At 53.0% G+C, this 115,343-nt stretch carries 99 protein-coding genes, 5 tRNA genes and 1 pseudogene (1 of these 105 cut by a window edge); 51 read left to right on the forward strand and 54 right to left on the reverse strand.

Annotation, left to right across the window (positions count from 1 at the left end):
- Positions 1-89: 89 nt before the first annotated feature.
- The 10 genes from murJ to putP all read right to left on the reverse strand — a co-directional run bounded on the left by murJ (position 90) and on the right by putP (position 15,679).
- The gene (gene murJ, locus TREPR_RS03065; RefSeq protein ID WP_015706824.1) at positions 90-1,709 is read right to left on the reverse strand and encodes a murein biosynthesis integral membrane protein MurJ; all 1,620 of its coding nucleotides are present in this window, start codon (positions 1,707-1,709) and stop codon (positions 90-92) included.
- Positions 1,710-1,807: 98 nt separating this feature from the next.
- A complete protein-coding gene (locus TREPR_RS03070; RefSeq protein WP_015706825.1) occupies positions 1,808-3,271 on the reverse strand; it encodes a glutamate synthase subunit beta in 1,464 nt (487 codons plus the stop codon).
- Positions 3,272-3,411: 140 nt separating this feature from the next.
- Positions 3,412-8,151, reverse strand: a complete 4,740-nt coding sequence (gltB, locus tag TREPR_RS03075) for a glutamate synthase large subunit (protein ID WP_015706826.1) — start codon at positions 8,149-8,151, stop codon at positions 3,412-3,414.
- A 573-nt stretch (positions 8,152-8,724) separates the two neighbouring features.
- Positions 8,725-10,290 (reverse strand): hydroxylamine reductase, encoded by a 1,566-nt coding sequence (gene hcp, locus TREPR_RS03080; protein WP_015706827.1) that lies wholly within the window; start codon positions 10,288-10,290, stop codon positions 8,725-8,727.
- Positions 10,291-10,522: 232 nt separating this feature from the next.
- Entirely contained in the window at positions 10,523-11,380 is an 858-nt protein-coding gene (locus TREPR_RS03085) for a DNA adenine methylase (RefSeq protein WP_015706828.1), read from the reverse strand.
- Complete coding sequence (locus tag TREPR_RS17775; RefSeq protein WP_015706829.1) at positions 11,352-11,795, reverse strand: HEPN domain-containing protein; 444 nt, start codon at positions 11,793-11,795, stop codon at positions 11,352-11,354. The genes TREPR_RS03085 and TREPR_RS17775 overlap by 29 nt, the downstream gene beginning before the upstream one ends.
- Complete coding sequence (locus TREPR_RS03095) at positions 11,785-12,108, reverse strand: nucleotidyltransferase domain-containing protein (RefSeq protein ID WP_015706830.1); 324 nt, start codon at positions 12,106-12,108, stop codon at positions 11,785-11,787. The genes TREPR_RS17775 and TREPR_RS03095 overlap by 11 nt, the downstream gene beginning before the upstream one ends.
- A 25-nt stretch (positions 12,109-12,133) precedes the next feature.
- Positions 12,134-13,294 carry an aldo/keto reductase gene (locus TREPR_RS03100; protein WP_015706831.1) on the reverse strand — a complete coding sequence of 387 codons (1,161 nt, stop codon included), beginning with the start codon at positions 13,292-13,294 and terminating at the stop codon, positions 12,134-12,136.
- A 39-nt stretch (positions 13,295-13,333) separates the two neighbouring features.
- The gene (locus tag TREPR_RS03105; protein WP_015706832.1) at positions 13,334-14,023 is read right to left on the reverse strand and encodes a hypothetical protein; all 690 of its coding nucleotides are present in this window, start codon (positions 14,021-14,023) and stop codon (positions 13,334-13,336) included.
- A gap of 78 nt (positions 14,024-14,101) precedes the next feature.
- On the reverse strand, positions 14,102-15,679 hold the full coding sequence (gene putP, locus TREPR_RS03110) for a sodium/proline symporter PutP (RefSeq protein ID WP_015706833.1): 1,578 nt from the start codon (positions 15,677-15,679) through the stop codon (positions 14,102-14,104).
- 222 nt (positions 15,680-15,901) lie between these two features.
- Between putP and TREPR_RS03115 the strand changes: the two genes are divergently transcribed.
- From TREPR_RS03115 to TREPR_RS18555, 3 genes are all read left to right on the forward strand, one after another.
- Positions 15,902-15,976, forward strand: a tRNA-Asp gene (locus TREPR_RS03115).
- 32 nt (positions 15,977-16,008) lie between these two features.
- Positions 16,009-16,081 (forward strand) — tRNA-Pro (locus tag TREPR_RS03120).
- A gap of 671 nt (positions 16,082-16,752) precedes the next feature.
- Positions 16,753-17,046: a hypothetical protein gene (locus tag TREPR_RS18555; RefSeq protein WP_015706834.1), complete on the forward strand. Its 294-nt coding sequence runs from the start codon at positions 16,753-16,755 to the stop codon at positions 17,044-17,046.
- Between the two features lie 31 nt (positions 17,047-17,077).
- On the opposite strand, the gene rsfS is transcribed toward TREPR_RS18555, so the two are convergent.
- The 7 genes from rsfS to rplU all read right to left on the reverse strand — a co-directional run bounded on the left by rsfS (position 17,078) and on the right by rplU (position 21,917).
- A complete protein-coding gene (gene rsfS, locus TREPR_RS03130; RefSeq protein WP_015706835.1) occupies positions 17,078-17,437 on the reverse strand; it encodes a ribosome silencing factor in 360 nt (119 codons plus the stop codon).
- Complete coding sequence (locus TREPR_RS03135; protein ID WP_015706836.1) at positions 17,412-18,632, reverse strand: LCP family protein; 1,221 nt, start codon at positions 18,630-18,632, stop codon at positions 17,412-17,414. The genes rsfS and TREPR_RS03135 overlap by 26 nt, the downstream gene beginning before the upstream one ends.
- Positions 18,629-19,798: a nicotinate (nicotinamide) nucleotide adenylyltransferase gene (gene nadD / locus TREPR_RS03140; protein WP_015706837.1), complete on the reverse strand. Its 1,170-nt coding sequence runs from the start codon at positions 19,796-19,798 to the stop codon at positions 18,629-18,631. Before nadD ends, TREPR_RS03135 begins: the two co-directional genes overlap by 4 nt.
- Positions 19,799-19,801: 3 nt before the next feature.
- Positions 19,802-20,848, reverse strand: a complete 1,047-nt coding sequence (gene obgE, locus TREPR_RS03145; RefSeq protein ID WP_245534816.1) for a GTPase ObgE — start codon at positions 20,846-20,848, stop codon at positions 19,802-19,804.
- 103 nt (positions 20,849-20,951) lie between these two features.
- Positions 20,952-21,236 carry a 50S ribosomal protein L27 gene (gene rpmA, locus TREPR_RS03150; RefSeq protein ID WP_015706839.1) on the reverse strand — a complete coding sequence of 95 codons (285 nt, stop codon included), beginning with the start codon at positions 21,234-21,236 and terminating at the stop codon, positions 20,952-20,954.
- A gap of 1 nt (position 21,237) precedes the next feature.
- Positions 21,238-21,579, reverse strand: coding sequence for a ribosomal-processing cysteine protease Prp (locus TREPR_RS03155; protein ID WP_015706840.1), 342 nt, complete (start codon positions 21,577-21,579; stop codon positions 21,238-21,240).
- Positions 21,580-21,584: 5 nt separating this feature from the next.
- Positions 21,585-21,917, reverse strand: coding sequence for a 50S ribosomal protein L21 (rplU, locus tag TREPR_RS03160; protein ID WP_015706841.1), 333 nt, complete (start codon positions 21,915-21,917; stop codon positions 21,585-21,587).
- Positions 21,918-22,245: 328 nt separating this feature from the next.
- Between rplU and TREPR_RS03165 the strand changes: the two genes are divergently transcribed.
- The 3 genes from TREPR_RS03165 to TREPR_RS03175 are packed head-to-tail and all read left to right on the forward strand — an operon-like array spanning position 22,246 to position 25,528.
- Positions 22,246-23,394: a glycosyltransferase family 2 protein gene (locus TREPR_RS03165; protein WP_015706842.1), complete on the forward strand. Its 1,149-nt coding sequence runs from the start codon at positions 22,246-22,248 to the stop codon at positions 23,392-23,394.
- A gap of 23 nt (positions 23,395-23,417) precedes the next feature.
- Positions 23,418-24,173 carry a lysophospholipid acyltransferase family protein gene (locus tag TREPR_RS03170; protein ID WP_015706843.1) on the forward strand — a complete coding sequence of 252 codons (756 nt, stop codon included), beginning with the start codon at positions 23,418-23,420 and terminating at the stop codon, positions 24,171-24,173.
- The gene (locus TREPR_RS03175) at positions 24,170-25,528 is read left to right on the forward strand and encodes an MATE family efflux transporter (protein ID WP_015706844.1); all 1,359 of its coding nucleotides are present in this window, start codon (positions 24,170-24,172) and stop codon (positions 25,526-25,528) included. Before TREPR_RS03170 ends, TREPR_RS03175 begins: the two co-directional genes overlap by 4 nt.
- A gap of 7 nt (positions 25,529-25,535) precedes the next feature.
- On the opposite strand, the gene argS is transcribed toward TREPR_RS03175, so the two are convergent.
- The 7 genes from argS to TREPR_RS03210 form a co-directional block, all read right to left on the reverse strand.
- On the reverse strand, positions 25,536-27,365 hold the full coding sequence (gene argS / locus TREPR_RS03180) for an arginine--tRNA ligase (protein ID WP_015706845.1): 1,830 nt from the start codon (positions 27,363-27,365) through the stop codon (positions 25,536-25,538).
- An 11-nt stretch (positions 27,366-27,376) separates the two neighbouring features.
- Entirely contained in the window at positions 27,377-28,147 is a 771-nt protein-coding gene (gene pgeF, locus TREPR_RS03185; RefSeq protein WP_015706846.1) for a peptidoglycan editing factor PgeF, read from the reverse strand.
- A complete protein-coding gene (locus TREPR_RS03190) occupies positions 28,144-29,874 on the reverse strand; it encodes a DUF5312 family protein (protein ID WP_015706847.1) in 1,731 nt (576 codons plus the stop codon). The genes pgeF and TREPR_RS03190 overlap by 4 nt, the downstream gene beginning before the upstream one ends.
- 349 nt (positions 29,875-30,223) lie before the next feature.
- Positions 30,224-30,295 (reverse strand) — tRNA-Glu (locus TREPR_RS03195).
- A 149-nt stretch (positions 30,296-30,444) separates the two neighbouring features.
- Positions 30,445-30,858 carry a hypothetical protein gene (locus tag TREPR_RS03200; RefSeq protein ID WP_015706848.1) on the reverse strand — a complete coding sequence of 138 codons (414 nt, stop codon included), beginning with the start codon at positions 30,856-30,858 and terminating at the stop codon, positions 30,445-30,447.
- Positions 30,858-31,421, reverse strand: coding sequence for a Panacea domain-containing protein (locus TREPR_RS03205; RefSeq protein WP_015706849.1), 564 nt, complete (start codon positions 31,419-31,421; stop codon positions 30,858-30,860). Before TREPR_RS03205 ends, TREPR_RS03200 begins: the two co-directional genes overlap by 1 nt.
- A gap of 990 nt (positions 31,422-32,411) precedes the next feature.
- Positions 32,412-32,482: transfer RNA gene (locus tag TREPR_RS03210), tRNA-Gln, on the reverse strand.
- A 98-nt stretch (positions 32,483-32,580) separates the two neighbouring features.
- Here TREPR_RS03210 and TREPR_RS03215 point away from each other — a divergent pair.
- Positions 32,581-33,078 (forward strand): C40 family peptidase, encoded by a 498-nt coding sequence (locus TREPR_RS03215; protein WP_015706851.1) that lies wholly within the window; start codon positions 32,581-32,583, stop codon positions 33,076-33,078.
- A 24-nt stretch (positions 33,079-33,102) separates the two neighbouring features.
- On the opposite strand, the gene TREPR_RS03220 is transcribed toward TREPR_RS03215, so the two are convergent.
- Positions 33,103-33,834, reverse strand: coding sequence for a pirin family protein (locus TREPR_RS03220; protein ID WP_015706852.1), 732 nt, complete (start codon positions 33,832-33,834; stop codon positions 33,103-33,105).
- A gap of 178 nt (positions 33,835-34,012) precedes the next feature.
- Positions 34,013-34,546 carry an adenine phosphoribosyltransferase gene (locus TREPR_RS03225; protein WP_015706853.1) on the reverse strand — a complete coding sequence of 178 codons (534 nt, stop codon included), beginning with the start codon at positions 34,544-34,546 and terminating at the stop codon, positions 34,013-34,015.
- Between the two features lie 124 nt (positions 34,547-34,670).
- On the opposite strand from TREPR_RS03225, the gene TREPR_RS03230 reads away from it, so the two are divergent.
- Together TREPR_RS03230 and TREPR_RS03235 are read left to right on the forward strand one after the other, a co-directional pair.
- Positions 34,671-35,210 carry a hypothetical protein gene (locus TREPR_RS03230; RefSeq protein WP_015706854.1) on the forward strand — a complete coding sequence of 180 codons (540 nt, stop codon included), beginning with the start codon at positions 34,671-34,673 and terminating at the stop codon, positions 35,208-35,210.
- 180 nt (positions 35,211-35,390) lie between these two features.
- Entirely contained in the window at positions 35,391-36,296 is a 906-nt protein-coding gene (locus TREPR_RS03235) for a diguanylate cyclase domain-containing protein (protein ID WP_015706855.1), read from the forward strand.
- A gap of 164 nt (positions 36,297-36,460) precedes the next feature.
- Here the strand turns inward: TREPR_RS03235 and TREPR_RS03240 are convergent, their stop codons facing one another.
- On the reverse strand, positions 36,461-36,970 hold the full coding sequence (locus TREPR_RS03240; RefSeq protein WP_041611404.1) for a heme-binding protein: 510 nt from the start codon (positions 36,968-36,970) through the stop codon (positions 36,461-36,463).
- Positions 36,971-37,032: 62 nt separating this feature from the next.
- Positions 37,033-37,173, reverse strand: a pseudogene (locus TREPR_RS18110) (toxin-antitoxin system HicB family antitoxin); the annotation flags it as partial.
- A 374-nt stretch (positions 37,174-37,547) separates the two neighbouring features.
- Between TREPR_RS18110 and TREPR_RS03250 the strand changes: the two are divergent.
- Together TREPR_RS03250 and TREPR_RS03255 are read left to right on the forward strand one after the other, a co-directional pair.
- The gene (locus TREPR_RS03250; RefSeq protein ID WP_015706857.1) at positions 37,548-37,808 is read left to right on the forward strand and encodes a type II toxin-antitoxin system prevent-host-death family antitoxin; all 261 of its coding nucleotides are present in this window, start codon (positions 37,548-37,550) and stop codon (positions 37,806-37,808) included.
- Positions 37,809-37,813: 5 nt separating this feature from the next.
- The gene (locus TREPR_RS03255) at positions 37,814-38,248 is read left to right on the forward strand and encodes a type II toxin-antitoxin system VapC family toxin (protein WP_015706858.1); all 435 of its coding nucleotides are present in this window, start codon (positions 37,814-37,816) and stop codon (positions 38,246-38,248) included.
- A 15-nt stretch (positions 38,249-38,263) separates the two neighbouring features.
- On the opposite strand, the gene TREPR_RS03260 is transcribed toward TREPR_RS03255, so the two are convergent.
- Positions 38,264-39,253: a radical SAM protein gene (locus TREPR_RS03260; protein WP_015706859.1), complete on the reverse strand. Its 990-nt coding sequence runs from the start codon at positions 39,251-39,253 to the stop codon at positions 38,264-38,266.
- Positions 39,254-39,362: 109 nt separating this feature from the next.
- On the opposite strand from TREPR_RS03260, the gene TREPR_RS03265 reads away from it, so the two are divergent.
- From TREPR_RS03265 to TREPR_RS03295, 7 genes are read left to right on the forward strand one after another with little or no spacing between them, the layout of a single operon-like run.
- A complete protein-coding gene (locus TREPR_RS03265) occupies positions 39,363-39,698 on the forward strand; it encodes a DUF6249 domain-containing protein (protein ID WP_015706860.1) in 336 nt (111 codons plus the stop codon).
- Positions 39,695-40,255 (forward strand): RNA polymerase sigma factor, encoded by a 561-nt coding sequence (locus TREPR_RS03270; protein ID WP_015706861.1) that lies wholly within the window; start codon positions 39,695-39,697, stop codon positions 40,253-40,255. The genes TREPR_RS03265 and TREPR_RS03270 overlap by 4 nt, the downstream gene beginning before the upstream one ends.
- The gene (locus TREPR_RS03275) at positions 40,252-40,725 is read left to right on the forward strand and encodes a peptidoglycan-binding protein (RefSeq protein ID WP_015706862.1); all 474 of its coding nucleotides are present in this window, start codon (positions 40,252-40,254) and stop codon (positions 40,723-40,725) included. The genes TREPR_RS03270 and TREPR_RS03275 overlap by 4 nt, the downstream gene beginning before the upstream one ends.
- A gap of 13 nt (positions 40,726-40,738) precedes the next feature.
- A complete protein-coding gene (locus TREPR_RS03280; RefSeq protein WP_015706863.1) occupies positions 40,739-40,969 on the forward strand; it encodes a 4Fe-4S dicluster domain-containing protein in 231 nt (76 codons plus the stop codon).
- The gene (gene vorB / locus TREPR_RS03285; protein WP_015706864.1) at positions 40,966-42,096 is read left to right on the forward strand and encodes a 3-methyl-2-oxobutanoate dehydrogenase subunit VorB; all 1,131 of its coding nucleotides are present in this window, start codon (positions 40,966-40,968) and stop codon (positions 42,094-42,096) included. Before TREPR_RS03280 ends, vorB begins: the two co-directional genes overlap by 4 nt.
- Entirely contained in the window at positions 42,093-42,872 is a 780-nt protein-coding gene (locus tag TREPR_RS03290) for a thiamine pyrophosphate-dependent enzyme (RefSeq protein ID WP_015706865.1), read from the forward strand. Before vorB ends, TREPR_RS03290 begins: the two co-directional genes overlap by 4 nt.
- Positions 42,872-43,405 (forward strand): 2-oxoacid:ferredoxin oxidoreductase subunit gamma family protein, encoded by a 534-nt coding sequence (locus TREPR_RS03295; protein WP_015706866.1) that lies wholly within the window; start codon positions 42,872-42,874, stop codon positions 43,403-43,405. Before TREPR_RS03290 ends, TREPR_RS03295 begins: the two co-directional genes overlap by 1 nt.
- 52 nt (positions 43,406-43,457) lie before the next feature.
- Here the strand turns inward: TREPR_RS03295 and TREPR_RS03300 are convergent, their stop codons facing one another.
- The 3 genes from TREPR_RS03300 to deoC form a co-directional block, all read right to left on the reverse strand.
- Complete coding sequence (locus TREPR_RS03300; protein ID WP_015706867.1) at positions 43,458-43,793, reverse strand: helix-turn-helix domain-containing protein; 336 nt, start codon at positions 43,791-43,793, stop codon at positions 43,458-43,460.
- Positions 43,790-44,140, reverse strand: coding sequence for a type II toxin-antitoxin system RelE/ParE family toxin (locus TREPR_RS03305; protein ID WP_015706868.1), 351 nt, complete (start codon positions 44,138-44,140; stop codon positions 43,790-43,792). The genes TREPR_RS03300 and TREPR_RS03305 overlap by 4 nt, the downstream gene beginning before the upstream one ends.
- Before the next feature lie 198 nt (positions 44,141-44,338).
- Entirely contained in the window at positions 44,339-45,076 is a 738-nt protein-coding gene (gene deoC, locus TREPR_RS03310) for a deoxyribose-phosphate aldolase (protein WP_015706869.1), read from the reverse strand.
- A 110-nt stretch (positions 45,077-45,186) separates the two neighbouring features.
- Between deoC and TREPR_RS03315 the strand changes: the two genes are divergently transcribed.
- From TREPR_RS03315 to TREPR_RS03345, 7 genes are all read left to right on the forward strand, one after another.
- Positions 45,187-46,134, forward strand: coding sequence for a hypothetical protein (locus TREPR_RS03315; protein ID WP_015706870.1), 948 nt, complete (start codon positions 45,187-45,189; stop codon positions 46,132-46,134).
- A gap of 157 nt (positions 46,135-46,291) precedes the next feature.
- Positions 46,292-47,530, forward strand: coding sequence for a hypothetical protein (locus TREPR_RS03320; RefSeq protein ID WP_245534775.1), 1,239 nt, complete (start codon positions 46,292-46,294; stop codon positions 47,528-47,530).
- 13 nt (positions 47,531-47,543) lie between these two features.
- On the forward strand, positions 47,544-51,458 hold the full coding sequence (locus tag TREPR_RS03325; protein WP_041610990.1) for a beta strand repeat-containing protein: 3,915 nt from the start codon (positions 47,544-47,546) through the stop codon (positions 51,456-51,458).
- A complete protein-coding gene (locus tag TREPR_RS03330) occupies positions 51,455-54,466 on the forward strand; it encodes a hypothetical protein (RefSeq protein WP_015706872.1) in 3,012 nt (1,003 codons plus the stop codon). Before TREPR_RS03325 ends, TREPR_RS03330 begins: the two co-directional genes overlap by 4 nt.
- 105 nt (positions 54,467-54,571) lie before the next feature.
- A complete protein-coding gene (locus TREPR_RS03335) occupies positions 54,572-56,461 on the forward strand; it encodes an adenylate/guanylate cyclase domain-containing protein (protein WP_015706873.1) in 1,890 nt (629 codons plus the stop codon).
- A complete protein-coding gene (locus tag TREPR_RS03340) occupies positions 56,421-59,525 on the forward strand; it encodes a FecR family protein (protein WP_041610991.1) in 3,105 nt (1,034 codons plus the stop codon). Before TREPR_RS03335 ends, TREPR_RS03340 begins: the two co-directional genes overlap by 41 nt.
- A complete protein-coding gene (locus tag TREPR_RS03345) occupies positions 59,515-60,696 on the forward strand; it encodes a hypothetical protein (protein WP_015706875.1) in 1,182 nt (393 codons plus the stop codon). Before TREPR_RS03340 ends, TREPR_RS03345 begins: the two co-directional genes overlap by 11 nt.
- Here the strand turns inward: TREPR_RS03345 and TREPR_RS03350 are convergent.
- Positions 60,693-61,028 carry an MGMT family protein gene (locus TREPR_RS03350; protein ID WP_015706876.1) on the reverse strand — a complete coding sequence of 112 codons (336 nt, stop codon included), beginning with the start codon at positions 61,026-61,028 and terminating at the stop codon, positions 60,693-60,695. The two genes, TREPR_RS03345 and TREPR_RS03350, sit on opposite strands and share 4 nt — an antisense overlap.
- Positions 61,029-61,449: 421 nt before the next feature.
- On the opposite strand from TREPR_RS03350, the gene TREPR_RS03355 reads away from it, so the two are divergent.
- From TREPR_RS03355 to TREPR_RS03395, 9 genes are all read left to right on the forward strand, one after another.
- Positions 61,450-64,029: a LuxR C-terminal-related transcriptional regulator gene (locus TREPR_RS03355; protein ID WP_015706877.1), complete on the forward strand. Its 2,580-nt coding sequence runs from the start codon at positions 61,450-61,452 to the stop codon at positions 64,027-64,029.
- Between the two features lie 56 nt (positions 64,030-64,085).
- Positions 64,086-66,560, forward strand: coding sequence for a helix-turn-helix transcriptional regulator (locus tag TREPR_RS03360; RefSeq protein WP_015706878.1), 2,475 nt, complete (start codon positions 64,086-64,088; stop codon positions 66,558-66,560).
- A gap of 200 nt (positions 66,561-66,760) precedes the next feature.
- Complete coding sequence (locus tag TREPR_RS03365) at positions 66,761-68,239, forward strand: helix-turn-helix domain-containing protein (RefSeq protein ID WP_015706879.1); 1,479 nt, start codon at positions 66,761-66,763, stop codon at positions 68,237-68,239.
- A gap of 4 nt (positions 68,240-68,243) precedes the next feature.
- Positions 68,244-69,857, forward strand: coding sequence for a helix-turn-helix domain-containing protein (locus tag TREPR_RS18855; protein WP_015706880.1), 1,614 nt, complete (start codon positions 68,244-68,246; stop codon positions 69,855-69,857).
- A 26-nt stretch (positions 69,858-69,883) separates the two neighbouring features.
- A complete protein-coding gene (locus TREPR_RS03375) occupies positions 69,884-70,522 on the forward strand; it encodes a cobalamin B12-binding domain-containing protein (protein ID WP_015706881.1) in 639 nt (212 codons plus the stop codon).
- 71 nt (positions 70,523-70,593) lie between these two features.
- Positions 70,594-73,638 carry a hypothetical protein gene (locus tag TREPR_RS03380; RefSeq protein WP_015706882.1) on the forward strand — a complete coding sequence of 1,015 codons (3,045 nt, stop codon included), beginning with the start codon at positions 70,594-70,596 and terminating at the stop codon, positions 73,636-73,638.
- Positions 73,639-73,696: 58 nt separating this feature from the next.
- Complete coding sequence (lepA, locus tag TREPR_RS03385; RefSeq protein WP_015706883.1) at positions 73,697-75,517, forward strand: translation elongation factor 4; 1,821 nt, start codon at positions 73,697-73,699, stop codon at positions 75,515-75,517.
- 161 nt (positions 75,518-75,678) lie between these two features.
- Positions 75,679-79,707, forward strand: coding sequence for a hypothetical protein (locus TREPR_RS03390; protein ID WP_015706884.1), 4,029 nt, complete (start codon positions 75,679-75,681; stop codon positions 79,705-79,707).
- A 10-nt stretch (positions 79,708-79,717) separates the two neighbouring features.
- Positions 79,718-80,800: a hypothetical protein gene (locus tag TREPR_RS03395; protein ID WP_015706885.1), complete on the forward strand. Its 1,083-nt coding sequence runs from the start codon at positions 79,718-79,720 to the stop codon at positions 80,798-80,800.
- A 74-nt stretch (positions 80,801-80,874) separates the two neighbouring features.
- Here the strand turns inward: TREPR_RS03395 and TREPR_RS03400 are convergent, their stop codons facing one another.
- On the reverse strand, positions 80,875-81,894 hold the full coding sequence (locus TREPR_RS03400) for a PD-(D/E)XK nuclease family transposase (RefSeq protein ID WP_015706886.1): 1,020 nt from the start codon (positions 81,892-81,894) through the stop codon (positions 80,875-80,877).
- A gap of 373 nt (positions 81,895-82,267) precedes the next feature.
- Here TREPR_RS03400 and TREPR_RS03405 point away from each other — a divergent pair, with 373 nt between their 5' ends.
- From TREPR_RS03405 to TREPR_RS03415, 3 genes are read left to right on the forward strand one after another with little or no spacing between them, the layout of a single operon-like run.
- The gene (locus TREPR_RS03405; protein WP_015706887.1) at positions 82,268-83,464 is read left to right on the forward strand and encodes a hypothetical protein; all 1,197 of its coding nucleotides are present in this window, start codon (positions 82,268-82,270) and stop codon (positions 83,462-83,464) included.
- Positions 83,465-83,488: 24 nt separating this feature from the next.
- Positions 83,489-83,914: a hypothetical protein gene (locus TREPR_RS03410; RefSeq protein ID WP_015706888.1), complete on the forward strand. Its 426-nt coding sequence runs from the start codon at positions 83,489-83,491 to the stop codon at positions 83,912-83,914.
- Positions 83,915-83,927: 13 nt separating this feature from the next.
- Positions 83,928-84,911 carry a hypothetical protein gene (locus TREPR_RS03415; RefSeq protein WP_015706889.1) on the forward strand — a complete coding sequence of 328 codons (984 nt, stop codon included), beginning with the start codon at positions 83,928-83,930 and terminating at the stop codon, positions 84,909-84,911.
- Here the strand turns inward: TREPR_RS03415 and TREPR_RS19090 are convergent.
- The gene (locus TREPR_RS19090; RefSeq protein ID WP_015706890.1) at positions 84,908-86,578 is read right to left on the reverse strand and encodes a 6-hydroxymethylpterin diphosphokinase MptE-like protein; all 1,671 of its coding nucleotides are present in this window, start codon (positions 86,576-86,578) and stop codon (positions 84,908-84,910) included. The two genes, TREPR_RS03415 and TREPR_RS19090, sit on opposite strands and share 4 nt — an antisense overlap.
- A 3-nt stretch (positions 86,579-86,581) precedes the next feature.
- Entirely contained in the window at positions 86,582-88,126 is a 1,545-nt protein-coding gene (locus TREPR_RS03425; protein WP_015706891.1) for a peptidylprolyl isomerase, read from the reverse strand.
- A 297-nt stretch (positions 88,127-88,423) separates the two neighbouring features.
- On the opposite strand from TREPR_RS03425, the gene ilvE reads away from it, so the two are divergent.
- Positions 88,424-89,509, forward strand: a complete 1,086-nt coding sequence (ilvE, locus tag TREPR_RS03435) for a branched-chain-amino-acid transaminase (protein WP_015706892.1) — start codon at positions 88,424-88,426, stop codon at positions 89,507-89,509.
- Positions 89,510-89,530: 21 nt separating this feature from the next.
- A complete protein-coding gene (locus tag TREPR_RS03440; RefSeq protein WP_015706893.1) occupies positions 89,531-90,826 on the forward strand; it encodes a BamA/TamA family outer membrane protein in 1,296 nt (431 codons plus the stop codon).
- A gap of 5 nt (positions 90,827-90,831) precedes the next feature.
- On the opposite strand, the gene TREPR_RS03445 is transcribed toward TREPR_RS03440, so the two are convergent.
- Positions 90,832-92,055, reverse strand: a complete 1,224-nt coding sequence (locus TREPR_RS03445) for a glycosyltransferase family 2 protein (protein WP_015706894.1) — start codon at positions 92,053-92,055, stop codon at positions 90,832-90,834.
- A gap of 42 nt (positions 92,056-92,097) precedes the next feature.
- Between TREPR_RS03445 and TREPR_RS03450 the strand changes: the two genes are divergently transcribed.
- Both TREPR_RS03450 and TREPR_RS03455 read left to right on the forward strand, forming a co-directional pair.
- Positions 92,098-92,170 (forward strand) — tRNA-Ala (locus TREPR_RS03450).
- Between the two features lie 131 nt (positions 92,171-92,301).
- On the forward strand, positions 92,302-92,550 hold the full coding sequence (locus tag TREPR_RS03455) for a hypothetical protein (RefSeq protein WP_015706895.1): 249 nt from the start codon (positions 92,302-92,304) through the stop codon (positions 92,548-92,550).
- An 85-nt stretch (positions 92,551-92,635) separates the two neighbouring features.
- On the opposite strand, the gene TREPR_RS03460 is transcribed toward TREPR_RS03455, so the two are convergent.
- The 3 genes from TREPR_RS03460 to aspS form a co-directional block, all read right to left on the reverse strand.
- The gene (locus TREPR_RS03460) at positions 92,636-93,187 is read right to left on the reverse strand and encodes a chromate transporter (protein ID WP_015706896.1); all 552 of its coding nucleotides are present in this window, start codon (positions 93,185-93,187) and stop codon (positions 92,636-92,638) included.
- Positions 93,184-93,753: a chromate transporter gene (locus tag TREPR_RS03465; protein ID WP_015706897.1), complete on the reverse strand. Its 570-nt coding sequence runs from the start codon at positions 93,751-93,753 to the stop codon at positions 93,184-93,186. Before TREPR_RS03465 ends, TREPR_RS03460 begins: the two co-directional genes overlap by 4 nt.
- A gap of 79 nt (positions 93,754-93,832) precedes the next feature.
- Positions 93,833-95,680 carry an aspartate--tRNA ligase gene (gene aspS / locus TREPR_RS03470; protein ID WP_041610994.1) on the reverse strand — a complete coding sequence of 616 codons (1,848 nt, stop codon included), beginning with the start codon at positions 95,678-95,680 and terminating at the stop codon, positions 93,833-93,835.
- Between the two features lie 122 nt (positions 95,681-95,802).
- On the opposite strand from aspS, the gene TREPR_RS03475 reads away from it, so the two are divergent.
- Entirely contained in the window at positions 95,803-96,333 is a 531-nt protein-coding gene (locus TREPR_RS03475) for an REP-associated tyrosine transposase (RefSeq protein WP_081468627.1), read from the forward strand.
- A gap of 46 nt (positions 96,334-96,379) precedes the next feature.
- Here the strand turns inward: TREPR_RS03475 and TREPR_RS03480 are convergent, their stop codons facing one another.
- Positions 96,380-97,720, reverse strand: a complete 1,341-nt coding sequence (locus tag TREPR_RS03480; RefSeq protein ID WP_245534776.1) for an OmpA family protein — start codon at positions 97,718-97,720, stop codon at positions 96,380-96,382.
- A 96-nt stretch (positions 97,721-97,816) separates the two neighbouring features.
- On the opposite strand from TREPR_RS03480, the gene TREPR_RS03485 reads away from it, so the two are divergent.
- Positions 97,817-98,308 carry a PspA/IM30 family protein gene (locus TREPR_RS03485; RefSeq protein ID WP_015706903.1) on the forward strand — a complete coding sequence of 164 codons (492 nt, stop codon included), beginning with the start codon at positions 97,817-97,819 and terminating at the stop codon, positions 98,306-98,308.
- Positions 98,309-98,469: 161 nt separating this feature from the next.
- Positions 98,470-99,417 (forward strand): NYN domain-containing protein, encoded by a 948-nt coding sequence (locus tag TREPR_RS03490; protein ID WP_015706904.1) that lies wholly within the window; start codon positions 98,470-98,472, stop codon positions 99,415-99,417.
- Between the two features lie 14 nt (positions 99,418-99,431).
- Here TREPR_RS03490 and TREPR_RS03495 read toward each other — a convergent pair whose 3' ends face one another.
- From TREPR_RS03495 to radC, 8 genes are all read right to left on the reverse strand, one after another.
- The gene (locus TREPR_RS03495; protein WP_015706905.1) at positions 99,432-100,601 is read right to left on the reverse strand and encodes a Gfo/Idh/MocA family protein; all 1,170 of its coding nucleotides are present in this window, start codon (positions 100,599-100,601) and stop codon (positions 99,432-99,434) included.
- 52 nt (positions 100,602-100,653) lie between these two features.
- Positions 100,654-101,325, reverse strand: a complete 672-nt coding sequence (locus TREPR_RS03500) for an energy transducer TonB (RefSeq protein ID WP_015706906.1) — start codon at positions 101,323-101,325, stop codon at positions 100,654-100,656.
- A complete protein-coding gene (locus tag TREPR_RS03505; RefSeq protein WP_015706907.1) occupies positions 101,318-101,716 on the reverse strand; it encodes an ExbD/TolR family protein in 399 nt (132 codons plus the stop codon). Before TREPR_RS03505 ends, TREPR_RS03500 begins: the two co-directional genes overlap by 8 nt.
- Positions 101,713-102,126, reverse strand: coding sequence for an ExbD/TolR family protein (locus tag TREPR_RS03510; RefSeq protein ID WP_015706908.1), 414 nt, complete (start codon positions 102,124-102,126; stop codon positions 101,713-101,715). The genes TREPR_RS03505 and TREPR_RS03510 overlap by 4 nt, the downstream gene beginning before the upstream one ends.
- Complete coding sequence (locus TREPR_RS03515) at positions 102,123-102,707, reverse strand: MotA/TolQ/ExbB proton channel family protein (protein WP_245534777.1); 585 nt, start codon at positions 102,705-102,707, stop codon at positions 102,123-102,125. The genes TREPR_RS03510 and TREPR_RS03515 overlap by 4 nt, the downstream gene beginning before the upstream one ends.
- Positions 102,708-102,775: 68 nt before the next feature.
- Complete coding sequence (locus TREPR_RS03520) at positions 102,776-103,633, reverse strand: hypothetical protein (protein ID WP_425358172.1); 858 nt, start codon at positions 103,631-103,633, stop codon at positions 102,776-102,778.
- A complete protein-coding gene (locus TREPR_RS03525) occupies positions 103,630-103,890 on the reverse strand; it encodes a hypothetical protein (protein WP_245534778.1) in 261 nt (86 codons plus the stop codon). The genes TREPR_RS03520 and TREPR_RS03525 overlap by 4 nt, the downstream gene beginning before the upstream one ends.
- Before the next feature lie 81 nt (positions 103,891-103,971).
- Positions 103,972-104,754 carry a RadC family protein gene (radC, locus tag TREPR_RS03530; RefSeq protein ID WP_015706912.1) on the reverse strand — a complete coding sequence of 261 codons (783 nt, stop codon included), beginning with the start codon at positions 104,752-104,754 and terminating at the stop codon, positions 103,972-103,974.
- Positions 104,755-104,882: 128 nt separating this feature from the next.
- On the opposite strand from radC, the gene TREPR_RS03535 reads away from it, so the two are divergent.
- From TREPR_RS03535 to TREPR_RS03545, 3 genes are all read left to right on the forward strand, one after another.
- Positions 104,883-106,043 (forward strand): aldo/keto reductase, encoded by a 1,161-nt coding sequence (locus TREPR_RS03535; RefSeq protein ID WP_015706913.1) that lies wholly within the window; start codon positions 104,883-104,885, stop codon positions 106,041-106,043.
- 99 nt (positions 106,044-106,142) lie between these two features.
- Complete coding sequence (locus TREPR_RS03540) at positions 106,143-106,388, forward strand: hypothetical protein (RefSeq protein ID WP_015706914.1); 246 nt, start codon at positions 106,143-106,145, stop codon at positions 106,386-106,388.
- A gap of 106 nt (positions 106,389-106,494) precedes the next feature.
- On the forward strand, positions 106,495-107,160 hold the full coding sequence (locus TREPR_RS03545; protein WP_342610068.1) for an inner membrane CreD family protein: 666 nt from the start codon (positions 106,495-106,497) through the stop codon (positions 107,158-107,160).
- A gap of 7 nt (positions 107,161-107,167) precedes the next feature.
- On the opposite strand, the gene TREPR_RS03550 is transcribed toward TREPR_RS03545, so the two are convergent.
- On the reverse strand, positions 107,168-108,178 hold the full coding sequence (locus TREPR_RS03550; protein WP_245534779.1) for a tRNA dihydrouridine synthase: 1,011 nt from the start codon (positions 108,176-108,178) through the stop codon (positions 107,168-107,170).
- A gap of 198 nt (positions 108,179-108,376) precedes the next feature.
- Between TREPR_RS03550 and TREPR_RS03555 the strand changes: the two genes are divergently transcribed.
- The 4 genes from TREPR_RS03555 (at position 108,377) to nagB (ending at position 112,863) form a co-directional block, all read left to right on the forward strand.
- A complete protein-coding gene (locus tag TREPR_RS03555) occupies positions 108,377-108,814 on the forward strand; it encodes a response regulator (protein WP_015706917.1) in 438 nt (145 codons plus the stop codon).
- A 168-nt stretch (positions 108,815-108,982) separates the two neighbouring features.
- Positions 108,983-110,200: an FprA family A-type flavoprotein gene (locus TREPR_RS03560; RefSeq protein WP_015706918.1), complete on the forward strand. Its 1,218-nt coding sequence runs from the start codon at positions 108,983-108,985 to the stop codon at positions 110,198-110,200.
- A 687-nt stretch (positions 110,201-110,887) separates the two neighbouring features.
- Complete coding sequence (nagA, locus tag TREPR_RS03565) at positions 110,888-112,057, forward strand: N-acetylglucosamine-6-phosphate deacetylase (RefSeq protein WP_041610996.1); 1,170 nt, start codon at positions 110,888-110,890, stop codon at positions 112,055-112,057.
- A 14-nt stretch (positions 112,058-112,071) separates the two neighbouring features.
- Complete coding sequence (gene nagB, locus TREPR_RS03570; RefSeq protein ID WP_015706920.1) at positions 112,072-112,863, forward strand: glucosamine-6-phosphate deaminase; 792 nt, start codon at positions 112,072-112,074, stop codon at positions 112,861-112,863.
- Between the two features lie 102 nt (positions 112,864-112,965).
- Here the strand turns inward: nagB and argH are convergent, their stop codons facing one another.
- From argH to TREPR_RS03590, 4 genes are all read right to left on the reverse strand, one after another.
- Positions 112,966-114,372, reverse strand: a complete 1,407-nt coding sequence (gene argH / locus TREPR_RS03575) for an argininosuccinate lyase (RefSeq protein ID WP_015706921.1) — start codon at positions 114,370-114,372, stop codon at positions 112,966-112,968.
- An 89-nt stretch (positions 114,373-114,461) separates the two neighbouring features.
- The gene (locus TREPR_RS03580) at positions 114,462-114,848 is read right to left on the reverse strand and encodes a type II toxin-antitoxin system VapC family toxin (protein ID WP_015706922.1); all 387 of its coding nucleotides are present in this window, start codon (positions 114,846-114,848) and stop codon (positions 114,462-114,464) included.
- Positions 114,827-115,084, reverse strand: coding sequence for a hypothetical protein (locus tag TREPR_RS03585; protein ID WP_015706923.1), 258 nt, complete (start codon positions 115,082-115,084; stop codon positions 114,827-114,829). The genes TREPR_RS03580 and TREPR_RS03585 overlap by 22 nt, the downstream gene beginning before the upstream one ends.
- Positions 115,085-115,208: 124 nt before the next feature.
- Positions 115,209-115,343: the final stretch of a helix-turn-helix domain-containing protein gene (locus TREPR_RS03590; RefSeq protein ID WP_015706924.1), read on the reverse strand. It continues 204 nt past the right edge of the window; the window shows 135 of its 339 coding nt (coding positions 205-339); the start codon falls outside the window, past its right edge — the gene reads right to left on this strand; the stop codon is at positions 115,209-115,211.

The raw sequence follows: 115,343 nt of genomic DNA on the forward strand, positions 1-115,343 counted from the left end.
CGCTCCTCTGAAGCCTAAGTCTCTGTTGGCGCCGTTTATACTTTGCTGGTGACGTTCTGAGTCCCGCCGGTGACGCTTGAGGCCCGGCCTTATCCCTCATCCTTCTTGCCCCGTTTTTGTCTCAGCAGGGCCACCACCGCCCCCAGGTGGGGGTCGCCGGTCAGTGTCAGGAGGAGGAGGCCTACTGCCCCGAACAGGGCGGCGTTGATGGCCAGGGGGGCGCCGTAGGCGAGAATGCGGCCATGGCCGGTGAAACTGGGGAGCTGGGGGGACAGAGCTAAAACAGGTAGGGCGGCGATGCAGGAAAAGAGGATCAGTTTGGCGGCGTAGAGCAGGGCGGAGCGGAGGGTTTTGCCCAGGGTAATGTAGGGGTTGCGGCGAAGGAAGACCAGGAGGAGTACCGTGTTGACTGCGCTGGCCAGGGACAGAGCTAAAGCAATGCCAGCGCCCCGGAATGGGCCGACCAGGAGCGTTGCCAGGGCTATGTTCACCCCAAAGGAGATGATCCCCGCCAGGGTGGGTGATTTAGAATCGCTCTGGGCGTAGAAAGCCGGAGCCAGGATGCGGTTCAGGGCTATAAAGAAGAGTCCCGGCATGTGGAAGCTGAAGGCGGACATGGTGAGGGCCACGGATTGTTCATTGAAACTGCGGCTCTGGAAGAGGAGCCGTATCAGGGTTTCGCCCTGGGCCAGGGAAAAAAAGGTGATGGGGATGGTGATCAGGGCGATGATGTTCATGGCCGAGATCAGCCGGTCATTGTAGAGTGCCCATTGGGCGGATTTGGCGTATTCCGCCAGGTCCGGCAGGAGCACCGTGCCCAGGGACACCGCAAAGACCCCCAGGATCAGTTCCTGAAGCCTCAGGGAGTATTGAAGGCTTGAAACCACCCCCGCCCCGGCATTTCCTGCCAGGGCAGTGGATACCAGATCGTTGAGCTGGTAGGCTGCCATACCAATGATGGTGGGGCCGATGAGCTTTAGTACCTTCCGGGTGCCGGGGTGCTTGAAGGCCCGTTTCAGGCCGGTGAAAAAAAAGCGGAAACCCTTCTGCAGCACAAAGGGAAGCTGGATGGCAGCCTCTAAAACCCCCCCCGCAAGAATGCCGATTGCCATGGCCCGGGCGGGGTTGGCGGTAAAACGGCTTAGCCCGTAGGCGCAGAGTATGGTGACCAGGTTGAGCAGTATGGGCGCCAGCCCCGAGGGGGCAAATATCCGGACACTGTTCAGGATGCCCTGAAAAAAGGCTGCCAGGGAAATAAAAGCCAGAAAGGGGAACATGAGCCGGGTGAGGAAGACGGTCTCGTTATATTCCTCCATGCCAAAAACAGACACCACCAGGGGGGTCACCAGGATGCCTGCAATCACCGCCAGGGTCACGAAGAAGGTCAAAAAGGTGAAGATGCAGGAGAGGAACTCCCGGATTTGGGCGTGACCTGCGGCTTCAACGCCACCGTCCCCATTGCCGGATGCCAAGAGGTATTCCTTGAAGGTGGGGATGAAGGCCACGGCGATGGAGCCTTCGGCAAAGAGCCGGCGGAAGAGGTTGGGGATCATGAAGGCTACGGAAAAGGCGTCGGACAGGGCGCTGGTACCCAGGAGGCTGGCCTTGGCCATTTCCCGCAGGAGGCCGAGGATGCGGGAACCCAGGGTGAGAAGGGACAGAGCTGAACCGTGACGGAGCAGGGACCGGGCGGAGCTGGGCATGGGCATAGCTTAGCGCGTTAGCACGGCTTCTGCAATGCTGGGTTTTTACGTTGTCCAGTCCTCAAGCGCTCAAATTACTGTACCCTGCGGCATATCTCCGGAGCTTACAGGGTCTTGATTATCGCCTCCGCCGCAGCCTTGCCGTCGTCGATGGCCCGGACTACCAGGCTTGCGCCGTTCCGGGAATCACCGGCGGCCCAGACCTTGGGGTTGGAGGTGTGGAAGCTGCCCTTGGTGCGGATATTGCCCCGCTCGTCGAGTTCTAGCTCGAAGTCGGCTACTGCGCCGTTTTGTACCACGTGGGTAAAGCCCATGGCGAGGAGTACCAGGTCTGCGCCTATCTCAAAATCCGAGCCGGGTACCTCGGTCATCACCTGGCGGCCGTCTTTTTCGGCCCAGTCCACCCGGCAGGCCTGGATGGCTTCCACTTTGTTATTACGCCCCACAAAGGCTTTTGTGTTGACCGACCAAAGCCGTTCACCGCCCTCCAGGTGGGAGCTTGAGGTTTTGAGGACCTTGGGCCACAGAGGCCAGGGTTCGGCGTCGGATCGGTGTTCAGGCGGCTTGGGGAGTACTTCTATCTGGGTGACCCGCATGGCGCCCTGGCGGTTGGCGGTGCCCACGCAGTCTGAGCCGGTGTCGCCGCCGCCTATGACTACCACCCGTTTGCCGTAGGCGGTGATGGGCTCAAGGCCCGTGTTTTCGCCCCCCAGGATGCGGTTCTGGAGGGAGAGAAAATCCAGAGCCTGGACTATGCCGGAATTTTCCCGGCCCGGCAGTTTCACGTCCCGGGGTTCCCTGGCGCCTATGGTGAGGAGCACCAGGTCGTAGGAGGATTCGAGCTCCTTGGCAGAGATGAGTTTGCCTTCGCCGCCTTCGCCGTCTGCGCCTTTTGCGCCGAAGCCGTAGCGGGCGGAACCGATACGGGCGCCGGTTCTGAACTCGACCCCCTCGGCTTCCATGATGCTGACCCGCCGGTCAATAAAACTTTTGTCCAGTTTGAAGTCCGGGATGCCGTAGCGGAGGTAGCCCCCCAGTTTTTGTGCGCCTTCGTACACAGTGACGGAAAAGCCTGCGCGGTTGAGGAAGTAGGCGGCAGAAAGCCCCGCAGGGCCGGCGCCGACCACGGCGACTTTTTTCCCGTTCCGCATCCGGGGGGGCCGGGGGACCACCAGTCCCAAGTCGTAGGCTTTTTCGATGATCGCAAGCTCGTTCTGCCTGATGGTGACAGGCTCGTCGTTAGCGCCCAGGACGCAGGAGGCTTCGCACAGGGCGGGGCATACCCGGCCGGTGAATTCCGGAAAGGGGTTTATGTATTCCAGGGCGGCCCATGCGCCGGCCCAGTCATTGCGGTAGAGCCGGTCTTGCCATTCGGGCATGACGTTGGATACCGGACAGGCCCAGTGGCAGAAGGGGACCCCGCAGTCCATACAACGGGCTGCCTGCTGTCGGCGCTCGTCGTCGGAAAGCAGTATTTCTACTTCGCTGTAATCGTTAACTCGTTCTTCTACAGGCCGGTAGCCGGAAACCTTCCGCTTTATCTTCAAAAATCCCTTTGGATCGCCCATACATTCCTCTCTTATCAATAAAACTGTCGGAGTTTTTTCAAGGTAAAAACTCCATTGTAAAAATAAACGTAGTTCAATAAATCTTCTGGAATTTTTTTAAGGTAAAAACTCCATTATAAAAATTAAACGCAGCTTAATTTTTATACACGTTCCGAAATTTCTTCCCGTTCCCGGATATCGTAGAGTTTCCGGTCCAGTTCCGCCAGCTTCATCTGCTGGAGGGCCATCTTGTATTCCACCGGAAGCACCTTTACGAACTTGGGCTTGTACTCGGCCCAGTTGTCCAGAATGTTTTTGGCATAGGCCGATCCGGTCCAGTAGATATGCTGTTCAATATGCTGCTTAACAAAGCTCTCGTCCTCTTCGTTATCAAGGCCGGAAAGCTCTACCATTCCCTTATTGAGGAAGTACTCGAAGTCGCCTTTCCGGTCCAGCACATAGGCTATGCCCCCGGACATACCGGCGCCGAAGTTGCGGCCCACGGTTCCCAGGACGATGAGACGGCCCCCGGTCATATATTCTGCGGCATGATCCCCCGCACCTTCCACCACTGCGGTGGCCCCGGAATTCCGCACGCAAAAACGCTCCCCGGCCACCCCTGCGGCGTACAGTTCCCCGGAAGTGGCGCCGTAGAGCACCGTATTCCCGATGATGATGTTCTCGCTGGTTTCAAAAGTCGATCCAGGAGGAGGGGCCACCACGATGCGGCCACCCGAAAGGCCTTTGCCCAGGTAGTCGTTGGAGTCCCCGGCCAGGCGGAAGGTGATCCCCTTGGCAAGGAAGGCGCCGAAACTCTGGCCGGCGGAACCGGTGAAGTCCACGGTAACAAAATTCTCAGGTAGGCCCTGGCCGCCGAAACGTTTGGATACTTCGTAGGAGAGCATGGCACCTACTGCCCGGTCGGTGTTGCGCACCGGCAGGGAAAGGGCGGCGGGAATTTTTTTATCCAGGGCGGAGAAACATTTTTCGATAAGCTGGCGGTCCAGGACTTTGCCGATATTGTGGACCTGGTCCTGCACGCAGCGCCGTTCCTGGCCGCCGGGTATAAAGGCCGGGCCTTCGGGTTTGTAGAGCAGGGCTGAAAGGTCCACCCCGGCGGATTTTGCCTTGCCGCTCTTCCGTTCCACCAGTAAATCTGCGCGACCCACCAGGTCGTCAAATTTTCTGATCCCCACAGAGGCCATGATCTCCCGGACTTCTTCGGCGATGAACCGGAAGAAGTTGATCAGGTACTCGGGTTTGCCGGTGAAGCGTTTCCGCAATTCCGGGTCCTGGGTGGCCACTCCCATGGGACAGGTGTTTTCGTGGCACTTGCGCATCATTACGCAGCCCATGTTGATCAGGGTGGATGTGCCGAAACCGAATTCTTCGGCCCCCAGCATTCCTGCGATCACCACATCCCGGCCGGTTTTAAGCTGGCCGTCGGTCATGAGGCGGACCCGGCCCCGGAGACCGTTCTTTACCAGCACCTGGTTGGTCTCCGAAAGACCCAGCTCCCAGGGGAGGCCTGCGTGGCGTATGCTGCTCTGGGGGCTGGCCCCGGTGCCGCCATCGTAGCCTGAGATGAGGATATTGTCCGCATGGGCCTTGGCAACCCCGGCGGCAACGGTTCCCACCCCGGATTCGGATACCAGTTTGACGCTGATCCGGGCCTGGGGGTTGGCGTTTTTCAAATCGAAGATAAGTTCAGCCAAATCTTCTATAGAATAAATGTCGTGATGGGGGGGCGGGCTGATCAGGGTAACCCCGGCGGTGGAATGCCGGACCTTGGCAATCATGGCGTCCACCTTATGCCCCGGGAGCTGGCCTCCCTCGCCGGGCTTGGCGCCCTGGGCGATTTTGATCTGGATCTCCTCGGCATTGGCCAGGTACTCGCTGGTCACCCCGAAGCGGGCTGAGGCTACCTGCTTGATGGCGCTCCGCAGCCAGGAGCCGTCGGACCTGACCGCAAAACGTTCCGGGCTTTCCCCGCCCTCACCGGAGTTGGATCGGCCGTGGATGGAGTTCATTGCCCTGGCTACGGTTTCGTGGGCTTCCCGGGAAATGGACCCAAAGGACATGGCCCCAGTGGTGAAGCGCCGCATGAGGGTTTCCACGCTCTCCACTTCCTCCAGGGGAACCGGAGCCGCAGGCCCGTCCTTCACGGTACCCGGCGCGGCAAAGTCCAGAAGGCCCCGGATGACATGGGGGCTTTGGTTCAGTTTATTTGTCAGGGTGGAAAATTCCTTGAATTTCTTATAATCCCCGGTACGGGTGGCCCACTGGAGCAGGTAGATGCTTTCAGGGTTCCAGGCGTGCTTTTCCCCGAATTTCCGCCAGCGGTACTGGCCATCCCCATTCAGGAGATAATCCACCCCCTGGGGCCAGTCCCCGGTTTTGATAAAGGCTTTCCGGGCTTCCCGATAATGGTCCAGAACCTCCCCTTCCAGCTCGGCAAAGCCCGCGCCGCCTATACGGCTGGGGGTGCCCCGGAAACAGGTGTCTATCACTTCCGGGCCCAGCCCTATGGCTTCGAATATCTGGGATCCCCGGTAGGACCGGAGGGTGCTGGTGCCCATTTTGGACATCACCTTGAGCATGGCCTTGTTAAGCCCCTTGATGTAGTGCTTCTTTGCCTCCGGGAAAGACCCGGCCCGTTTTCCGTCCGGCCCGGCGCTTATGGCGGCCAGGGAGGCCAATGCGCCGTAGGGGACCACCAGGTCTGCGCCGTAGCCGAAGAGCAGGGCAAAGTGCATGGGCTCCCGGGGCTCCATGGATTCTGAAATAATCGACAGATGCATACGCTGCCCCGCCCGGATAAGGCCGTGGTGTACTGCCCCCACCGCCAGCAAGGCTGGAATGGCGCAGCGACCGGTCTTGGCGGCCCCCGAAGGGACAGCTTCCGGGGACAGAGCTCCCCGGTCAGAGAGGATCAGCAGGGACACCCCGTCCTTCACCGCCTTGATTGCCTCCGCAATCAGATTATCCAGGGCCGGTTTCAACAGTTGTCGCGAAACCTTTCCCGTTTCCAGTTCCGAATTTTTCACTTCAAAGGTGGCGTCCAGTATCCGGGACTTGAAATCCACCGGGTGGACCTGCTTGAGGGTTTCCAGATCCGCGGGGGTCATGATGGGATTGAGGACCTTGATGCGCCGGCAATGGGACTCGGTTTCTTCCAGCAGGTTCTTCTGGGGACCGATGAAACTGGTCAGGGTCATGACCAGGTCCTCCCGGATGGAATCAATGGGCGGGTTGGTCACCTGGGCAAAAACCTGCTTGAAGTAGGTGTAAATCCGCTGGCTCCGATCGGAAAAAACCGCCGTGGGGGTATCGGTACCCATGGAGCCTGTGGGTTCCTGGCTGGTTTCCGCCATGACCAGGAGCAGCTTTTCCCTGTCCTCCCGTGAATAGCCCGCAACCCGTTCCATGTACAGCCGCTTGGCATCGCTTTTCAGCTGGGGGTCTACAAATTTCACCCCCTGCCCTTCCCCGGTCAGTTCCTGCTGCAGGGTGATGATCTGCCGCTTTACCCAGTCCCCGTAGGGCTTGGACTGGTAGACCTGGCGCTTCACCTCGTCATCCGGGATGATCCGCCCTTCCAGCAAATCCACCATGAGCAGTTTCCCCGGCCTGAGCCGGCCCTTGTAGACCACCTCTTTGGGGCTAAAGTCCTGGACCCCGGTTTCCGAGGCCATGACAATAAGATCGTCCTTAGTGATGGTGTACCGGGAAGGCCGCAGCCCGTTCCGGTCCAGGGTCCCCCCCACAAAGCGGCCGTCGCAGAATACCATGGAGGCCGGGCCATCCCAGGGCTCCATAATAGCGGCGTGGTATTCATAAAAAGCCTTGAGCTCCTGGGGTATGGGGTTTTTGTCGTTCCAGGATTCGGGGATCAGCATCATCAGGGCATGGGGAAGGGTGCGGCCGGACATGATCAACAGTTCTAGGACATTGTCAAAGCTGGCGGAATCGCTCTGGTCCGGCTCGATAAGGGGGAACAGGTCCTTCAGGGCAGCGCCGAAACGGGGATGGGCAAAGAGAGCCTCCCGGGCAGCCATCCAGAACCGGTTTCCTTTGACCGTATTGATCTCCCCGTTATGGGAAACAATGCGGAAGGGCTGGGCCAGGGGCCAGTTGGGGAAGGTATTGGTGGAAAACCGGGAATGGACCAGGGCCACTGCGGTCTTTAGCCCCTCATCTTTAAGTTCCGGGAAGTAATTCTGGAGCTGGGATGACATGAGCATCCCCTTATACACGATAGTCCGGGACGAAAGGGAGGGCATATAGCCCCGGGCCCCGGCGTTTTCCAGGGCAGGATCCTCCCGAATACGCTTTTCCAGAGATTTTCTGAAAATATAGAGCCGGAATTCCAGGTCCGAGACCCCTTCACCATCCCTTTTTGCCCCCTGATCCTGGGAACCCAGGAATATCTGGCGCGTCAGGGGCTCCGCAGCCTGGGCAATGGCGCCTAGTACCCCGGTGTCGGTGGGTACATCCCGCCATCCCAGGACCGAAAGGCCCGCCGTCGCAGCAGTTTCGTCGATTAAGCCGAGGATTTTAGCGCCCTTTTCCTCCGCCTTCTTATCCCCTGCCGGACCGGGAAGAAACACCAGGCCGGTCCCGTAGTTTCCCGCTTCCGGGAGGGCAGGGACAAATTTTTTATAAAAATCATGGGGGATCTGGATCAGCACCCCGGAACCGTCACCGGTCTTATTGTCAGCGCTTTCCGCGCCCCGGTGTTCCATCCGTTCCAGGACCTCAAGCCCCCGTTTCAAAATTTCATGGGAAGGTCGGCCCTTAATATCAGCCACAAACCCTATACCGCAAGAATCATGCTCATCCTCTTCCCGATACAAACCCTTTTGGAGGCGCTGGTCTACCTCTTCTTCGTGCTGGCCCATAATGGCTCCTTAACATAAGCGATTCCTATAGTTATACAAAATTGAGGATTATTATGCAATAATGGGGGATAAGGCGTTATGTCAGGCTTGGGACGCTCATACCGGAGGGGGCGGGCGAATCCCCCTCCCCCTAACCTGTGGAGTCTGCCTACGGAGCCCGGTAGGTCTCCTCCGGCAGGGAAAGGGGGCTTGACGCATTATCCCAAATAGCGGCCTTTATTGAGCCCCACGCCAGGCGACATTTATTCAGGTAACAACCTGGCGGTTGCATTTCCAGGCGTCCAGAGACGGGGGAGGGGGATTCGCCCGCCCCCTCCGGCCTGGTGTGCCAGTAAGAGCATAACGACTTTTCCCCTGAGGGGGGACCGGGGGGTGGGATAGGGCATAACGGCTTTTCCTTGGGAAGGGGAGCTGGGGGCGGGAGATTCGGCGGTTTGGCATCATCAATCTTCTTTTTCTAAAAACTAACCGGGTTTTTAGAAATGCCCTTTATGAGAAAAACATAGAGTTCACAGAGAACCTATTTTTCTTTCGTTCATCTGCGTTCTCTGTGTTTTTCTTTGCTTGGAATTATTACTTGGCTAGTATCTTTGCTAGATCCGCCTCGGGGGTGCTGATGGGGGTGATGGCGAATTTTTCGACCAGGAAGTTCAGCACAGTGGGCGAAACAAAGGCCGGCAGGCTGGGACCTAAGTATATGTTTTGGATACCCAGGTACAGAAGGGTGAGCAGGATGCTTACTGCCTTTTGTTCATACCAGGAAAGAACCATGGTCAGGGGCAGATCATTTACCCCGCACTTAAAGGCGTCGGCTAATGCAATAGCCACCTGTATGGCCGAGTAGGCGTCGTTGCACTGACCCATGTCCATGATTCGCGGGAGGCCGCCGATTTCTCCGATATCAAGGTCGTTGAAGCGGTACTTGCCGCAGGCCAGGGTTAGGATAATTGAGTCCTTGGGGGATTGCTTCACAAAATCTGTATAGTAATTACGCCCCGTCTTTGCGCCGTCACATCCGCCTACCAGGAAGAAGTGCTTGATCGCCCCGGCTTTGACCGCATTGACAACCGTTTCTGCCGCAGCAAGAACAGTGTTTCTGGCGAAACCGGTGGTCACTTCTTTACCGCCGTTGATGCCGGTCATGGGGTGGTCCTCCTTATACCCACCCAGTTCCAGGGCCTTGTTGATTACTGCGGAAAAATCCTTTGGCTCACCAATGTAAACCATGCCGGGATAGGCGACTTCCCCGGTGGTGAACACCCGGTCACTATAACTGTCCTTAACCGGCATGAGGCAATTGGTGGTGAAAAGAATTGGCCCGGGAAGCCCATCGAATTCCTGCTGTTGGTTTTGCCAGGCGGTTCCGAAATTGCCCTTGAGCTGGGGATAGGCTCTGAGGGCCGGGTAGGCGTGGGCAGGTAACATTTCACCGTGGGTATAGATATTAATGCCCTTGTCCCTGGTCTGATCCAGGAGTAATTTGAGGTCCCGGAGGTCGTGGCCGCTTATGACGATGAAGGGTCCTTTTTCCACAGTTAAACTAACTTTTGCCGGGGCTGGGTGTCCATAGCTTTCGGTATTGGCTTTGTCCAGGATTTCCATGCACTTGAGGTTGATCTTCCCGGTTTCCATGACCAGGGGCAAAAGTTCATCCATGCCGTACTGTTCTTCACTCAGTGCATTAAGGGCGGTATAAAAGAAATCCGTCACTGTTTGGTCCGTGTAGCCTAAGACCATCCCATGGTAGGCATAGGCGGCTATACCCCGTACCCCAAAGAGTAAAAGTGACTTGAGGGAACGGATGTCCTCATGGGCCTGCCAGATTTTTTCCATGTCAAAGTCCTCACACTGTGCGGCCTCAGCAAAAATGGCGGCCCGTTCAGCCCGGGCAATTTCAATTTTTTTGGCAATAGCAGCATTGTCAAAATCCACATTGGTCATAGTGGTGAAGAGACCTTCAACAATAATCCTATCCGTGTTTTTTGTTTTTCCCTTTCTTGAGGCTACTTTAGCCAGAATGATAAGGGCGCCGGTCAACTGGTCCTGTAAAAGGGCGGTATCGTCCTTTTTTCCGCAGACCCCCGCCTTTCCTGCACAGCCTTTGCCGGCTGCCGTTTGCTCGCATTGAAAACAAAACATACTATCCTCCTATGGACTTAATGGATTATGTAAATATAGCCGCCCTGGGTGGAGAAATATGTTGTATTTACAACGGAATGGAGAAAAAATGCAAAAAACAGGGGGAATAACCACGAAGGACACCAAGGAACACAAAGGGGCAATTCCAAACAGCCATCTTTTCTCTTCCTCTGTGATCTCTGTGTGCTTCCCTCTGCGTCTCTGTGGTAAATCTTCTATATCAATAATTTATTTACTTCCAGTTTTTTATCAGGACCTCGTTTACGGCGCCTCTGCCGCCTGAATCAGCATTAATTAACCGCCTTGCCGATACGGGTATAATCTCAAAGTACCCATGGGCATACAGGCCCCGGATAAATTCGGTATCCGAATTGCTCAATAGGCATTTCACCCCCCGCTCGGCCATGGTAATCATAACATTGCGGAGCCGTTCCTGTTCCGTCTCAAGAAACCCATCAGCCTGGTATCCTGTGAAGCTGGTTTTATCAAGCCGGTGATAGGGCGGGTCAAAATATATAAAGGAGTTTGTATCGGCATTGGTAACGGCTTGTTCAAAGTCAGTATTAAGGATGGTAATGTCATTGCTGTTAAGATAGTTGCCAATTTGGCGTAATAGGGTTTCATCATAGATTGCAGGATTTTTGTTTTTTCCATGGGGCACATTGAAAAGACCCTGAGAATTGACGCGATACAGGCCGTTAAAACAGGTTTTGTTCAAAAATATTAAACGGGCAGCCTTTTCGGTGTCGGTCAATTTGTTAAATTCATCGGTATTCCGGTCAAGGTTTCTGATTTTATAATAATATTCCTTGTCGTTATTCTCTCTATGGGTTCTTAATAGTTCAATGAGCTGTTCAATGTTTTCTTTTATTGCCCTGTAGGTTAAAATTAACTGGGCGTTAAAATCGTTAATGATTGCCCTTTTGGGTTGTAATTCAAAAAACAGAGCCCCGGCGCCGATGAAGGGTTCGTAATAAGTATACTTATCTATATTTCCGGGGAGATGGTTTTTTATTTCAGCCAGCAATTGCCTTTTGCCCCCCGCCCATTTTAGATAGGGTTTAAGGGTTATTTTTTCGTCTTTGTTCAAAAACTTTTTCCGTATTTTGATTTTGGATTATTTGTTCTAATTTTTTCAATGCTTCCAAATTAATTATGTTTTCCAATGCTTTGAAAGACAAGTTTACATCATTGCTATTTGCTTCAATTCCATCAGGATATCTTATGTTGTTATTAAATTTGTTCAATAAACTGCACTCGTCCTTTATATCGTTAAAACAATTATCGTATTGTAAACACAAATTATTTAAATATGGTAAATTATGCGTATTTTCAATTTCATGATCATTGTATACTAAATATCCCTTTAAATATTTTTCTGTGGCCTGTGAGCATAAGTAGCATATAATTTCATTATGTTTTTTTAACGCACTATTCAATATTTTTGCAGCATCATAATCTTCGGCTGCCTTATAAAACCATTGGATTGTATCTTTAAGATTCATAAATTATTTTTCCTTTATTATAAATAGTATTCTCAAGAATGTAGTCATTTTTTCTTGAATTAAAAATATTTTCATTTACTAGTAATAAATCAATAAAAAAAATATTCTTGTCGCTTAATTCCCTTATTATTTTTGCATATATTTCTGTGGTGTTTTTGTATTTGTCGGGTAATACTGTATATATGTCTATATCGCTGTCTTCATTTGGTTTTCCATAGGCATAGGATCCAAAAAGATAAATGGATTTTGCGTCAATATTATTTAAAATTGTTTCTTTTATCAATTGTATGTCTTTATCAAAATTTATTTTCATGGTCATATCTCCTTGTATTTTGCTGTCAGCCTAAGAACTGTCGGGCTATGGATAAGCCCAGGCGGACAGGCAATGGTTCCATGCGGCGGGCTACTTGTTTAAGCGCCTTGCGAATCGGCAAATGTTGGGGGCAGTGGCTTTCGCATTTGCCGCATTCAACACAAAGCCTCGGGCTATGGGGCTTTTTACTCACCGCTGCAGTACTGGTAAGAAATTGCTGCATCCCGATTGTAAAATTTTGGGCAAAGCTGGCATTATAGGCGGCAAAACAGCCGGGGATATTTATGCCCTTGGGACAGGGCATACAGTAATTGCACCCTGTACAGTGAATTTTGTATGCCCGGTTAAACAGTCCAATCACTTCGGTATACACTGCCAATTCCGCATCGGTTAAAGGGCGGGCATTCTCAGCGGAGCGAAGATTGTCTTCCATTTGCGCAGTAGTATTCATGCCGCTTAACACGCAGCTTACTTCGCTCTGGTTCCAGAGCCAGCGGAATCCCCATGCTGCGGGGGAAAGGGTGGGGTCGGTTTTTGAAAACAGGGCGGCCGCTTCCTTTGGCAATCCTGCGGCAAGTTTTCCCCCGAGCAGGGGCTCCATGATCATAACCGGTATTCCCTTTGCTGCGGCCGCTTTTAGCCCTTCCTTGCCGGCCTGATAATTCTCGTTGGAATAATTGTATTGTATCTGGCAGAAATCCCATGGATAGGCATTGAGTATCTTCAGGAATTCTACCGAGGAACCGTGAAATGAAAATCCCGCCTGGCGTATTTTTCCTGCCCGCTTTTTTTCGGCTATCCATTGTTCTATTCCCCATTCACGAAACTGTTCCCATTGGGCGGAGTCGGTTATCATGTGCATTAGATAATAGTCTATGTAATCAGTTTGAAGGCGTTCAAGTTCCTTGTTAAAAAATTTGTCAAAATCATCGGGACCTTTGCACACGATCAAGGGTAATTTTGTGGCGATAAAAACGGATGTGCGTTTTTTGTGCTTCCCAAGAATTGTCCCCAAGGTTTCCTCGCTATTTGGGTATATATACGCGGTGTCAAAATAATTTACCCCCCCGTCAATCGCCGCCAGGATCATCCGTTCTGTTTCGGCCATATTCCGTGAAAACCGCATGCATCCAAGCCCCAGTATTGACAGCTTATTTCCTGAAACTTTATCTTCCCGGTATTGCATATAGGATCTCCTGTTTTTCGGTTTTTTCCACCAGGTTCCTCACCGTCCCAGAAAAGACAGCTTGCCGCCGAATTTGTGCCACTTGCCTGAGTCCCGTTTGTTTCCCTCTTCAATAATGTTAAAGATAAAGGTACCGAGGGCGTTGTCCTCCCCGGCTTCGGAGGCGGAAAAACCGTAGACTTGGTAGGGTTCGTTCCGGGAGGAATCCATGAGCCCCTGAGCGAAGGCGCGGAAGGATGCGGCCACCGGGGGGCCGATAAGATCAACCGGATCATCCCTGCCGCCCCCTGAGCCGATGTCCGCCAGTACCAGTGCCAGGGCACCCGCCCCATGGGCCTTGAAAACTGTAGCCAGTTCCTTTACCAGAAAAAACCAGCCTTTGATATAATCGTTGATGATGATCTCCAGGTTGGCAGGGTTCAGGTTTTCTGCGCTCTTCCGCACCGCCGGGGGTGTGCAGACCAGGATGGCTTCACTAAGCTGTCCCAGCCGGTTTTCCGCCCCAAGCACCATGGTACGTGCCGAGACGGGGCTGCCGGGGTTCCAGTCCAAGGGGATGGGGCCGGTCCCTTCAGGCGCCTTCGCCGAGGCAGGCCTGTTTTCCAGCGGGTAGGGCAGGCGGTTAGGGATAATGGCCGCTACAAAGCGATCCACCCGCCGCCCCGTCTCGGAGGCAATTGCGGCGGAAAGGGTGGATTCGTTTCCGGCGATGAGAATTCCTCTGGTCATCGGCTAATTACTCCTCACACCCATTCTACCGCATTAAAACCACGAATGACAGGGCACCGGGCATTGCTAGAAAAGCCCTTAAAATTCCGCAGTTTTTGCGGCGATAAATTCCTTTTCAATCTCCTCCGAGGGCTTGGGAGTTGCCAGGCTGACCAGGAAGATCGCCAGACAGGACAGGATGAACGCGGGGAGGAGCTCGTATACCCCAAAGGCGCCCCCGATCTTGCTGATGAATTCCTTCCAGATGATCACCATGCCGCCGCCGGTGAGCATTCCTGCGATGGCCCCTTGCAGAGTGGTCCGTTTCCAGAACAGGGAGAAAAGGATCAGGGGGCCGAAGGCGGCGCCCAGGCCAGCCCAGGCGTAGGAGACGATGCGGAAGATCGACTGGTTGCCCGAAAGGGCGATGGCCACCCCGAAGATGGTTACCAGGAGCATGGTGATCCGGGCCACCCACATTACCAGGCTTTCGCTGGCGTCCTTTTTAACAAGCCCCTTGAAGATGTCGTTGGCCAGGGCTGAGGAAGCGATGAGCATATAGGAGTCAGAAGAACTCATGGAGGCCGCCAGGACCCCGGAAATCACCAGCCCTGCCAGGAGGGGCGGGAAAAAGTCCACGGCCAGATGGATGAAGATGGTTTCCGAATTTCCCGCTGTATTGAGCAGGGCGGGCATATAGGCCCTCCCGATAAGGCCGATGGCCACTGCGGCAAAAAGGGAGACGAAGCACCAGGTCACCGCGATAAGCCGGGATTGGGCAATTTTAGAGGATTTGCGTATGGCCATAAACCGGAGCAGCACCTGGGGCATACCGAAATAGCCCAGCCCCCAAGCCATGCAGGAAACGATGTTGAGCAGGGAATAGTTTGCCCCGGGGCCAAAAGAGGGCTTCCCGTTCACCAGGGCCTGGACCCCTGCGGCTTTCCCCGAAGCATCCAGGGGGGTGGCTATACCGAAGATATCTGTAAACCGGGGGAAATTCTTGAGGTTTTCAGAAACCCCCGCCAAGCCCCCGGCATGGGAAACCCCGAAACCCAGGACCAGGATTAGGACCAGGATCATCATCAGGCCCTGGATAAAGTCGGTAGTGCTCTCCGCCAGAAAGCCTCCCAGAAGGGTATAGACCATCACCAGGGCCGCTCCCAGGATGACCATGGCGGTATAGTAGTCTTCCGCCCCAAAGACGTAACCAAAGAGTTTCCCGAAGGTGACAAACTGGGAGCCCGCATAAATAGAGAAGAACACCAGGATCACCAGGGCGGCAATGGACATGAGGATGCGCTTTTTGTCATGGAAGCGGTTGCTGAAGAAGGTCGGCAGGGTGATGGCGTTATCCGCCACCTGGGAATAGGCGCGGAGCCGTTTTGCCACGAGCTGCCAGTTGATCCAGGTCCCGATAAAGAGCCCCAGGGCGGTCCAGAAGGCCTCCCCCATCCCGGTAAAGTAGGCCACCCCGGGCAACCCCATGAGGAGCCAGCCGCTCATATCCGATGCCTCGGCGCTCATAGCCGCCACCCAGGGCCCGAGCCCCCGTTTCCCAAGGAAAAACTCCTCGGGGTTACTGTTACTCCGCTGGGCATACCACAAACCGATGACGATCATCACCACCAGATAGGCTCCCATCCCAATCAGGGTCTGAATATTGGACGCAGACATAGCGTATCCTCCTTGTTATAGCATGGTGCCAGATAAAAATTGACTTTTGGAACCAGCCATAGAATTTATACCGGAAAAAGAGGGGAAATGTATACCGTATGGCAAAAAAATTGAAAATAAACGGAGTTCCCAGGCCCATGAGAAATAATTTTTGAAGTCGACAACTTTGAAGTACGATACTTGACTTTTTTTGCTTCACTTATTACTATAATAGAAACCTATGGGGGTGTAGTGAAGCTGGTTTATCACGCTGGCCTGTCAAGCCGGAGATCGCGGGTTCAAGCCCCGTCGCTCCCGTTCCCGTCTGTAAAGACGGGTTTCTTTTTTTTCGGGTAATAGCGCAGCTGGTAGCGCGCTTGGTTCGGGACCAAGAGGTCCCCGGTTCGAATCCGGGTTGCCCGACAAAAGTGATTCTTCAACCAAAAAAAGCCGGATTCGAACCGGGGACCAGGACCCTCTAAAAGGCGATTCAATGAGCCTTTTAGAGGGTCGCGAAGCTGGACCAGTTGCGCAGCACGAATCCGGGTTGCCCGACAAAGTAAACATTCAACCAGTAAAGGCCGGATTCGAACCGGGGACCAGGACCCTCTAAAAGGCGATTCAATGAGCCTTTTGAAGGGTCGCGAAGCTGTAACCAGCAGCGCCGCCAGAATCCGAGATGTGCGACACATGTGAGAAGCTCTGAGCCAGAGGGTTGCCCGACAAAACGAGCCTTTTGAAGGGTCGCGAAGCTGTAACCAGCAGCGCCGCCAGAATCCGAGATGTGCGACACATGTGAGAAGCTCAGATTCAAGAAGGTTGCTCGACAAAACGAGCCTTTTAGAGGGTCGCGAAGCTGACCCAAGTTGCGCAGCACGAATCCGGGTTGCCTGAATGTAATTATTTGCTATATAAAGACTTGTCGTATTATGCCGACCCGATTCCCTATGCGGAGCTCAACCCGGGGCAAAAAATGATTGCCATATTTTCAGAAATCCAAAAAAAAAATGAGATACATTGCAAAAACCAGTTGACACATACTGAATGTCTCCCTTATGTTTCAAGAGAAATCTCATATTCTAACGGAGAATGTTATGGTTCTATTTGAGACCATGTATACTGAAGAGCTCATGTTGATACCCCTGGTCAATGAGCATAATGCCGGATATCCGCCATTCCTGGCCCTGGACGATGATGACGATGATGATGAGGATGACGAAATGGAAGAAGAAGAAGAATTCGACGACATCGAAGAAGAGTTCGATGATGATTTCGATGATGATTTCGATGATGATGACGACGATTTTGATGATGATGACGATGATGATGACGACAATTTCGACGATTATGAAGAGGACATGGATTTCGACGACGATTTTGACGATTAAAGGTTTTTAACCAGCGCCGGAAAATCGGGCATCAGGGTGATACTATCACGGCGGCACTCCAAAGCCGCTCCAGCTCATAAAATGAACGGGAACCCGAAGACATGAGGTGAACCACGATGTTCCCCAGGTCGATGAGGTTCCATTCGTCATCGGAGCTGGCTTTTCGGTGTTGCCTAAGTATCTCAATGCCCTTGTCCCGGGCATAGTCTTTGATATGCCGCTGTAGTCCTTGGACATGGGCGGAACTGGAGACTGTGGCTACCACAAAGAAGTCGGTCCAGTGGTTGATTTCCCGGAGATCCATCACAATGACATCTTCTCCGCGGTGATCCCTGATAAGGGCGGCTAATTCGAGGGCGGCGGTTTTATCCACCTGAAACGTATCTTCCATTAAAATCCTTTCCAATGATAAGGGTAAAATCCGAACGATATTCAAGGTTCTGGATATTCATCTCTAAGCCAAGCTCCAGGCTTTCAGGGGTTAAAACTTCAAAACGGAGGTTCCGGCACCGGATAATGTCCGCAAAGTTCCTGGCCACATCCTCGGAACCTGAGCGGTCCACGATTTCCGTGGCTTCGTAGTCACTATGGTCGGCGTTTCCGATGGAGATCACGTCATAGCCGAAGCCCCGCAGCAGTTCCGCAGTTCTTCCCGCCAAACCCGCTGTGGTGGTCCCGTTCAGGACCTCCACGGTAAAGACCCGCTCGGTTAGGGTCCCTTCTACCTGCCGGGTCAGGGCTGCCAGGGACTGGCGGACGATTTCTTTGATCAGGCTGCCATCGTAAAGGGGGAAGAGGAGCATCTGTCCTGAAACTTCCCGGGGATTGCCCCCAACAGACTGGATATTCACCCGGTCCATATCAATTTTGGCCAGTTCATCGAAAAGCCTGGTCCTGGTCCGGTGATTCATGGCTGTTTTTACCAAGGGTTCGTACAATTGAGCCACCGTGGGTTCCTTGAGGTACTCCACCTTTTCACCCATCCGCTTGATAAAGCCCAGGAAAAAGCGCTGTCTGCGGAATAGGGCCAGTTCGCGCTCCTCCTCGGGCAGCTCATAGGTCACGTAGCTCCGGGTCTTGTCTCCGTCCAGCCGCCTTACCCCGGAAGGAAAGAGGATAGTGTCCTTCCCATCGTATATTTCCACCGGGGTGGGGATAAAAATTTCAACCCCTTCGATTAAATCCACCACCCTTCCCAGGTCCTCCATGGTAAACACCACTGAAAAGTGTATCTCCACCCCGAGAAATCGTTCGATTTCAGTTTCAAAGTAGCCTATATGCTGGGGATTGTAGACCGTATCGATGCGGTCTACCCGGTTGATCCGCTGGATGATCAGCCCCAACTCGCCGGGTATGTCGAAGATCGCCGCCCGCTTTGTGGCCGGGTAGTAGAACAGCACATAGGAGCTCAGGGGCTTGTCTCCCTTTTCAATGATAAACAGGGTAGAAATTACCCGGTCCCCGGAAAGGGCTTCCTCAATGGGGTCCGAGCGCATAGCCAGGATGGTGAAAAAAATCCCTCCCCCCAGGAGCAGGAGTATCAATATCAGGAGAAATCCGCTGGCATCAACCTTGGAGTTTCTCAAAAACCGCCCCTTTTCTGCATGGTTTTTAGCAGCCGTTGGGTGCTTCGGGAAAGGTCCAGTTTCCGGGAGCGCAGGTAGGCCACGGTTTCGTCCAGGGTTGCGGTAAAGAGGGCATCCAGATCCGTGAAGCCCCGGTAATTTCGGAGTTTTTCACTGACCTGTCCCCGGGAAACCTCTATTTTATCGGCAATATACAGGGCTTTTGCCAGGGGACCCATTTCCGCACCGGCGGTGGTGTGGAGCTGTACTGCTTCCAGTATATCCTTGGTATGGATGCCAAATTGCTCCCTGAGCAATATCGCCGCAGCCCGTCCGTGGAGCAGTGAGGGCTTCTGTTCCTCCAGCCTGCTGATCCGGAGGCCGTCCTTTTTTGCCAGCCGGATCATTTCCAGCTCCGGAAAGGACTTGCACATGTCATGGGTAATCCCCGCCAGGTAGCCTGATGGCCCGTCCATGCCGAAGCTCAGGCAGAGGTCTTGGGTAAGAAGGGCAACATTCCGGGAATGGAGGAACCGGGAGGGGCTTATCATGGTCCGCACGGTATTCTCGATAGCGGCAATGGTTTCCCAGGTAAAGCCTGATTCCATCTTTTTTTGAAAGCCGTAGAGGCCCCGATCTTGGATTATCAGGCGTGCCCCCTGGGGTACCAGGTAGCCCCAAGGACCGGCGGAGCGGATGCGGTCCCGCAGATCCCCCGAAGAAAGGGCTAAAATTTCATTTTCCAGTTGTTTATGGGGGAAAGGGAAGGGGAGAGCCTCCGCCGAAAGCCGGTGGGCGATGATAATATCCGTGATCTCCGCGATTTCCCCAGCGCTCCGCCATTTGTTGAAGTCCCGGGCCAGATCATCCCCCAGGATGAGGGCGGGCTTTCCTTCGCAGCGGTACCGTTGAATAATGTCCTTAACCGTATCTATGGTGTAAGAGACCCCTTCCCGCTGTATTTCGCAGTCATCGATGGTAAAACGGGGATCCCCCGGGATGGAGGCGTTGAGCATATCCAGCCGGTCCCGGGGAGAAGCCCCATGGACACTCAGTTTGAAGGGGGAGGTGGAGGCGGGGACCAGGATGACCCGATCATACCCAAAGGCAGACAGCACCGCCTCTGCTAGGGATAGGTGGCCTAAATGGATAGGGTTAAAACTTCCCCCCAGGATCGCAAATCTCACGCTTCAAGCCTCCTTATCTTCGGTTTTCCATCCCGTTTCGGCGGTCCCAACCGCAAGCCGACCCAATTCCGCGGCCAGTTCAGGCAATCCTTCCCCGGAAAAGACCGAGATGCCCAGGAGGGTCTCTCCGGGGCAGGCGGCCCGCAGCTCTTCAAGGCGCTCGGCAGTTCTCTCCAGGTCGGTCTTGGTTCCCACCAGGATCCGCTTTTTTTCCACCAGCTCCGGGGAAAAGGTTTCCAGTTCTTTATACAGGATATCAAAGGCTTCCAGGTAGTTGTCCTGGGATAAATCAATGAGAAAGGCCAGGGCGGCGGTACGGGAGATATGCTTGAGGAAACGTATCCCCAGGCCCGCCCCCCCGGAGGCCCCTTCTATGAGCCCCGGTATGTCCGCCAGTATGATGTCCCGGTCCCCCGGTTCGTCCCGGCGGGTGGAGCCCAAGGCCAGCACCCCCAGGTTTGGTATCTTGGTGGTAAAGGGGTAGGGGGCGATTTTCGGCCGGGCATTGGTAAAGCGGTCCAGCAGGGAGGATTTGCCCGCATTGGGAAAGCCCACCAGGCCTATGTCTGCCAGGATCTGGAGCTCCACCCGGAGCCGCCGGGTCTCCCCCCGTTGCCCCGGAAGAGCCCGCCGGGGCGCCTGATTTATCGATGACTTGAAATGGATGTTCCCCCAGCCGCCGTTTCCCCCTTTGAGGAAGAGGAAGCTCCCCTCCTGGCTGCCGAAGTCCCGGATAATCTCCCCGGTATCGGCGTCCTTGAGAATCGTACCCGGGGGCACGGCTATTACCGCATCCCCCCCATTCCGGCCGTAGCGCTGGGCCCCTTCTCCGTCCCGGCCGTTTTCAGCCTTAAAGGACTGTTTGTACCGCAGATGGGCCAGGGTCCGCAGGTTGCGCCGAACCTCGAAGATTATGCTGCCCCCCCGGCCGCCGTCACCCCCCGAGGGCCCCCCCAGGGGGACATACTTTTCCCGCCGGAAGGCCACGCAGCCGTTTCCGCCGGATCCCGCGCTAACCTCAATCAAAGCCTCATCGGCAAATTTTTCAATCATACTGCACCGGAGATGGAAACGGCGTACCCCGGGGCACGCCGCGCCTTACTATTCACCATAAATAACCGATAAACCCTCAACCCGCGTGGGTTTCAGGTTCCTATTTCACATTCGCAGAGGACTGCGTTGGAAATTCCACGGGGACAATCCCCGCCAGCTTCCGTCCCCGGCGAGTGGTAAAAGATACGGTCCCGTCGGCCAGGGCAAAGAGGGTAAAATCCCCCCCGCAGCCCACATTGGGGCCCGGATGTATCTTGGTCCCCCGCTGCCGTACAATAATAGTCCCTGCCCTTACGGGCTGCCCATCGGATGCCTTGATCCCGAGGTACTGGGGATTCGAGTCCCGTCCATTTTTTGCGCCGCTGCCGCCCCGTTTCCGAGCCATCTTATTCCTCCGTTATTTGTCTGTTTACATTCATCGTACAATATTCCGGGAATTCCTCAGAAATCGACTTCAATCCTTCCAGCAGGAAGGTCCCGGCGGCGGAAAGAAACTCCCTTCCTTCGCCGGTATAGTCGATTTCCATCCGGACCAGCCCCCGTTCAGGGGCCTCTCCCTGGACCATGATCCCCTCTTTTTCCGAGAGAATCCGCAGGGCCGTCCTGGTTAACACCGAAACGGCGGCGCATACAATATCGTCGCCCTTTGGCCCTGCCCCGGCGTGGCCTTTGACTGTGCAGGACCTGAGCAGTCCCGTCCCATCCAAAACCGCGCCGATATGTATCATCCGCCCTAGGCTCCGACAATATCCTCGATCTTGATGATGGAATACTGCTGCCGGTGGCCCTGTTTGCGCCGGTAATCCTTTTTAGGCATATACTTGAACACGATGATCTTGCCATCCTTCCCGTGGCTTTCCACCACTGCGGAGACTTTGGCGCCCTTCACATAGGGGGCTCCAACGCTCACCGTATTCTGGGAACCCTCATCGGCCCCCGAGGATACCAGCAGTACCGAGTCAATATCCACCGCGGTACCTGGTTCGGCGTCGATTCTGTCAACCTTCAGTTTGGCCCCTTTTTCGGCCTTATACTGTTTTCCCTTAAATTCAACTAAAGCGTACATAGTATATTATCCTTTCTTCGAATACGAGTAGGGATAATTTATACTACAAAGGGATTGGGATAGTCAAGTGGGCCACGGGAACTTCCTCATTTGATAAATCCTTTGGCTAGTTTCGGGAAACAAAGGCTAGATCAAGATCCCTAAACTGCTTTATTATAAGGAAGTTGTCATGAAATTGTATGGATACCCTGATATGTATCCTGCCAATCAAATCGCCCAGTAAAATTTTACACCCCGCCGGTGTTATAATAGATGAGTTAAATTTGACCATTGACGTCAGTACTTATTCGTAGTTTGCTGATGAAGTTTTAATTTTCGAGGAGGAATTATGCTTCAATCTGTATTGGATTTTATCATCAGATTGTATTTTCCCATACTTGGGGTTCTAGCCCTCTATTTTTTCGTGCTTGCCACATCAAATATCCTGGAAATACGGAAAAACACTAGACCCGCAGAGTTGACTGACGGACCCCTGGTGTCGGTCCTGGTCCCCATGCGGAACGAGGAACAGAATGTGGAAATCTGTATCAATTCCCTGCGGGAACAGACCTACCGGAATTATGAAATTTTAATAATTGACGATAATTCCACCGACCGTACCCTGGAACTGATACAGAAGATGGCCCGCTTGGATACACGGATACATATTTATCAAGGTATGCCCCTGGCTGATGGCTGGTTCGGTAAGCCCTATGCCATGCAGCAGTTAGCCCGGGAAGCAAAGGGGGAAATCCTCATGTTTACCGATGCGGACACGGTCCACAGCCCCACCAGTGTTTCCTGGACGGTAACCAATATGCATACCCTTCAGGCGGATTTAATCTCCGGCTTTACCGGGCAGGTCTTTAAGTCCTTTGGAGAGATGATAGTCGGCTCCCTTTTGTTTTTTATGACCGGCTTTATTATTCCCCTCTGGATGAACAAATTGTCCAAATTGGGGAGTTTTTCCACCGCCGTTGGGCAGTTTATTGCCATTAAAAAAGAAGTTTTTGACGAAATCGGCGGTTATGAGCCCCTCAGGCACAAGACCACCGAGGATGTATACCTGGCCCGGTATGTCAAAGAAAAGGGATACAAGACTTTTTTCCTGGACATAAAAGGTCATATTCAGTGTCGAATGTACCCGGGATATACCGCAGCGGTAGAGGGGATAGGCAAAAATATCTACGATTTTTTTGGGAAAAACCCGGTCATTGTTTCAATAGTTGCGGTTTTGGTGTTGCTTTTCCTCTTCCTTCCCGCGCCCATGCTTTTTGTCAGCCTCTTTATGGGCAGTCATTGGACGCTGAACTTCATTGCCATTGATTTACTCTATACTCTGACCTGGACCCTGCTCTTCCTGGACCGAAAGCAGCCCTGGTATTATGGATTTCTTTGGCCCTGTATCTTCCTGAACCTTTTTTACATGATAATCTGGTCCTGGGTTAAGACCGTTTCCGGCCAGGGTTTTTACTGGAAAGACCGCTTGGTGGGCTAGCAGCCTGGCTGGGGAGGAGTATCATGCGGTATCAGCGGGGTAGGCCTTTACTCAATACATCGCTTCCGTTTCGTATTGCTTCGGTGCTGGTTTTCAGTATCATTTGGCCCCTGGTTCAATTCGTTAATTCCATGCTCTATTCTACCGCTTGGAAAAACCGGGTAAAGCTGTTCCGCCTTAAACGGGCTATCCTGGTATCCAACCATACCACCCCCCTGGATCCCCTCATGGTATCCGGCATGATTCTTCCCTACCTTACCTGGCATACCCTTCTGGAAGCGACTGTAGAAGCCCCGGTGGTGGGTACCTTCACACGGCTCTTGGGCGGTATGCCTCTGCCGCCGGGGGCCCGGGGCTTAAAACAGATTCTGGAGACCTGCGATACCGCTTTCCGGTACCGGAAATTTATCCACTTCTATCCCGAAGGGGAATGTTACCTCTATAACCAGCAAATCAAAGAATTTAAGCCCGGCGCCTTCCTTATTGCGGCGGAAATGGATCTTCCCGTGGTCCCCCTGGTAACGGTGATGTCCGAAGGGCTTTTTAAGGCGCCTTCGTTTTGGAGCAGGAAGCGGCCAAAGGAAACCCTGGTGACTCTGGACCCGGTTTACCCTTCACAGTATATCAGGCGGAATGAGGCGGGGGAAATTGAAAACGCCTCAGTACGGGAATTTGCCGAAGCGGTAAGGAAGATCATGCAGGGCGAAATTACCCGGCGGGGCGGGAGCTCCGCCTTTTATCGGGGGAGAATGGAGCGGGTAAAAGGTATCAACGCTTGAGCGCTTCAGCACCAAACAAATACAGCCTTACCGAAGGGGGCATCCTGAGCAAGTTGCTTCAGGTGGCCCTGCCCATCATGGGGACCCAGTTCTTGCAGATGGCCTACAACCTTACAGATATGTTCTGGCTGGGCAGGGTGGGGAGCGACGCCGTGGCTGCCTCCGGGGCCGCAGGGATGTACATGTGGCTGTCCATGGGCTTTCTGTTGATTGGCAGGATGGGCGCCGAGATTGGGGTGTCCCAGGCCCTGGGGCGGGGTGATAAGAAAGCCGCCCTGGGCTTCTCCCAAAACGCCATGCTTATGGCGCTATTTTTGGGGCTCCTCTATGGGCTGTGCCTGTTTATTTTTAACCGGGAGCTTGCGGGATTCTATAATTTTCGGGAGCCCAATGTCGCCGGGGACGCGGCTGCTTATCTTTCGATTGTCGCCTGGGCAATTCCTGCAACTTTTTTCACTGCCGTAATTACCGGGTCCTTTAACGCCTCAGGAAATTCACGGACCCCCTTTATCATAAACGGCATCGGCCTGGCAGCTAATGTGATCCTGGACCCGGTGTTCATTTTTGTCCTGCGCCTGGAGGTGCGGGGCGCCGCCATTGCAACGGTGATTTCCCAGCTTGTCGTAGCCGCAGGGATGTTCGCAGGTGTCAACTGGCTTAAAGGCCGCCCCTTTGAGCGGTACCCAATCAAAATACGGATCGAAAAAGAAAAAATAGCGATGATGCTGAAGTGGGCGGTCCCTATCGGTGTGGAAAGTTTGCTTTTCTGTTTTCTTTCCATGGTCACTTCCCGGATCGAAGCTTCTTTCGGCGCCTTTGCCATGGCGACTGGCAAGGTAGGGTCCCAGATAGAATCCCTGTCCTGGCTCATCGGGGGCGGCTTTGGATCCGCCCTGATAGCCTTTATCGGCCAGAATTACGGGGCGGGAAAATGGGATCGGATACGGAGGGGGGTGCGGATTTCCGCCCTGCTCATGACAGCCTGGGGTATCTTTGTAACATTACTGTTGTACTTCGCCGGGGGCTTCCTTTTTTCGCTATTCCTTCCCGACCCTGAGCTGGTACAGTTTGGGACAAAGTATTTACGTATCCTCGCCTTCTGTCAGTTGGCCATGAACCTTGAAGCGGTATCCGCCGGGGCCTTTAAGGGAACCGGCAGAACCATGGCGCCATCGGCGGTGAGCATTATCTCAAATCTGATACGGCCCTTTCTTGCGCTGATCCTCTCCCGGACATCCCTGGGCCTCTACGGTGTCTGGGTGGCGGTTAGTATTACTGCCATTATCCGGGGCGCCTGGATAAGCCTGTGGTATGTTTTCCGGAAAAAAGCGCGGGAACAAAGTACTGGGCAATAAGCGGGCCTTACATGGCTTCCAGAAAGGGTATCCCGATGAGCTCAAGGGCATCCCGCAGCACCCGCAGCACCCCCCGGCTCAATGCCAGCCGCCCGGCGGCCAGATCCGGGGTGGCGGCGTTGAGGATGGGGCAGTCGTGGTAGAAGCGGCTGAAGCCCTTGGATAGCTCGTAGAGGTAGGCCGCCAGAATCGCCGGGTCCATTCGGGCCGCCGCTTCGGCTACTGCCTGGGGATAGGCGGAGAGGGCCTTGATCAGCTCCCACTCAGCATCGGTGCTGAGCAGTTCCGGCTTGACGGTGCCGCCGGCATTACCATCGGTCTTGCCCGCAGCAGTACTGTTGTCCGCCGCGCGTTCCCTGTCTTTGCGGAGCATTGAGGAGATGCGGGCGCCCATGTACTGGAGGTAGGGGCCGGTGTTGCCGTTAAAGGACAGGGATTCCTTGGGGTCAAAGAGCATATCCTTGGCGGGGGTTACCTGGAGCAGGTAGTAGTGGAGGGCGCCCAGGGCGATTTTTTCCGCCACTTCGGCGGAATTGCCCACCGCCTCTTCCCGGTCTTTGCTGCGGATTTCTTCCAGGGCCAGGTCCCGGAGGCTATCGATGAGGTCGTCGGCGTCTACCACGGTACCTTCGCGGCTCTTCATCTTTCCTTCCGGGAGGTTTACCATGCCGTAGGAAAGGTGGTAGAGGTTCTCCGCCCACTGGTAGCCCATTTTTTTCAGGATTGCGAAGAGGACCTGAAAGTGATACTGCTGCTCGGACCCTACCACGTAGATCAGCCGGTTAAAGGGCCAGTCGTTGTGCCGGAAAATGGCGGTGCCGAAGTCCTGGGTGATGTAGATTGAGGTGCCGTCCTTGCGGAGGAGTATTTTTTTGTCCAGTTTTTCTGCGCTCAGGTCTACTGCAACTGCGCCGTCAGGCTCCTTGTAAAAAATACCTTTCTCAAGGCCTTTGTAAACTTCATCTTTGCCCAGGAGATAGGTCTGGCTTTCGTAGTAATACTGGTCAAAGGAAACGCCGGTGCGTTCATAAGTGGCCTTCATGCCCTCCACGGTCCAGCGGTTCATGGTTTTCCAGAGTTCCACCGTTTCCGGGTCCCCGGCTTCCCATTGGCGGAGCAGTTCCTGGGCCCGGCCCTCGGCGCCTTTGTCCTCCTGGGACATCTGATGGTATTTCACGTACCAGTTCCCCACAAAGTGATCGCTTTTGATACCCTCGGACTCCGGTGTCTTGCCTTGGCCGTGTTCTTTATAGGCAAGCATGGATTTGCAGATGTGGATGCCCCGATCGTTGATGATGCAGACCTTGCGGACCTCGGCCCCGCAGGCGGCGAGGATCCGGGAGACGCTTTCACCCAGGATGTCGTTCCGGAGGTGGCCCAGGTGAAGGGGCTTGTTGGTGTTGGGGCTGGAAAACTCCACCATGATGCGGGAACCGGTCAGAGAGCCCGGGCGGCCCACCGGGGATCTTTCATCCGCAAGCTCCGACAGGACCGCTGCGGTAACCGAGGCGCGGTCCAGCCGCACGTTCACATAGGGGCCCTCGGCGGCGAAGGTCCCGGCGGCGAAGGTCCCGGCGGCGCTGACAGTATTGCTGTTGGAATCGCTATCCTCCCCGGCTAATACGGCGCAGACCAATTGGGCTATCTGGGGCGGGCCTTTGCGCAGTATTTTTGCGTAGCTGAACATGGGGAAACCCAGGTCCCCCAGTTCCGGTTTTGGGGGTATCTCGGCGATCACCTGGGCAGGATCAATGTGAAGCTCTGCTCCGGCTTCTTTCGCTATTTTTTCCACAGCCCGGGCTATCCGAGCTTTCCATGCGTCTCTTGCCTTATCCATAGTTTCCCTCTTTAAAAAAATCCCATCACCCCGGACATCCGGGTATAGGCGTTTCCTTCCCGGCGGAAGGAGCCCAGCCGTTGGTCCGTAAAGGTGCAATTTTCACAGTAAGCAATGTTCCGTACCCCCGCGTTTGCCAGGAGCCGGGCATTGGCGGCCTGGAGGTCCAGGCTCGGCTTGTCCCCATTCCGCAGCACCACCGGCCCCAGGGGATAGTCCCCATCCGGCCCGCCGAATTCCGCCTCAAATGCTGCGGCCCGCTCTTCGTCCACCTGGTAACAGCAGGAGCGAATGCAGGGACCCAGCAGGGCCGCCACGTCTTCGGGCCGGGTCCACCAGCGCTCGGTCATCAGGGACAGGGCGGAAAGGGCTATCCCCGTACCCTTCCAGCCCGAATGGACCAGGGCAAAGGCGCCGGTCCCGGTATCGTACAGATACACCGGGAGGCAGTCCGCCACGGTCACCGAAAGGGCGATTTCCCGATCACGGCTTACCATGCCGTCCGCCTCGGGAAAGCCGGCGCTGCGCCGGTCCGCCACGATGACATCCCGTGAGTGGACCTGGGTGCAGCTTTTGACTTTTTCCGGGTCCAGGCCCAGGGCCGAAAAGAAACGGTCCCGGTTGGGGTTGCCTTCTTCCGAATATACCATATCTCCGGCGGAACGGGAAGAAAGGGCGCAGCTGATTTCCCCCAATTCTTCGCCCTCCATCATCAGGGGGAACCGGGCTTGGTTAGGGCTGGTATCGAAATTTAATGTGAAGGGGTACAGTTTTGCTGTCATCTTCCTGCCTCCAGGGTATCAATTTTGGCCATAAATGCAAGGGTTTCGTTCAGTCTATTAATGGTGGCGCTGATGCCGTTAGTAAAGGTGTCGGTTTTTCCGGACATTTCCGCCAGATTGGTCAGGGTGTCGAATTTGCCGTCCGGGGATTTGGTCAGCAAGCCCTTGAGGACCTTTTTCATGAGGGTCATGGCACTCCGCATCCGGTCGATAATCCGCTTCGCTTCGTCAGAAGCTTCGTCCACCGCGAGCTGGACCTTGTGCCGCTTGGCCGTAAGAGAGGACACCTCAAGCTTTGCCTGGGTGTAGCGTTTCCCCAGCTCCCCGGCATTGGAGATGTCCCCCTCGAAGAGGCGGATCGCATCGCCCAGGTTGAATATTTCGTTGTAGCTTTCGGTGAATTCGGCGAGGTTTTCCTTTTTGAAGAATTCCCCGTCGATCAGGATGGGCCGGAGAACCAGGTTCAGTTCCTTCATAAATATTGTTGAATAAAAGGTCGCCAGGAAGGAAAGGCAGAAGGCCCCCTTGAGGGGAATCCCCACGGGGTTGAGAACCGATTCAGCCCCGGCGAGGGTTTTCATCTTTGCGCCGCTAAAAAAAGCGGTGAGGGCATCCAGCAGTTCCTGACTGCGGTGATTGCGGGTATAATCGGTAATGCGTTTTTCTACGGTCTGTTTCCAGTACTCCTTGTACAGGCTGAACCAGTCTTCGCCGCCGCTCAGGGCCATGGGAAGAAGGCTCATGTCCCGTTCCGCGCAGCGGAGTATTTTGGTGAGGGGCACCGTTTTATTGAAGTGGCGTATATTCAATAAAGCTTTTTCAGCCTGGGAGAGGAGGGCCTTCATCTCTTCCTCCATATTGAAGTCCGGGGCTTCCGCGCGATCCTGGAGGATAAAAATGAAGAGGGACTCCAGCAGGGTCATGGGGGGAGTCTCTTTCAGGGAAAAGAGAATGTTGTTCAGACTCCGGAGGTAATTGTTCACCAGATGGGCGGAACAGACCTTGCCCAGTTTGGCAGGCTGGTGGGCAAAGGACCCCAGGAGCCGGTCAAAGAGGAAGGAGGACAGCTCCCTGAGGAAGCTCAAGGTCCGGGCATTGTAGTACATCACCGTCCGCCGATCATCCCCGATAGTGGCGATACAAGATTCCATGGCCTCCACCCCCAATTGCCGCAGGGCCGATTCGTTTAAGCCCGTGTGCTGCTCCGCGATTTTTTTGGGATCCGTTTCCTCCAGCAGCCGGCGGTGGATATCATCCATTTCCAGTGAGGCCAGGAATACATAAAAGGCCCCCTTATCCCGGTTCACGCTCATATCCAGGGCATCATAGAAAAACCGGGCGCTTTCCTTGAGCTTGCTCAGTTCCTGGTGAAAATTCGGAAGCAGCTGGTCATGTTCAAAATCGTAGAGCCCCGGGGACTGTTCCTCAATACTCCGCCCCAACTGGGCGACCTGCCGGTCTATGAATACCTGGCGGGAGCTTTTCCCCGTGAAAAGCCCAATGATCCACAGGACAAGTCGGGTAAGCCAGGATGCTGCCTCGTACTCCTTTGCAAGCCCCTGACCCGGGGCTTGGGGTACCTCGTCCCCAGCCTTCGGGCTCTCCTCGTCATCATACATTGGCTGATTGGATATCCCTGAGTGTGCGCCGAGTTTTTCCAGGAGGCTTTTCCGGTCATCCATGGAAAGTTCTGAGGCAAGGCGGTTAAAAACTTCGGGGTCTTCCATCTATATAACTATATGGTGTACCGGGGGATCGGTCAACGAGAGGGGGGGAAGCTGGGAAAGCTTCCAGCCCGCGGTTTGACCCTGACGGGGCCATCCATGGCCCCTTTTCTTCCCTTCGGTCAGCGGGTCAAACCGAGTTCGATTCTCCTAGGGAAATTTTTTTTATGTAATACTTTTTTCTAGCCCCTAGGAGAATCGAAGCTTCCAGTCGGCAACATCCTGTTGCCTCCTTCCAGCCCGCGGTTTGACCCTGGCGGGGCCATCCATGGCCCCTTTTCTTCCCTTCGGTCAGCGGGTCAAACCGAGTTCGATTCTCCTAGGGAAATTTTTTTTATGTAATACTTTTTTCTAGCCCCTAGGAGAATCGAACTCCTGTTTAAAGATTGAGAATCTTTTGTCCTAACCGTTAGACGAAGGGGCCGGAGCGTAAAACGCTATCTTGTCTTTATTTATCATATTTGCCACCTCTTGGTCTACCCCTTTCTCAGGGGCTTCCACCGGAATCCTCCTAACACATCCTCAAATTTGGGGTTGCGGTCTACGGCCTTCGTGTAATATTTTTTAGAAAGATCATTCACCGCCTTGAAGGAAAAACTTAAAGAAATACCTTAATTCTTCAGGCAGATGGGGAGAATCCTCCGCGCCCCGTTGCATTTCTTGAATGATCCTCGGGTTCATGTCCTCTTTCCTGATGAGCAGCCCCTTTTGGATACCGACAAGTATTTCAACTGCGCTCATCTGACGGGCGTTCTTGTACCGGACATACGATTTATGTTTGAGAAAAGGGTGGCTTCCCGCTTTGAGAATGCAGCTATCGTCCTGTCCCGGAATGGGGTTTCCATTGGTATCTTCCCGGTAGCTTGTTATCGGAACGACCAGATAGTTCATATCTTCGGTTGGCTCGGTGATGATGACATTCAGGTGTCTGGTAAGGCCTTTTGATGTTGGTTCTTCTTCGCTAAGGAATGACTGGCCCTTTGCCATTATTTCTCTGTAACAAGGGAGGCAAAGATACTATCTTCCTCTTCAAACACCTTATTTTCTTCCAGAATCCATTCAATTTGTTCCGGGGTACGGCCCAGGGCGCTGAGAATATCCTCAAGGCTGATAGGCTCCGAAGTGTCGCCAGGGTTGTGCCATTCAGGGCAGTGTGCATGTGCATATTCAATTAATTCCCCGTACCGGCTCTGGTGGAATTGCCCGTCAATCTTATCGAGGATTTCTTTTTCAGCTCTTGAGAGCTTTCCTTCGGGATATTGATCAAAATTTGCGAGTAGTTCATTTCCATCGGTGGAAAACCGGGAATCCCAATACTCCTGATTTTTAGCGCCCCAGCTTTTTCCTTTGATAAGCTCATAGAGTTTACGCAATACGGGGCCATTTTTCATGCTTACATAGGTATCCCCGGTGATAGAGGAATTAGTTTCGTGTATAGATGCCCGATCCGCCAGATACAACTCTTTTATGAGCTTGGTATAATTGAGCCGTCTATTATCGTATTTTTTTAGAAGGTATCCTGTCGCCTGGACAAGCCTCTCGATATTCATGGCATCCCTTAATTTACCGCCAGCTCAAAGCTGGCAATCAGCCATTTTAGGCGGCCTAAAACCACCCCATGATACAAAACTCTTTAAGTAACACACCTTACTTAAAATATATCACATTTTACCACAATTTGGGGAAAGATCAAGCGCAAAAAACCCGCTTTGTAAAACAGGATAAGGGAGGATTCGACCTTCCAAGGTTCGGCATCCTGCCTCACCTTTCCAGGCGGGGTTTTTGCTAAACCCGCCCTCCTGGCGGTTTGCCCTCCGAAGCTTGCGCTTCTGCGGGCCGCAAAAACCCGTTCGAATCCTCAATTTTGTTCTGAATTTAAGATTTTTTTACCAAATGAGGAATCAGTCGTACTTATTTGATTTTTTTCCCCAGGGAGGATTCGACCTTCCAAGGTTCGGCATCCTGCCTCACCTTTCCAGGCCGGGGTTTTTGCTAAACCGCCCTCCATGGCGGTTTGCCCTCCGAAGCTTCGCTTCTCCGGGCCCGCAAAAACCCGTTCGAATCCTCAATTTTGTTCTGATTTTACGATTTTTAACCAAATGAGGATTCAGCCGTACTTATTTGATTTTTTTCCCCAGGGAGGATTCGACCTTCCGGTCGGCAACGTCCTGTTGCCTCCCTCCAGGCCGGGGTTTTTGCTAAACCGCCCTCCATGGCGGTTTGCCCTCCGAAGCTTGCGCTTCTGCGGGCCGCAAAAACCCGTTCGAATCCTCAATTTTGTTCTGATTTTACGATTTTTAACCAAATGAGGATTCAGCCGTACTTATTTGATTTTTTCCCCAGGGAGGATTCGACCTTCCGGTCGGCAACGTCCTGTTGCCTCCCTCCAGGCGGGGTTTTTGCTAAACCGCCCTCCATGGCGGTTTGCCCTCCGAAGCTTCGCTTCTGCGGGCCGCAAAAACCCGTTCGAATCCTCGATTTGTTCTGATTTTAAGATTTTTTTACCAAATGAGGATTTAGATGTAACTATTCGATTTTTTTTCCCCAGGGAGGATTCGAACCCCCACGAGCAGATCCAGAGTCTACCGTGCTACCATTACACAACCGGGGAATGAGTTTAAATTACCGATAAGATAGTATAAGTTAGACGGTTTTTTGTCAAGTACCGTTTTGTTCTGTGATATACTAAAAATAGTGCCGGAGGCTGGTATGATCCATGCGGAAACTTCAAGGTTTTTCTCTTGGGGCTGGTTTTTTTGCGGGGTTTTTCTGATTTTTCCACTGTTTCGGCTTTTTGCGGAAATTCCGCTGGCGGCGGTCTCAGATGCTGACGCCCGGGCAAGGCTTATTGAGGCGGCGCAAAAATACCGGGGTGTTCCCTATAGATATGGCGGTATGAGCCGGCAGGGACTGGATTGTTCGGGGCTGGTGTTCTTGAGCTTTCGGGATAGCCTCAAGGTTGAGGTTCCCCGGCGTTCGGAGGATCTGTACCATTGGACGGAGCGTGTGGAAAAAGCGGATATCCAGCCCGGGGATTTGGTTTTTTTTAAGCGGGACGGGCATATATTCCATGTGGGGATCTATATCGGGGAGGGCTGGTTTTTCCACTCCGCTTCGGATGGCCCCAAAACAGGGGTGATGTATTCCCATCTGAACGAGGGCTTCTGGTCCCGCAGTTATGCCGGGGCAGGCCGGGCTCTGCCCTAGCATAACTGCTTCAGACAATGGTGTTTACCCTTTCGCCATCTCAATAATAATCGCGTGCGCGGGAAACTCCGTTGCAAGTTGAGCATCTTCCCCGGCATGAAGAGTTATGTTTTCTTCAGTAATTTCTACCGCATCGCGTTTGGACAATTGCAGATCATTCACCTTTGCACTGCCCTCTATCAAAACAAGATAGGCCTGCCGGTTTTTTGCAACTTCAAACTCAAGGCTCTTTCCCTTTGATACAATTGTTGCATAGGCATTAATATCCGCATGAATCCTGATAGGTGCTTTACTCTTTTCGTTATTCGTACTGGACGCAATAGGCAGCCATTTGTCGCGCCTGTCCTCAAAAGTAAACCGGTAATCCCCATAATTGGGCTTGTACCCGGTCTTGTCTGGGAAAATCCATATCTGCAAAAAGCGCAGGCCCTCTTTGCCCAGGTTGTATTCGCTGTGCTGCACCCCGGTTCCCGCGCTCATATACTGCACCTGTCCCCGGGTCAGAGTTTGCTTGTTTCCCATACTGTCCCCGTGGGTCAGCTCCCCGTCAACAACATAGGAAATAATTTCCATGTTCTCATGGGGGTGGGTATCAAAGCCCATTTGGGATTCTACCATGTCGTCATTTATAACCCGTAAAATTCCAAACTGAATGTTTTCTGGGTTATAATACTCGGCAAACGAAAAATGAAAGTGACTGTCCAGCCAGCCATGAATGCCCCGCCCCATTTTTGCATGATCGATATAACGCAGCATGATGAATCCTCCTGTTTTTTAAAATCTGTTGGTGTTTAATACTATTTTGTATAATATAATAAATTATAGTATAGGGGGTCAAGTTTTGCGTTTTTTTGCGGATGACGCTTGATCAGGTTTTTCGCATCTGTCTGAATCAAAAGCGTTTCTTTTTCTCTTTCATAGTATTGCCGAATCTCTACTCCGAATCGTAGTTTATCAAGGTCCGCACCGGCGTAGGCGCCAGGGCCTTCTCGTAGTTCAGGAAAGGCAGGCCTAGCACGCCGAAGATCTCCGGGACCTCGGCGCCGGCGGCGTTGATCAGTTCCCGGGAGGCGTTGAGGGTACCACCGGTGGCGATGAGGTCGTCCAGGAGGAGTATCCGTTTGCCCTGGGGGACATCTTCGCCGTGGATCTCGATTTCCGCTTCCGCGTATTCCAGGGAATATTTTTTGGACAGGGTTTTGCCCGGGAGTTTACCCTTTTTCCGGATCAGGATCAGGGGGATTCCCATGCGGATGGCGAAGGGGGCGGCAAAAAGGAAGCCCCGGGCCTCTATGGCCGCCACGGCATCGATGTTTTTGCCGCTGTAAATCTCCATCATCGAATCAATACAGTAGCCAAAGGCCTTTGGTTCCGCTAAAATACTGGTTATATCGTAAAAAAGGACCCCTTTCTTGGGAAAATTCGGGACTTTCCTGATATAATCGTCAAGATTTAATTGTTCTTTCATATTATCAAACCACCTTTTTGTGAGAACCTGTACGGGTCCCCAGTATCCCGGTCACCCAGAGTGTTTAGTTTACCTTTTTATAGAGGGGAGTGTCAATATTTCGCCTTCAATGCTGTTTCGGGCGATGGCATTTCATTGTAGAGAAAATTGCAGGAGCCAAGGAGGCGGAATTGACGAATTTGAAAAAGAACTCGCGCCATACCGTACCGGAAAAGAAACAGGACAAAAAGATTTAAGTATGATACTAAAAAACATTTGCATAAACAGTGTATTGTTAATAGCATCTGCAATTATATACTTATTTTACGAAAAATATTTTACGGAATTTTATATAGATAGTTGGCCGTCAATATTTTTAGGCGTTGTCGTAGTGTTTATTATACTATTTTCAAATATAACAGGGTTATTATCGTCAATAATAAAAATACAAACGACGGGGTTTACAATTATAAATTATATGCTGCTAATAATTTCAACAATAGTGATATATAAAACCATAAACATCATTGCAAAAATATTGGAGGATAAAAAGATTGTTTCTGAATGTTCAATCATATTATTATTGGGAATACTAATAGTGATAGAGAATGTAATTTCAAACTATATCGGAAAAATAATCAACAACCGGGAAACTAAAATGCGGGCAACTTCGACAGGACTGTAAGGAATGGCTTAACCCACTAAACAGGCTTCCTGCACTGTTACTGTCTGTCCCCGAATGGGAACAATGGCTTGCGAAACATGGGGGACGGTGACCCTACTTTTTAGGATACAGAGGGTAAAAGAATCCTATCTTGACCAGAATCCCATTTAGTGTAATCCTGATAAAAAAAGGAGCCCTCTCATGGAAAGCGACCCGGAATTTCGCCTTTTGATTATCGATGATGAAACATCTAACCTGATGGTGCTGAACCAGATTCTTTCGTCGGAATACACGGTTTTGACCGCCAAGTCCGGCAAAGAAGGGCTGGAACGGGCTGCCGCAGACAGGCCGGACCTGATATTGCTGGATGTTCTCATGCCGGATATCAGCGGCTTTGAGACGCTTGTGGCCCTGAAACAGTCCAGTGAAACCATGCAGATACCGGTGATCTTTATCACCGGGCTCAGTGATGAGGCGGACGAAGAGAAGGGCTTCCGCCTGGGTGCGGTGGACTATATTACCAAACCCTTTAAAAACGCCATCGTCCAGGCCCGGGTCCGCACCCATAGCCAGATAGTCCGCCAGATCCGCACCATTGAACAGTTGGGGCTCATCGACGGGCTCACCAATATCCCCAACCGGCGCTGCTTTGACGACCGCATTGCCCTGGAATGGCGGCGGGCGGTCCGGGAAAAGAAGCCCATCTCCTTCCTCATGATGGATGTGGATAAATTTAAAACCTACAACGATACCTACGGCCATCCCCAGGGCGATACCCTGCTCAAGACCATCGCCGGTATATTCAAGGCCGCCGCCAAACGATCCACCGACCTGGCCGCCCGGCTGGGGGGTGAGGAATTCGGGATACTGCTCCCGGATACGGACATGAAAGCGGCCTTGGTGGTTGCCGAAAAGATCCGTTCCGCCGTGGAGGCTGCCCGGGTGCCTACTGCGGACGGGAAAACTATCACCACCGCCACTATCAGCATAGGGGCAGTGTCCTTGGTACCTGACGATACCCACAAGGTAGAGGAATTCCTTTCCACTGCGGACGGGCGGCTCTACACCGCAAAAAATACCGGCCGGAACCGGGTTTGCGCGGAATAGGCTCCTGCCAAAAGGTGGTATAACTCTCTTGCGCCGTATATAGCCGGGAGCAAAAGACGCAACACCATTCAGGTGACTGTCACCTTTTCGATTAAGGAGCTTTACTTATTATGCATCGGTTGCTTTGCAATGCCATTACCGCCAATACGATACCAAGCTCAGTGCTATAATCCCGCATCCAGGGGAATCCTGGGAACATCCGCAATTCCCAGAAAACGGCTGAGGCCATCAACTAAAATATCATGGTCCTGTAAATGGGGGAGCCCCGAAACCAGGGCTACAGCTACCGGGCCGGTGCCCCGGATTGTGATAGGAAATCCGCCTCCGCAGGTTACATATTCTGTCGATTCCATTCCCTGAGCCTCCAGGGGTTCATTGTTCTTTTCCCAAACAAGCTTGGTAAGAAGGCTGCTGGCTTCTTTATTCTGGACCAGATTAAATTTGCGGGTCATCCAGTGGTTATTGTTAAGGTTCGTGCCTTCGGTGAAGTATTGAAAGGCAATCAACCCACTGAACATACGAATACTGAAGGCCAGGGTGTAGTTTTTGGCAAATATCTCCTCTACAAAAAAAGTCCCCAGGTCCCAAACATCCTTCCGGTTAAAATGGGAAAACTGGATCAGCTCTTCCTGTTTTTTCACAATGGCAATCCCTTCGTCTATACTTAGCTTCATAAATTCCTCCTGTAAATTTTTCACCGGCATCTCCAAAAACCAACCGGCTTTATGGACAGACACTAATTATGCATAATTGCAATCTCATCGGAAATTGCTTTTTCCACAAAGCTATTTATGGACATTTTCAATTTTTTTGCCCGTATGGCTACCTCTTTATGCAATTCCGGGGATAAGCGCAGATTAAATTTACCCGAGTATGGCTTCTCCGGTTCCTAAATAGCCTTTGTATTCCATCATTTTGTAACCCCCGCATTTTCAAGGAATCTTCTGCTTGGAATTTATACTCAAATAGTGCTTTATTTTGCTACCGGTGTCAATCAACATACCCCGCTGCAGAGCAACGAGGTATGTTGTTCTGTAAGGTATGGATTGTATGCGGGTTTAATACCCCTACAATCCAAGTTTTACCGGATTGAAACCGTCCTAAAGTTCCCCCGAGTAAGCCCCTTCTTGGGTATTAAACCCGCTTGCGAATAAACCCCTCCCGCCAGTGCCAGACCGGTTCAGAAAGCTCCGGCGAAAAAGGGTTGATCCGGTTAGAATTCGGGGATATAGTAGAAATGGAGGAGTTTTCATGATTACAGTATCTCTTGCCGATTTTTCCCGGAATGTGCAAAAATATCTGCCCGAAGATACCGCAAGCGAAATCCTGATCAGCCGGAAAGGCGAACCCTATATAAAAATTGTCCCAAATAAGGAACAAAAAAAAGAATCGGCCACAATAAAACAGGAGGCCCTGGCGACCCCCATATCCAATCGGCTCCTCGGCGCCCTGTCGAGTAAAAACATATCCCTTGATGAAATCAGGGCTGAGCGTTTAAGCAAATACGAATAATCTTTATGAACGTACTGGTTGATACTAATGTAGTCTTAGACGTTCTCTTGGAACGTTCTGCCTTTTACGCCGATTCCCTGGAGGTATTCAAATCCTCGGAAATCGGCAAAATCTCAGGCTGGGTATCGGCTTCCGCCATGACAGATATATTTTACATTGTCCGAAAAGACCTTAAGGACATTGATGACGCATACATCCTGGTTGAAGATCTAACCCGTATTTTTTCAATAGCCTTAGTTTCAGAAACCGCTATCATTAATGCCCTTGCATTACACTGGAGGGATTTTGAGGATGCTGTCCAATATGCCACCGCCAAAGAAAACGGCTTCGATTGTATTATCACCAGAAACCCTCAGGATTACGAAAATGCCGATATACCCGTTCTGTTACCATCCCAATTATATGATGTAGTATCCCAAGCTCCTGGAGCGCAGCACTAAAACGGCACCCGCCGCCTATGAAGGCCGCCGAATAAACCCCTCCCCCCAGTGCCAGACCGGCTCGGAAAGTTCCGACGAAAAGGGATTGGCCCGCTTAAAATCCGGGAGCCAGCTATCGTCGGGAACCAGCTCCTGGCAAAATCCGTCCTCAATGCCGTATTCCTCAAGCCATTCCAAAATTTGCCCATATTCGTCCTGGCCCACATAGCCATCGGGACGCTTCGACGGGTCCGGACCTACCGGGGTGTATTGGGTCATCAGGGACAGCAGGGCCCGGCCCTGGCAATGTTCCGCAAACCATTGGAGGACCCGCCGGGTGGATGCCAGGTAGCCCGGCAGGACCAGGTGTCGGATCATCACCCCGGAAACCAGGACCGGCGTTTCCGTACCCCGATCCTCCCATCGAAGCTCCCCCCGGTATTCCAGCATACGCAAAATCGCCTGTTCTGCTGCTTCCGGGTAGTCCGGGGCTTTAAAAAACCGGGCGGATACAGCGGCATCCAGGGTTTTCAGGTCCGGGAGGTACACGTCGATCAAGTTTTCCAGGGGGGACAGAGCTTCCGGCCCCTCATAGGCGGAGGAATTCCAGAGTAGGGGGATGTTCAGCCCCTGTTTGCGGGCGGTCCTGAGAAACCGGGCTATGCCGGGGGCATGGTGGCTTCCGGTTACTAGATTGATGTTCTCCGCGCCCCGTTCCTGGAGGGCCAGGCATATACGGACAAATTCTGTCTCATCCACTATACGGCCCATGCCGGCATGGGAAATCTGGTGGTTTTGGCAAAAGGAGCAGCCCAGGGTGCAGCCGGTAAAAAAGATGGTCCCTGATCCACCTTGCCCGGTAATGGGGGGCTCTTCCCCACGATGGATGGAGGCGGCGGCGATGCGGATTTCCGCGCTTTCCCCGCAGAAGCCCCGGCTGCCTGAAACCCGGTCTGCCCCGCAGCGCCGGGGACAGAGCTCGCACGAATCGAGCCTGTAGGGGCCGGGCCCGGTGGAATCAGCCATGGGACGCCACTCGCGCAACCATTCCCCTTGCGGGGTGTCTAAAGATAGACTTCTTAAAGCGTACGGGGTATACTAAAGGGGATTTCAACACTTGTAAGGAGTTATTGCAATGAATAGGGGCTCCGCAGCGGAAGTTATCATCGCCATTATTCCCATAGTGGGGATAGTTATGGGCTCGGTGGTCGTGTTTTTCTATCTCCTCTGGAACCATAAACGAAAAACCCTGCTTATCAAAGCCGGTCAGTATACCCGGGCTGATTTTGACCTTTTTGCCTTCAGTCTTCTTACCGGGCTTCTGTTGGTCACCGTGGGGATAAGCTTAACGGTATTCCTCGCCATCGCCAAGGGGGCCGGTTATGGTCTTTTGGGGGGGATTATCCCGCTGTCTATCGGCATCGGTCTGCTGATTTATCACGGGATACGGCGGCACGATAGGAAACCGTGACCCCTGGGAGCGATGATGAGGATCAGCTTTTGGTTACGCAGATCCTTTCCGGGGAAAAGGAGTTATTCCGTTTTTTGGTACAGCGCCATGAGCGGGCAGTTTACGGGATGGGGATGAGTTTTTTGCGGAACAGCGAGGATGCGGCGGATTTTACCCAGGAGGTTTTTCTAAAAACCTTCCGCAGTCTGAGCCGGTTCCAGGGGGGGGCCCGTTTTTCAACCTGGCTGTACCGGATCGCCTACAATACGGCGGTGAATGGGGTGCAGCGCCGGAAAGAGTACGCCAGCCTGGCTGAAGAGGAGCGGCTGGTTGATCCGGAAACCCCGGACCGGGAACTTATCCGTTCCGCCGCAATTGAAGCGGTGCGGGAGGCTATAGGGGATCTTCCCGAGCGTTACCGTATCTGTGTGGATCTGTTCTTTTTTTACGACCGGTCCTATCAGGAAATTGAAGCTATTACCGGGTTTCCGGTTAATACTATTAAGTCCCATGTGTTCCGGGCAAAAAAACTGCTTCGGGAAAAACTGGAAGATATAGCCGATGGAGGCATTGAATGACTTGCCATGAGGTAATGGACAGGGTGTATGAAGCAGATGGCGGGGAAAATCCGCCTTTGGTAACCCAACTGAGGATGCAGATTCACTTCTTCTTCTGCCCCCGGTGCAGCCGGGAATTTGAAAAATTACAAATCGCCCGGGGTCTGCTGGGGGAAAGCTTTTTTCCTCCGTCGCCTTCCCTGGAGGACGCTATTATGGCGCAACTTGCGCAGATAGAGGAGGTCCCTGAAGAGGAGTACTACGGCGTTGCGGGGGTTTCCTTCCGGAGCTGGGTGATCACCGGCCTGGTGATACTCCTGACCCTTTCCACGGTATTTTTGGGCATGGACTTCCTCAAACCGTCCTACGACTGGCAATCTTCCCTGCTGCTCCCGGTGGGGATCACCATCGGGGCGATAGTTACCGCTTATGGCGCAATTTTTATCGGCAGCCACTTGAAAGAGCTTACAGATCGTTTCAATATGCATTAGAGAGAGGGTATAGATGGCGAGAAAAGGTAAGGTCGTTATTGACCGGGAATTGTGTAAAGGATGTTATTTGTGTATCCGGGCCTGTCCGTCAAAAGTGCTGGAGAAGGACAATAAAATTAATTCCGGGGGGTCCTACCCCTCGGTTCCGGTCCGCCCGGAAGACTGTATTGCCTGCGGGAACTGTTATGAGATGTGTCCCGATGTGTGCATCCAGGTGTTTGAACTGGGGGAGGCCTCGGCATGAGCAGCGAAGAAGTTTTGATGAAGGGGAACGAGGCCATTGCCGAGGCGGCGATCCGGGCGGGGTGTACCGCCTATTTTGGCTATCCCATTACCCCCCAGAGTGAAATTACCGCCTACATGGCGAAAAATATGCTTGAGCGGGACCGGATCTTTATCCAGGCGGAAAGCGAGGTCGCGGCGATAAACATGGTGTACGGCGCTTCCTGTGCGGGCGCCAGGGCCATGACCAGCTCGTCCAGCCCCGGGGTCAGCCTGAAGCAGGAGGGGATGTCCTATGCCGCCGGCGCCGATGTCCCCCTGGTACTGGTCAATGTGGTCCGGGGCGGTCCCGGGCTGGGCTCCATAGCCCCCGCCCAGAGCGATTACTTCCAGTCCACCCGGGGGGGTGGCCACGGGGACTACCGCAACATCGTCCTGGCCCCCAAAAGCGTCCAGGAATGTGCGGACTTTACCTACCAGGCCTTTGATCTGGCAGACAAATACCGTATACCCGTGATAGTCCTGGCGGACGGCCTGATCGGCCAGATGATGGAAGGGGTGCTCTTGCCCCCGGAACGGTCATTGAAAGATCTGCCCAAACGGGACTGGACCGCCGGGCATTTGCCGGAACGGACCGGCAAAGCCGGGGGAGACGCCGTACATATCACCTCAATCTTTCTGGTCCCGGAGGAACTGGAGGCCCGGAATAAGGTCCGGTTTGCCCGGTATGCGGAAATTGAAAAAAAGGAACTCCGGTTTGAGGCGGTGGGCTATAAAACCGCTTGCAATGAATTTACCGGGGAAGGGCCGGACCTGACCCTGGTGGCCTACGGGTCCAGCGCCCGTATTGCCCAGGGGGCAAAGAAACTTGCCGAAAAGGAGGGGATCAAGCTCGGCCTTTTCCGGCCCATCACCCTCTGGCCCTTCCCCTACCAAGCCCTGGGAAAAGTGGCTGCCACGGGAAAGCCCCTGCTCACCGTGGAGATGAGCGAGGGGCAGCTGGTGCAGGATGTAAAGCTTTCGGTCCTGGAGGCGCCAGAGGGGTCAAAACGGGCAGCGGTGCATTTGCTGGGTCATTCCGGGGGGGTCATCCCCACTGAAGAAGAGGTCTTTGCCAGGGTGAAGAAAATTTTGGAGGGGAAAGCATGAAACAGTTATACGGCCATCCTAAGAGTCTTTATAATGTCGCTACCAAGTACTGCGGAGGCTGCGGCCATGGGGTCATCCACCGGATCATCACGGAACTTATCGACGAGATGGGCCTGCGGGACCGTTCCATCATCACCAATCCTGTGGGTTGCGCCATCTGGTCGGATCTCTACTTCGACTTTGACTCAGTCCAGCCCCCCCACGGCCGTACTCCTGCGGCTGCCACGGGGATTAAGCGGGTGCTGCCGGACCACCTGGTCATCTGTTACCAGGGTGACGGTGACATGGCCGCCATCGGCACTGCGGAGATGATCCACGCCGCCAACCGGGGCGAAAAATTTACCACCATATTTGTGAACAACGCCATCTACGGCATGACCGGCGGCCAGATGGCCCCCACCACCCTGATAGGCCAGAAGGCGGCCACCGCCCCCTTAGGCCGGGACCCGGATGCCGCCGGCATGGGCTACCCCATTAGGGTATCGGAACTCCTGGCCCAGCTTGACGGAACCCGGTACATAGCCCGGGGTTCGGTGCACAGTCCCGGCCAGGTCAGAAAAACCAAGCAGTATATCAGGAAGGCCCTGGAAGCCCAGCTTGCCGGGGTCGGCTTTACCATGGTGGAAGTCCTCTCCCCCTGTCCCACCAACTGGGGCATGGAGCCGGTCCCCGCCATGGACTGGCTGGAACGGGAAATGATCCCCGTCTTCCCCTTGGGTGAAATCAAGAATACCCTGGATCAGGTCACCCCGATCCGCAAAGAGGGAGTTGCCTGATGACGGAAAAATCTTTTTTTGCCGGATTCGGCGGCCAGGGGATCATCTCTCTGGGACAGATATGGGCCTATTGCGCTTTGAAGGAAGGGAAAAACGTCACCTTCTTCCCCTTCTACGGTGCGGAAAAGCGGGGGGGCATAGCCCGGGCCGGGGTAGTAGTTTCCGATGAGGAGATAGACAGCCCCCTGGTGACCACACCGGATTCAGTATTGGTGATGAACGCCGATTCCCTCCCCCTCTGCGAAGGAAACCTCAAGCCCGGGGGGCTCATGCTGATCAATTCGTCCCTAGTTAAGGACGCGCCGAAACGTTCGGACATACGGCTCTTCACTGCGGACCTCCAGGCTCTGGCGGAAAAAATCGGCCACTCCCGGTATACCAACATGGTTGCCCTGGGGGCCATGGCGAAGCTTACGGGCATTTTGAATGTTGAGGGGATTGAGCCTATACTGAAAAAATTTTTTCCCGAGGATAAGCATAAATTTTTGCCCATGAACATAGCGGCAATTCAGGCGGGGTTTGGGGCGGTTTAGGGGAAGGAACATCATACCTTGAATAGCTTACTCGCGAAGTATGCGCCCGGAATCACCGGGACACCAGTTGGTTTATGATTGTAGTATCCCTTTCCAGCAAGTAAAGTAGCTTTGAGGAAGACCCGGAAGGTTTATTCTTTCCAGCCTCCCAGGCTTCTACTGTCCGGGGGGATACGTTCAATGCAAGGGCGAGGGCCCGCTGTGTCAGCTGATACCTTTGGCGTATCTGAATTACATCCCCGGCTTCATATTTTGGGGTGGGAATTTCCCGGACACTTACCCGGGCTTTTGTCTTATCACCCCGTTCAAAGGCAATAGCCTGTTCCAGACTATGGATCAAGGCCTTCCCTGCCTCAAAATTATCAAATACAGACGCATCGGTATTCATCGGTTCCTCCCCGTTTTCAGTTCGGTTTTTAATGTTTTTATGAGAATTGAGATAGCCTTTTTTTCTGCCGGTGTAAGATCATCCTTCTTATCCTTAGGGTAGGCGGTTAAAAAATATATTTTCTCATGAAATAAAATATCCACGTAGATAACCCTCGCTCCGCCCCGTTTGCCATGACCCCTCGCAGCTACCCGTATTTTTCTGGCGCCTCCTGACTGTTGTATCAAATCTCCCGATGCAGGATCGTTTAACAATTCATTCTGTAAGGCATACAAATCATCATCGGCGAGCCCCAAAGCCGCCCAATACTTGTCGAAATCGACGGTACTTACAAAAACCCTGGTCATTACCTCTTCTCCCATAATATATACGATTATCCCGTAGTTATCAATCCCTTATGGGCTTATAGGGGTATAAGGGGGAGGGGAGGCTATTTTGCCTTAGTGACGGGGAAAAATTGTGGTTTTTTTACGGTAGGAATGAAAAACCAGGGCGTGAGTAGTTTAGCGACTTATAATATGAGGGGGGGATCCTTAATTCCGTCCTTAATACCCCGAATCTATCGTCTGCCCGCTGATGATCTTAATCCCCCCGCTGGTTCCCAGCCTGGTAGCTCCGGCTTTGATCATGGCTAGGGCGTCCTCGTAGGTACGGACTCCCCCGGCGGCTTTGACCCCGGCTGCGGCGCCCACGGTCTTCCTCATCAGGGCGACGTGTTCCACCGTGGCGCCATGGGTGGAAAAGCCTGTGGAGGTTTTTACAAAATCAGCGCCCGCTTTCAGGGCAATGGTACAGGCGCTCACAATTTCTGCTTCCGTTAAGAGGCAGGTTTCGATGATCACCTTGAGCAGGGCCTTTTTCCCGCTACTTGCAACGCAGTTCCCCGCGCAGGCTTTGCGGACCTGGGCTATGTCGCCTTCCACCAGGGAAAGGTCTCCGGACTTCATGGCCCCGATGTTCATTACCATATCGATTTCGTCCGCCCCGTTTTTGACGGCGTATTCCGCCTCAAAGGCCTTGGCTTCGGCACCCATGGCGCCCAGGGGGAAGCCTACTACGACGCAGACTTTGACCTCGGAACCTGCCAGGGTTTTCGCGCACCGGGCGACATAGGCGCTGTTGATGCAGACCGAATAGAACCCGTACTGTTTCGCCTCGGCGCAGAGCTTATCAATGCCGGCGGTATCCGCCTCCGGTTTAAGCAGGGTGTGATCGATAAATTTAGCTAACCCCGCCGTTGTGATTCCGGCTCCGCCGTTTTTCTTGTCCGTTTCATTGCCCATGATTAACTCCCTGAAAAATCCGAATCTAATTTAAAAAAATGAATAGCCTAGTATGCTTTTACAGTATATACTCATTTCCGGTAACGGAATATACCTTAAAGGATAGAGCCATGATCGATAAGCGGTTTAGATCCCTTTTCATTCCCCTCCTGTTTTTTGCGGCTCTTCCCCTGTGGGGGGATTCGGGTATTGAGCACTCCGCGGGCCTGAGCCTTCAGACTTCCACCAGGCCTGAGGCAAAGCTGGGCTTCACCTGGAATCTAAGCGTCCCCCTGCTTCAGGGAGAAGGCCCCCTTACGGAGGGCAATAACCTGAACCTGGCCCTGGGCGCGGATGTTTCTCCCATATCCCTGAACGGGTCCGCCGAGGCGGTGTTTACCCCCATTGCCTTTTTGCAGGCCGTGGCCGGGGGCCGTATTGGCTCGGGCTGGAACATCAATCTCTTCGGGGGGGATGTGTACGGTATGGGGATCAACCGGCGGCGGGCCGCGGATTTGAAGCCCGAAGTCTCAGGCTCCGCATTTAACGGCCTCCTCTGGAGCGCCTGGGGGGGCGGGGTGTTCCAATTTGACTTGGCGGCCCTGGTTCCCGGTGACTGGAGCCATGTGGTTTTCCGTACCTACCATGAGGCCCGGTACAAGGGCGATACCGCGGCCTCCTCAAGTGATTCCTGGTATTATGAAAGTGACGATGGCCAGAACCGTAATGGCTTTAACTACTACGGTAATTATCTCCTGGGCTACCAGATGCCCATCTTCCTCAACACCGTGGGCCTCATGGCGGAGATGGATCTCTACCTGTACGACACCCCAAAACGGGGCAGCTGGGGGGACGAGCTTCCCCGCTGGACCTTCGGCCCCCTGTTCAACTTTACGGTCACCGAAAAGTTCAGCGCCGCCCTGATAGTCCAGTTCCGCACCCGGCGCAATTACACCGCAGGGGACGAGGACGATCTGGGCGCTACGGTTTTTTATCAGGACCGTCGCCTCAAGGATTCGGACCCCCTGTACCTGACCTTTTACCGGGCGGCGGCGATACTGAGCTATAAGCTCTGGTGAAAGTCTCAGGGAAAATGACGGAATCAGAATATACCTAGCTTATCCTCCAAAAATTTAACGCCAAACGTTGTATTTTTTATTGATTTTGTGATATATAGAGGATATAGGTATTTCGGGAGAAATTTTAGTGGATATCGGTAACCATGGTTTGCGGAAAATGAAACAAGCCCTCGCCCTTCTCCCCCGGGGTATTGCCCTGTTGTGGGCGCTCCTGCCCCTTTCGGGATGCGAGATATTAAACCTGTCCACCGAGGCGTTTATCGAACTCCAAACAGGCAGGGCCGAAAGCCAAAGTTGGGAGTTCATAAGCGGGGGGAGCATTAGTCCCTCGGGAACGCCGATTATTGCCCCCGGGGAAAGCTATATTGAGGTAAACCTCCAAAACTACCTAAATTACGATTTAATGCTCAATGTGGTAAACCAGAATGCCTTGGCCCAAGGGCGTACCCTGGAGGCGAAGTCCCTGGGCTACAATAAGGTTCGAATCCGTATAGACGGCGCTACTCTGGGGGACGAGTTTAACTTTACCCTAAAAATGGGGACCTCCGACGGGCTGCGGAACTTTAATGATTTCAAGCTGCCCATGGTGGTCTGCAATACCCCCCTCTGGGTAAGCATACCCGGCGCCGTGGACGAGGCGGTTAAGGGCACGGAAATCGGTACGCCCCCAGTGGCCCACTGGAAAATGCAGGCCCCGGACGAACACCGGGGTATGCAAAAACTCATCCTGGAATTTCAGCATGAAAATGACGGCATACTCACTGAAGAGTACGATTTGATCTGGGATGAAACGGCCGGTGAGGAAACGGCCGGTGATGAAACGACCAGTGATGAAACGACCAATGATGAAACGACCAATGATGAAACGACCGGTATTGAAACCACCGGCGCTTGGGCCCTTGTGGGGGCCGATGCATCCAGGAATTTCGGCTTGAGGGATGGTTTTTACCATATCAATTTCCCCCTGTCCATAAGAAGAAACCGCTTGCCCGTGGAGAGGCACTATTTCTTCCGCCTTAGGGTGAGGGATGTTTATGGATTTATCGAAACGGCTTCTACCCCCGGCTTTGGTGAAATAACCGAAGGCCCGGATACCAATCAGCCCATTCAGGTTAGCTTTAGCGGCCTTCCGGCGGATGAGTCCGGCGTCCTCTCCGTCCCAGGTACAAGCGGGGTCCTCTCCTGGGAGAAACCCTTGACCCTCACGATAACGGGCTATCCCGCCGGGGCGGCCTTCCTGTGGTACATAGACGGCGTTCCGGTTACCGCCGGTGGGACCGATGCTTCCTTGAGCATTCCCGCCGGGAATTTTAGCCTGGCATCCCACCAGGTAATGGTAAAGATGACCCTGTCCGGGGTGGTTTACTCTAAGTCCGTAAGCTTTAGGGTTGAGTAAGGGAGAACAGGAAATGATAGGCCATACCGGACTAAAAAAAACCAGTGCCGCACTTTTCCTGGGGTGCCTGATTTTTTCCGCCTGCTCCAATATGCTTGAAAGTTCCAACTCTCCCAACTCTCCCAACTTCTCCGGTTATCCCGGTACTTACAACCCGATTCCCCCGGGGAAAGGGCGGGTTATGGTTAAGATCGGAGATTCAAGCGGCGCCCGTACCCTGATTCCTGAGGATCTTCCGGTTTTTTCTAAATATGAATTGGAATTTACTGCCCCCGGAAAGGACTCGTTTTCCCTGAGCATTTCAGCGCCTCTGGATATGGCCGGTCTGACCGGCAGCGGCTACCCGGTGGATCTGGACTCGGCAATTTGGAGCCTGACAGTTACCGCCTTTGTTTCCTACGAAGGCGCTTATTTACAGGCCGCAAACAATACGATCACCCTTGATGTTGTCGACGGCGCCCTTACCCTGCAAACCATAACGGTGGACTCCCTCCCCATAAGCCAGGGCGGGGACGGCCTTTTCTACTGGAACCTGGCGGTTTCAGATGTTTCCTATACCGGGACCCTGACTTTAGCGAGGGAAGGCGAGGGCGCGGCGCTGAGCAAGACCTTCCCTGGGGACACTCTCACCGGGACCGCTGCGGTGGCTGCGGGCTATTATGTTATGATTCTGGAATTAACCAACGATGCGAATAAAACCGCCCGCCGGGCGGAGGTGGTACATATCTACCCCGGGCTTACCACCAATGGGGATTTCAGTTTTTCCGGCGGTGACTTTGTCGCCCAGAAGTACCTTGAGGGAACGCTTTCCCTATCTGATTTTTCAGGCCCTGTCTCGGCGATTACAGTCCATGCCTACAGCGGCGCCGGCTTTACCCAGATGCTTGACTCTGTTCTCGCCGTTGATACCGACGGGACCTGGGCTTGGAAAGCGAAAGTCCCGGTTACCCACAGGGACATAAATTTCCTGGCGGCCATTACGGCGGGCGGCAAAACCTATACCTTAATCGTGGGGACCGAGAGCTCTGTAGGGGATGCCGGCCGGTCCGGTATAAGCCTTTCGGCGGTGTACAAAACTATTACCGCCTGGGCGGAAATCAAAGAGGCCATTGATCGGATACCCCCGGCCGCCGCCGGATTTGTCCCGGGCGGGGAAAGCGTCCTGGTTATCGGCGCTTCTTTTGATATTGCCGATTCCATTGTTTTAAACAAGCCCATTACCTTGGAAGCGGATTCCTCGCCCCGGAGTATTACCCGGGGAACGGGGATGACCGGCGCGTTCTTTGACATACAAAGCGGCGGGAGCCTTACCCTGGGCGAAACCTCGACCGCTGTATTGACCCTGGACGGGAACAAGGGCTCCGTAACAGCCGCCGCCGCGATGGTCACCGTGAATGGCGGAAGCCTGGTTATGAATGACAATGCGCTTATCACCAACAATTCAAACAACGGCGTTTCTGTGAATACCGGCAGTTTTACCATGTCCGGAAGTGCCCAGGTGGCGCAAAATAATCCGGTGTACCTTGCGGCGGGGCGGACAATCACCCTGGGCGGTAACTTGACCCAGACGACTGCGGCTGTCATCGATTTACCGGCTTCTACGGCCCTTGGCGCCCAGGTTCTGGAAGGATCCGCCTACCTCATCGGGAATCACAGTAAATTTACCATTGCCGGCTATGACAGCGACGTACGCTGGGTGAATTCCGCCGGGCAACTGGAGTTTGTGAAGCTCCTGGAGGGAACGCTCTCCCTGTCCGCTTTCTCAGGCGGGACCGCCTCGGCGATTACGGTCAAGGCTTACAGCGCCGGCTTTACGGAATTACTTTACACCGATACCGCCGTCAATACCGGCGGGACCTGGACCTGGGAAGCGAAAGTCCCGCTCACCCAAAACACCATAGATTTTCTGGCGACCATTACGGCGGGCGGCAAAACCTATACCTTAATCGCGGGGACCGCGACCTCCTCAGGGGACCAAGCCGGTATAAGCCTCGCTGGGGTGTATACATCCATCACCGGTTGGCAGGACATTAAAGCTGTCCTTGACCGGATACCACCGGCCTCTACCGAAGGCTTTACCCCCGCCGACGAAAGCGTCCTGGTCATCGGCGCTAGTTTTACTGCTACAGCCACTTCGGGAACCATCGTTTTAAACAAGGCCATTACCCTGAAGGCGGATACTACATCAGACCGGAGCATTACCCGGGGAACAGGGATGACCGGTGCGTTTTTTGACATACAAAGCGGCGGCAGCCTTACCCTGGGCGAAACTTCCGCAGTAAAGCTATTGACCCTGGACGGGAACAAAGGCTCCGTAACAGCCGCCGCCGCGCTTATCACCGTGAATGGCGGGATCCTGATTATGAATAATAATGCGCTTATCACAAACAATACAAACTACGGCGTTTCTGTGAATACCGGCAGTTTTACTATGTCCGGGAGCGCCCTGGTGGCGCAAAATAATCCGGTGTACCTTGCGGCGGGGCGGACAATCACCCTGGGCGGTAACTTGACCCAGACGACTGCGGCTGCCATCGCCTTACCGGCTTCTACGGCCCTGGGCGCCCAGGTTCTGGAAGGATCCGCCTACCTCAGCGGGAATCACGATAAGTTTACCATTGACGGCTATGACAGCGATGTGCGCTGGGTGAATACCGCCGGGCAACTGGAGCAGCTTTCCTTGGTCCTGGATGGAACGCTCTCACTGACTGATTTCTCAGGCGGTACTGTCTCGGCGATTACGGTCAAGGCCTACAGCGACAGCGCCTTTACCTCGGCGCTTGACTCTGTTTCCGCCGTCAATGCCGGAACCTGGACCTGGAAAGTGAAAGTCCCGGTCACCCAAACCTCCGTAGATTTTCTGGCGATCATTACGGCGGATAGTAAAACCTATACCTTGATCGTGAGGACAGCGTTCTCCGTAGGGGGCGCCAGCCAGTCCGGTATAAGTCTCTCAGCTGTGTATAAACCCATCACCACCTGGATGGGACTCAAAGAGGCCATTGACCGGATACCTCCCGGCTTTACCCAGGGTGAGGAAAGCGTCCTGATCGTCGGCGGTGATGTTACTACCACAACCGCTCCGGGAACCATCGTTATTAACAAGCCTATTACCTTAAAGGCGGATTCCTCTAACCGAACTATTACCCGGGGAACGGGGATGACCGGCGCGTTCTTTGACATACAAAGCGGCGGCAGCCTTACCCTGAGCGAGGCTTCCGCAGTAAATCTATTGACCCTGGACGGGAACAAAGGCTCCGTAACAGCCACAGCCGCGCTTGTCGCCGTGAATGACGGAAGCCTGGTTATGAAAGACAATGCGCTTATCACAAACAATACAAACAACGGCGTTTCTGTGAATACCGGCAGTTTTACTATGTCCGGGAGCGCCCTGGTAAACCAGAATAACCCGGTGTACCTTGCGGTGAACCAGAAAATCACCCTGGGCGGCGACTTGACCCAGACATTTGCGGCTGCCATCGCCTTACCGACTTCTACCGCCCTGGGCGCCCAGGTTCTGGAAGGATCCTCCTACCTCATCGGGAATCACAGTAAGTTTACCATTGCGGGCTATGACCCCGCCGTGCGTTATGTGGATACTAACGGGCAACTGGCCCAGCGTGAACCTTCCATAACCTGTGTGATCGGCTATTCTCAGCTTTCATTTAGCGGCGCTGCCGTGGCGGTTGACCGCGGCGCAACGGTATCCGTGACGGCCCAAAATGCCACGGGCCTAACGTTAAGCGGCTGGACCGCATCAGGGCGGGATTATAGGGGAGCCCGAATCACCCTTTCCAATGTAACCGGCGCCACCGAAGGCCTCACATTTACCGCCCCATCGGCTGCGGGGGAGTATGATATAACCATAACGGTTATCGTTAACGGCAAAATCCATTCAGGAAATTTCAGGCTTAGGGTACGAGCATGAGCGGGAACATACACATGAACAGGAAAACAATTAAGCGGCGTATTCTTTTTACCCTTCTTCCGGGGATAATTTTTCTCGCCTCCTGCGCCCAGCCCTTGGCAAATTTCTCCGAGACCGGGCCTGGCGGTACACCGGGAACCGTGACCATACGCCTGAGCCTCGGAACAGGGCTTGCCCGCACTGCAGTACCGACAATAACCCCCGGGTTTTATGTCGTGAGAATTACTAATACTTTGGACACCGTTACCTATGGCTCAGGCTCGGGCACGAGCGGAATTGTTTCTGTCTCCTTTTCGGCTCCCCTCGATGCGACGGTAAGTTTGGTAAACATTATTGCTGAAGCTTATGACGAAGAATACGGCCTCCTCTTGGCCCAGGGCAAAGAAGAATCCTTTCCAAGCTCCAACCTGGGGGATTCACCTATCACGGTTACCCTTAACCTGGTCGACCCCGGCCCCGGAACCGGGGACATAAGCCTGACCTTCAGGTTTGAGGAACCCATTGATCCCGACGATGCGGTTGCCGCCGTGGAAGCCCACCTTTACCCCTCCTACGACCCCGATGGAACGCCTTTTACCGATGAATGGACCCCCTATTCCAAACGGTTCACCCTGGGTAACGGCATTTCCGATCCTCCTTCTGATGACGGATACCGCCAAATTACCTTTGAAGCGGCGGATGTGCCGACGGGGAACGCCGCCCTAAGCCTCTGGTTCTACCGGAAAGACGGCTCCCTGATCAAGGTTTTTGACGACCTGGGGGTTCTGGTCTATAAAAACCTGACCACCAATAAGTGGATAGTAGACGACGCTTTAGTATCAAGCTTTGACCTTACGGCGGAGAATTTCCTTTCCTCCGACGCGACCCTGTTAATGCCTACGGGGATAATCGTTGGCAGCGCTTTCGGAACCCTGTCCCCGGCTTTTAACAGCGGCACTTATCACTACGGCGGCTTGACCGGCACAGGTAGTCTGACCCTGGGCTTTACCCTGGGAAAAGCAGGGCAGACTTATGCCCTGGAAGTAAACGGGACAGTTCTTGCAAGCCCCTCAGTTACTCATACGGGAGATGTCTATTCGGCGAGTATTACCGGCCTTACCCTACAGTTTAACAAAGTAACCATCATTGTAAGCGCCCCGGATCAACTGCACAGCAGCCGGTACACCCTGGACTATACCAATGGGTCATCCCCAACAACGGTCTATTATGTTAGCCCCGGGGGAACCGGAAACGGATTAAGCCTAGCCAGCCCCCTTGGTTCGGTACAGGCGGCGGTGACTGCCATAAGAACCGCCTATGCCGATATCGGTGACCCTTGGCCCGGCAAGTCCACAGTAAGTATCGAGCCTGCGGTGATCATCGTGAGCGGAGAAGTAACCGGTACAGCAAGCACAAACGGGCTGGTTGATATAAGCGACACTGGCTTGTATGACACCTTGCCCCCGATCATCCTCCAGGGAAATCCCGATAACCCCGGTACACTCGATGCCGATGAATTAAACCGGGTGTTGTATATAAAAAATGCCAATGTACGGCTGGGGGACAGCCTGACCCTCACAGGAGGGAGACACCCCGATGACAATGACGATGGCGGCGGGGTGAAAGTCGTGAATGGGACCTTCACCATGAGCGGGGGAACCATTAGCGGGAATATCGCCTACTGGGGCAGTGGGGTGTCTCTTGATAGCGGGACCTTCACCATGACCGGGGGTAGTATCACCGGGAATGGAGATAGTTCATTTGAAGACAGCGACGCTGGCGGAGTCGGGGTGTTTGTCGGCGGGACTTTCAAGATGAGTGGGGGAACCATCAGCAATAATATCATGGGACAAGGCAAAGGCGGTGGGGTGCTGGTGCCCTTCGGGGGGACCTTCACCATGACCGGCGGGACCATCAGCGGAAATAAATTTCTGAGCGAATCTCCCAGCCAAGGCGGCGGGGTGTATGTAGAAAATGACGACGACTTTACCATATCCGGAGGCAGTATCAGTGGGAATATCGCCTACTACGGTAGTGGGGTGTATCTTAATTCCGGGATCTTCACCATGAGCGGGGGTAGTATCAGCGGGAATGGGGATATTTCATTTGGAGGTTGGGGCTCCGGCGGAGTCGGGGTGTATGTCGGCGGGACTTTCAATATGAGCGGAGGAACCATCAGCAATAATATCATCCAAGAAGGCTGGGGCGGCGGGGTGCGGGTCGGCAGGGTGCTCGTCGACGACGAGTGGGTCGGCGGGACCTTCAACATGACCGGCGGGACTATCAGCGGTAATAAAGTCTTGGGCGTCGCTTCCGGCAAAGGCGGCGGCGGGTTGTATATACAAGGGGGCGCCCAATTTATCATGTCCGGTGGGAGCATCATCGGGAATCGTGCCGACGAACATGGCGGTGGTATGTTTATAGATGACGGCTCCAAATTTTCCATGAAAGGTGGTAGTATCAGCGGCAATACTACCAATGGCCTAGGAGGCGGGGTGATGTTGCTTGGTCTGGGGGAATACACCATGGAAGGAGGAATCATCAGTGGGAATACCAGCGCTTCAGGCGGCGGGGTGCACTTACATGGAGATCTCCAATTTACCATGGATGGAGGAACCATCAGCGGGAATACCGCCAGCAACGATGGCGGTGGGGTGAATGTCGCCAGTGGCAACGGAAAATTCACCATGAATGGAGGCAGTATCAGCGGGAATACCGCCGGTTCAGGCGGCGGCGTACGTGTCAATGGGGCTATCGAAATGTCCGGATCAGCGAAAATCGTCAATAATCCGGTCTACCTGACAAGCGGCCATTTTGTTACCGTAACCGAGACCATGGATACTGACGGCGGCGCGGTCCTCGATTCAGAAGATACCGGCCCCGGGACCGTCCTGATTAAGGGCGCCGCATCACCACCCTATACCACTGCCCATATCCTGATCCAAAGTGATGTGGATAAATTCAGCCATGTCGATACCAGCAAGACGCTGATATTTGATAGTGGTAGTGAAGAGGGGAAGATACAGTAGCCGTTCTTTCCAATATTTTAGGAAGGTTCTCCGATAATAATGCTCGGATTTGAAAGAAAAATTTTATTCTCAGGTAAGCGCAGTTTTGGTCAAAAAGGAGTTTAGGTGCCCAGGGATGCTAAAAAGCCCGGCGCCGCCAGGGTAAAGTACCCTATCGGCTTTAAGTTGGTTGGAATTATTACTATTCTCCTCCTGGTCTCCTTAGGCGCCATTACCGCCCTGGTGTCGGTGATGGTTTCTTCGGATCTGCGGGTCACCGCGGAGGAAAACAATTTCAGCGTCAATAAACGTTCCGCCTCGGAGGCGGAAACCACCCTTTCTACGGTCCGGTCCAGCGTGTTGGTGCTCCTGGATACCCTGAATGCCGTGGGCTCCTCCCAGGCGGCCCTTTCCCGGCAGGCTGCGGCCTTCTTTTTTGAGCGGAACCAGGACATCGCCGCCATTGTTATCACCGGGGATAGGGAACTGGTCAATAATCGGTTTTTCCTGGCCAACGAGTTGGAAAGCGATCTGGTGGGGGAATTTATGACCCGCCAGCGGGAGGCGGTGGATCGTTCCCGTTCCGGGGAAACCCTGCTCCTGAACGCCGCGCCCATATTTCATATCCCCCTGCTGGCCCTGCTTTTTCCCTGGCAGGAAACCGGCGCCGAGGAAGTGGTGCTGATCCTCTTTTCCTCCGATTCCCTGAACGACAATTTTGGGCAGGGCGTTAATTCTTCGTATATGATCAACGATGCCGGGGATATCCTGGTCCACCCGGATTACGAGCTTGTCCGGGCCGGGGCGAATGTGGCAAACCAGCCCTTTGTGGAAACCCTGCGGGAAAGCCAGGAACGGAATCTCCAGACCCTGTATACCGACCGGGACGGGGGGCGGTACTTTGGGGCTTTTCAGAAACTTTCCGTGGCCAACGCGGTGGTAATCACTAATGTGGAATACGATGTAGTTTTCGAGGGAATCGCCGCCACTACCCGGCGGAATATCTACCTCACCGGGGCGGTGCTTTTTGTTTCCATCGTCCTGATCTGGCTTTTCAGTAAAACTATTTCCCGGCCCCTGAAGGGCCTTACGGTGGTGGCAGGGCAGATCGAGGAAGGCTTGTTTGAACAGAACCTGGTCTCTAAAAGCCGGGACGAATTGGGGGTGCTTACCCAGAGTTTTAGCCGTATGAGTAAGGCACTGGGGATCTTCGGCAGGTTTACCAACCGGGAAATAGCCCTGGGGGCCATGCGGGGGGAGATCAAGCCTGGGGGCCAGCCCAAACACGGGACGGTGTTTTTTTCGGACATTCGTAACTTTACTTCCATATCCGAGGAATTTGCCCGGAATTATGGCGATGAATCTTCCGACCGGATTGTCGCCTGGCTTAACGAATATTTAACCCGCATGGTGGAGTGCGTGGAGAAAACCAACGGGGTGGTGGACAAATTTATCGGCGACTCGGTCATGGCTCATTGGGGAACTGCCTATACCTCGGGCAGCCCCGAGGCGGACGCCTTAAACGGTGTGCGGGCGGCATTGATGATGCGGGAAGCCCTCTACCAGATGAACAAGAACCGGGGGGAAAACGATCCCGCCAATCCCAGGATACGCATTGGCTGCGGCATCAATTCAGGGGTCGTTACCGCCGGGCAGATAGGCTCGGAACAGCGGATGGAATACACAGTTATCGGGGATGCGGTAAACCTGGCGAGCCGTACCGAGGCGCTCAACAAGCCCCTGGGGACGGATATCCTTATCACCGAAGATACCTGGAACCTGGCGGGTGAACATCTGATAACGGAAGAAATGCCCTCGGTGGAGGTGAAGGGAAAATCCCAGCCTGTGCGGATGTTTGCGGTGGTGAACTTCAAAGCGGATATGGCCATAGAGGGGCAGCTCCAGCCCCAAACCCTGGCGGAACTGAGGGATCTGCTGGGGATCATCCCCCCGGATTTGAGTAAGGTTAATACCAATGCGGAAGAGAAAAAGTATAAAATCGGCTCCGGTGAATAAAGCCCCTGGAAGCCGGGTTTTTGGGGCGCCGGATTATGCGGTATTTCTCATCTGCATTGCCGGGGCGATCTTCTGCCTTTGGTTTTTTCAGCGGGACCTGAACCAGAGCCTTACCCGGCTGAACGAGGCCCCCATGGGGACCATCACCTTTAAGTACAAGGCTGCCCAGCGGCGTTTTTCTGACCGGGTACTCTGGGACCGGCTGGCGAAGGAATCCCCGGTGTACAACGGGGATATGATCCGTACCGCTGATCTTTCGGAAGCCACCGTTACTTTTCATAGCGGTGGAATCATAAATCTCCAGGAAAACAGCATTATTCAGCTTTTTGAGGAAAACGCCATACCCCGGATCGACTTTACCCTGGGAAGCGTAAGTGTAAATGTCCACAGTGGTGGGGGTATCATCCTGTCTTCCGGGAACAGCCGCCTTGAAGTGCTTTCAGGCGGGGTGGTAAGCGCCGGAGCCGGGGAGGATGGTTTTACGGCTTCTATTGTGGAAGGTAGGGCGATAGTATCCGGGGAAACCCTGGAAGCGGGGTCCGTTTTCTCCGGTGACCCCGGGGGAATCTCTCTTTCCCGGACAGTCTCCCTGCAACCCAGGCCGGCAACCCGGCTTCTGGTGAATGAGCGCCGCCCCTCTACGGTCCAATTTAAGTGGAACAAGGTAAACTATACTGAAACGACCCGCTTTGAAGTTGCGGAAGACCGGGGCTTTACCCGGCCGGCTGCACAGTTGGACCTGGATGGAGATGAAGCCCTGGTGGAACTGGCGCCGGGAACCTGGTGGTGGCGGGTATACCCATCGGGCATGGCGGAAGGTCTTGAAGGGGGGGCAGCCGAAAATAGCATCGAAAAGCTGGCCATAAGCTACGCCCCGCCGCCTGAACAGATTACCCCCGCCGAGGGGTATGTATACCGGTACCGGACCAAACAGCCTTCGGTACGTTTCCAGTGGACCGAAACGGCGGAGGCCGCCTTTTATATTGTAACTGCGGCGGATAACCCCCAGCTTCTTAACCCGGCTTTACAGATCCAGGAACAGGGAACTTCTTTTATCTATTCAAAGCTCCCTCCGGGGCGCTGGTACTGGCAGGTGCAGCCCGTATTTTCCGGGGATTATGAGGGCACTTCGGCAGGTTCGGGGCTTAGTTACTTTTCTATCGAACAGAGCGGCGACCTGTCACCCCCGGTACTTTCCAATCCCCAGAACGGGAGCTCTTTTAATATCTCTGCGGAGCGGCAGGATTTCTATTTTTCCTGGGCCAATAATCTTGAAGCCGATTCCTATACCCTGCGTATTTCCCGGAACCGGGATCTGAGCGGCCCCATTATTACCCGGATGGTGCGGGATAACTACTATGTCTACCGGGCAGATGACCGGACCATAAGCGACGGACAGTATTACTGGGGGGTCTACCAGACCGATATGGAAGGGAACGCTTCGCCGGTTTCATCGGTGAATGGGTTTTTCGCCCTGGAAGGGGAAGTAATACAGCGCACCCTGTTTCCGCCGGACAATTATACTACTGCGGAAAGTCTGCTCCCGGATACACGCTTTACCTGGAGGAGCAACCTCCCGTTCCAGACCCGGTTCCAGATTTCTTCCACCCCGGATTTTTCAAACCCCGCAATAGACGAAGTAACCGGCGGCGAAACCATACGGGGAAGGCAGCTGGCGGCGGGAACCTGGTATTGGCGTATAGCGGTGGAAAGCCCGGAGGTGACCCTGCAAACCGCGCCCAAGGTCCTGAAGGTGGCCCCTCCTTTAGGCCGCCCGGTAATGGAAACGCCCCGGGATAACGCCCTGGTCGCTATCCCGGAACAGGGGGACGTACCGTTCCAGTGGGCGGCGGTTCCGGATGCGGATTATTACCAGTTCAGGTTGTACCGGGAGGCTGACCCCACCAGGCCGGTGTACGAAGACAACCTGAACGCTGCAGAAAGCCGGGTTATCAACTGGAGCAATTATGCGGAGGGAAACTATGTTTGGACTGTCCAGGCCTTAGCGGAGGAAACTCCCTTGCGCTCCCGGCAGAACGGCCTGATCTCATCTGCGGCTTTTTCCCTACGGAAACTACGCCCGGTTACCCTGGAATCCCCCGAGCCGGGGGCGGTCCTCAATGGGCTTGCCGCCTACCGCCAGGGTGAAACTATCCGTTGGAGCGCCCCGGAAACCCTGGGAAATTCCCGGTTCATCCTTTCCCGAAACTCTGACCTTCTTGCGGGAAGGCCTGTAATGGATATCACGAACCCCAACCCGAGTATCCCCCTGTCCCAACTGCGGGAGGGGACCTACTATTGGACGATTCTGGGGGAAACCCCGGAGGGTTATGATGTCAGCGCCCCGACGCCGGCGTCCTTCCGGGTATTGCCCATTGAAATTACCCCGGTTTCCCTGAACCAGCCCGGTAATAATACGGAATTTGAGGGCCTGGAAGCCCTGCGCCGCCCCGGAAGGGTACGATGGAGTTCTGACGAAATCCCCCAAACCAGCCGTTTTGCCCTGTCCCGGAACTCCGACCCGCTGAAAGATCCCCTCATGGACATCCGCAACCCCGGCGCTGAGATTCCCCTGGTCCGCCTGGAAGCGGGGGATTATTACTGGACCATCCGGGCAGAAACCCCAGACAGCCTTGATATCAGCGCCCCGGCGCCTTTCTCCTTCCGGGTGCTGCCCATACCGCCCCTCCCTTCACCGGAAGGCGTTTCCCCTGAAAACGGCGCCCTCTTAGGCCCGGACCAGCTGGCAGCCATGAATTCCATCACCTTTTCCTGGGGCACTGTGCCCGGGGCAAACGCCTACATCTTTAGTTTGTACCGGGAAGATGAAACCGGGCTTCCCGAGATTGCCAGAACTGAAGCCCAACCTGTTGTATCCTATACCCTCCCGGATTTGTCCGCCCTTGATGTGGGAACCTACATCTGGCAGGTAGAAGCGGTGAGCCTCGCGGAAGACGGGTATATTGAACAACGGGGGATGATAGCTTCAAATCGGCTGACCATTGACATTCCTTTGCCATCTAATCCCCGGCGGGCCGATATGGGAATTCTCTATGGGCAATAAGCTGATTTTTGCAGCACTTTTACTGTTGACACTCCTACCCAGGTTTATTGCCGCCCAGGAAAAGGGGGAGGATGAAACCTATTCTTATGTTGTTTTGGAAAACGGGGGAGCTAAAATCATCCAACACCTGTTTTGGGCGGCGGAACCTTATGTGCGTCAATATGAAATAATCATTGGGCTAAAAAATGTTGACGAATCTTACACAGAAATACTGCGTGAATTCACCAAAGAAACATTTATTGATGTATCCCTTGGGCCGGGAAATTACCGGTATACCATACAGGTTTACGATCTCTTGAACCGGCCCCAGGGTATTGGGGAATGGGAATATTTTGAAATTATGTTGGCCCTAAAACCCGGGATACAGAGTTTTAGCCCCGAGGCTTTTTATTTAGACGAAGATACAAGCTGGAATATTGTCATTACCGGATTGAATTTGGTAGATGGCGCCGAAGTACTACTGCGGCAGACCGACCGGCCCAGAGATATTGTACCCCAAACAACGGTGATAGATAGCGCCGGGCGGACAGTTCGGATCAGCTTTGCCATGTCCAGCCTGGTAACGGGAAACTTTACCATCTTTATTAAAAATCCCGGGGGCCTGGAAACGGAAACCGGGACTTTCCGGGTGGCCTTTCGCAAGCCTGTGGACTTCAATGTATCCGCAGGATATGGCGCGGTAATACCCCTGTACGGCAGTTTTTTCTCCTTTTTTGACCAGGGCGCTTTTCCCCTGGGGGCCCATACCAAGTTGAGCTTGGTACCCTTTAAGCGGGTATGGGGATATTTAGGGGTGGAGCTTGACCCCTTCTGGAATTATATGGACACCAAAAACCCAAGCGAAGGGTATGATGTGGTTTCCCATTTAACAGGCCTTAATGTCAATTTGCTGTACCAAAAGTGGCTGTCCAACCGGACCATGGCTTTTAACCTGCGCCTTGGGGCGGGTGTAGTGTCAATTTTAGATTTTCACTTCGCCTATTCAAGCGGAAATTCCGAATCTTTCACGGGCCTGTATTTTTCTGCCGGCGCCGGCGCCTCTTTCCAGTGGCTTATCCGCAAGCCCTTTTTTGTTGAAGCCGGTGTAAGCTTTAACCATGTTTTTGCGGCTAATGACCAAATCCAGCCGGGCTTTATCCGGCCCCTGATCGGCGCGGGCTGGCAGTTTTAGGTGGCCTTTTGCCCGGAAGCGCCCGTCCCATACCTTCCCAAATCCACCACCCCTGCCTTGCTCACCTTCACCCCCTCGGCGCGGAGCAGGCTAATCTGTATCTCCCTCCCGCCCCCCTCAGGCAGGGCGATATGCCCATCCGCCCGGATAATCCGGTGCCAGGGCAGTTTTTCCCCTTCCGACATAGAGTGGAGTATCCGCGCCACCTGCCTGGCGCCGTTGGGCATCCCCGCAGCAAAAGCTATATCCCGGTAACAGGAAACCCGTCCCCGGGGCACCGCCTTAATAGCCGCCAGGATACGGATCGTGGAATCGTGAAGGGGCTTTTTCATCGGTCCAGTATAATACGCCGCGTAAAAAAGCGCCATGTTTTGCCAACAGTTCCCAGTTTAACCACCAGTGCATATTTCCCCTGAAACCTTGAACCAAAGCTGGCGCAAAGTATAAAAGATATCCCTAACCATTATTTATAACAACTCTTTAATGCAGGTGCACAGGGACAGAGGCAGGGAGGGGAGGGTAATTGCCCAATACAATTACCATAAAAAACTGCTATTTTGCCTTGACAAAACCCGAAATAATGTCGATATAAAGCAATTTTTTTCTCCTTCCCTCGTAAGTCCCCTTGACGATTCTGATAACTCTTGTTACCATAATAACATATTCAAAGAAAAACACGAAATACAGGCGAGCTGTTACTACATTATAAGTCTAAGCATCCTTTTCTATATCCATTAGGGTTAGGGTGAATTGATGCCGGATCAGTTATTTTATAGCAATGTCCCCATTAATTCGGGGAATCAAATCTATTTGGACCGGCCCCAGGTACATGACTTACTGGAAAAGGCAGCACGGAGTCCAATCGTTACAGTAACCGCCGGGGCCGGCTATGGCAAGACCCAGGCGGTTTATTCATTTGCACGCAAGTACAATGCGGTTACGGCCTGGATACAGTTTTCCGAACGGGATAACCTGGGCGGGCGGTTTTGGGAAAATTATACCCGGGCCGTAGGGTTTATTGACAAAGAAACGGAGCTAAAACTCCGGGCTCTTGAGTTTCCCGATACGGATCAGAAGTTTGAACGGTATATGCGAATTCCCAGGAATGACATAAAGCCGGCGCAGAAGTACCTCTTTGTCTATGACGATTTCCACCTGATCCGGGACCCGGGGGTGCTGCACTTTATTGAGCGGTCCATCACCACTCCCTTCTCCAATATCACTTCTATTCTTATTTCCCGGACGGAACCCCGGATCAATTCCATTCCCCTGCTCTCCAAAGGCTACCTGGCTCAGATTAACGAGGATGATCTGCGCTTTACGGCGGAGGAAACACAGGAGTATTTTTATTTGCAGCAGGTGGACGCCCCGCCGGATGCGGCAGCTACGGTGTGCCGGGATACCGAGGGCTGGGCCTTTGCCATACACCTGGCAGCTCTGGCTATCAAGAATGAACCTTCGGGCAAGCGCTACGCTCCTTCCTCAGTTAAGGCAAACATCTTCAAGCTTATTGAAAGCGAGGTGGTTGCGGTTATTTCCGAAGATTTGCGGAAATTTCTGATCAAGATTTCCCTGATAGAACATCTGGCCAGGGATATACTTTTGGACATTGCCGGGGATGCGGGGATTCTGGAGGAGCTGGAAGGGCTCGGCTCCTTTGTCCGCTACGATCCCTACCTAAACGCCTGGCGGGTCCACCATCTCTTCCTGGAGTATTTAAGCGGCAGGCAGGGGGAGCTTTCGGAGGAAGAAAAACAGGATGTCTACAGTAAAGCTGCCCGGTGGTGCGTGGAAAACAACCTTAAAATGGACGCCTTCAGTTATTATGAAAAGGCCGGGTCCTATGATGCATTTCTCGAAGCGTCCTATACCCTGCCCCCCATACTGCCGAGCCCTATGGCCGCCTTCCTTCTGGAGATTTTGGACCGGGCGCCGGATTCGCTTTTTCAGGAAAACCCCCTGGCCTACCTCCTCCAAACGCGCATTCTCTTTACCCTGAAGCAGTTTGACCGGGCTTCTGCGGGACTTAGGGAAATTATAACCCAGCTGGAAATTGAAGCTCCCTCCTTTTTCAACAACCGTGTTCTGACAGGCTGTTATAACAACCTGGGATTGATAGGTTTGATAACCAGTATGCATACTTGTGACTACAGTTATGTTTCCTTCTTTGAACGGGCCTACCATTACTCCCAGCTGAGCGGCCATAAGCTTACGGGGCCCGCAACGGTGGCGCCGCTCAGTTCCTACCTGTGCCGGGTAAGCAGCCCGGAAAAGGGGGAAGCGGAACGGTACAATGAGGCGATTGCGGCCATGGCGCCCTATATGTCCGACGCCAACGGGGGGCTTGGCTATGGCATGGGCGATATGGCCTGGGCGGAACTGGCTTTTTTCCGCGTCGACATGGCCAATGCGGAGCAGATGGCCTACCAGGCCCTGTTCAAGGCCCAGAAAAAGAATCAGTACGAAATAGCAAGCAGGGCGTTTTTTTACCTGATACGGATCAACCTTTTCTACGGAAACCCGGAAAAAATAGAAGAACTGCTTAAGCTCATGGAAGCCCAGCTTGAGGAAAAGGGGTACCTGAACCGTTATACCGATTACGATGTACAAACCGGCTGGTTCTATGCCCATATCGGCCAGATTTCCCGAATGGCCTCCTGGCTTAAAAATGATTTTGAAGAAAGCGATCTGAATCCCATGCTCTTGGGGCAGGAGACCCTGGTCCGGGTAAAATACTATATTACCCAAAAGCAGCACCTCAAGGCCCTGAGGCTGATAGAAAACGATAAAGACGAATACGGAATGGGGGCTTTTCTGTTTGGAAAAATAGGGAACAAACTCATAGAGGCTATGTGTTTCTACGATATGAAGGATATCCCCTGGGCAATAAATTCCCTGGAAGAAGCCTACTATCTGGCCGCCCCCAACGGCCTGGATATGATTTTCATTGAGCAGGGAAAGCGCACCCGAGCCCTGTTCTCTGCCGTTTTAAAGCACCAATGCTCCATCCCCCGGGAGTGGCTTGAAAAGATACTACGAAGCGCCTCGGCCTATGCGAAGAAACTGTATATAACCGTGGAAAAATTCCAGGACCCGGACTATGAAGATGCGGCGGGACCGGTAATTCTTTCCCGCCGGGAACTCTTGGTCCTGCGGGGCCTCTCCCGTGGATTAACCCGGGAAGAACTGGCGGATGATGGGGATATTTCCCTAAATACTGTTAAAAGCGTTATCAGAAGCGTGTACAATAAACTTGGCGCAGTAAACCGGGCGGATGCGGTGCGGATCGCAACTTCTCTGGGTATCTTGAAAAGTGATGACCTCCGAAACTAGAATTGAAGTAGTGAAAAAAATATTTCCTGATTGTTGTGCATCTGATAAATAATCAAATGTATCTTGAGCGGAAGCGGATTAACCGTTTACTGGAAAAGGCCCTACAGAACCCGGTGGTGACTGTAGTTGCCGGCGCCGGGTTTGGAAAAACCCGTGCGGTCTTATCGTTCCTCCGGGGAGAAGCGGGGCTTAGCCGCTGGCTGCCTGTCTCCGAATGGAATACCCATGCCCCTGTTTCCCTCCGGGACTTCCGGCCCGAAAACCCCAAGGCCCGGTGCGTACTTGTGCTGGATGATCTGCAGTTTGCCCGGGGGCCGGATCTGTCCGGGCTTCTTGAGGAATTTCTGGGGGCCCCCTATCCCAATATGCGGGTCATCCTCATCAGCCGGCAGGAGCTGGCCCTGTCTAAGGGCAAAGTTGGGCGGATTACCTGGGAGGATCTCCGGTTCAGGGAAGCGGAGATCCGGGACTATCTGCTGCTGCGGAACATTTCCGTTCCCCCGGGGATGGTGGAGGAAATTTACCAGCGTACCGAAGGCTGGGCTTTTGCGGTGCACCTGGCCGCCAGGGCCCTGGAACAGGGCCGCCTGAGGGCAGAGCGCTCCCTTTCCTCTATTCGTGCGAATATCTTCCGGTTCATTGAGACAGAGATCTTCAACCCCCTTCCCGAAAACTTAAAAAAATTTCTGATCAAGCTTTCCCTGATAGAACCCTGGCCTGCCGCCCTGGTGCAGGAACTTTCAGGCGATACGGGTCTTATTCCCCTGATGGAGGGGGTCAATTCCCTGATCGTGTACGATCCCGCAGAAAAGCGTTACAGGGTACATGGCTTGTTTCTCAAATTCCTTGTGGAAAAACAGGGAGAACTGGGGGAAGGGGAACAGCAGGATATCTATGCCCGCTCCGCCCACTGGTATCTGGAACACGGGATGAAGCAGGAAGCCCTTGCCTGTTACGGGAAAGCCGGGGATTACCGGGGTATCATCAAGCTGGTATTCAGCCTCCCCCAGATCATACCCCAGGACACCGCCAGAGCCCTGCTGGAACTGTCAGAAAATCTGTTGGGGGAGGGGAAGGATCCTGACTTTCTGCGCCGTGCGGTCCGGCCCCGGCTGCTCTTCATACTGGGGCGTTTTGATGACGCAGTCGCCGCCAGCCGGGAGACCATCGATCTCTATGAAGGCCGCCCCGTCTCCCCGGAGGACAACCTGATTCTGTATTTTGCCTACATTATCCTGGGCTTCGCTTCCCTGCTCAGCTGCGTCCATACCAAGCGCCGGGACTTCTGTGTTTTTTTTGAGCAGGCCTGGGTTTACTACCGTCGGAACCCGGTGCGCCTGGACGGGCCCATAAGCAGCGCCAACGCCGGGCCCTATGTGTGCCGGGTTGGGTATCCCCCGGAAAAAAACGAGATCCCCGATTTTATCAATGCCCTGGCGGAGGCCATACCCCCCCTGGCGGATTCTATGGGCGGCGCCTTTTATGGCATGGAGGATCTGGCTTGGGCTGAATTTGCCCTCTACCAGGGGGATCTGCTCCGGGGGGAAATTTATTCCCACCGGGCCCTCCGCAAAGCCCGGGAAAAGGGCCAGTTTGAAATAGAAACCCAGGCCTTGTTTTTTTTACTGCGGATCAATCTGGCGGAGGGTAGACTGGAACAGACAGCGGAACTGCTCAAGCAGTTGGAGGCGGGTATCCGGGTGGAATTTCCGGATCAGCGGATCCGCTATGATATACATTCCGGGTGGTTTTTTATACATATTGGCCTTCCCCGCCGTCTTGCGCCCTGGCTGAAAAATGATTTTGATCGCGGCGCCCTGCCTTCCCTGCTCAACGGTACTGCGGCCCTGGTAAAGGCAAAGTATTTCTATGCGCAGAAACGTTACCCTCTTGCCCTGGCTTCTCTGGAGGAACAGAAGGGTGAGTACGGGCTGGGGGCTTTCCTGTTCGGAAAAATCGAAATGAAGGTCCTGGAGGCCCTGTGTTTGTACCGGGGAAAACGGAAAGACGCTGCCCTGGCGGCGCTTGAGGAAGCCTGGCGGATGGCGGAAGGGGACGCCCTGGAAATGCCCTTTATTGAGATGGGCAGGGATATGCGCACCCTAGTAAGCACAGCGATTAAGTATGAAAAACCTGGGGCGCCCCGGGAATGGCTGGAACGGATACTCAGAAAATCTTCAGCCTATGCAAAAAAAACCTATGCAGCTGCAGAACAATACCGGGAACTTTATAAAAAAGCTTCAGTTACTGCGCCCTTATCGCCAGGGGTGACTCTGACATCGGGGACGACTTTGACGTCGGGGGTGACTTTGACACCGGGGACGACTTTGACGTCCCGGGAGATGCAGGTCCTTACCGGCCTTTCCCAGGGGCTCACCCGGGAGGAAATCGCCCGGGACGGGGGTATTTCCATCAATACGGTGAAAAGCGTTATCAGAACTGTGTACCGCAAATTATCCGCAGTAAACCGGGCGGATGCGGTGCGTATCGCAATCGCCCGAAAAATACTTACAAAAAATGAAGAAACTTAGTAAAAAAATTGAATATTAAAAGGATTTTTGTTATTATCTAATACAGTTGTTCTTCCTTGTGCTGGTCTGCTTTAAAATTTGCAAGTCAAATAACCGGTCAAAAAATTCCGCACGAATTTCTAAAAAAAGAACATTTTTCACCGTTAGGGTGTATTGCGTTCAAAAACGCTGATTAGACTATGTAGCATCAGGAGAAAAATATGACCCTTAATAACTCGAATATTATACTCCGCAGAGAGATAGAACCTATGCTGCTAAAAGCCCGGTCGGCTCTGCAATCCTATGAAAAAGCCACCGGCGTAAACGTATCCGTGTTGGATCAGGCGGGGCATTCTATTTCGGAAGAGATGGCTCAGCCCCCTGAAGAGGGCCGGGTAGTAGCGGCGCTACTTGCAACGAAGTCTCCCGCGCAGGAAACTCTCCGACTAAAGTCGGCGTTGCAAGCAGCGGACCAGGTGGGTGATCCGAGTTTTTTCTGCGCCCTCTGTAGAAAATATTCCCGGCAAGACGACCGGGTCTGGGATGATGATGAGTACCCCTGTACCGCTATACATATCCACAGTATTTCTCAGGCCCAGCATGCAGGGGGAGTGTATATTTATACCTGTGAAATGGGTTTCGCTTACTGGACATGTCCTCTGTCTACCGGGGGGCGCCTGGCCGGAGCATTGATTGCCGGGAGGGTATTGGGGGTAAAACGGCAGGAAGCGGTGGAAAAAATTTTTACCATGAGCCGGGGGCTTATATCCCGGGAGGAATCGGCGGGATACCTGGAGTATGTTCCTGAAAAATCCCAGGATGAAATAAAGTCCCTGGCCCAGCTCCTGCTCACCTGTGCGGAACAGATATCCCGGTCGCCGGAAACCTATCACGAAATTCTTAAACGCCGGGCCCAGCAGCAAACAAAACTTTTGGATCAGATAGAAACCTTGAAAAACCAGTACCCCTCGGGAGAGCTGGTCCCCTGCTATCCCATAGAGAAGGAGCGGCTCCTTATGGCGTCCCTGCGGCGGGGGGATAACGAATCTTCCCGGAAAGTCCTGGACGAACTTCTTGCCCTTCTCTTTTTCTCGAACCCCGATAATTTTAAGTTTATGCAGTACCGGGCCATTGAGCTGGTGGTGCTCCTCTCCCGGGCGGCGGTCACATCGGGCAACACTGAAGATGCGCTATTGGAGATGAATAACCAGTTCCTCCTGGACATACAGGAGGCGCAAAACATGGAGGAACTTATCGATATGCTGTACCAGGTAGTGGACAGCATGACCGGGCAGATTTTTTCCTTCCGGGGAGTGCGTCATGCCTCGGCGCTGCGGAAGGCGGAGCGGTATATCTGGGAAAACTACACCCGCAAATTGAGCCTCCAGGAGGTGGCCACCGCTTCGGGACTTTCCGCCCCCTATTTCAGTACCGTGTTCAAAGAAGAAATGGGGGAGAACCTGTCAGGGTACCTGAACCGCCTCCGGGTGGAACGGGCCGCAGCTATGCTAAGCGGTTCTGATTTTCCTCTGAGTGAAATAGCCGGGGCCTGTGGGTTCGAGGATCAAAGCTGGTTTTCGAAGATATTCAAAAATTATACCGGAATGAGCCCGGGAAAATACCGAATTCAGAATTGCGGTTCCGGCCCGGCGTTATCGACGGATAATCTGCCGGTGAATCACCACACGATAGGCGGGTAAAAATATGAATGACGAAAAAATAAGCAATGTTAAAACTAGGGCCAATCTTGTTAGAGAAACTGACCCCTTGCTGGTCAGGGCCTGGAAGGTGCTTAATATTTACGCAAAGTCTACCGGAACTGTTTGTTGTGTGCTGGATCAGGATTTTTTGCCGATTCGTGAAACCTTCCCTGGCCTTATCGGGGAGACCAATACCTGCATTAACTATTGTCTTAAATATGCTGCGGACAGGAGTCCCCGGGACTCCCGGAATCCTGATGATTCCCGGAATCCTGATGATTCCCGGAATCCCGATGATTCCCGGAATCCCGATGATTCCCGGAATCATCGGGACTGCACGTCCCTGGATAACAAATCCGGGGATCCTATCCGAACTTCCGATTTACGATCCCACCCCTGTAACATGCTGCATATAAACAGCATCAAGGAAGCTCACCGTTTCGGAGGCTCCTACATCTATATGTGTGAACTGGGGTTTATGTTCTGGACCAGTCCCCTTTATTCCGAGGGACGTTTTATAGGGGCCCTGGTTGGATCGGGATTCCTGGGCATTGATCGCAGGGAGACCCAGGAAGTCATGCAGATAATGAGTAGTGGAACCGTCTCTCCCCAGGAACTGGAAACCCGGCTGTCCCAGTTCTCCAGTGGCGAATCTGAACGGATTAAAGCCTTGGCAGATTTGCTGCTGATCTGCGCCGAGTACCTTTCCACGGGCTCAGATGATTACTTTGACAATCTTCGGGGACGGCCGGAAACCCGGCCGGAACCGCAGGTGCGGACAGAAATACTGCGGAATTCCCGTTCTGCCCATGTTCAGGTTCCCGGGTATCCCATGGATAAGGAACGGATGCTTTTGGCGGCTCTGCGCCGGGGGGATAACGATTCGGGGCGGAGAATACTAAACGAGCTTCTGGAGATACTTTTTTATTCAAACTCGGATCAATTTAAGTTTGTCCAGTTCCGGGCAATAGAACTGGTGGTCCTCCTTTCCCGGGCAGCCATGATGCAGGGGAAGGGAGAAGGCCCGGCTTCCCTGCCGTCGCAGCTCTCGGAGACGCTTCCTATGTCAAGTTCAGCCGGCCCGGCTGAAACCGGCCTGACCGAGGCCGGCTCAACGGAAGTTGGCCCAACGGAAGTTGGCGATGACAGTATGCTGGAAACAAATAACCGTTACCTCCGCCGCATCCAGGAAGCGAAGAGCATTGAGGAACTCACCGACGTGCTCCATATTATTGTGGAGCGAATGTCCTCCCAGATCTTTTCATTCCAGGGAGTACGCCATGCCTCGGCTTTGCGCAAGGCGGAACGGTATATCTGGGAAAACTACACCCGCAAACTGAGCCTCCAGGAGGTGGCCTCTGCTTCGGGACTTTCCGCCCCCTATTTCAGCTCTATCTTTAAGGAGGAAATGGGGGAAAACCTTTCAAGCTACCTGAACCGTCTCCGGGTTGAGAAGGCGGGGCACATGCTGACCGAGACCGACTTGTCTCTCAATGAAATTGCGGCTTCCTGCGGCTTTGAAGATCAAAGCTGGTTCTCGAAGATATTCAAAAGTTTTACCAGCGTAAGCCCCGGAAAATACCGGGGTCAGGGCGGCGGTGAATCTGTTTCAAATTAAAACTAAAAATACCCAGGAGGTATACGATGGTTAATTTAAGTGACATTTCCAACAGTCTCCAGTCGGGGAAGGCAAAAGAAACTTCGGATTTGATTGCCAGGGCTATCAAAGAAAATTACAGTGTGGAGAGCATCCTTAGGCAGGGACTGATCCCCGGCATGTACGCCATGACAAACCGGTATAAGCGGCGGGAGATATTCAGGCCGGAACTGCTCATCGCCGCCCGGGCCATGAATATAGGTATCGGGGTGCTCAGGCCGGCGATTGCCTCATCAGCCGGAGAACCCAAGGGTGCCGTGATTATCGGCGCTGTAAAAGGGGATATCCATGATATTGAAAAGACCCTTGCGGCGGTAACCCTGGAAGGGGCTGGTTTCCGGGTAATAGATCTGGGGGTCAGTGTTTCCCCAGAGCGCTTTGTGGAAGCCGCTGTCAGAGAAAGCGCCCAGATTATCCTCTGTTTTTCCAGTCTGCCCGCAACCATGCCCCAGCTCAAGTCTGTGGTTCACGCCGCGTCCTCCGCAGGCATACGGAGCCGGGTCAAGATCATGATTACTGGCGCCCCGGTGACGGAGAAATACTGCCAGGATATCGGCGCGGATTTTTACGCCAGGGATACTGTAGGCGTTGTGGAGATGGCTAGGGCAGCTTGCAGTAATGGGTGAGTTGTCTTTACCCGGCGCCTCCGTGTGGATCCGCCGGGGTTTAATACTCAAGAACCGGGTTTTAGGGGTATTTGTCCTCGATAAAAGCCTCCTTCCTCTTTTTCCTCCTTTCTGTTACCCTAATAGGCATGAACCGGGCCCGCTTTCTTTTTGTGCTGCTCCTTGCTACTTCCCTTGAAATGCCCGGCGCCCAGACTCTTAAGCCCTTTACGGGTTTGCGGGTAATCAGGACGGAACACTTCGACATCATTTATCCCCGGGAGTCGGAACCCACTGCCCGGGCCTTAGCGGGTATGGCTGACGGAATCTACGATCGGGTTTCCGGTCTTCTGGGGATAAGTCTGAAGAGGCGGACACCGGTTACCATTACCCCCCATACGGAAAAGTTCAACGGGTATATGAATCCCCTGCCTTATCCCCATATTGTGCTCTACGATACCTCCATGTCCATTGAGTGGACTGTCTTTGAAAATTCCCTAGAAAGCCTTTTTCTCCACGAGCTTACCCATGCAGTTTCCCTGAGCAGCCGCGACCCCTCGGTAGAGATCCTGTCTGCTATTTTTGGTGGATGGGTGTACCCCACGGGACTGACCGCACCGATGTTCATGGTGGAAGGGGTAACGGTAAACTTTGAAAGCCTTTCCGGATTCGGCAGGGCCAATGATCCCCTGATACAGCAGCGGCTGCGCCAAGCGATCCATGAAGACGCCTTCCTGAGCCCTTTCCAGACTGCGGGGGTATATAAGTATCCCCATACCACTTCCGCCCATTACGAATACGGCGGGCTTTTTTCCGCCTGGCTCTGCCGGACCTACGGTATGGAAAAATACGCCGCGCTCTGGAAGGCCATTGGGCGGGAGTATCATTTTTCTTTTTTCTTCTATAACAACGGCTTCTTCAACAGTTTTAAAAATGTGTATGGCCTTACCTTTTTGGAGGCCTGGGGCACTTTTAAGGAAAGCCTTAGGCTTACTACTATTGAAGAGAACCCTATCTCTCCGGTGTATACAGGTTATACTTCCGGACCCCTGCCTTTCCCCCGACAGGGGGCGATTATTAATGCTGTTAGCTCCGGAGAGGGAAAAGTTTTTTTTCTGGACAACCTTGCCCAGGGGGCGTTTGCCTATGACACTGAATCGGGGAAAACCCGCAGGGTTATTGCCCTGGACAGTATCGCCTACGGCCTGGATGCCCGGGAGGATGGGGAGAGTTTTCTGGTTTCCACCTATCGCTATAAGGGGAGCCTGGCCCGGGCGATGGTGATTGAATATGGGCGGAAGGGCTTGCAGACCGGACATGCCTGGCCGGGGCTCTACAGTGGACGGTATTTCCGGGACGGGGTAATTGGCCTGTCATCGGAACTGCACAATAACAAACTTGTGTTCCGTTCAGAGCTCTCAGGAAAACTGTTTAACCGGAAAACCGGGGAACAGGTATTGCTCGAAGGCAACGAGGAGCTGCTTTTTGGATCCCCGGTTGCGCTGGACGATACCTGGATCGCCTTTATCGCCGCCCGGAAGGGGAAGCGGGAGCTTTGCCTTTACAACTTTGATACCCGGCAGGTCTATACCCTGGGTTCGGATTTGCCCGATGACGAGGAACGGTGGCGGTATATCCGCTCCCTCCAGGTTTCCCAGGGAAAGCTGTTTTTTACGTTTAACCATGATCGGGGCATGTACAAACTCGGGGCGGTGGATATTTCCCGTATCCAGGACGGGGGCTTTCCGGAGACCCTGGACGCCGTCTTTACGGAGCGGAACCTTTCCGGAGCGGTCGCCTATCCGGTGATGGCCGGCGATTCGATCTACTACGCCGGGACCTTTGCCCAGTGGGATGCCCTGATGCGCTACCCCGATCCGGCTCCCGCTCTTTCGGGGCTGCGGACGACCCTGGCCCTTAAGCCTTGGCCAGCGGAAGCTTCGATTCCGCTGACAGAACTTTGGCCCGCGGATATTCCTACGGAAGTTCTGCAAGCGGAAGCGAAGCTTCCGCCAAGCAGAGGGTACCTGGGCATTTCCTACCTGAACCCCCTCAAGCTGTGGCTGCCCCTGCCTCTGATTCGCCCGGAAGAGGGCAGTAATTTGAGCGTTGACGGCGTAGGGATATTCTCCTTTATGAGCGACCCCACGGACACTAATTTGGTGTTCCTTACCGCTTTTTATGATATACGTTCTCCCATGGCAGCGGGGGAGCTTCAGTGGATCAGTTATGCCCTTGGCTTTCCCCTGATATTCAACCTTTCCGATGATTTGAATAAAACCCTGACCTCCAATTACCGGGAAACCCGTACGGGGATCTCCGCTGCCTTAAGCACTGGCTTGGGCAATGAGCGGCTCCGTTTTGAAATAAGCCCCAACCTTGATCTGCTTTTTGCGGCGCCCCGATATACCCGGGATTCCTGGGGCCAGAAAATTGACGGCGGCGACAACCCCTATAGCTGGGACTATGATCAATTTTACTACAGCGCCGGCCTGAGGATGAGGATTTCCAACCTTACCCTGCACAACTGGGAACTGTTCGGCCAGGGGCTGTCCCTGACGGCCTATGGGCGGCTCCAACTCGACCGGCCATTGGACATACCCCGGCTTGACGGGCTCCTGACCGCCGCCCTGGAACCGATCCTGCCTTTACGGCTTCATCTCTATGGGGCCTGGGACCGGGATGGCTTTAACCTCCGGGGGGAATCCCGATATTACCAGAATACCCCTTTTGCCTCTATTGCATTATCTGAATATCCGGTCCAGAATCAGATAGTCCTGGAATGGCTGGCAGGCGCTGAGGCGGAAATGAAGCTCTTTTCCTTTGACATTCAGCGGAATCTGTCCCATGCCTACTTTAACCGTGTGTACGGAACCCTTGCCTGGCGGGGGGGCTTCTACGATGACCAGGGGAAGGCCGGGGCTGAGGGAAATTATGTGTATGACGCCGGAACCGGTTCCTACAGGCTTGCCCAATCACTGGTAATGCGCCTGGGATTTACCATTTCTACCATATTGGTCACCGCCCTGCCGGTCAGTATAGATCCCTCGGTCTGGGGGGCCTGGAAAATTTCCAATGTAAATGATAATATTAATAACGATTTTGTTATGGGAATGGGATTTTCTTTTTCGTATTAGGGGAACCTTAACAACCGGTTGGTTTTTAGGGGTAGAAGCAAGGAGCTAACGCTGTTTTATGGCAAAACCTGAATATATCCGCAATTTTTGCATCATCGCCCACATTGATCACGGTAAGTCCACCCTGGCGGACCGGCTTATCCAGAAAGCTCATTTGGTGACGGACCGGGATTTTCAGGACCAGATCCTGGACAACATGGACATTGAGCGGGAGCGGGGGATCACCATAAAAAGCCAGGCGGTGTGCCTCCCCTATATCGCCAAGGATGGCCAGGAATACGAGCTTAACCTGGTTGATACCCCCGGCCATGTGGACTTTACCTACGAGGTTTCCCGAGCCATCAACTCCTGCGAGGGGGCCTTGCTCCTGGTGGACGCCACCCAGGGGGTGCAGGCCCAGACCCTGTCCAATATGTACCTGGCCATGGAGCACAATTTAGAAATAGTGCCGGTGATCAATAAAATTGACATGATTGCCGCAGACATACCCGCCACAAAACAGCAGATTGAACATGACCTGGGCCTTTCCGCCGAGGACGCCCTGCTGGTTTCCGCCCGTCAGGGCACCGGGGTGGACGAACTTTTTGAGGCCATTGTGGAGCGTTTTCCCGCGCCCACCGGGGACCCCACAGCAATACTGCAAGCCCTGATCTTTGACTGCCACTACGATCCCTACCGTGGGGTGGTGGTTCACCTCCGCATCTTTGACGGGACCATTAAGCGGGGCATGAAGATCCGCTTCATGCACAACAATTCTGAGTATGAAGTGGAAAACCTAGGGGTCTTTAAGCTTGCCCTGGTGGAAACCGACGAGCTGTCCGCAGGGAATGTGGGGTACATCATCGCAGGTGTAAAAACCGTGAGCGATGTCCGGGTGGGGGATACGGTAACCAATGCGGAGAACCCCTGCGAAAAGCCCCTGCCCGGCTTCCGGGAGATAAAGCCCGTGGTCTTTTCCTCGATATACCCCGTGGACTCCAATGATTACGAGGAGCTAAAAACAAGCCTGGAAAAACTCAAGCTCAACGACGCTTCCCTGATCTACGAAAAAGATTCCTCCGCCGCCCTGGGCTTCGGCTTCCGCTGCGGCTTTCTGGGGCTGCTCCACCTGGAAGTGATCCAGGAGCGGCTTGAGCGGGAATTTGATCAGTCCGTGATCTTCACCGCCCCCTCGGTAAAGTACAAGGTCCGCCTCCGGGGCAACCCCGGCCACCCGGCTGAGGAACTCCTGGTGGACAACCCTACCGAGTACCCCGACGAGGGCCGCATTGAAGGGGCCGACGAACCCTACATACGGGCCGCTATCATCACCCCCACCACGTACCTGGGCAACATCATGACCCTCTGCATGGACAAACGGGGAGTCCAGACCAACATGACCTACCTGGATGAAAAGCGGGTAGAAATGGTCTACGACATGCCCCTGTCGGAGGTGCTCTTTGATTTCTACGACCGCCTGAAGAGCATCAGCCGGGGCTACGCATCCTTTGACTACGATGTCACGGAATACAAGCCCACCGAATTGGTCAAGCTGGACATACTCCTCAACGGCAAGGGGGTGGATGCCCTGTCCCAGCTGGTCTTCAAGGGCAATGCCTACGACCGGGCCAAGATAGTCTGCGAGCGGCTCCGGGACGAGATAACCCGGCAGCAGTTCAAGATAGCCATCCAGGGCTCCATAGGCAGCCAGATCATCGCCCGGGAAACCGTGAACGCCCTGCGCAAGGACGTGCTGGCCAAATGCTACGGCGGGGACATCTCCCGGAAGCGGAAGCTCCTGGAAAAGCAGAAGGAAGGGAAGAAGCGGATGAAGATGGTAGGAGACGTGGAGCTGCCCCAGAGCGCGTTTTTGGCGGTGCTGAAGTCTAAGGACGAGTAGGGGCCGGGAACAAGCAAAATCCCGGCCTGTTTTTTAACGTTTTTTTTGCGTATAACCGGAAAAAATTATAAAAATCTTGCAAAAAAACCATAAATAAACCAAAATTACATTGTAAGTCCTTCATTTGAAACAATACTTGACTAAATATTAAAGGTAATATCATGCGTAAGCGGATTTTTCTTCTATATTTTGCGGTTTTATTGACCTTGACCCAATGCGGAAACCCTCTGAATGCAGCATTTGAGAGAGAGCTGCCACCCCTGGCTGCAAGTAATCCGGAAATCCAAGATCCTTTACAATCTGTTCCGTCAGGCTTTATGGATGAAAACTATAACGCCAGAATACTGGTTACAAACCTGATTACAAGTCAAAATATAACCGGAATTTATACAGCTAAAACCACTTATCCATCCCCTGTTCTTGAAACAGGTAAGCCGATTAAACCAGGCCATGAAAAGTCCGCATGGGTTGAATTTGATTCCAATGATGTTTCATTTACCTTTGATTTTGAAGATATAGCTGATCCGTTTATTACCGGTTCTGAAACTTTTGAGCGGGCCTTACAGCTTTATAAAGATGGGTTTACCAGGATTTATCTTTATCGTACCACCGGCGGGGCAATATCTGTAAGCCCGGATCCCAGCCCGGATGATAAAAGTACCGATACCCCTCTTCCGGCACACGATCCGGTAATTGACAGTTATATTGATGTATACAATCTGACAAAATTGGTCCCGATTAATACAGTGACTTTCGATAAGACCACTGATCCGGAATCATTAGGCCCGATACAACCGGGAACCGAAGAGATTGTTTCTGCAAAAAATGGCGTTATAAATCTAACTATTGACTATGGCGATTCAAATAAACTGACTAAATCAATTGTAGCGCTCTCCGGAGCGGTTACGAATGTCTATTTTTATAGAGCTAAAGACGGAACATTTAAAGCTGAAGATGCCAAGCCTGGGGATGATAAATTATTCGATGAAATCCCTTCAGAATTACTCGGAGAAGGGGATATATCCAATGATAATAGCCCTCAAAAAATCCTGCCTGATAACAGAAGGGATCAATTAGGTATTTTAATTGTCAAAAATGTTACAAGATTAAAGAACATTAACTCTGTTTCATTTACAAAAGGTGATAAAACTATAGATATGACCCCGGGCCCTTTGGCCGGAAGCGAGAAAAGTATTATTCTTGAACCGGGAGACTGGGGCATAGATATTACCTATACTGACGATTCTAAATCAATTACAAAAACTATAGTTAAAGCCGGTGTTGCAAATTTTGTTAATTATTTGTATTTTTACAAGCCCCTCGACGGTGAGTATGCATTAAGTTCCGATGATTTGGGCCCGGAATATGAAGTTCCTCCCAAAGTGATTGACCCTGATGATTGGCAGAATAACCCACCGCCCAGTTCCGATGTTTTCACCGGGGAAGGCCAGATTTCAAATGAAGACGGAACTATTGCGGTGCCGGATACATACAAGAATGAATATGGGGTCGTTCAGATACATAATTTGACTGCCCTTAGAAATATTACTTCTGTTACCTTTGAAAAAGACGGAAAAAAATATCCAAGTATACCTGCGGCCATTACTCACGGACATAGTAAATCTATCGTTTTGGGTGTTGGAAAGTGGCTGGTAAATATTGTTTATGACAAAGGGTCAATAGACGAATTTGAAAAAACTGTTAGCCCCTATGGGTTTACCCAATATATCAATCATATTTATTTCTACAAAAATTTTGATACCCCTCCGGGATATAATGTTAAGTATGATGATGACAGGCCGGAGGATGGTACTGTAAATAATACTGACGACACAGGGTCAATTCCGGAAAAATCAAATTTGGAAAAAGGATTATTGGTAATATATAATGATTCAGATGTAGCTATAAATGTTTCACATGCTAATATATCATCAACAGCCATTGCATCAAAAGCTCATAAAGAATTTTGGCTGGATCCAGCAGCCTATAAAATTTTAGCAACTTATAGCGGGACCGGATCCCCAAAAGATGGATATGTAACAGTTTTACCAAACACGGTAAATTATCTGTATTTTAAAGGGGCTGAACCAAATTATTCATTTAACACTATAGTTACCCCGGATGTAGATACTGCTTCGGGTTCATCTGACCCTGCCAAGGGTACATTAATTTTTCGTAATGCCGGGCCTGTAAACGATCTGACAAAACTGCAAATAAAAAACCAAGGCCCTTCCGGGACTGTTATAACAACGGGTGCAGTTTCTGTAAGCGGTAACACTGAGCAAAGATTAGACCCTGGGTTTTATACAATAACTCCTTATATAAAAACAGGTAGCAGTGAAAGAGAAAGCCTGGCGGTATTTACAAATGTTCAAATTATTGAAGGATTGACGAAAACTATTGTTTATGAAGACTCATTGGAATATGATTCACCGCCTCAAGCAGGTGTTACAGGCGACTTATGGGTTCAGAATAAGAGTCAATATCAAATACATGAAATTGCTATCCTTGATCCAATAACTAAAGTTGAAATTATAAGAAAACAAGTGGTTATTCAGCCTAATAACAGCGAACATCTTACTGTTCCCTATGGAAGCTATTTAGCCCGGGTATATACTAATGAACGGGGCATTTCGTATATTGAAGCATCTATTAAACTTGATTCAAGTAACCGGATGTTTACTTTGGTAATTGATGATGGTTCTGAGAAAGTAATCAGCGGCGGAAGTTCGGGTGGCAGCGGAATAGACGCAGACAAATCAGGATTACGAATTTATAATTCCTATTCCGGGCCCCTGCCATTTAAGATTTTTGAAGTATTTTTATATGAAGGCACTGTCAGTGATGGAACTGTTGGCTATTCTGCCTCTCCGGTAGCCGGTCCTGGTGCAAGTACAACAGGCACTCCATCTTATGGCGGGAAAACGGGAAGTCCTGCTACTAGCCCTGGGGTAGTATGGGATTTGACGAAGGATGCTTATTTAGCTAAAGGGCAATTTGCAGAATATAAAACCCTGAAAAAGGATACCTATTATAGAGTAGTAGTTGTTGCCGGGTCCGCCAGTTATTCTTCGTACCCAATTGAATATAATACTTCAACTGTAGTTACCAGGGATGATATAAGCTATTTTGTAGGAGATTTCTGGCTTTCCGCCGGGGCATTAAAAACTGTCAGGTTTGATCCCTATATGGTAGCAAAAAACGATCCCGATGCTCCATTGGGTACAGTAACGATTCGATTGTCTCATGGAGCCAGCGCCAGCGGTTTGTCGGGAAATATAACAAGGGTTCAGTTCATTGACGGAGAAAATGAAGACGGTTTACAGTCAAGCATTGCAAGGAAAGATATAGTTTTATCATACGAAATAATTATTGAGCCAACAAAAGAAATTAAAATCGAACTTTTACCACGGGCATATAGAATCAGGCTTGATGATGTATTGGTACCTGGCTGGAGCAGTTATGGCAGTGGTATTTCAAATAGAAATAATGCGGGTTTAACTAATATAAGTGGAGCCGGCGGCAGCCCTCTTCCAAGTTTTGTTCCATCAAAGGCAGATGGCAAGTTTCCTGCGGTTCTTCATGCAACTATTTTAGGAAATTGGATTTATTTTGATACGAGCCACCATGCGAATCAAGATTTTTTTATGGTATGGTTATATCCGGATATTAAGATTAAAACTGATGATATAACGCTGCCTGCTGAAGATATTACAAAACTAGACTTGTCCGGAGTTATTCCTGATCCAAAAGACAACGTAAGTCCATGGAATGTCGCTGCGTATACTCATCCTGTTGTAACTTGGGCATCCGATCCTGAGCAATATAGTATTGAAATGTATAAACCACCACTATCAGCAGCAACAATGTTATCAGCGATTCCAGATTCTTGGCAATATAATAGTGGTTCATGGGATGATGTGGAGGATAGTTTAAATGGAGGGGAAAATATGCTATCTGTTGATCCAATCAACGGATATTTCCATACACAACTGGGACCTTTAATGGCCAATAATAAAAAAGCATATCAAGTTCAATTAAAAGTTATTCCAGCGCCAGGATATAGTTTGCCGTCTGGTGCTACATGGGCGTTTACCCCCTCAGCTGGTTCTGATTATTCAGGAAAATCTGTTGACATACTTTATTTTCCATTAACAGGGGTAATAAAAATTAGATGGCCGAAGTTATAGGAAAGAAGCTATGAAAAAACCACTATACATACTGCTGTTCCTCATAGCCACAAGCGCATACTCCCAGCACTTCAAAGACATAGACGATATCTACATAGCCCCGCCAAGCGGCGGCACTGCGGAAGAAAATGATTTCTTCGTAAAAGCCATCGAAATGGAAATAAGTTCAAACAACCACTTTAACGTAGTCTATAGCAGGGATGAAGGGCCCTGGTGGGTCAATATTGAACTAACCCTGGAAGAGTTTGACGACGAAAAGATCCACGTGGTCTCCATAACCCTGATGGACAAAACTGACGGGCATCCCATGATCACCCAGGAATTGGTGTATGAAGTAGTGCCGGAAGAAACCTACGAAATGATGCCCCAGGTAGTTTTCAGTATCCTTGCAAACATCCCGGTAACTGAGATTGAGCCTTTAGTGGTGTACCAGGAAAAAATAGTTGAAGTTCCCTACGAAGTTTCGTATGAAGTACCGGCGGACAGCGAAATTACCTATAACGGAAAAACAAATAACGCCATGACCGATGAGGAGCGCCTGGAGTATGAGCGGCTTAAAAACACTGAGTGGAAAAACAAGTGTCTCTACGCCGGAGGATCCCTTTCAATAGCCCCGGCTATATATATTTCAGACGGAACCCTCATAAGCCTTAATTGGTTTGTACCGTCTATGAATATATTTGCAGAGGGACAAGTGTTGGATTGGTTATCCCTCGAGATGGGATTCACCTTATGGTATGAACAAGACGAAGCGGTAAATATCAAATATACCGGAACATCAATACCCATCCTGCTGAAGTTTATAATCAAGCCGGGCAATAGTATTATGATTGAACCATTTGCAGGGACAAATTTTTACTTTGGGGATCACACTACTTCGCTGAAAAATTTAGTTGCCGGATTGCAGTTTGGCGGGAATGTCGGAAACGGGGTATTGTTCATGGATATTCGGGCAGCCTATGATTTTGAGGATGCCCCAATACCTGGGGCTACACAAACCAGGTATAACGTTGGTTCCGGTTTCACCCGGCTTCAATTCTCTATTGGGCTTGGGTATAAACTTGGGTTCTTTACCCGGCCGGGGAAGCGGTAATTTCAGGCGCCTGTCTGCAAGATATTTGTAATAATGACAAACGGATGAGAATGGTAAGGTGTCAGACTCCTCAGCTACGCTTTTTCCTGCAACTGCCGCCTGAGCTCCGCAATCACCCGGTCTCTTTCTTCTAGTTCCCGTCGGCCTTTTTCCAGTTCCCGCTGGATTTCTGCCTGGCCTTTTTCCAGTTCCCGCTGGATTTCTGCCTGGCCTTTTTCCAGTTCCCGCTGGATTTCTGCTTGGCCTTTTTCCAGTTCCCGCTGGATTTCTGCTTGGCCTTCTTCCAGTTCCCGTTGGATTTCTGCCTGGATTTCTGCCCGGACTTTTTCCCGGGCTTCTCTTCGAAGCTGGGTCTCGTAGCTTTGTCTGTCAAGCTCGTATTTTTCTCTGCTCATCTGACGCAAAGCTTCAAGCTGTTCCTTGCTTATCCCCTGTATCGTTTGTCCTGCCATGGCTATGCCCTCCTCTTGAGCCAATAACTCATTGATCAAGCCCCGTTTGCTTTTATCCGAGCAAAACCGGGTAAATACTGCCCAACGCTCCTGGGCGTCCATTTCAGACACCGGCTTTTGTAACACCGGGCCCAGTTTCTCCAATTCTAGCGTAATGATCGTTGTCCGTCCACCTAATGGCATATTGTGTTCCCGGTCATGGTATTCAAAATGGTGAACTAAGTTATTGTCATTAAATAGCCGCCGATTTGCTATAAGGGAAATCTGATACACCCGTTTCAAATCTTTATAGTCCTTGTCCTTCCCCTTAATGTCCTGGTTGAGAAAGAGCTTGCCGACATAATATTCCAGCCGGAGTACCTCATGGGCGTCAGGCCAAAGGGTAATTTCCACATTGGCAAGCTCGCCGTCATTGAAGCTTATGCTGATGTCATAGCGGATTTGCCGATCCCGCAAATCATGGATGGGCGGCTCGTTGGCGGTAATAGTGATAACCCTGAGTTCCCGTTTAAGGATAGCGGTGAGGATACACCTCATGGCTTCCCGGGACTCGGGGGTGTTTTGGGTGAAGGCGGTCTTGAATACCCCGTCAATACATAGATCCGCAATATCGTCGGTGTCGGAAAATTGGACTTTTATCATAGAAACTCCTTGGAAAGGTTTTTGAGACCATGGGGCCCCACCCTGAGTATGGCGCTGGAATATTTTTTACATTAGCGCAGTTTGAAAAACTTCAAAAAATGACAGAAATCGCACCTCCGGTCATGCCCCCTACCTGTAGCGTAGTTCTCCGGAGCTGTACGCTAAGGGAGGGGCGTTTTTTTGGCCCTGTCTATAAGAAAAAGCGCTTTTTTATTATTTTTTTAAGTATTATGGACAATTGCTAGGTGTTGTATTATGGTTATAAGTGACTGTTTATGTAATAACTCATCTTTTGCCTTGCCGACCAATCATTACTATTATGGTCAATAATATGCGGCCTATGCTGCGTTTATACTTTTTTTAGGAGCAAACTATGTTAAGAAGGAACCTAAAGTTTTTAGCCGCAGCCATCCTGGCCGCAGCCCTGGTTACCGCCTGCGCGGCAGCCTTTGACGCCGGTGAAGACTCGGCAGAATATGACGCCCAGGGAAACCGCCTGGTGACGGTTACCGTACCGCTGGAAAGCGCCGGCAGAGCGGTAACCACTGCGGTAGCGAAGGGTAACATTGATTTCTATGAGGTGGTGTTCCAGCAGGTGAATAATGCATCGCCAGCCGTTCCTACCGGTAAGTACTATTCCGCAACCGGCTATAAGGGTGTGGACAAGGAACTGGTCCTCAAAATAGCGCCTGGTAACTATTATGCCGTTTTGTTTGCCGGAAGAAAAGAAACTGGGGACACTGCGGTACTCTTAGCCACGGATATCCAGTATGTCGGCGGTACAGGCGCAAGTGGAGGAGGAGGTACACCTGATGTAGCAGGTTCGCCAGCTTTCATTATAAGCGATACAGGTGGCATTTCAAATGTCGGGACCGGCGCGACTGTTATAGCCTTTAAATTAACCACACTTGATTTAGCGGGATTTGATGGTGATACCACGAAAAAACTTACGCTTTCAGGGAGCCCTGTGTCCGGAAAGACTCCAGCGACAGCGGATGCCTTTGCGTATTCCCATTATACTTATCCGTTAACCTCCGCCGGAGCTACTATAACTGTCACATTTGATACAAACACCGTGGGAGTGTTCCCTGGGTATAAATATACTTCCGGCACTTCCCCTGTGTTCAAATCAGCTATAGACGCCCCGACGGTCGATTTTAAAATCGGGGGGGTTGGGACAGCAGTTAAAGATTCCAATGAAAAGGAGGTAACCGGGTTTGAGCTTGAAGCCTTGGCGTCTCCTACTCCTGCATTTAGCGCAGTGGCAGTCGGGGGGAACCCTGAGCCTGCGGTTGATGGTGGGGTATTGAGTTTTAGTTTTAAGCTGCCGGATACTGCTGGGGTTACCAACCTTGGCATTGATATATCGGTATATGCCTTTAAGGACCCTACTACCAGGAATGCCACTAGTCAAATGAAGGCTATTAAATGGCATGTCAGGAACGGCCTTGATACCCGTAGGCTTGATACTGATACCCTTACAGCGGAAAATAGCGGAGCGGGCATCCTGATCGCTTTAGGCGTCACGCCGGATACCTTGTTGCCGGTTCCCGTTGGTACGAGCTATTGAGGATTATTTCCCTTTAGGAATCCTATGAATCGTGTAAAACGGTTTATCATCCTATTAATAGGCGTCGCAGGGTTCTCGTCCTGCGGCGCTGTTACAACAGGATTTCTATACCCCGATGAACCTGGTTTTTTAAAAGCGGAACCTTCCCGGGTTATTTATAGTATTCAAAGTAGTTTTATTAAAGAACGGGATCTTACGGTATTTCTGTACAAAGTCGATGGCGGTCTTTCCAAGCTTCCTATTGAGGATGTGACTACCATGATACGGGGGGAAGCGGTGGATTTTTACCGTTTTGGGGAAGAGGATCCCGGAACCTGGAACATCGGCGTAAGCTACGCTGATATGGAACCCACGGAGTATACGATAACCGTGTTAAACGCCAGAGAAGAAGCGTATTATGATAATGGCGGCCCCGGTCACGGCGTTGGAATCATTATCACCGGTCCTTAGAGCAGCAGGAATTGTGAAAAAAATCATCTGCGCATGTATCCTGTTTCTCTCCTCAGTTCTGGCCTTTTCCCAAACCAGGATAGGCGCGGCGGTGTTTGTCGATGTTTCCAAAGGTACCCCGGAGGAACTGCGTTTCTTTGATCGAAATCTAAGGATGGAAGTAATCGCCGCAGGGTATACCGTAACTGACAATATTCTATCGGCGGATTATGCCTTAACCTGTTCCATCAATAATGCTGCAAGCAGGCCCGGTCAGGTATTGGAGCTTACCCTTTTCGACGTAGAGGGGGAAACCGATATTGTCTCCACCGATTTAGCCTTTGCGGTAAAAGAGGACACCTATGAAACCCTCCAGCCGGTGCTGCGCTCCATGTTTGCCAGCGCGCCCTTAAAAGAGGTAAGCACGGAACTTCAAATAGTGGAAGTGGAAAAAAGATCGAAAACGCTTTCAGAGCCCCCTGATGCGTGGAAATCCCGGTGGGTGTTTTTGAATATCAGGGCGGGTATTTCGTCTCGTTATTATATGGCCACCGCTGACTCTTTTCCCAGCACATCAATCATCACCTTCGATGTAGGCCTTGAGCCGGAGATTCATGTTCTCAATTTTCTTGCGCTTCAACTGGGCTTGGACATTGCCCTGGACAGGGCGGAATATCAACGTTCCCTGGCTAACCCTACACCTATTGTATATTCCACTTCCGTTTTGAGTATTCCGCTTATGGTAAAATATATTTTCAATCCAACCGATCGTTTTACCCTGGGGCCTTATGTGGGGGGGTATGGGACAATCCCGCTTTTAGGAGCATCCATGCCGCCGCCCTTAGGCATCCTTGCGGGGGTGGACTTTGGGGTAAAAACAGGGGTAGGAGTTTTACTGTTTGATCTTCGCTATTCCATGGATATGGGGCCTACCAATGTGCCGGATGCCAAGCTCAGCTATAACCGCAGCTTTATTACCCTGTCCGCCGGATACCGGATAGGCCTGATCAAACATTAGTTTCCCGCAGATAATTCCCTCAATGTTAATTCCAACAGTTTTATGAATGGGTCAATCTCTGTCCGCACCCGCTTGAGAAAGCCGATGTCCGTTCCCCCCGGCCGCCTACCCTCGGCGCCGGCGCAGTCCGGGAAGTGAGCCCAGAGGTAGCCGCAGTAATCCAGCAGGGCCTCAAATTCCGTCGGCGCCGGGCAAGCTTCCCCGGTGAGTACTCCCCGGAGCGCAGTCAAGGCCTCCAGTTCCCCCCGGACAAAGGCGGCGGCCCTGGTGTCAGAAACGGTGACAGTCACCTTTTTCGTCAAAACGGTGACTGTCACCGTTTTGGTCAGTATGGCAAAGGCTTCTCCCAGGGTCAGGGTCTTCAGCCCCAGGGGCAGGCCGGAGCCGGCTATGTCCCGGATGCGGCCCTGGCCGGCAAATTCCCGCTCAAAGAGGTCGCGGTAACTTTTCATCGCCGGGTTGGTCAGCACCGGGGCGCCGGTCTTGGGCAGGGCCGGGAGACTGCCACGGCGGAAGACGGCGGCGGCGTTGATGAGGCCCGAGAGGCGGGTTTGCCGGCGGAGCTGGTCCAGGTGGGCCGGGGCGGAACGGGCGTGGGACCGGTCTGGGGTGTAGGAAAAGTCGATCCCCGCGACGATCAGGGGGCCCGTGGAAAGGCGGCAGGCCAGGGCCAGGGCGCTGAGCCCCACTGAGCCCAGGGGCGGCAGGGTATCCGGGAGCAAGTCTGCGGCTTTAAGCCGGTCAAAGAGGCTGAGCCGGGTCCAGGGGCTTGCAAAAAGGTAGGGCTGGAGGCCCCTTATGTCCCCCGTGACGGGGAGGGCGGACAGGTCCATGGCCACCGGCAGTTCCCAGCCGCCCAGGCCGATAAAGTCCCGGAGGTTCCAGTGCTGGCTTTCCAGGGCCACCGCCAGATCCGGTTGTATGTTCCGCTCCCGTAGGGAAGAAAGGGCGGTGTCCACGCAGACAATCCTGAAGGGCCGGGAACCGCGGTTCCCCAGGCCCGGCTCGGCAGTCAGGGCGTCCAGGACCGGGTCCAGGGAAGGCCCGGCTCCCAGGACCAGGACCGGGTCGGCGCCGAAGCTGAGGGCCGACACGGGCGGCGCCTTTGGGAGCAGGGCCAGGTTCCGCAGGGCATTCCGGGCATAGAGCCGTCCCAGCTTTACCAGGGTCATGGCATTGCCCCAGTCCAGGGCAATGTCCTGGGCCAGGGCTGCCTCCAGGGCTGCGTAGGCTTCGGGGTACAAGTGCCGGCCCCCGGTCAAGCCCAGGGGCGTAAGGCGGCGGAACCTACGGCTGCCCCAGGCCTCCCGGACAAAGCCGCAGAGCAGGGCCGGGTCTGCGGTCCTGACCAGGCGGAGCCGGGGATGGCCCAGCAGGGATTCACCAAAGCTATCTTGGGACAGGCCCATGAGCGCTTCGTCAATTTCCACGCAGAGCACCGCCGAATCGGCGGCCGGTTCAGGGCCGATCCGATCCAGAAGCCTTTGCAGGCCGTAGCCGTACAGGGGGGAGGGGCAGAAGTAGAGGGTACCTTTCGTGTCAGGGAGGGCCGCTACGATACGGTCGGCCAGGGCGGCAGGGTCAATGGTAGAAAGGAGGGTTTTTCCTTTATAGGAAACGGAAAGGCCCCGGCGGGCCGCAAATCGCCGGGGCGTTTCACCGGTCATGTATTATTGCCAGAAGTACTGGGAGAAGACGGGGAAGAAATTATCGTCCAACCTCTTGCTCTGAAGGAAATGGGTGCGCAGCCCTTGCTCGGAATCCTGGCTTACCCAGGGGCCGTAGAAGGTTTTGATGTTTTCCAGCTCATCCCCGTCCTTAACCGTCTCCTCCAAGGGGTAGAGGACAATCACCGTGTCCCCCACAACCAGGGGCTCCGAAGGGGTAAGGAGGGGGGTAAAAAAGGCAGCCTGCCAGAAGGGGGTGTTTTCTTCGGCGCCGGAAAGCTCAGAAACCTGCTGGGAGGCTAGGGTGGCGAAGAGGTTCTCCCCTCCCGTGTCCATGCTGACCCCCCCGTAGTTCAGGGGCACCGGGCCAAAGCCGCGCCGTTCCACCCCCTGCGCCGCAATGGCAGCGTCAAAGCCCAACTCCTGCACAGTACCGCTAAATTCCCGCGCCTTGGCAAAGAGCCAGTCCTCTATGACGCCCCGACGGGTTTCAGTCATGTAGGCGCGGACCTTGTCCAGGCTCCCTGGCTCCTCAGGGTTCAGGGGATAGGGCGCATCCTCGGTGCGGAAGAAGGCCCAGCCGGCAGGAACCTTGACAATGGGGCTGTATTCGCCCGGAGGGGTAGCGATAACCGCCGCCCGTTCCGCCTCATCAGGCACATCGGCGGCCAGTTCGTAGGCCATCCGGATGCCCATGTCCCCGCCCCGGTCGGCAAAACCGTCCTGGGACTGGGTCTGGGCGGCCTCCTCAAAGGTCTGAGAGCCGTTCTTGACCGCAGCAAGCACCTGCTGGGCCTCCCGCTCGCTGGAGGTGATGGTAATCCGGGACAGGTGGAGGGTGCGGAACAGATCCGCCTCCGCCGTAGCAAAGGCAGTCAGCTCCTCAGCAGGGTAGCCGGACAGGGGGAAGAGGGCCATATCGAAACGCCGCAACCTTGCGGCCATATTGCTGAAAAATTCGCTTTCCTGGGACGAAACCCGGAGCCCGGCAATATCCTCCCGGTAATGCCCCTCGGCAATGCTGTCCTGCACCTCTCGCCAGAGGGACATGCGGGATATCCTGTCTATATCCCGGAAGCGGCTCACGGAAAAACGGCCGTTTTCCTGGAACTGGGGCAGCTGGGCTACCTGCTTATCGACCAGAGTCTCCGGGGCTAAGAACCCCGCCCGCTTCATCTCTTGGAGTACCGCAGTGTGGATCACCGTCTCCTCAAAAGCCTGCCGCCAAATCTGGTAGGTGGCAAACTGGTAGTTGCTTTCCGTGATGGAACTCTGCATGTACCGGGCCAGGGTATCCTGCACCTGGGCAAGGAAATTGCCCGGCACATAGCTGATGGGAATCTTGTCGTAGGATCCAAAGACCAGATCCACCTGGGGACCGCCGGCACTGGGCACAATAGCGGGGACCAGCACAAAGGCCACGATAACAATAATCAGAATGACAATAGTCCCGATAAAGATGAAGGGATTAGCCTTGAAACGGCGCACCCATTCCCCTTTCGTAGAATTCTCTTCATGAACAAGCTGTTTTTTTTCCCTGGGAGCCATAACATTAACCTCTTATAATCGGAAAATATAGCATTTTGTTGGGAGCGTGGCAAGACGGCCGTCTCTGTTTTTCATACGCCGGTCTGGGGACAGAGCTCACCGATCTGGGGACAGAGCTCGCTGGCCTGGGGACAGAGCTTACCGGTCTGGAGACAGAGCTCGCTGGCCTGGGGACAGAGCTCGCTGGCCTGGGGACAGAGCTTACCGGTCTGGAGACAGAGCTCGCTGGTCTGGGGACAGAGCTCATTGCCACGCCAACTGCTTTTTGATAAACTCCCCCTAGCAAAGGAGACTGCAATGGCATTTTCATTAAATTCCTACCCCGTGACCTACCGGGCTAAATATGCGGGGAAGGCCTGGACCGAAGAATACCTGGAAAAACCCCATAAAACCCCGGCTGAGGAAGCCGCCTTGGGCGCCGACGCGGCAAACGCCCTGTCCGCCGCCCGGAACTTTTATACCGATATGCCCCTGGTGGGCTACACCACCCAGTACGGCCTCTCCTGTTTCGAGGGCCTTAAGGCCCTGCCCCAGAAGGATGGTGGGCTGGCGATTTTCCGGCCCGACCGGAATGCCGCGCGGTTCAACCGGTCCATGACCGGCCTCTTTATGCCCGGCTTTCCGGAAGACAGCTTTGTCAAAGCCTGCGTGGAAACGGTGCGGCAAAATGCCCGGCTTGGGTTCCGGCCCCCATACCAGGCAAGCTGGGAGAAGGATTCCTTCATGACCGCCGACTCAATCTACATCCGCCCCTTCACCTATGCCGAGGGGGGCATCGGGGTGAACATCTCCCGCGAGCCCTGGGTGATCATCGTCACCACCCCGGTGAGCTCCTACTTTTCCGATGGTAAATCCGAGGCTGTGGTTACCGAGCGCATCCGGGCGACCCCCAAGGGCACGGGCTGGATCAAGGCGGCCTCCAACTACGTCATCTCCGCCCTGGCCAAGCATGAGGCCGCGGACGTGGGCTTCATGGAGTGCGTGTTCTTGGATGCCACCCACCGGAAGTACGTGGAGGAAGGCTCTTCCTGCAACATCTTCTTCCGCCTCAAATCCGGGGAGCTGGTGACCCCGGCGCTGGGGGACACCATCCTGCCGGGTATCACCCGCTCTAGCATTATTGAGCTGGCAAAGGACCGGGGCGTGCAAGTCTCGGAGCGGCAAATCGCCATTGACGAGGTCTTTGCCGAGGCGGTGGAGTGCTTTGTCAGTGGCACCGCGGCCGGGGCCACCCCCATCGAATCCCTCACCCACCAGGGCAAAAAGGCGGTTTTCAACAACGGCAAGGTGGGGGAGCTCACCGCGGAACTACGGGACACCCTGAAGGGCATCCAGTACGGCACCCTTCCCGACACCAAGGGGTGGATGACCCCTGTTCTGTAAAAGCCCGAAGCAGTGGTTTCGGTGGTAAAAAAAGCGGGGTTCAGTTTTCTTTTTGTCCTCATGGTGTTTCCCGGCCTGTGTCTGTACCCACAGGCTGCGGAACTTTCCCCGGACGCGGCGGCCGAGGCCGGAGATGTCCGGCCCCTGGTTCCCCGGATTATCACCGCCGTTTCAATCACCGGCCTCAAGCGGACCAAGCTCTATGTGGCGGAATATCCCCTGAAAAAGTACATCGGCTATGATGCGGCGACACTGGATATCAATCAGGTTACCGCGACAATCATGAATACCGGGATTCTGGAACCGGTTTCCATAGCAATCAACGAAGCTCCCGATAGCAGCGGGATGATTCTGGTCGTGGAGGTCCGGGAGAAGTGGGCCTTTTTCCCAATCCCGGTGTTTTTCCTGGATTCCGATGGGGGCATACGGGGAGGCGCCGCTCTGATGGACGCCAATGCCTTCGGGCTTAACGACAAATTTATCGTGGCGGGACTCTATGGCAACTCCGGTTGGTTTGCTACGGTGATTTATCAATACACCCCGGAGCGGGAACATTTCCCCGGCTGGAGTATTATGGGCATGTACGGTAGGCAGAACCAGCGGGACACGGATCAAAAAAAGCGGGACCTTCGCCGCTACGATCAGGAGTCCATCATGGGCAGTGTGGGAGTGCAGTACCCGTTGAAGGAACCCTTCACCCTGTCGGCCTCCACCGCGCTGATCCGGCGAAACATCCTGAAAACCGAGAACCCTCTGAGGGTCCCTGACGAAGGGGCCTTTGGGATACGGGTCAACCCTTCCCTTTCGGCGAGTGCCAGCCATTGGGACGGCTTTCTCCTCTCCGAGCAAAGTGCCAGCCTCGAATATACCCTCACCACTTTATTTGATTCCGATCCCCTGCACAGCGCATTAGTGCGGGGCAACTATGAATTTCCTATCATCCCCGGCTTTCAGGCGGGCCTCCGAGGGGGGCTGTACTACACTCCCAAGGCGCCGCCCCTTTTTGAATCCTCCTCCAATGCTGTGGGTATCAACATACTCCCCGCTACCTTTTCTGCCAGGAACTACGCCGGTGCTGCGGTGGAATTTGAAAAGTATCTCTTTAAGTTTTCCCAGGGGACCCTGGCAGCTCAGGTTTCCTATCAGGTAATCTATTCCTACGGCCCCATCCTGGGGCATCAGTTCGACCATGGGGTAAGCGGGGCCATCTCCTTCTACCTGAGCAGAATAGCCATCCCCGCCCTGGGGATCGGGGTCTCCTATAATGTCGCGGCGGAGGAATTCCAGGGGACCTTCAGCATGGGCATGAGCTTCTGAACCGCTTACCGGACCTCGCTGCCCTTCCATTCAACTTTAGCCCCGCAAAACCCCAGTATGGTCAGAAAGGTGAAATACAGGGGGGTAAAGACCGCATGGAGCGCCCAGGCCGGCCCCGCCTTGGGCAGGGCGGCGCCGAAAATGCGCAGGGTGGCCAGGGTGTTCACGGTCATGGAGAGGAACACCGCTGCGGGGAGGGGCCAGAGGGACGGGATGAGGGGTACAAAGGGTATGGCAATCATCCCCATGGAGATGGTAACCATCAAAAAGCCAAAATTCAGCCTGGTAGAAATTTCGGGGCTGAAAAGGCCACCGTTATTCCAGCGGAGGGTTTGGTTGACCAGGGCGGCCCAGGAGTTTTCCCCTCTGGTCATCACATGGACATCGTCGCCGCAGGCGGATCGGACTGTATACTTCCCACCCGCCCGGATCTGGGAAATCAGCGCCGCATCTTCCGTGGGGGATGGAGGCACCTGTTCATAGCCCCCGATTGAGTCCAGCGCCTGGCGGCGCAGGATGAGGTTGTTCCCAAACCCGCCCCCGGCTGCCCCGATGCCCGTGGAGGCTGCCAGGTACATATACCGTATGGCATGGTCAAAGCATTGGTATGTATGAAAAAAACGCCTTGCAAACGAGCTCTGTCCCCGTTCGGCTGAGCTCTGTCCCCAAACATACGACCGCTCGAAATGCAGCTTGAACACCGGCCCTATCACCGCCCCGATCCGTTGGTCGGCCATGCGCAGCGCCATGGCGCGGATCCAGGACGGGGGTGCCTCACAGTCCGCATCGGTAAAGAGGAGCAGATCCCCCAGGGCGGCATCGATTCCGCGGCTTAGGGCGTACTGCTTATGGTTCAGTCCAGGATTTTCCGTTAGGGTGATAATCCTCACATTCCCGCCGGTTTCGGCAAAGCGCCGGATCATTGCAAGGCTCCCGTCTGAGGAACGGTCATCCACAAAGATATACTCTGCGGAAGGATAATCCTGAAGTTCCAGGCTCCGGAGCAAGCCTGCCATACGCTCAGCTTCATTATGGATTGGAATAATCACCGAAACATTGGGGACAGAGCTGTCGGAGAGATTGGGGACAGAGCTCACGGCAGCCCGGCAAGCTTGCTTGTCCCGGCGCCATTCCAGGAAGAGCCCGGCCATTAAAACGCAGTGGAGCCCCACAAAAACAAGGGCAAAGGAAAAACGGAAAATTGTATACAAAATCCAGGCTGTTTCCATATTGCCAAAGTATACAGTACTTGCTATACTTTTCCCAGATACGGGGAATTAGCTCAGTTGGTAGAGCGATTGGTTCGCAATCAATAGGTCACCGGTTCGAATCCGGTATTCTCCAATAATTATTGTTACCTTTCAAATGATTAAAGTACTTGAAATTTCAAATAATTAAAAGATTATCCTTAAATTCTTTTTTATTTACTCGACAAACTAATTGTAATGATGTATTGTCAAAAGCAGGAGGTTCCCATGGCAAGTCTCGATAAATCACTTGAAGGGCTTAAGAAGCTCTATGCAAAGCGTACCGCTGTCGACAAGGAAATTGTAGTGGCGGAAAAGAAGTACCTGACCGAAACAGTGGCTGCGGTTAAAGCAGCTGCCAAAGCGCCGGCGAAAAAAGCCCCCGCCAAGGCAAAAGCAAAGGCCAAAAAGGCACCGGCGAAAAAAGCCGCCCCTAAAAAGCCGCTGATCAGTTCACCTCAGCCGAGCAACAACTAGTTTCATTCAGATCAAAAAAAAGAACAGCCTCTTACGGGGTTGTTCTTTTTTTTACCGGGACATACCGGCAATATCAAGGCCCGGTTTATAACCCAAATATGACCCCTGCAATCCCCGCTGCGGCGATGTATACAATGGGATGTTTTTTCAAGAGACGGATAAGCAAAAACAATCCGGCAAAGAGAATACACTCCCGCCATCGGAGCAGTTCGTACCAGACCGGTGCGGCGCCGTTGTAGAGCGAGAGCCTGATGACGCCGAGGCCGGCAGCGGCGATAAGCCCCGTAGCTGCCGGGCGGAGCCCGGAAAAGATCGACCCCACCAGGGGGCTTTCCTTAAAAGACTGAAGTATCTTTGCAATGATTATAATCACGATAATTGAAGGGCACACCAGCCCCAAGGTAGTAATAATCGCACCCACAACCCCAGCGCATTGAAAACCCGTGTAGGTAGACATATTAACGCCGATAGGGCCGGGGGTAGATTCGGAAATGGCGATCATATTGGCGATATCCTCATAGCTAAGCCATTCATATCTATCCGCCATCCGGTAGAGGAAGGGCAAGGTTGCCAAGCCGCCGCCTACGGCAAAAAGGCCGACCTTGAAAAATTCGGCAAAAAGCAGAACAAGTGTCATGGGGTTTTCTCATCTTTAGCGGAGGGCCGGGGAGGGCGATTTGGCCGGTAGAGGAGAAACCCCGCAAAGCCGGCGGCAATCACCAGAAACACCGGGGAAGCATTCAGCACGGCGGAAAGGGCAAAGGCAGCAACACAGATTGCCACGGATTTCCAATCTTTAACCGCCCCTTTAAGGAGTTTGATCACCGCATCCAGGATAAGGGCGCCCACAGCTACCCGGATACCCTTGAAAGCATGCTGGACCGGTGGAAGGTCCGAAAAATTTTTAAGGAAGCCGGCAATGATGGTGATGATGACCAGGGAGGGGAGTATCATTCCCAGGGTAGCCAGGATGCCCCCGGGGATACCCTTTCGCTTATACCCGATAAAAGTAGAAACATTGACAGCGATGATCCCCGGAGTCACCTGGCCGATGGCGAAATAGTCCATCACCTCGTCGATGGTGACCCAACCTTTCTTTGCCACCAGTTCCCGTTCAATGATGGGGAGCATGGCATAGCCACCCCCGAAGGTGATGCTGCCGATCTTCGCGAAGCTTACAAATAAATCGAAATATTCATTCAAGGTTGATTCCTTTTTTCGAGCTCTGTCCCTATTAGCGCTGCCTTTCAAATATTTTTGAGCTATGTCCCCATAATAATCCTTACTCCGTCCGAGGAGGCAGTACAACCGCAAGGTGCAGCTCATCAAGCTGCTTTTGATCAACCTCGCCGGGACAATCATCCATTGGGCTAACCGCAAAAGAATTCTTCGGAAAGGCGATAACCTCTTTAATTGAAGTTTCCCCCGCCATGAGCATGACCAGCCGGTCAAGCCCCGGAGCAATGCCGCCGTGGGGCGGAGCGCCGTATTTGAAAGCCTCAGTGAGGAAACCGAATTTCTGTTCAGCCTCCAGGGGATCAAGGCCGACAATTTTGAAAATACGCTTCTGAAGCTCCGAGTCATGGATACGGATGGAACCAGAGGCCAATTCATACCCGTTAAGAACCAGGTCGTAGAGATCTCCCTTTACCGAACCGGGATCCTGCTCCAGAGTTGCGTGATACTTATCCTGTGGCCAGGAGAACATATGGTGGGCGGCTTCCCAGCGGTTCTCCTGGTCATTAAATTCAAAGAGGGGGAAATCCACTATCCAGGCAAATTCAAAGCGGGGAACTCCGTCCGGACCGGGGCCGTTAAGCCCCAAATCCCGGCCAAGCTTGGAGCGGACCGAACCCAGGGCGACATTGGCGATTTTTCGCTGGGAGTCGGCCACCAGAAGGAGCAGATCTCCGGGTTTGGCGCCGAGTCCTGCGGTAATTTTTTGAGCTCTGTCCCCAAAAAATTTCGCGATACCGCCCTCAAGGATCGACTCAGTTTCGGTTCCCGCAACTTTCATCCAGGCCAATCCCTTAGCCCTATAGATTTTTGCCTGGGCTTCCAATTCTTCGATCTGTTTGCGGGAATAATCGGCTTTCCCCGGTACAACCAGGACCTTCACCCCACCTCCCGCCAAGCTTATCCCCCTGGCGGCAGCAGCTGCCTTATCCGCTTCCCCGGCGGCCAAGGCATCCTTAAAAGCCTGAAAACTTCCTTCGGCCACATAGGGGCCGAAATCCTGCATAGGCATATCAAAACGCAGGTCCGGCTTATCGGAACCGTAGCGCTCCATGGCCTCTTCATAACTGAGCCGTTTAAAGCGGGGGGGGAGTTCCTGCCCAAGGGTCTTTTTGAATATATGCCCCATAAGGCCTTCGGTCATGGAAAGGATATCGTCCCGATTTACGAAGGACATTTCGATATCAATCTGGGTGAATTCGGGCTGCCGGTCACCGCGAGCATCCTCATCACGGTAACACCGGGCAATCTGGAAATACTTATCGAAGCCCGCAACCATGAGAATCTGCTTATAGAGCTGGGGAGATTGCGGGAGGGCGTAGAATTTGCCCGGATACAGCCGGGAAGGGACCAGATAATCCCGGGCACCCTCGGGGGTCGATTTTATAAAGGTTGGAGTTTCGATTTCATAAAAACCCTGGCCAATCATCCACTCCCGGACCGCAAAGCTCACCTCATTTCGGAGCTTTATACGCCGCTGCATTCCAGCAGACCGAAGATCAAGGTAGCGGTACGTCAGGCGCAGTTCCTCTTTGACCTCCGATTCTTCATCTATCTGAAAGGGCAGAACCTCGGATCGGTTCAATATAACCAGTTTTTTTGCCACAACTTCAATTTCACCGGTGGCCATTTCGGGATTTACCATGGAATCCGGCCTGGACCGCACAGTTCCCTCAAGGGCAATACAAAATTCATTCCGCAATTCTGCAATCAAAGCCGCAAGCTCCGCCGGTGCATCCGAATCGACCACCACCTGGGTTATTCCATACCGGTCCCGAAGATTGATGAAAGAAATCCCCCCGTGATCCCGTTTCCGGTGCACCCACCCGTTCAAGATAACCGTTTTTCCCTCGTCGGCCCTCCGCAGGGCGCCACAGTTCGTTGTACGCTTCATTGTTTCCATAAAATGACTATAGCCGGAGGGGGGCTATATGGCAATAGTTGGGGACAGAGCTAAAAATTTAAAAAAATTAATAGGAACTAAAGTAAATTTTTCTTCGTTGCCATATATCCTGTATGCGGCATAATCGAATTTTAAAACCAAACGCCACCTACCATGTCACGGTCAGGGCAAACAGGAAGGAGATGATTCTCTATTGCGATATGATGCGTGCGCTCTTCTTCAACACCATTAAGCGGGCAAAGAGGAGGTACCGCTTTCAAGTCCACAATTTCTGCATTATGGGCAATCATATCCATTTGATCATTCATCCGGAACAAAATGAGTCCCTATCCCGCATTATGCAATGGATATTAAGTGTCTTCGCCATGGCATGGAACCGAAAGCATCTCGTAAGTGGCCATGTCTGGGGGGAACGATTTTTCTCCAAGGTCCTTGATTCCATACGGGATTTTATCAAAACCTTCATCTATGTGATCCAAAACCCGATAAACGCGCAGATTGTTGGAAGAGCGGATGAATGGGAGTTTGGCGGCTTATGGCACTTCAAGGAGGGAAATTGCGAAATTCTGGAAGGGCTTCCCGGCTTAACATTAGGTATGTACCATCTGTACTATCGCTTACTAATAATAAACGCCGATACATGAAAGATTTCTTCCATGTATGATATTAGCTAACAGGCGCCATACCCTGTCATTCCAGAATAGTAATCTCTACCCGGCGGTTGAGCCTGCGGCCTTCCTCGTTTGTATTATCCCCTATGGGCATGGTCCCGCCCCAGCCTTTATAGATAAATCGATCCGCAGGTATCCCCCGGCTCACCAATTCATCAACCATACGCTTGGCCCGCTGCACCGAAAGCTCCATTTCCCCAGCAGGCCGCCCTACTGCGGCGGTATGCCCTTCTACCAGGAAGGTCCGATCCGGGGTTTCCTTTAATACCCTGGCGATAATGTCCAGCCTTGGGCGTTCGGAAACGAGCATTTCATCCGAATCCGGTGCAAAGCGGATGTCCTTAACAGTAAGTTTGACCCCTTCGGGGACAGAGCTCATATCAATACCGGTATCTGGGGGAAGAGTCTGCTTAACCGTGTTAGCAGCAATAATAATCGCCTCCCGATCCAAAGGAATAAGCCCATCGCCAAAGGTCAACGTGAACCCCCGGAAGCGCAGGGTCGAACCATTGGGCCAGGAAAAAGTCTCATCCAGGTTATCCCGTATTAGCAGGGGGACGCCGTCAGAAACACGGAGAAGGATATCCACATTATGGGCGCCTTGAACATTAAAATTGCTCTTTTGAATTAAGCTCTGTCCCTCTTCAATATCATTGAACGAGCTCTGTCCCTCGTACCGGGAAGCATATTTTGCAAAAATCCGGTGCACCGGAACATTCCGGTATTCCTCGACTCCCCGGTATTCATACTCCGCCACCAAAGGTATCACCACAGGTTTTCCCTCATTCAGGGGATCCACCGCCCGGTGTCCCCGAGCAGTCCATTTCGAGCCGGGCCGTATCGCATCGGGGGGGAAAACAGGGAAATTGCGGAAAGCAGGAAAGCCTCGATCGTTTTCAATGAGCAGACCTCTGTCCCTGTCTATGCGGAAACTTGCGGGGATCACCATGTCCACCGCGCGGGCGCTTTGGCGCATATCCCGCAGGGTTTCTTCCATAACAAAAAAGTTGCCGCGATATTGAAACACCGCCCCAGCTCTGTCCCCATTGGCAGGCGCATTTCCGGCGCCATTGGCAAAACTTCCGGCGGGATAGGGGAGCCGCTGGGGAATTATTGACGCCCGGACCTCCCTATACACGTGCCCGGTATATTTTCCGTTATCATACCGGGACCAGTCGGATCGCTCAACTAACGAGTAAGGCCCCTGGATTTCCTGGGACAAGTGTACTGCCCCGGCCTCCTCTGGGATGGCAAGAATGGCCGGAATGAGCAAAAATACCGTAAAAAGAGTGAATTTCCAGAACACAATTCTCCGCATAGTTATAGTAGCGGCACTTTTTCCAGTAAAAATTATCATCATTTACTACTTTTTACTGATTTTAAGGGGTATTTTGAGTTAATATGGCATAAGTGCTCAGAATCAGCTATACTAAACCAATTATTGGAGAATACTATTATGGAAAATCCCGTAGTTCCAACTGAATTTCCTGCGGATGACCTGCGCGGCATGGGCGCCGTTGATGCTAAGGAATATATCTTCCACTATATTACCACGTTAAAGCTTACGGAGAAAAAGCGGGAAGAATGTTCCACAGAATATGAAAAATGGGCTGCCCGGGTGAGCCTTGCCCAATCCAGGGGCGCCCAGGATTTAGCCCCGCAAGCCCAGGCCGAGGCGGATAAAATGCAGGCCCAGCGGGATGCCCTGGATGCAGAGATTGCCGGGTTGAAGGGGCAGATACAGCGGATGCGGGATCAGCTCCCCGGCCTTGCGGCACGGGAACGGAGTGTTGATCCGGATCTGCTTGAACAGGAACTACTGATTGCCCTGGGCCTTACCCCGGGGGAAGAACTGAAACCGGGGCTTGAGCGCCAGTTTGAGGAGGCGGAAGCCGATGCGGCCCTGGAGGCCCTGAAGGCTAAGATGAAACGGGACGAAACGCCGTAACTCGAGCCGTTTGCCATGAATATCAAAGGGCTGTTTTCTATCTTTTTCATACCCCTCTTAGCTTCTTGAGTGTTATTCGCGAGTCTGGTTTAATACCCTCATCTGCCTTGAAATATTTCCCTGTTTTAAGTATAATTTGATTGATTGCCAAGGAATTTTATATGATGGATAGCAGGGTGAAGGATTTTTTAAGAATAGGTATATTTTACGATGGTTATTATTTCTACAAGGTAAGTAATTATTACAAATATGAGCATGAAAGAAAATCCAGGATAAGCATTACCGGATTACATGAATTTATCCGCCACGAAATAGCCGGCCTTACGGGTATAAAAGATAAACGGTTTTGTCAGATTATAGACGCCCATTATTTTAAGGGCCGCCCCTATGCCAGGGATTTGGGAGAGAAGGTACAAAGTGAGCGGGTGTTTGATGATATACTCATGCGGGAAAATATTGTAAGCCATTATTTGCCCCTGCGCTACAATGGGGACAGCAGTTCTATGCAGGAAAAGGGAATTGATGTCTGGCTTGCGTTAGAAGCGTATGAATTGGCAATATATAAAAAATTTGATATCCTGGTATTGGTAGCTGGTGACGGCGATTATGTTCCCTTGGTGCGAAAGCTTACCACCCTTGGCACACAGGTGATGCTCATCAGTTGGGATTTTTCTTACTACAACGAAAACGGGGTCATCACAGAAACTAAGACATCCCGGCAATTATTGGAAGAAGTTTTTTATCCCATATCAATGCACGAATATATTAACAATAATGATAATGAAATTATTGACAATTTATTTGTTCTTGAAAAACCAATTGCAGCTCCCAGGATTATACCAAAAAATGACCAGCAAAAAACGGCATCTGAAAATACAGACGAAGAACAATACTCAACAATTTGCAGCCTTAGAGACGGATTCGGTTTTATACGAGACGATCGGAATAATAATATTTTTTTCCACTACAGCACCCTGACCAATATAGACTTTGACGAGCTTACAACCGGTATGAAAGTAAAATATTATACCGAGGGGGATGCGGAACGCAGTAAAAAAGAAGAGGCCCCCCGGTATAGAGCCTGTAAAGTTACGGTCATGGACGAATAACTATCCTCTGGGTATTAGTACTGTACCCAGGCCGATCCTGCCTCCGCAGACTGTACACAGGCATTCACAAAACGTACCCCCCGCACACCGGCCTTTACATCAGGATACCAGTGGCTTTTAAGAAAAGCAGTATCCTTGCGGGCTGCGGCGTCTATAGCAATGGCGTAGCGGCGATACAGGTTTGACCAGGATTCAAAAAGGCCTTCCGGGTGCCCGCCGACGATACGGTCCTCTGCCAGTGCTTCGCTGTACAGGTAGCCTGCGCCCCGGTCGAGGATACGCACAGGCTCCCCTTCAATTTCATACCTGAGCTGGTTGGGATGCTCGTCCCACCATTCTATGCTGGCCTTTTCGCCGATTACCCGTATTTTCTGCCCATGGGTACAGCCGCAGTTCACCGAGGAAACCCAGAGCATCCCCGCGGCGCCCCCCTTGTATTGCAGCAGCACATAGGCGTTGTCTTCAAGCTGCCTGGTTTTTACAAAGGTCTGGCTGGTACAGAGCAGTTTTTCTAATTTCAATTCCGGCGCGATAGTTTCGCTGAGGAACAGGCAATGGGTGCCTATATCGCCGATGACAAAGCTTGGACCGGCGATTGTGGGGTCAAGCCGCCACCGGGCATAGGCATTGGCCTCTTCCACCGCATTGGTGTTAAAGGACCCGTAGGCAAACTGCATGTTTACCAGGCGTATTTTCCCCAGATCCCCCCTGGCTACCATGGCGCTCGCCTGGTGTATCATCTGGTACCCCGAATACCCGTAGGTAACCCCGTAGATTAGGCCCTTTTTCTCCGCCAGGGCAGCCAGTTCCTCCGCCTCTTCGGTTTTAAAACACAGGGGCTTTTCGCAGATTACATGGAGCCCTGCCTCCAGGGCTGCCTTGGATATTTCATAATGGGTATTATTGGGAGTAGCGATGGTGACCGCCTCAATCCCGTCCTTGCGTTTTGATTCTTCGGAAAACAAGGTTTTGTAATCCCCGTAACAGCGGCTGGCATCAACCCCTATGGAAACGCCAAAATCCCTGCACCGTGTACTATCCCTGGCAAAGGCCCCGGCCAGTATAGCAAAACTGCGATCCCGCAGCGCCGCTGAACGGTGGATGTACCCAATAAAACTGTCCTTCCCACCCCCAACCATACCCCAACGGATGGGGTGATCAATACCAAGGGTTCCATTAATCATATTTATACTCCTCTAAAAATATTCATATCTGTTAATAATTCTGTTATCCGGCTCATCCCCTTATGGCAAAACGCACCGGATAGCGGTATCGTACAGCTACCGCTGCACCGTTAGCCTCTGCGGGCTTTCCCTGTATCCCCTCGAATGCTTTCACCGCCGCCTCACCGAAGCCCCGGTTCGCCGGAGTCTCCCGCAGTACCGTTATCTGCCGGACCTGGCCGCTGCGATCCACAAAAAGTTCCAGATAAACTATGCCTTCGATTTTTGACCTCAAGGCTATTTGGGGGTATACCAGACGCTGTTTTATTTCCATTTCAGAAAAAACCGGCGCCACGGATACCTTGTGCATGGGAAGGTAGTCCTCAGCGGCGGAACCTGTACCGCCTGGGTACCCGGTGAGTTGGGGAACGGCCCCGGCAATTACAGTTTGATCCGGTTCCTCATCGGTTTCGATCATGGTTTCCGCAACAGCCTCAAGACTGTTCTGGGTAATTTCCACCTGCTCCGGTTGAGAGGGCGGCGGGGGTGGCGGAGGTGGAGCAGGCTCTTCTTCCCGAACATCCGTTAGTTTCATTACCATCACAGGCTGCTCAGTCAAGATAATGGCGGCGTCAACCTTGATGGCAAAGAAGAGGATAAGAAGGATGTGGATACCCGCAACAACAAAAAAAATGATCATCCGGGTAACAGCAGTGTTATTGATGGGGTGTCTCGTATTATTCATCCTTCACCACAAAACTTACCACCCGGTACTGGAGGAGCTGAAGTGTCTGGAGTACTCTGTTTACATCCCGAAAAGAGGTGTCCCTGTCGGCTATAACGTGGACCCGTGTGTCCGGGGCGTCCTGGTAAATATCTGTGATGGCTATCTCAATGGCGCCGAGATCGCTCGGTAGGCCGTCCAGATATACGGCGCCTGCTTTGTCCACCCAGATTTCCAGATTCTTTTCGGCGCTGGTTCTTTTGGCCGCCGCCGCCTCGGGGTAATCGATCTTAACTTCCCTGCGGTAGTTGATCAGGGATAACAGCATAATGAATACTAAAAGGAGGAAGGCTACATCGGACATGGAATTCATGGGGACAATAAATTTTTTCCGCTCCCTCCTGAGCTTCATGTGGAACCCCCTTCGGGATTTTTCATGGTAAAGGAGAAGGATTCTACTTCCAGCCTTTGGGCCAATTCTACAAAGGAGACTACCTGCTGCCAAGGCGCGCTGCCGTCCACAGTGAGGATCACCGCCAGGTTGGGCCGGGAGGCTACAGCGTTCCGTATCTCCCGTTCCGCTGTACTGTGATCCATAGCTTCTCCACGGAAGAGAAGAATTCCGGACCGGTCAAGTTCAAAGCGCAGCAGGTCATCCTTCAGGATGAGCCTGGTGGAGTCCTTTGCAGGAAGGTTTATCAGAAACCCCTTGTTGACATTGAACCCTGCGATAACGATAAAATAGATGATCAGCAGAAAAGCTATGTCGCTTGAGGCGCTGGTGTCTTCAAATCCACGCCGCTTCCTTCGGTTCAGTTTCATGATTCTGTGGAAGTGACCAGTTCTGTGATAAGGTCGGAACAGCTTTTCTCCACATCTGCGGTGAATTTGTCCACGATATGAGAAAAGACGGAGTGGGCGATCATGGCGATGATGGCGATGATCAGGCCGAACACGGTGGTGATCAGAGCCTCGTAGATACCGTTAGCCACAATCTGGGCGTTCACCTCCGTAGCCTCGGCGATGGACTTGAAGGCTCCGATCATCCCCGATACGGTTCCCAGAAAGCCTGTCAGGGGGGACAGGGAACCCAGGGCGGTGAGAAAGTTAAAGCCGTTTTCCAGGGAATTGATGCAGGTAGCAGCCTCGGTTTCCACCGCCTTTTCGATGCGGTGTTCTGACAGTTTGGAGCTATTGACCAGTACCAGGAGTATCCGCGCTCCCATGCGGCGTTTGGTCAGGCCTGAAAGGTACTGCCGGGCTCCGTCCAGATCATTGTTCCTCATATATTGCCCCACCTGTTCTTCAAGGTCGTCCAGCCTGAGATTGTGATAGGCCAAATAGAAAACCCGTTCCAGGGCGATGGCGGTGGTGGCCACCGAGAAGGCGAGCAGGGGCCACATAAAAGCCCCGCCCATTTGAAAGAGGGCTAATAATGTAAAACTTGAGCTTCCGGGTTCCATTTAATACCTCACTTCGTTTTTTTTAGAACAACCTTTTCAGTTAGGGATGCTACTATACTATCCCATTCAAATTCCAGATAGATCCACCCGGCTGCCTCTTCCCAGTCCCGGAGGAGAGTCCCGGAATCCCGCACTGGCCACAGTTCCTCCGGAAAAACCGCCCGAGTGTACCCACCATTCCACCGGACATCCTCGCCCAGGGTCCACAGGGGGTTTTCACTGTCCCATTCCGCGGGCCGCTGCTTTTTCGGGACCAGTTCCGGAAAAAGCAGGGGTTTCCAGTGGTCTTCAAAAGCCTCCAGATCCCCGGCATCTGAATCCGGCTCCCTTTCCTTCATCCATTCTGTCAGAGCCGCGATCCGTTCCTGGCGGTTATGCAGGGCCGTAAGTGCCTGGGCGCCGCTTAAGCGGTTCCCTCCCCGGTGTATTTTTCCTTCCATGATATCCAGGGATTCCACGGGCTCCCGCAGTTGCAGGGTCCCCTCTTTGCCCTTTTCTCCGGTAATAACAAAGCTGCCGCTTCCGGAAAGCCCCTGGGTAAATTCGTTCCACCCCAGGGCATTGGGATTGAGAAAATCCAGAGACACCAGGTAGAAGGCGCCATTCTCGTCAGGAAGGGAGCCGTTGATCCGGAGATTCGGCATGGCGTCAAGGCTTATGGCGATAAATTCCGAACCGTCTTTCCGCCGCATCCGGTCCAGGCGTATTCCGGACTTGGGTCGCTGCCTGTAAACCCCCAGGGGCTTTGCCGCGAAGGCTGAGCCGTCCATGAGCCGGCCGCCAGTCTCAACCAGGGAAACACAGCCCCAAAGGCCCTCTGAAATTGCGAGGATAATGAGGGTAGTTGTAAAACCCTTCAACTTCACCCTTCTTCCGGTCCTCCAGCCTCAGTTTGTTCCTTTTCAGCCCGTTCCTTTGCTTCTTTTTCCTTTTTTTCTTCCGAAGCAAGCTTCCGGTTATAGACGAAAATTCCCAGGGCGGCGAAGATCACCCCGTCCAGTATGAACTTTTCAAGTTGTTCACTGAATCCGATACCGGTGAATTGCCGGAACAGGCTATAGGCAATGATAAACCCCCCCAACCCGGCGGTGATACCTAGCAGCAAGTTTCGAGTTACCTTCATGCCTTATTATACCCCGGAGTTTCTATCGGGTCTACTTTCTTTTGAGCATTTAGATTTTCCTGGGGGCATCAAGGAAAATTTTTAACCCTTCAGGAGTCCTTCTTCCCGGTAACTGAAATAACCGGTTGCGGTAAAAATTACATGATCCAGAAAACGGAGTCCCAGGATTTTCGCCGCATTGACTAACTGGGCGGTGATCTCTCCATCCTCAATTGATGGCTTCAATTGCCCCGAGGGGTGGTTGTGGGCGACCCCAATGGCAGAGGCCCTGTCCAGGATAGGGTCGGCGAATACCTCCCGGGGGTGCACAATAGTCCGGTTAACCAGGCCCAGGGTTACGATCCGCACTGCCAGGAGTTCGTGGGCACCGTTCAGGGACAGGCAGATAAACCGTTCCTGTCGGCGGTCAGCGTAGTGGCGAACCGTATTGAAGATATCCGATGGGTGCTTGATCCGGGTCCCCGAGGGCCCCCAGCGCCGCCTGCCGAATTCCAGCATGGCCGCAATGGCAGACGCCTTGGTTTCCCCCAGCCCGGTTAGCTGGCAAAGCTCCTTAATGGAGGGGATGCCCTTGTCCTGATCCAGCCGCTCCAACAGTTCCCTGGCCAGGATGCTGACATTTTTGCCCTGGATTCCCGTATTCAGGAGTATAGCCAGCAATTCCTGATCCTCCAGGGCGCCGGGTCCTTGGGCGATCAGCCGCTCCCGGGGCCGCATATCCTGGGGAAGTAAACGGGGACTGAGTTTCTGGAAGCCCCGGTATCCCGGGTCCTCCGCCAGGGGGAGCTTTTCGCCCCCCTTGGGGATCGGCGCCGGGAGTTCATCAGCGGTGGGTATGGTATAGGGATAGATAGAATGGTCCATAATAACCCTTTAGGGGTCGGGGTATTTTTTTTGCTTTACTTGCTAATGAAAAATTTACAAAAACTATTGACTTATTCCAGGAAAAAAGGCGTATAGTATTCTGAATTAGTATTGTTAGGGAGGTGTTTATGCAGTACAGGACGTATGGTAAAAACGGTTTTAAGGTATCACTCTTTGGCATGGGCTGTATGAGGCTCCCCCGGATTGTGCTCCCGGGAACTACAGAAGCCCAGGTGGACAAAGAAAAGGCCATTGAGATGATCCAGTATGCGGCGGATCATGGGGTTAACTATTTCGACACCGCCTTCGGCTACCACAATGGGACCAGCGAATCCGTACTCGGCGAAGCCCTGGAAGGGGGCGGCCGCCGGGAAGCGGTTAAAGTTGTTACCAAGCAGCCTTTTGGGGTGATGAAAACCCAGGATGATATACGCCGGAACCTGGAAAATACCCTCAAGAAGCTTCGTACCGATCATATTGACGTATATCTCATTCATAATATCCAAAAATCAGCCTGGGAAGAGATTAAAAAGAGGAAAATCATTGAAGAATACGAAAAATTCCGTTCCGAAGGGCTGATCCGGGGGATTGGGTATTCCTATCATGGGCAACTGCCTACCTTTAAGGAGGTTCTTTCCTATTACTCCTGGGACATGTGCCAGATCCAGCAGAACCTGCTGGACGTAGACCACGAGGCAACCGAGGAGGCTATCAAGCTTGCAGGGGAAAAGGGCTGCGGCCTGGTCATCATGGAACCCCTTCGGGGGGGCAACCTGGCCATCCCTCCGGCCCCGGTCCAAGCAATCTACGAAGAATACCCGGTAAAACGGAGCGCTGTGGAATGGGCCTTCCGCCACGTGATAAATTATCCCCAGGTCAGCACTATCCTGAGCGGGGTTACCACCCTGGAACAGCTCAAGAATAATATCGAAATTTTCTCCAAGCCCGAATCGACGCCGAATTGCCTTACCCCGGAGGAAAAGGAAATCCTCACCCGGGTAAAGGTCAAATACGAGTCCCTGGCGGCCATCCCCTGTACAGGCTGCGAATATTGCCTACCCTGCCCTCAGGGGGTCAAGATTCCGGATGTCTTTGCCCGGTACAATGAGGGGACCATGTTCGGCTCCTTCTACGGTGCCAAACGGGGCTACTTCTTTCTTACCAAGGGAAAGGCTGATGCCTCCTTCTGTGTTGCCTGCAAGGAGTGCGAGGCCAAATGCCCCCAGCATCTTGAAATTCCCAAACAGCTGGAAACCGCCCATGCGGCCCTCAGCGGCTGGATTGAATAGAGTTTTAATGAGAAAAGAGGCTTAAAAGGCCTTTTTGTACTTGCTGAATCATGGAATAACGTATATATTTCGATGAAACGTTTTTATTAAGGAGTAATAATGAGTGTTAGAGCTACAGGTTCTCTTATTGGGGAGATAGTAACTGCATCCGGACTTTCCAATAGTCCTAAGATGGTGGTTCAATCGGTTGACGTGGATGCCAAGCTGGTAACCACCGTTTGGTTTTCCAATGCCCAGGAAGGGCAGCAGGGTGTATTCCCCGCCTCCGCCCTGGACAAGGCCGATGTGGTCGCAGCCAAGAAACCCACTGCGGACAGCCGGAAGGGTCCCGCAAAGAAGAAGTAAGGGTATCCGCCCGAACTTAAAAAAGGCTGCCTTAAAAGGGGCAGCCTTTTTTTCCGGAATCTGAAAACAATCCGCTGGATACCGATGTTATTAGGGCGGGCAATTTATATGGCTGCTGCCCATGGGGCAGGATACCCATGTAAGCATTTCCTCCGATTGGTCTTCCCCTTCCTTTCAGGGTTCCTTCCTACCCGGCACATCAACCATCACGGATGCGGATTTTTCGGCGCTTTGGGGTATCAGTTATTTGAGCCGTGATATTCCCCTGTTTCTTAAGGAATATAACAAGGATTATGAGTATACCGATGCCTTATTCGGGGTGAATTTTTTCAGAACCGTGGATACCTATGCCTTGAATACCCGAGCAGTGAAGTATGCCATTCTTTTTTTACTGGTTTCCTTTCTGACACTTTTTCTGCTTGAAATATTCACTAAAAAACGTATTCACCCGGTCCCCTACCTGCTTTCCGGCATTGGCAACGCGGTGTTTTATTTACTGCTCCTTTCCCTGTCGGAACAAATCCCCTTTTATACCGCGTACTTTATTGCCGCTCTGGGGGTAACCATCATGGTGACCCTCTATTCCCGGTCCCTGCTGCCGTCCTGGAAAAAAAGCTGGTACATGGGCCTGGTGGTAACCATATCATACGTGCTGCTCTATGCGGTATTGAATACAGAATCCTATGCCCTGCTTATCGGGTCCATAGGCAGTTTCGTGGTGGTTGCACTGATCATGTTCCTTACCCGGAAACTTGACTGGTACAGGGAATAATCGCCGCTCACGGCTCCCCCTCATGCTCCGCAAAGTACCCCGTCCATGCCTTCCCTATACCCGCCAGATCCGCCTCCCGTCCCAGCAGATTCTTCACATAATTGCCCCACTTGAGATTATCGCAAAAGTAGTTGAAAAAGCGCCGCGCCCGGCTCAGGTGAAACTCCGGCGGCTGGTACCGGGCCAACAACTCCAGAAACCGCAGCCCGGTTTCCTCTAAAAGGGTGCCAGGCACCGTTTTGAAACCCGGCGTCTCTCCCGGATTGGTGACAGTCACCCTTTTCGCCGCCTCTCCCAGCTCGGTGCCCGGCGCCGTTTTCACTTCTTTCGCCGCTTCCCCCTGGGCTGCCCTGGCCTGGGCGAAAAGCCAGGGCTGCCGCACTGCCGCCCGGCCGGCCATGACCGCATCGCAGCAGCCTGAGGCGGCACGGCGGACCAGGTCTTCCGAATTGGCTATGTCTCCATTGCCCGCCACGGGGATGCCCAGGGCGTCCCGGAGTTGGCCCACATATTCCCAGCGGGCCCGGCGCTTAAATTTTTCTTTGGCAGTGCGGGGGTGCAGGGTGATAAGCTCCACCCCGCAGGCTTCCAGGCGGCGGCAGAACTCCACCAGGTAGTCGAAGTTGTCTTCCAGGCCTATACGCAGTTTGACGCTGAGCCGCCGCCGGGTTGCGGCCCGGACTTTGTCTATCATGGCGGAGGCGGCGTCCATGGACGCCATCCAGCGGACCCCGGCGCCGGTGCGGGTGATGGCCGGGGCTGAGCAGCCCATGTTGATGTCGATGCCCCGGCATTCAAGCCGGTCCAGGAGGGCTGTGGCTGCTGCCAGGTGGCCGGGATCGGCGCCTACCAGTTGGTAGACCAGTTTTTCCGGGCAGGGGCCGCCGTCAATATACCAGGATTCAAAGGGGCCGCCGCCGATTAGAGCCCCGGCGCTGATCATCTCAGTGAAATATTCGTCGCAGCCACCGAAGCCTTCTATCAGTTCCCGCAGGGCCCGATGACTTAATTCCGCCAAGGGTGCTAGCATAAAAAAAACGGACATGCTAGTATTCTATAGTAGGTTTTTTTTCGTGCAAGTAGCCGATACTTTCAAAATAGGGTTTTCTTTGGAAGCCGCTTACCGGTTTTGGAGTGTTGACAAAAGGAAGGGCCTAACCCCTTGACTTGCAATATGCTATAACATAAAGTATTAAGGAGAAGAGGAGCGTACCGCATGATAGCAAAAGGTGATATGCCCAGCATGAATGAGAAAGCTCCCGAGGGGCAAAAACCCGAAGGTGGGTCTTTTCGGGTTCTCATAGTCGATGATTCCATGTTTATCGCAAAACAACTTGGTCAAATTTTTACATCCGAGGGCTTTGAGGTTGCGGGAACCGCCGCTGATGGTGCTCAGGGTGTTGAAAAGTACAAGGAAATGCATCCAACCATTGATTTGGTTACCATGGATATCACGATGCCTGTAATGGACGGGGTGTCGGCGTTGGAAAAGATACTGGAATTTGACAAAAACGCCTGTGTCATTATGGTCAGCGCCCTGGGAAAAGAGGATGTGGTCAAAAAATGTCTGCTCATGGGCGCAAAGAGCTACATCGTGAAGCCCCTGGACCGGAAAAAGGTTCTGGAACGGGTTATTTCAGTCTTGAAACGTTAAATGGACAGTTTTCAGTCCTGAGTACCGTGAATGGTATAATTTCCCCCTTCTCTTATCGGAGTATTTACTCTTAAGGGATGGGGCTGTTTTTTTAGACCCCAATAGGGGCGGCATTCTTTTCTATTTTTTGTAAAAAATTTGATATAATTTCAATAAAAGGATATAGCCATGAAAGCACATAAAATTTCGGATTCGGTTTATTGCCTCCATGCGGATATCGAAGCCCCGGATCTTTTTGAGGGGATATGGCCCATTCCCCAGGGGGTTTCCCTGAATTCCTATATGGTGAAGGGGGATAAGATCGCCTTGATCGACCTGATTCGGGATTGGGGTGGGGCGCCCAAACAGCTTGAGGAAGCCATGTCCGATGTAGGGATCCGCTTTGACCAGGTGGATTACCTCATCCTGAACCACCTGGAGCCGGATCATACAGGCTGGCTCAGGGAATTCCGGCAAAAAAGCCCCAAAGCGGAGATCATCTCCACCGCCAAGGGGATCAACCTGGTCAAATCCTTCTATAAAATAGAAGACGGGCTCCGGGCGGTGAAGGACGGAGAAACCCTGGATTTAGGAAAGGGCAAGGTCCTGACCTTCCGGGAAGCCCCGAACATCCACTGGCCCGAGACCATGGTCACCTGGGACGGTGAGTCCGGAACCCTTTTCCCCTGTGACGCCTTTGGTTCCTACAGAGCCCTGGGGGACCGGATCTTTGACGATGAATTCAGCCCTGCGGAACATGAAGTCTTTGAAAAAGAATGCCTCCGCTACTATGCCAATATCGTGGCCTCCTTTTCGGTTTTTGTGGTAAAGGCGGTGGAGAAACTTGCAGGCCTGGATATCAAATGTATAGCCCCCAGCCACGGCATAGTCTGGCGGAAAAGCCCCAAGACGATCATCGACCGCTACCTCAAGTACGCCTCTTATGCGAAAGGCCCGGCTGAAAAGGAAATTGCCATTGTCTGGGGCTCCATGTACGGCAACACCAAGCAGGGTGTGGACGCGGTGGCCCGGGGTATTGAAAGCGAAGGGGTTCCCTATTCCCTCCACCGCATCCCCGACGAAAGCGTTTCCTTCGCCCTGGCGGACGTTTACAAGAGCAGCGGCCTGGTCATCGCCATGCCCACCTATGAATACGCCATGTTCCCCCCCATGTCCAATGTGCTGGACATCTTCCGTCGCAAGCACATCACCGGGAAAACGGTCCTACGCATCGGTTCCTGGGGCTGGGTCGGTGGGGCCAAAAAAGACTACGAAGCCGCCATTGAGCCCCTTAAGTGGACCAGCCTGGAAAGCAAGGAATGGGCCGGCGCCCCCACGGAGGAGGAAGTCCTTGCCCTGGAAGAAAAGGGGCGGGAGCTGGCGAGGGCTGTTAAGTTGTTGGCATAGGCAGATGGGCAAGTTTTCTCAGTTTATAATGACTGTACTGGGTTAGTGACCGGGCCGGGTGGGCAATGCGCCCCGGCCCTAACCTGTAGAGCCTGCTTACGGAGCCCGCACCATTCTTTTACGCGGTCTCCTCCAGCAGAGAATTCCAGAGACGGGCCGGGGCGCATTGCCCACCCGGCCCTGCCTTTATCCCTGTATAATTACCTAAAATAGTGACTATGCACAACGGTATGGGAGGCATGGTTTCCCAAGTGACATAAGCCGCCGATGAGGAATTCCAGTGGCAGGGTAGGGAATTATTTACCCACATCTGCCTTTATCCCCGTATATGTACATTAATGCAGACTTTATAGAATGATGTTGGATACCTGTTTCCATAATTTTGACCCAGGCCTCCGGGAGGGGCGGGGATGCCTCCGGGGCGTCTATGGACGCTTGGAAATGCAACCGCAAGGTTGTTAAATAATAAAGGTCGCCTGGCGTGGGGCTCAATAAAAGCCGCTATTTGGGATAAGGCATCAAGCCCCCTTCCCTGCTGGAGGAGACCTACCGGGCTCCGCAAGCAGACTCAACATGTCAGCCCCGGAGGTACCCCCGCCCCTCCCGGAGAATATGAGCCACTATTGCCCAAACCGAAAATAATCACTCTTTCTTCACTTTATTGAAATTGTACACTATACTTAACCCATGACCCCAATTTGTCTGCATAACGGAACCGTGATGACCGGCTTTGCCGCCATGGAACATTGCGCGGTGTTGATCGAGGATGGCCTGGTAGCGGATGTTTTTTCCGCCCGGCGTTTCGAGCAGAAGCACTTTGCCCCGTCGATAAAAACAATCGACGTACAGGGCGCCTATATAGCCCCGGGTTTTATCGATACCCACATTCATGGGTTCGGGGGCTATGGGACTGAAGATGGCTCTACGGATTCTGTCATCGAAATGTCCCGGCTCCTGGGGGGTTGCGGGGTTAGCGCATTTAACCCGACCCTATACCCTTCGGAGCCCGAAGAGATGCTCCAGGCGGTGGCCAATATCACCGCCGCCATGGGAAAGGAAAAGGGGGCCCGTATCATGGGGATACACCTGGAGGGGCCCTTTCTTTCACCGGATCGCCTGGGGGTCCAGAGGCCGGAAACGGTTAAAACCGTGGATATCCCCTTTATGGAAAAGCTCTGGGAGGCTGCGGGGGGGCACATCGTTAATATGACTGTGGCCCCGGAGCTTAAGGGTATGCGGGAACTGGCCCTGTTCTGTATCAAAAAGGGGATCGTGCTTCAGGCGGGGCATACGGATGCTAAGTATGAAAACATGGTGGAGGGTATGCAGGTAGGAATACTGCACTCAACACACCTGTTCAATGCCATGAGCAAACTGGATCACCGGAACCCCAATGCGGTGGGGACCATACTGACCCACCCGGAAATTTCCTGCGAGATCATAGCCGATGGTTTTCATGTTCACCCGGACCTGTTCAAGCTGCTCCTGCGGGATAAGCCCATCGACAAAATCATCCTGGTCACCGACGGACTCAAACCTACCGGGCAGACCGAGGGCCCCTTCTTTGCCAACGGGGAGGAGGTGGTGTTTCAGGACGGGTTTTTCCGGCGGAAATCCGACGGGGTGATAGCCGGTTCAGGGCTCACCATGATCCGGGGGGTGAAAAACCTGGTGTCCTTCGGGTTCAGCCTGGAGGATGCGGTGAAGGCCGCCAGCACCAATCCTGCCCAGGTGATGCGGTATAAGGGTAAGGGGACCATCATTCCTGGAAACGATGCGGATCTTGTGGTGTTTGACCACAATTTTACGGTGCTTGCCTCCCTGGTTGGGGGGGATATAAAGTACAATAGCCTGTAGTTCTCGGAGGAACCATGCGCCTTGTTATTCACGATGATTATCATGCTGTCAGCCGCTGGACGGCCGCCTATATCGCGGAGCGTATTAAAAAATTCGATCCCCGGCCGGGCAAACCCTTTGTGCTGGGCCTCCCTACTGGGGAAACCCCTCTGGGGGTTTACCGGGAACTTGTCAGCCTCTACAAGAAGGGGGATGTCTCCTTTGCTAATGTGGTGACCTTCAACATGGATGAGTATGTGGGGCTTGGGAAGGATCACCCTCAGAGTTACTACCAGTTCATGGAAAACAATTTTTTCAGTCATATTGATATCGACAGGAAAAATACCCATATCCTGAATGGTATGGCAGAGGACCTGGAAGCAGAATGCCGGGCCTATGAGGATAGTATTACTGAGTGCGGGGGAATCGAGCTTTTTCTGGGGGGTATGGGCGCCGACGGCCATATCGCCTTTAACGAGCCGGGATCGTCCCTTCACTCCCGTACCCGGGTCAAGACCCTGACCACTGATACGAAGATCGCCAATGCCCGCTTTTTCAATGGGGATATTACCAAGGTGCCCTCCACCGCCCTGACCGTGGGGGTCGCTACGATTACCGATGCCCGGGAGGTACTGATCCTGGTCAGCGGCCACAACAAGGCCCGGGCGCTTCAGGCGTCTGTGGAGGGGGGGGTTAACCATATCTGGACCGCTTCCTGCCTCCAGATGCACCCCAGGGCGATCATTGTCTGCGACGATGCGGCCACCGATGAGTTAAAGGTGGGGACCGTGCGGTACTTCAAGGAAATTGAACGGGAAAATTTGTAGAAAAACTGTTCGAACGATCCTCTGCGGCGGCTCGTTCTTTAAGGATTAGATATACTGAGCCTTTCTCGCTACTTGCAACACCGGCTAAAGCCGGTGCCGGCTTTAGCCGGCAATTTCCCCGCGCAGCACCCGGATCTGCCGGCGCACTTCCTCCGGGGCCGGGCCGCCGGGGAGCTTCCGGGCGGCTACACAGGCTGCAGGGGTGATAGTCTGGTAAATGTCCGCCTCAAAAAGTTCGGACCGGGTCTTGAGTTCCGCTAAAGAGCGGTCGGCGATGCGGGTAAGCCCTGCGGCCACGCAATCCCGGACCACCAGGGCGGCGACTTCGTGGGCTTTGCGGAAGGGGAGGCCCTTGCGGACCAAGTATTCTGCGGCGTCCGTGGCTTCCATGAAACCGCCGATGCAGGCGGCTTCCATGCGGCTTTTATTGAATCGGGCGCTTGCCATCATGCCCCGGAACATCCTGAGGCAGGAGCGGACCGTATCAATGCTGTCAAAAAGCGCCTCCTTGTCTTCCTGGAGATCTTTATCATAGGCGTAGGGAAGGCCCTTCAGCAAAGTTAGCAAGCTTACCAGGTTCCCCGTGGTCCGACCCGACTTGCCCCGGATCAGTTCGGCAAAGTCGGGGTTTTTTTTCTGGGGCATGATCGATGAGCCGGTGCTCCAGGATTCGGCTAAATCAATGAATTTGAATTCCTCGCTGGCCCAGAGGACCACATCTTCGCAAAACCGTGAGAGGTGGATCATGGTGATGGAACAGGCCGAGGCCAGTTCCAGGGCAAAGTCCCGATCAGCCACAGAGTCCATGGCGTTGAGGGTGGGCCGGGCAAAGCCCAGGGCTTTTGCCGTGGCTTCCCGATCCAGGGGCAGAGAGGACCCGGCCAGGGCCCCGGCTCCCAGGGGGCACTCGTCCAGGCGGCGCAAGGCGTCGGCAAAGCGGGAGCGGTCCCGGGCCAGGCCGGCGCACCAGGCGCTGAGCTGATAGCCCAGGGTTACCGGCTGGGCGCGCTGGAGGTGGGTGTAGCCGGGCATGATGCTTTCGGTATGCTGTTCCGCCTGGTCCAGCAGGGCCCGGATGGTTTCGGTAAGTTCGGCGCCCAGTTCCGGCACGGCCCGCTTGAGGTAGAGCCGGAAATCAAGGGCCACCTGATCGTTGCGGCTGCGGCCTGCGTGGACCATGCGGCCCGCGTCTCCCAGGCGCTCGGTGAGGATCCCTTCTATAAACGAGTGGATGTCTTCGGCGCCCGGATCAATGGCCAGTTTCCCCGCTTCCAGCTCGTCGGCGATCCGGGCCAGCTCGGTGTCCAAGGCCGTCGCAGTCTCCGGGGGGATGATGCCTTGTTTGCCCAGCATGGCCGCATGGGCCCGGCTCCCCAGTATGTCGTCCTGTGCGAGCCGCTGATCCACCGAGATGGATGCTTGGAACGCGAAAGCCTCGGCCTCGGGTTTTTCCGCGAGCCGGCCTGCCCAGAGGACCTGGGGGGTGGGTTTGTTGTCCTGATCTTTCATTGTTGCGCCTCGCTAAGTCTTTGTTTTACCTTATTATATCACAAGTGATAATTCAAGCTGGGGCTTTTTTTCGAACGCCATGATCTTGCCTAGATAGACCAAGGATTGAGAAATTTGAGACCGTTAACTTTTTTGAAGTCATCAATGTTTCTGGTAACAAGGGTAAAGCCCTCAATCAGAGAGGTCGCCGCAATTATCGCGTCCGGAAGTTTTATTTTGCTTTTTTTCGCCAGGGCTATGGTTTGCTGGACGACAGCCTCGCTTAAGGGATGGATTATTGAACTATTGATAAAATCCATAAGTGTTTTTTCATTTTCGGGCGTATCGTTATGCCGTAGAACTTCCATTTGGGAAATAACCGATATATGCGGCGTGTTGTCGATAATCGCGGCGACAGCCTTTAATCCCGAAGCGGGAATTTTAGCTGCTAAATAGCCAATTATGACATTGGAGTCTAATAGGAATCCTGAGTCCATTCGTTACGGCCTTCTTGCAGGGAATTCTGAAAAGCTGCGTATGCATCATCGGAAAGCCTCAGGGCGCCGACAAAACGTTCTGAAAGCTTTTTTTCGACGAGACCGGGGCGCTTATCTGTATCTTTCCCCGACAAAGAGGTTTTATGTTTGAGATAACCCACAAAATCACGGATTTCTCCTATATAACTGGCGGGGAGTCCCTCAATTTCTTTCAAGAGCAGTTCTGTCTCAGACATAATTTCCTCATTTCTTTTAATCTATCACCAAAATCGTCGAATTTCAAGGATCATTCTGAATGGGATGTCGATTCCCAAAAGTGGCGCCTATTCCCTTTTCCTCTGTTTAATTCGATTTTAGTCTTTATTTTGTAATTACTTGAGAAATAAAGTTTTCATGAAGATCGCCTAAAGTTTTACCAAATGCCTCATTAATATCAACTTTATATTTTTCTAAAATATCTACAATATTGTCTGGAATTAGCTTTTCAGGTTTAAG

Origin of the sequence: Treponema primitia ZAS-2 (genome assembly GCF_000214375.1) — a bacterium.
Taxonomy (GTDB): Bacteria; Spirochaetota; Spirochaetia; order Treponematales; family Breznakiellaceae; genus Termitinema; species Termitinema primitia.

Excerpts from the sequence above, each read along its gene's own strand:
- murJ (WP_015706824.1), bottom strand. The coding sequence starts at position 1,709 with ATGCCCATGCCCAGCTCCGCCCGGTCCCTGCTCCGTCACGGTTCAGCT.
- TREPR_RS03070 (WP_015706825.1), bottom strand. The coding sequence starts at position 3,271 with ATGGGCGATCCAAAGGGATTTTTGAAGATAAAGCGGAAGGTTTCCGGC.
- gltB (WP_015706826.1), bottom strand. The coding sequence starts at position 8,151 with ATGGGCCAGCACGAAGAAGAGGTAGACCAGCGCCTCCAAAAGGGTTTG.
- hcp (WP_015706827.1), bottom strand. The coding sequence starts at position 10,290 with ATGTTTTGTTTTCAATGCGAGCAAACGGCAGCCGGCAAAGGCTGTGCA.
- TREPR_RS17775 (WP_015706829.1), bottom strand. The coding sequence starts at position 11,795 with ATGAATCTTAAAGATACAATCCAATGGTTTTATAAGGCAGCCGAAGAT.
- TREPR_RS03095 (WP_015706830.1), bottom strand. The coding sequence starts at position 12,108 with ATGAAAATAAATTTTGATAAAGACATACAATTGATAAAAGAAACAATT.
- TREPR_RS03100 (WP_015706831.1), bottom strand. The coding sequence starts at position 13,294 with ATGCAATACCGGGAAGATAAAGTTTCAGGAAATAAGCTGTCAATACTG.
- TREPR_RS03105 (WP_015706832.1), bottom strand. The coding sequence starts at position 14,023 with ATGACCAGAGGAATTCTCATCGCCGGAAACGAATCCACCCTTTCCGCC.
- putP (WP_015706833.1), bottom strand. The coding sequence starts at position 15,679 with ATGTCTGCGTCCAATATTCAGACCCTGATTGGGATGGGAGCCTATCTG.
- TREPR_RS18555 (WP_015706834.1), top strand. The coding sequence starts at position 16,753 with ATGGTTCTATTTGAGACCATGTATACTGAAGAGCTCATGTTGATACCC.
- rsfS (WP_015706835.1), bottom strand. The coding sequence starts at position 17,437 with ATGGAAGATACGTTTCAGGTGGATAAAACCGCCGCCCTCGAATTAGCC.
- rpmA (WP_015706839.1), bottom strand. The coding sequence starts at position 21,236 with ATGGCTCGGAAACGGGGCGGCAGCGGCGCAAAAAATGGACGGGACTCG.
- TREPR_RS03155 (WP_015706840.1), bottom strand. The coding sequence starts at position 21,579 with ATGATACATATCGGCGCGGTTTTGGATGGGACGGGACTGCTCAGGTCC.
- rplU (WP_015706841.1), bottom strand. The coding sequence starts at position 21,917 with ATGTACGCTTTAGTTGAATTTAAGGGAAAACAGTATAAGGCCGAAAAA.
- TREPR_RS03165 (WP_015706842.1), top strand. The coding sequence starts at position 22,246 with ATGCTTCAATCTGTATTGGATTTTATCATCAGATTGTATTTTCCCATA.
- TREPR_RS03170 (WP_015706843.1), top strand. The coding sequence starts at position 23,418 with ATGCGGTATCAGCGGGGTAGGCCTTTACTCAATACATCGCTTCCGTTT.
- argS (WP_015706845.1), bottom strand. The coding sequence starts at position 27,365 with ATGGATAAGGCAAGAGACGCATGGAAAGCTCGGATAGCCCGGGCTGTG.
- pgeF (WP_015706846.1), bottom strand. The coding sequence starts at position 28,147 with ATGACAGCAAAACTGTACCCCTTCACATTAAATTTCGATACCAGCCCT.
- TREPR_RS03190 (WP_015706847.1), bottom strand. The coding sequence starts at position 29,874 with ATGGAAGACCCCGAAGTTTTTAACCGCCTTGCCTCAGAACTTTCCATG.
- TREPR_RS03200 (WP_015706848.1), bottom strand. The coding sequence starts at position 30,858 with ATGGCAAAGGGCCAGTCATTCCTTAGCGAAGAAGAACCAACATCAAAA.
- TREPR_RS03205 (WP_015706849.1), bottom strand. The coding sequence starts at position 31,421 with ATGAATATCGAGAGGCTTGTCCAGGCGACAGGATACCTTCTAAAAAAA.
- TREPR_RS03215 (WP_015706851.1), top strand. The coding sequence starts at position 32,581 with ATGATCCATGCGGAAACTTCAAGGTTTTTCTCTTGGGGCTGGTTTTTT.
- TREPR_RS03220 (WP_015706852.1), bottom strand. The coding sequence starts at position 33,834 with ATGCTGCGTTATATCGATCATGCAAAAATGGGGCGGGGCATTCATGGC.
- TREPR_RS03225 (WP_015706853.1), bottom strand. The coding sequence starts at position 34,546 with ATGAAAGAACAATTAAATCTTGACGATTATATCAGGAAAGTCCCGAAT.
- TREPR_RS03230 (WP_015706854.1), top strand. The coding sequence starts at position 34,671 with ATGGCATTTCATTGTAGAGAAAATTGCAGGAGCCAAGGAGGCGGAATT.
- TREPR_RS03235 (WP_015706855.1), top strand. The coding sequence starts at position 35,391 with ATGGAAAGCGACCCGGAATTTCGCCTTTTGATTATCGATGATGAAACA.
- TREPR_RS03240 (WP_041611404.1), bottom strand. The coding sequence starts at position 36,970 with ATGAAGCTAAGTATAGACGAAGGGATTGCCATTGTGAAAAAACAGGAA.
- TREPR_RS03250 (WP_015706857.1), top strand. The coding sequence starts at position 37,548 with ATGATTACAGTATCTCTTGCCGATTTTTCCCGGAATGTGCAAAAATAT.
- TREPR_RS03255 (WP_015706858.1), top strand. The coding sequence starts at position 37,814 with ATGAACGTACTGGTTGATACTAATGTAGTCTTAGACGTTCTCTTGGAA.
- TREPR_RS03260 (WP_015706859.1), bottom strand. The coding sequence starts at position 39,253 with ATGGCTGATTCCACCGGGCCCGGCCCCTACAGGCTCGATTCGTGCGAG.
- TREPR_RS03265 (WP_015706860.1), top strand. The coding sequence starts at position 39,363 with ATGAATAGGGGCTCCGCAGCGGAAGTTATCATCGCCATTATTCCCATA.
- TREPR_RS03275 (WP_015706862.1), top strand. The coding sequence starts at position 40,252 with ATGACTTGCCATGAGGTAATGGACAGGGTGTATGAAGCAGATGGCGGG.
- TREPR_RS03280 (WP_015706863.1), top strand. The coding sequence starts at position 40,739 with ATGGCGAGAAAAGGTAAGGTCGTTATTGACCGGGAATTGTGTAAAGGA.
- vorB (WP_015706864.1), top strand. The coding sequence starts at position 40,966 with ATGAGCAGCGAAGAAGTTTTGATGAAGGGGAACGAGGCCATTGCCGAG.
- TREPR_RS03290 (WP_015706865.1), top strand. The coding sequence starts at position 42,093 with ATGAAACAGTTATACGGCCATCCTAAGAGTCTTTATAATGTCGCTACC.
- TREPR_RS03295 (WP_015706866.1), top strand. The coding sequence starts at position 42,872 with ATGACGGAAAAATCTTTTTTTGCCGGATTCGGCGGCCAGGGGATCATC.
- TREPR_RS03300 (WP_015706867.1), bottom strand. The coding sequence starts at position 43,793 with ATGAATACCGATGCGTCTGTATTTGATAATTTTGAGGCAGGGAAGGCC.
- TREPR_RS03305 (WP_015706868.1), bottom strand. The coding sequence starts at position 44,140 with ATGACCAGGGTTTTTGTAAGTACCGTCGATTTCGACAAGTATTGGGCG.
- deoC (WP_015706869.1), bottom strand. The coding sequence starts at position 45,076 with ATGGGCAATGAAACGGACAAGAAAAACGGCGGAGCCGGAATCACAACG.
- TREPR_RS03315 (WP_015706870.1), top strand. The coding sequence starts at position 45,187 with ATGATCGATAAGCGGTTTAGATCCCTTTTCATTCCCCTCCTGTTTTTT.
- TREPR_RS03320 (WP_245534775.1), top strand. The coding sequence starts at position 46,292 with ATGAAACAAGCCCTCGCCCTTCTCCCCCGGGGTATTGCCCTGTTGTGG.
- TREPR_RS03325 (WP_041610990.1), top strand. The coding sequence starts at position 47,544 with ATGATAGGCCATACCGGACTAAAAAAAACCAGTGCCGCACTTTTCCTG.
- TREPR_RS03330 (WP_015706872.1), top strand. The coding sequence starts at position 51,455 with ATGAGCGGGAACATACACATGAACAGGAAAACAATTAAGCGGCGTATT.
- TREPR_RS03340 (WP_041610991.1), top strand. The coding sequence starts at position 56,421 with ATGCGGAAGAGAAAAAGTATAAAATCGGCTCCGGTGAATAAAGCCCCT.
- TREPR_RS03345 (WP_015706875.1), top strand. The coding sequence starts at position 59,515 with ATGGGCAATAAGCTGATTTTTGCAGCACTTTTACTGTTGACACTCCTA.
- TREPR_RS03350 (WP_015706876.1), bottom strand. The coding sequence starts at position 61,028 with ATGAAAAAGCCCCTTCACGATTCCACGATCCGTATCCTGGCGGCTATT.
- TREPR_RS03355 (WP_015706877.1), top strand. The coding sequence starts at position 61,450 with ATGCCGGATCAGTTATTTTATAGCAATGTCCCCATTAATTCGGGGAAT.
- TREPR_RS03360 (WP_015706878.1), top strand. The coding sequence starts at position 64,086 with ATGTATCTTGAGCGGAAGCGGATTAACCGTTTACTGGAAAAGGCCCTA.
- TREPR_RS03365 (WP_015706879.1), top strand. The coding sequence starts at position 66,761 with ATGACCCTTAATAACTCGAATATTATACTCCGCAGAGAGATAGAACCT.
- TREPR_RS18855 (WP_015706880.1), top strand. The coding sequence starts at position 68,244 with ATGAATGACGAAAAAATAAGCAATGTTAAAACTAGGGCCAATCTTGTT.
- TREPR_RS03375 (WP_015706881.1), top strand. The coding sequence starts at position 69,884 with ATGGTTAATTTAAGTGACATTTCCAACAGTCTCCAGTCGGGGAAGGCA.
- lepA (WP_015706883.1), top strand. The coding sequence starts at position 73,697 with ATGGCAAAACCTGAATATATCCGCAATTTTTGCATCATCGCCCACATT.
- TREPR_RS03390 (WP_015706884.1), top strand. The coding sequence starts at position 75,679 with ATGCGTAAGCGGATTTTTCTTCTATATTTTGCGGTTTTATTGACCTTG.
- TREPR_RS03395 (WP_015706885.1), top strand. The coding sequence starts at position 79,718 with ATGAAAAAACCACTATACATACTGCTGTTCCTCATAGCCACAAGCGCA.
- TREPR_RS03400 (WP_015706886.1), bottom strand. The coding sequence starts at position 81,894 with ATGATAAAAGTCCAATTTTCCGACACCGACGATATTGCGGATCTATGT.
- TREPR_RS03405 (WP_015706887.1), top strand. The coding sequence starts at position 82,268 with ATGTTAAGAAGGAACCTAAAGTTTTTAGCCGCAGCCATCCTGGCCGCA.
- TREPR_RS03410 (WP_015706888.1), top strand. The coding sequence starts at position 83,489 with ATGAATCGTGTAAAACGGTTTATCATCCTATTAATAGGCGTCGCAGGG.
- TREPR_RS19090 (WP_015706890.1), bottom strand. The coding sequence starts at position 86,578 with ATGACCGGTGAAACGCCCCGGCGATTTGCGGCCCGCCGGGGCCTTTCC.
- TREPR_RS03425 (WP_015706891.1), bottom strand. The coding sequence starts at position 88,126 with ATGGCTCCCAGGGAAAAAAAACAGCTTGTTCATGAAGAGAATTCTACG.
- ilvE (WP_015706892.1), top strand. The coding sequence starts at position 88,424 with ATGGCATTTTCATTAAATTCCTACCCCGTGACCTACCGGGCTAAATAT.
- TREPR_RS03445 (WP_015706894.1), bottom strand. The coding sequence starts at position 92,055 with ATGGAAACAGCCTGGATTTTGTATACAATTTTCCGTTTTTCCTTTGCC.
- TREPR_RS03455 (WP_015706895.1), top strand. The coding sequence starts at position 92,302 with ATGGCAAGTCTCGATAAATCACTTGAAGGGCTTAAGAAGCTCTATGCA.
- TREPR_RS03460 (WP_015706896.1), bottom strand. The coding sequence starts at position 93,187 with ATGACACTTGTTCTGCTTTTTGCCGAATTTTTCAAGGTCGGCCTTTTT.
- aspS (WP_041610994.1), bottom strand. The coding sequence starts at position 95,680 with ATGAAGCGTACAACGAACTGTGGCGCCCTGCGGAGGGCCGACGAGGGA.
- TREPR_RS03475 (WP_081468627.1), top strand. The coding sequence starts at position 95,803 with ATGCGGCATAATCGAATTTTAAAACCAAACGCCACCTACCATGTCACG.
- TREPR_RS03480 (WP_245534776.1), bottom strand. The coding sequence starts at position 97,720 with ATGATGATAATTTTTACTGGAAAAAGTGCCGCTACTATAACTATGCGG.
- TREPR_RS03485 (WP_015706903.1), top strand. The coding sequence starts at position 97,817 with ATGGAAAATCCCGTAGTTCCAACTGAATTTCCTGCGGATGACCTGCGC.
- TREPR_RS03490 (WP_015706904.1), top strand. The coding sequence starts at position 98,470 with ATGATGGATAGCAGGGTGAAGGATTTTTTAAGAATAGGTATATTTTAC.
- TREPR_RS03495 (WP_015706905.1), bottom strand. The coding sequence starts at position 100,601 with ATGATTAATGGAACCCTTGGTATTGATCACCCCATCCGTTGGGGTATG.
- TREPR_RS03500 (WP_015706906.1), bottom strand. The coding sequence starts at position 101,325 with ATGAATAATACGAGACACCCCATCAATAACACTGCTGTTACCCGGATG.
- TREPR_RS03505 (WP_015706907.1), bottom strand. The coding sequence starts at position 101,716 with ATGAAGCTCAGGAGGGAGCGGAAAAAATTTATTGTCCCCATGAATTCC.
- TREPR_RS03510 (WP_015706908.1), bottom strand. The coding sequence starts at position 102,126 with ATGAAACTGAACCGAAGGAAGCGGCGTGGATTTGAAGACACCAGCGCC.
- TREPR_RS03515 (WP_245534777.1), bottom strand. The coding sequence starts at position 102,707 with ATGTGGCCCCTGCTCGCCTTCTCGGTGGCCACCACCGCCATCGCCCTG.
- TREPR_RS03525 (WP_245534778.1), bottom strand. The coding sequence starts at position 103,890 with ATGAAGGTAACTCGAAACTTGCTGCTAGGTATCACCGCCGGGTTGGGG.
- radC (WP_015706912.1), bottom strand. The coding sequence starts at position 104,754 with ATGGACCATTCTATCTATCCCTATACCATACCCACCGCTGATGAACTC.
- TREPR_RS03535 (WP_015706913.1), top strand. The coding sequence starts at position 104,883 with ATGCAGTACAGGACGTATGGTAAAAACGGTTTTAAGGTATCACTCTTT.
- TREPR_RS03540 (WP_015706914.1), top strand. The coding sequence starts at position 106,143 with ATGAGTGTTAGAGCTACAGGTTCTCTTATTGGGGAGATAGTAACTGCA.
- TREPR_RS03555 (WP_015706917.1), top strand. The coding sequence starts at position 108,377 with ATGATAGCAAAAGGTGATATGCCCAGCATGAATGAGAAAGCTCCCGAG.
- TREPR_RS03560 (WP_015706918.1), top strand. The coding sequence starts at position 108,983 with ATGAAAGCACATAAAATTTCGGATTCGGTTTATTGCCTCCATGCGGAT.
- nagA (WP_041610996.1), top strand. The coding sequence starts at position 110,888 with ATGACCCCAATTTGTCTGCATAACGGAACCGTGATGACCGGCTTTGCC.
- nagB (WP_015706920.1), top strand. The coding sequence starts at position 112,072 with ATGCGCCTTGTTATTCACGATGATTATCATGCTGTCAGCCGCTGGACG.
- argH (WP_015706921.1), bottom strand. The coding sequence starts at position 114,372 with ATGAAAGATCAGGACAACAAACCCACCCCCCAGGTCCTCTGGGCAGGC.
- TREPR_RS03580 (WP_015706922.1), bottom strand. The coding sequence starts at position 114,848 with ATGGACTCAGGATTCCTATTAGACTCCAATGTCATAATTGGCTATTTA.
- TREPR_RS03585 (WP_015706923.1), bottom strand. The coding sequence starts at position 115,084 with ATGTCTGAGACAGAACTGCTCTTGAAAGAAATTGAGGGACTCCCCGCC.